This window comes from Streptomyces sp. NPDC046939, from assembly GCF_040644575.1.
In the GTDB taxonomy this organism is placed as follows: Bacteria; Actinomycetota; Actinomycetes; order Streptomycetales; family Streptomycetaceae; genus Streptomyces.
Genome location: NZ_JBEYWV010000020.1, coordinates 1 through 112885 on the forward strand (window position 1 = coordinate 1; position 112885 = coordinate 112885).

The window sequence follows — 112885 nt, forward strand, 5'->3', positions numbered from 1 at the left end:
GGGTCGGGGGGGTGGTGGGGGTGGCGGGCGGCGGTTTTGGTGGGGGGTGGTCGCGCAGTCCCCCGCGCCCCTGAGATGCGCACTTCGTGCGCCATCTCAGGGGCGCGTCTTGGGGGAAGGCGCGGCGAAGCCGCATGCCTTCAGGGGCGCGGGGAACTGCGCGACCAGCCACGACGAGACGTGCACCCGGCGACGCACCCCACGCGGCTCACACCGTGGCAGCACCCGCACAGTCCGAGCACGTGCCGAAGATCTCCACCGTGTGCGCCACATTCACATACCCGTGCTCGGAGGCAATCGTCTCCGCCCACGACTCAACGGCCGGCCCCTCGACCTCAACCGCCTTGCCGCACATCCGGCACACCAGATGGTGATGATGGTCACCGGTGGAGCACCGCCGGTACACCGCCTCGCCGTCGGACGTCCGCAACACATCGACCTCACCCGCGTCCGCGAGCGATTGCAGCGTGCGGTACACCGTGGTCAGCCCGACGGAGTCCCCCTTGTGCTTGAGGACGTCGTGCAGCTCCTGCGCGCTGCGGAACTCGTCCACCTCGTCGAGCGCTGCCGCCACGGCCGCGCGCTGGCGGGTCGACCTGCCTCGAACGGGGGCTGCCACGGGTATCTCCTCACATCCCTGCCACGTACGTATCGCCGCCATTGTGCCAGGCGGCGTCGGACCCGGGTCAGACCTTGGCGGGGGCCTGCCCGGGGATGGCGCACTCCGCCGGGTCGCCCGGCATCTGTGCCGCCGCGGCCCGGGCCCTGCGCCTGGCCAGCGGGGTGGCGAGGAGGGTCAGGGCGATGAAGACGCCGATGGTCAGGAGCACGATCGTCGCGCCGGGCGGCACGTCCTGGTAGTAGGACGTGACGGTGCCGCCGAGGGTGACGGCGACGCCGATGGCGACGGCGATGACGAAGGTCGCCTTGAAGCTGCGGGTCAACTGCTGCGCGGCGGCGACCGGGACGACCATCAGGGCCGACACCAGGAGCAGGCCCACCACACGCATCGCGACCGTCACGGTGACCGCCGCCGTAACGGCGGTCAGGAGGTTCAGGGCGCGCACGGGCAGCCCGGTGACGCGGGCGAACTCCTCGTCCTGGCTCACCGCGAACAACTGGCGGCGCAGGCCCACCGTGACCAGGACCACGAACGCCGCGAGCAGGCAGATCGCGGTGACGTCCTCGGGGGAGACCGTCGACAGCGAGCCGAAGAGGTAGGAGGTGAGGTTCGCCGTGGAGCCGCCCGGGGCGAGGCTGGTGAACATGACGCCGCCGGCCATGCCCCCGTAGAAGAGCATGGCGAGCGCGATGTCGCCGCGTGTCTTGCCGTACCAGCGGATCAGCTCCATGACGACGGCGCCGAGGACGGAGACCAGCGTCGCCATCCACACCGGGGAGGCGGAGAGCAGGAAGCCGAGGCCGACGCCGGTCATCGCCACGTGCCCGATGCCGTCGCCCATGAGGGCCTGGCGGCGCTGGACCAGGTAGATGCCGATGGCGGGCGCGGTGATGCCGACGAGGACGGCGGCGAGCAGCGCCCGCTGCATGAATTCGTAGCTCAGGATTTCCATCAGCTCAGCAGTCCCGTGCGGAGGGGTTCGGCGTCCACGGCGGCGTGCGGGTGGACGTGGTCGTGGCCGGGCAGCGCGTGCTGGCCGACGGCCTTCGGGGGCGGCCCGTCGTGCAGGACGCAGCCGTCGCGGAGCACGACCGCGCGGTCGATCAGCGGCTCCAGGGGGCCGAGTTCGTGCAGGACGAGGAGGACGGAGGCGCCCTGGGCGACCTGCTCGCGCAGGGTCGCGGCGAGGATCTCCTGGCTGGCGAGGTCGACGCCCGCCATCGGCTCGTCCATGATCAGCAGCTCGGGTTCGGCGGCGAGGGCGCGGGCGATGAGCACGCGCTGGTGCTGGCCGCCGGAGAGCGCGTTGACGGAGTCCTTGGCGCGGTCGGCGAGGCCGACGAGGTCGAGGGCGCGGCGCACCGCCTCCTTGTCGGCGGCGCGCAGCAGGCCGAAGCGGGAGCGGGAGAGCCGCCCTGAGGCGACGATCTCCGCGACCGTGGCGGGCACGCCGCCCGCCGCTGTGGTGCGCTGCGGCACGTAGCCGACGCGCGCCCACTGCTTGAAGCGGCGGCGCGGGGTCCCGAACAGCTCGATCTCGCCGCCCGTGACCGGTACCTGGCCGATGATCGAGCGCACGGCGGTCGACTTGCCGGAGCCGTTGGCGCCGAGCAGGGCGACGACCTCGCCGCGGCCCACGGTCAGGTCGATGCCGCGCAGCACGGGGCGTGAGCCCAGCTCGGCCGTCACCTCGCGCAGGGTGATGACGGGTTCGGTCATCTCGCTGCCGCCCTTCAACTCGCTCATGTCATACGTCACTTGGCGCCGAGCGCCTTTTGCAGGGCGGCGAGGTTCGACTCCATGACCTGGAGGTAGTCGTCGCCCTTGGACTTCTCGGTGATGCCCTCGATGGGGTCGAGTACATCAGTTTTCAACTTCGCGTCGCCCGCCAGGGTCTTCGCCGTCTTGTCGCTGACGAGGGTCTCGTAGAAGACGGTGGTGACCCCGTCTGCCTTCGCCATCTTCTGGAGGTCCTTGACGCGGGCGGCGCTCGGCTCGCTCTCCGGGTCGAGGCCGCTGATGGCCTCCTCGGTGAGGCCGTAGCGCTCGGCGAGGTAGCCGAAGGCGGCGTGGGTGGTGATGAAGACCTTGGTGTCCGTGTTCCTCAGGCCGTCCTCGAAGTTCGTGTTCAGGGCGTCCAGCTTCTCCACCAGGGCCGCGGTGTTCTTCTTGTAGTCGGCCGCATGGTCGGGGTCTGCCTTCTCCAGAGCCTTGCCGACGCCCTCGGCGACCTCGGTGTACTTCACCGGGTCGAGCCAGATGTGCGGGTCGGTGCCGCCCTCGTCGCCGTGGTCGTGGCCGTGGTCGTCGTGCTCCTCGGCGTGGCCGCCGACCTCGCTGCCGTGCTTCTCCAGGCTGGTCAGGGAGGCGGCGTCGACCTTGGTGGAGATCCCGGACTGGTCGATGGCCTCGTCGACGGAGGGCTGGAGCCCCTTGAGGTAGACGGCGACGTCGGAGTCCTCCAGCTGGGCGCGCTGCTTGGCGCTGACCTCCAGGTCGTGCGGCTCCTGGCCGGGCTCGGTGAGGTTGCGTACGGAGACGTGGCCGCCGCCGATCTGCTCGGCGAGGTACTGCATCGGGTAGAACGACGCGACTACATCCAGCTGCGCGCCGTTCCCGCCGTTCTTGCCGTCCGCCGCGTCCGAGGACGAGCAGGCGGAGAGGCCCACCAGGCCGAGCGCCGTGGTGGCGGTGACGGCGGCGGTGGATATGAGGCGGCGGCGGGGGCGACGGGCCATGCGTACGTTCATGACTGTCATTTTCAACAAAAGTGGAAACGATTGTCAACAACGATTTCGTCACGCAAGGTCCCGCTCTGTACCCCCAAACCGATTTGGTCGCAGGGGTGGCCCCGCCGGTAACCTGAAGCATTCGCTCCCGGAGCGCGTATCCAGCGCCCTCCAACGTCGTCGTAATGAAGAGAGCACCGTGGCCGCCGACAAGATCGACACCATCGTCAGCCTCAGCAAGCGCCGTGGCTTCGTCTACCCCTGCAGCGAGATCTACGGTGGTCAGCGCGCCGCCTGGGACTACGGTCCGCTGGGTGTGGAGCTGAAGGAGAACCTCAAGCGCCAGTGGTGGCGCTACATGGTCACCTCGCGCGAGGACGTCGTCGGCATCGACTCGTCGGTGATCCTGGCGACCGAGGTCTGGCAGGCGTCGGGTCACGTCGCCACCTTCACCGACCCGCTGACCGAGTGCACCTCCTGCCACAAGCGGTTCCGCGCGGACCACCTTGAGGAGGCGTACGAGGAGAAGAAGGGCCGCGCGCCCGAGAACGGCCTCGCCGACCTCACCTGTCCGAACTGCGGCAACAAGGGCACGTTCACCGAGCCCAAGCAGTTCTCCGGCCTGCTCTCCACGCACCTCGGCCCGACGCAGGACAGTGGCTCCGTCGCCTACCTGCGCCCCGAGACCGCGCAGGGCATCTTCACCAACTTCAGCCAGGTCCAGACGACGTCGCGGCGCAAGCCCCCGTTCGGCATCGCCCAGATGGGCAAGTCCTTCCGCAACGAGATCACGCCCGGCAACTTCATCTTCCGCACCCGCGAGTTCGAGCAGATGGAGATGGAGTTCTTCGTCAAGCCGGGCGAGGACGAGAAGTGGCAGGAGTACTGGATGGAGCAGCGCTGGAACTGGTACACCGGCCTGGGCCTGCGCGAGGAGAACATGCGCTGGTACGAGCACCCGAAGGAGAAGCTCTCCCACTACTCGAAGCGCACCGCCGACATCGAGTACCGCTTCCGCTTCGGCGGCAGCGAGTGGGGTGAGCTCGAGGGCGTCGCCAACCGCACGGACTACGACCTCTCCGCGCACTCCAAGGCCTCCGGCCAGGACCTCTCCTACTTCGACCAGGAGAAGGGCGAGCGCTACACGCCGTACGTCATCGAGCCCGCGGCCGGTGTCGGCCGCACCATGCTCGCCTTCATGCTCGACTCCTACTTCGAGGACGAGGCGCCCAACGCCAAGGGCAAGATGGAGAAGCGCACGGTCATGCGGTTCGACCCGCGCATCGCGCCGGTGAAGGTCGCCGTGCTTCCGCTGTCCCGCAACCCGGAGCTGTCCCCGAAGGCCAAGGGGCTCGCCCAGGCGCTGCGCCAGCACTGGAACATCGACTTCGACGACGCCGGTGCCATCGGGCGCCGCTACCGGCGCCAGGACGAGATCGGTACGCCGTTCTGTGTCACCGTCGACTTCGACACGCTTGAGGACAATGCGGTGACGGTGCGGGAGCGGGACTCCATGAAGCAGGAGCGGGTGTCTCTCGACCAGATCGAGGGGTACCTGGCCAGCCGCCTGATCGGTTGCTGACGTCGGTGTAGTCGGCTTACGTCGCTGAGGCCCTGGTTCGCCGGTACTCCGGTGGGCCGGGGCCTTTGTGCTGTCACGGGGCTCCGCCCCGGGCCCCGCTCCTCAATCGCCGGAGGGGCTTGATTTAGCGGGCCTCGATGCCGCGCAGGACCAGTGCCACCACCGCCTCGAACGCCTCCCGGCTGCCCGGCTTCGACCATTCCGGGGCGTGTACCGGGTCGTGGAAGTGGGCGGTGGCCTCCAGGACCGCGCGGGCCGTCACCGGGACGTCCGGGGCCTCGAAGTCGCCCCGCTCGACGCCCTCTTGAACGATGGCGCCGAGCTGGCTGAGCAGTTCGTCGAGGTGTTCGTCGACCACGTCACTGTTCTCGGTGGTCAGGACCGTGTACGTGGCGAACAGCTCGGGGTCGTCGCCCGCCTTGTGCTGCTTGGCCTCGAACAGCGCCGCCAGCCAGTGCCGCAGCTTGGCCGGGGGCGCCTCGTCGCCCGCGACGACCTCGGCGAGGACACCGGTCGTGCGCTCCAGCCAGCGCCTGGTGACCGCGCCGCGCAGCTCGGCCTTGGTCCGGAAGTGGCGGTAGACGGAGCCGTGGCTGACGCCGAGCGCGCGGGCCACGTCGACCACGGTCGCCTTCGCGGCGCCGTGGCGGCGCAGCACCTCCTCGGTCGCGGCGAGGATGCGCTCGGGGGTCAGGGTCTCGGTCGCTGCCATGTACGTGACCGTACCGGGCGGGTTCTCATCGCTCGCTGTCGAGGTGTGCCATCTGGGCCGACGGATAGCGCTCGCCGGCCGCGGCGCCGGCGGGCACCGCCTGCTCGATCGCGGCGAGGTCGGCGGCGCCGAGCGTGACGTCGACCGCGCCGAGCGCCTCGGTCAGTCGGGCCCGGGTACGGGCGCCGACCAGGGGGACGATCGCGGCGCCGTGCCGCTCGCCCTGGGCCAGGACCCAGGCGATGGCGATCTGGGCGACGCTGACGCCCTTCTGCTCGGCGATCTTGCGGAGCTGTTCGACGAGGCCGAGGTTGTGGCGCAGGTTGTCGCCCTGGAAGCGGGGGCTCATGCCGCGGAAGTCGTTCGCGGCGAGGGTGCGGTCCTGGGTGAAGTGGCCGGAGATCAGGCCGCGCGACAGGACGCCGTAGGCGGTGACGCCGATGCCGAGTTCGCCGACGGTCGGCAGGATCGACTCCTCGATCCCGCGCGAGATGAGCGAGTACTCGATCTGGAGGTCGGAGATCGGGGCGGTGGCGGCGGCCCGGCGGATCGTCTCCGCGCCGACCTCGGAGAGGCCGATGTGGCGGACGTGGCCCTTCTCGACCAGTTCGGCGATGGCGCCGACCGTCTCCTCGACGGGCACGTCCGGGTCGAGGCGGGCGATCCGGTAGACGTCGATGTGGTCGACGCCGAGGCGCTGGAGGCTGTACGCGGCGAAGTTCCTCACCGCCGCCGGGCGTCCGTCGTAGCCGCTCCAGCCGCCGTCTGGGTCGCGCAGGGCGCCGAACTTCACGCTGGTCAGCGCCGCTTCGCGGGCGGCGGCGGGCGCGGTGCGCAGGGCCTCGCCGATCAGCAGCTCGTTGTGGCCCATGCCGTAGAAGTCACCGGTGTCGAGGAGGGTGACGCCCGCGTCGAGCGCGGCATGGATGGTGGCGATCGACTCGGCGCGGTCGGCCTCGCCGTAGAGCGCCGACATGCCCATGCAGCCGAGGCCGAGGGCGGAGACGCGGGGTCCTGTGGTGCCGAGGGTTCGCTGGGTTTCCGCGGGGAGGTTCATGCCTCCACAATGGCATGACAGGTGACAGATTTCAATATCTGTCACCTGTCACCTGTCACCTGTGGCCTGTCACCTGTCACCCGTCATGCGTCGCCGGGCCGTCCGGTCAGACGACCGTGCGCGGCAGCCGCAGGCTCAGGCCGATCGTCAGCGCCACCGCCCCGAGCTGCACCAGCAACGTCGTGACCAGCGCGTCCCGCATCCCGAGCGCCGGGACCAGGGAGAGGAAGAGCGTGCCGAGCGTGGCCACGCCGAGGGCCAGGGACGCCTGCTGGATCGTCGTCATCACGCCGCCACCGACACCCGCCCGCGCCGCCGGTACCTCGGAGAGGATGATCCGGAAGAGGTTCGGCAGCTGGAGCGCCTGACCCGCGCCCGCGAGCGCCGCGCCCGGCAGGAGCGCGAGGATGCCGAAGTGCGGCCACGTCCGGTACGCGGCGAGCGCGATCAGCGCGACCCCGGCCGCCTGGACCAGGCCGCCGACCGTGACGACGCGCGTGCCCCAGCGGGCCACCAGACGCGGACCGGCGAGCGACGTCGCGAAGAACACCGCCGCCATCGGGGCCAGGGCGAGCCCCGCCGTGGTCGCGCTGAGCCGCTCGCCCTGCTGGAGCGCGACCGCGATCACGAACATGAACCCGCTGAAGCCGATCGAGAAGGGCACGATCAGGGCGAGCCCGCGCCGCAGGGAGAGGAGCGCGAAGAGGGACGGCGGGATCAGCGGGGCGCCGCCCGTCCGGTCGGCCCGGCGCTCGACCTCGTAGAAGAGGTACGCGAGGAGCGGGAACGCGGCGAGGGAAAGCCAGGTCCACAGCGGCCAGCCCGCGGCGCGGCCCTCGGTCAACGGGGCGAGGAGCGCGATCAGGGCGAGGGCGAGGAGCAGCGTGCCGGGGACGTCGACGCGTTCGGGGCGCGCCGAGCGGGTCTCCGGGACGGTGCGCAGGGCGAGGACGAGGGCCACGACGACGACCGGCACGTTCACCAGGAAGACCGAACGCCAGCCCGAGCCGAACAGGTCCGCCGAGACGAGGACGCCGCCGAGCACCTGGCCCGCCACCATCGACAGGCCCGCCGTCGCCCCGTACATGCTCATCGCCTTGGCGCGGCGCGGGCCCGCCGTCGTCGCCTGGATCGTGGCGAGCACCTGCGGGAGCATCGCCGCCGACGCCGCGCCCTGCGCGATGCGCGCGATCACCAGGGTCCAGGCCGAAGGGGCGAGGCCGCAGGCGAGCGAGGTGAGGCCGAAGGCCGCCATGCCGCCGATGAACATGCGGCGGCGGCCGAGCTGGTCGCCGAGCCTGCCGCCCAGGACGAGCAGGACGGCGTACGCGATGCCGTACCCGGCGACGACGAGTTCGAGGACCGGTTCGCTCGCCGACAGGTCGCGGGCCATGGTGGGCAGGGCGACGTTGACGATGAAGAAGTCGATGAGGGGCAGGGCGGCGCCGAGCAACACGGTGAACAGGCCCGGGCCGCCGAGCGAGTGGCCGGGCGCCACGGTGCGGGCGACCGGCGGGGACTGCGTCTGGGTGGTCATGGGCATCGAGCGTCCGCCCGTGCTCAGGCTGGTACCAGAGTGTTCTTATCCTGGTAGAACCTCTACCCGGAAACAGCTTGGCAGGGGGCGGGGGACAGGGGGAGGCTAAGGCCATGACCACGATGACGGGACTGGTGTCATGACGACCCTGACGCCGGAGGCGCGGCCCGCCGAGATCCGCCGCCACGAGCTGGCCGGGTTCCTGCGCAGCCGCCGCGAGCGCATCACGCCCGAGGAAGTGGGGCTGCCGCGCGGAAGACGCCGCCGCACGCCCGGTCTGCGCCGCGAGGAGGTGGCGCAGCTCTCGGCGGTCGGCGTCACCTGGTACACGTGGCTGGAGCAGGGGCGCGACATCCAGGTCTCCGCGCAGGTCCTCGACGCCCTCGCCCGCACCCTGCGGCTCGACGGCAGCGAACGCGCCCACCTGTTCGGCCTGGCCGGGGCGGTCGACCCGACCCCGGCGGCGGTCTGCCCCACGCTCACCCCCGAACTGCGGGAGATGCTCGACAAGCTGGAGCCGATGCCGGCCTGCGTGCAGAACAGCCGGTACGACATCCTCGCCTACAACCGCACCTACGGGCAGTTGATCTGCGACCTCGACGCGGTCCCGGCCGAGGACCGCAACATGATGTTCCTGGCGTTTACCTACGAGCCCTGGCGGTCCGCCGTCGTCCACCTCGACGAGGTGCTGCGGGTGATGGCGGCCAAGTTCCGCGCCAACATGGCCCCGCATCTCGCCGAGCCCGCCTGGAAGCTGGTGCTCAACCGGCTGCTCGACGAGTCCGCCGAGTTCCGGGAGGTCTGGGAGCGCCACGAGGTGCTGCGGTCGCAGACCAGCAAGGTCAAGGAGTTCCTCAACCCGCACGTCGGTCTCGTCCGCGTCGTCCACACCGACCTGTGGCTGGCCCGTGACACCGGCGCCCGCCTGATGACGTACACGGCGGCGGACGACGTCTCGCGCGAGCGCCTCGACCGGCTCCACGAGCTGGTGCTCAGCGCAGCCCTGTGAGCCCTAGGAGCCGGTGGCCACGCGTGCCGCCTCCGCGTCCTCCGGCCCCTCCAGGCGCTCGGCCGTCCGCCGCGCCGTCCCGCGCGCCCAGCGCCCGCTGGTCAGCGCCCCGAGAAGGAGCACCGCGAGACCGCACCCGGCGATGATCCACCAGCAGGCCCGCCCCGCGCTCACGAAGGAGCGGGCGTAGGAGGACCCGGCGACGCCCGAGGCGAGGACCGCGCCGATGACGGCGACGCCCAGGGTCTGCCCGATCTGGCGGCTCGTGGAGGCGACGGCCGCCGCGACACCGGCCTGTGCGCGCGGCATGCCGGAGACGGCGGTGTTGGTGATGGGCGCGTTGACGAAGCCGAAGCCCAGGCCGAACAGGGCGTAGCCGAGGAACAGCGTCACGTTCGAGGTCTCCGCGTCGAACGCCGCGAACAGCACGCCGCTCACCGTCATCGACACCCCCGCGATCAGCAGCGGCAGGCGCGGGCCCCGGCTGCCGACGAGCCGCCCGGACAGCGGCGCGCACAGGAACGTCATGGTCGCCATCGGCAGCATCCACAGGCCCGCGTGGAGCGCGTCCAGGCCGCGTACGTCCTGGAGGTAGAGCGTCGACAGGAACAGGAAGCCGCCGAGCGCCGCGAACGCGCTGACCGCGATGACCGTGGCCCCGCTGAACGGCGCCGAGCGGAAGAAGCGCAGGTCGATGAGGGGTTCGGCGCGGCGGGGCTCGTAGAGCAGGAGACCGGTGAGCGCGGCGACGGCGACGGCGGCCAGGGCGAGGGTGCGGGCCGACGTCCAGCCCGCCGAGGGCGCCTCGATGATCGCGTACGTGAGTGAGCCGAGCAGGGCGATGACGAGGAGCTGGCCGACGGGGTCCGGGCGGCGGGCCTTCGGGGCGCGGGACTCGGGGACGTAGCGGAAGGTGAGCAGGAGCGCGGCGAGGCCGACGGGCAGGTTGACCCAGAAGATCGAGCGCCAGCCGACCGAGTCCACGAGCAGGCCGCCGACCAGCGGGCCCGCCGCCATGGAGATGCCGACGACGCCGCCCCACACGCCGATGGCGCGGGCCCGTTCGCGGGGGTCGGTGAAGGTGTTCGTGATGATCGACATGGCGACCGGGTTGAGCATCGAGCCGCCGATCGCCTGAAGCATCCGGAACGCGACCAGGGACTCCAGGTTCGGCGCGAGCGAGCAGGCCACCGACGCGGCCGTGAACACGATGAGCCCGGTCATGAAGACCTTGCGCCGCCCGATCCGGTCGGCGGTCGAACCGGCCAGCATCAGCAGCGCGGCGAGCACCAGCGTGTAGGCGTCGATCGTCCACTGCATGCCCGAGAGCGTGGCACCGAAGTCCTTCGCCATGGCGGGCAGGGCGACGTTCAGGACGGTGTTGTCCAGGCTGACGATCAGCAGGCTCATGCAGCAGATCGCCAGGACGAGCAGGCGCCTGCGGGGCGTCAGATCGGAAGATGTATCGGGCATGTTATTGACGGTAACCGGAGCGGGACGGGGACGGGCTGTCGAGGTCATGCCCTCAGCGTCGTGCGCCGCTCAGCCGGGTACCAGAGTCTCCTTATCGTGTTACAGGCAGTACCTGGCACCAGGCTGCGGACGCGGGCATCCTGGAGGCATGACGACGACCGGAGCGGCGACCACGCGGGGGGCCGAGGCGCGCCGCGCCGAACTCGCCGCGTTCCTGCGCAGCCGCCGCGAGCGCGTCACCCCCGAACAGGTCGGCCTTCCGGGCACCTCGCGCCGCCGCACCCCGGGCCTGCGCCGCGAGGAGGTCGCCCACCTCGCCTCCGTCGGCATCACCTGGTACACGTGGCTGGAGCAGGGCCGCGCCATCAACGTCTCGGCCGGAGTCCTCGACGCCGTCGCCCGCGCCCTGCTCATGGACCCGACCGAACGCGCCCACGCCTTCGCCCTCGCCGGGACCGCCGACCCGCGCGCCGAGGCGCCGTCCCCGGTCGTCACACCCACGGTCCTGCGCATGCTGCGACGCCTGGAGCCGTACCCGGCCGAGGTGAAGAACGCGCGCTACGACGTCCTCGCCCACAACCGCGCCTACGTCGACGTCTTCGGCGACCCCGCCGAACTCGACCCCGCGCACCGCAACGCCCTGTGGATGATGTTCATGCACGACCACCGGCCCGTACGGTTCCTCGACCGCGACGTGATGCTCCCCGAACTGATCGCCAAGTACCGCAAGGCGATGGCCGAACACGTCGCCGACCCCGCCTGGAAGGCACCCGTCGACGAACTCCTCGCCGTCTCGCCCGAGTTCCGCGAACTGTGGGAGCGACGGGACGTCGCGTCGATGGTCTCCCACGTCAAGCGCTACGAGCACGTGAACCCCGCGATCGGCCTGCTCAACCTGGAACACCGGCACATGTGGCTCGCACCGGACACGGACGCGTACCGGGTCGTCGCCTACATCCCGGCGGACGACGCGACCGAGGAACGCCTGGAACGACTGGCCGCCGCTTCAGCGACGCGCTGAGACCACCGGACGGGACGGAGCAGCGGCGACGACGGCGGTCGTCGTCGGCAGATCGCGGTCGCGCCGCATCGGCGAGGCCAACAGGACCAGCCCGCACAACGGCAACAGCCCCACCGACAGCCACATCGCCGTGCGCAGGCCAAGGGTCTCGGCGAGGACGCCGCCGAGCAGCGCGCCGAGCGGGATCGTGCCGTAGTTGACGAACGAGGACGCGGTACGGGAGCGGCCGTAGAGCGCGGGCGGGGTGTAGTCCTGCTGGAACGTCGCGGTCAGCGTGTTCTCCGCGACGACGGAGAAGACGACCGCCGCGTGGCCGACGGCGAACAGCGCGACCCCGGGCGGCGCGGACGAGGCGAGCGGCATCAGCAGCGCCAGGCACGGGGTGCCCAGGGTGAGGACGTACACCGAACGCGCCGTGCCGAACCGCGCCCCGAGCCGCCGCGCGGCGAACGCGCCCGCGACCCCGCCCAGCCCGCACGCGCCAAGCAGCACCCCGACGGTGCCCCCGGCGAGATGGACCTCCCGGACCAGGAAGGCGACCAGGATCGACTGGTAGGCCATCAGCGCCAGATTGGCGGCGCCGCCGCACAGCACGAACGCCCGGACATAGCCGTCGCGGAAGGTGAAGGAGAGCCCCTCACGGATCTCCCGGAACAGATTCCCGCCGTCCGTCACCGGCCGCGCGGCGGGCCGCTCGCGATGGCGCAGCCCGAGCACCGCGAGGAACGAGACCGCGAACGCCGCCGCCTGCGCGCACATCGCGCCCGCGGGCCCGAGCAGCGAGACGAGCGCACCGCCGCCGCTGAACCCGGCGAGCTGACCGGCCTGCTCACTGGCGTGCAGCGTGGAGTTGGCCTCGGCGCGGTCGGCGCCGTCGACGAGGCGGGGGAGCAGTACCTCGTACGAGGTCTGGAAGAAGACGGTCGCCGTACCGGTGATCAGCGCCGTGACCAGCAGTTGCGCATACGTGAGGAGGCCCAGCCCGGCGGTCAGCGGGATCGCGGCGATCGCGGTGAGGGACAGCGCGTCGCACACCAGCATCAGCGGCCGGCGCGGCAGCCGGTCCACCCACGCGCCCGCGACCAGACCGATGAGCAGCCACGGCAGCCAGGCGGCGGCGGTCAGCAGCGACACCTGGAACGCGGAGGCGTCGAGCAGTGTGAGCGCGGTCAGCGGCAGGGCGACCGAGGCGACGGACGCGCCGGTGCGGCCGGTGATGGAGGCGATCCAGAGACGACGGAAGTCGGGGTGGCGGCGCAGCAAGGCGGGCATGGGGTGAGCGTAGCTTGCAGAGAAGTCTCTGCACAGGGTTATTTGCAGAGGCTTCTCTGCACGGGAGAAGGGAGCGGCCGATCGGGCCTCAAGGCCGTTCTCGGCGCGGGAACACCTGGATCTGGGCCGTCACCGGGAGCGCGCCGGGCTCGGGCGGCGCGTCGGCGTACCGGCTGACCACAGCCATCAACTCCTCGCGCAGAGAAGCGAGAGCGGTCGGCGTCAGATGCAGGTCGTTCCAGGAACCGAGCAGGGAAGCGCCCTCCCACTCCTCACCCCAGTCCCCGGCCACATACGCGCTCACCTGCTCCGTCATGTCCTGGACCATCTGCCCGAGGTAGACGTCCAGGGAGGCGCGGGCCTCCGGGTCCTTGCGCAGCTCGGACGTCGGCAGCACATGTGTCTTGTGGACCGCCCGCCACCAGCGCTCCCGCCGTGTACCGCGCTCCTCGTCCTCCTCGATGAACCCGTTCTCCGCGAGATGGCGCAGATGCCAGCTCAGCGTGCCCGTGCTCTCGCCGAAACGGGCGGCCAGCACCGCCGAGGTCGCCGGACCGTCACCGCGCAGCGAATCCATGATCCTGATGCGGAGCGGGTGGGCGAGCGCGCGCAGGCCGCGGGTGTCCAGGGTGCGGGTGCCCTCCCGGGCGCTCTCCTGGTCCGGGGCGGGCTGCGCGGCGGGTGTGTCGGCGGTCATGGCCGCAGCGTAATCCGTGCGGGGCCACGTTCGGCGTACGCGACAATAGGGGGCATGACCGCTACGACCACCCCCCTCGCCATCGGACCGCACACCGTCGTCCCGCCCGTGGTGCTCGCGCCCATGGCCGGGATCACGAACGCGCCCTTCCGCACCCTGTGCAGGGAGTTCTCCGGCGGCAAGGGTCTGTTCGTCAGCGAGATGATCACCACCCGCGCGCTGGTCGAGCGCAACGAGAAGACCATGCAGCTGATCCACTTCGACGCGAGCGAGAAGCCCCGCTCGATCCAGTTGTACGGGGTCGACCCGGCCACCGTCGGCAAGGCCGTCCGCATGATCGCGGAGGAAGACCTCGCCGACCACATCGACCTCAACTTCGGCTGCCCCGTCCCGAAGGTCACGCGCAAGGGCGGCGGCTCCGCCCTCCCCTACAAGCGGCCCCTGCTCCGCGCCATCCTGCGGGAAGCCGTCGCCGGGGCGGGCGACCTGCCCGTCACCATGAAGATGCGCAAGGGCATCGACGACGACCACATCACCTTCCTCGACGCCGGTCGCATCGCCGTCGACGAAGGCGTCACCGCCATCGCGCTGCACGGGCGCACCGCCGCCCAGCACTACGGCGGCACCGCCGACTGGGACGCCATCGCCCGGCTCAAGGAACACGTCCCCGAGATCCCCGTCCTCGGCAACGGGGACATCTGGTCGGCGGACGACGCCCTGCGCATGGTCCGCGAGACCGGGTGCGACGGGGTCGTCGTCGGGCGGGGCTGCCTCGGGCGGCCCTGGCTCTTCGCCGACCTCGTGGCGGCGTTCGAGGGGCGGGACGAGCGGGTGCGGCCCACGCTCCGCGTCGTCGCCGATGCGATGGTGCGGCACGCCGCGCTGCTCGGGGAGTGGATCGGGGACGAGGCGCGGGGCGTCATCGACTTCCGGAAGCACGTGGCCTGGTATCTGAAGGGGTTCTCGGTCGGGTCCGAGATGCGGAAGCGGCTGGCTGTGACGTCGTCCCTGGCGGAGCTTCGGGGCGGGCTCGATGAGCTGGATCTGGAGCAGGAGTGGCCGGCCGGGGCGGACGGGCCCCGGGGGCGTACGTCGGGGAACAACCGGGTTGTGCTGCCTGATGGGTGGCTGCGTGACCCGTACGACTGTGCGGGGCTCTCCGAGGATGCCGAGCTGGACACGTCCGGCGGCTGATCCTTCGCCGCCCGACCGGGGGAGCGGGCAGCGTCTGCCCCGCGCGGTCGCGTTGCCGGGTGTCGCGTGCGTTGTGGCTGGTCGCGCAGTTCCCCGCGCCCCTGCGGGGGCAGCGTTTGCCCCGGTCGGTCGTGTTGCCGGGTGCCGCGTGCGTTGTGGCTGGTCGCGCAGTTCCTCGCGCCCCTGCGGGGCAGCGTTTGCCCCGTTCCCTCGCGTTGCCGGGTGCGCCGTCGTTGTGGCTGGTCGCGCAGTTCCCCGCGCCCCTGGAGGCTGCGCCTCCCCCCCCGTGCGCGCCCCGAGATGGCGCACGAAGTGCGCATCTCAGGGGCGCGGGGAACTGCGCGACCAGCCACGACGCGACCCGCGCTCGACCGTCGACCGGGCCCGGCACACGCGGGGTCGAAGCAAAAGTGGCCCGAACCTTCCCACCCCGGTGGCCACAGGACCCGCTCAACCACCCCGCCCGCGTCCGGATAGTGACATCCGCCCGTTCACCCGCCCCCAAAAACGGCGTGATTCTCGCCACCCCTGATCACCCCACCGCTCAAACGAGCGCGGCCAGCGCGAGTGCACTTCCTCAAGACGTGGCACTCAGTGCCATCGCTCGATCATTTACGCCTTGAACGCAGATGAGAGTAAGTGCCGCTCATGTGAGCGAATTTTGCCAGCTCTAGACAATCCGGGTTCAGGAAGTGAACGCGCCACCTACTCTCCCCGTACCGCCCAGTCACTTTCGATCTCCTGGCGGACGAGCGGTTACGGCCCCATGACGGCAAAGTGGACGTACCCAGGTGCCTTGGATCTGGGTATGTTCCTCGCCGTCAGGGCAGCCACCGAGCCTCGAGGAGTCGAGACCCGTGTCGGAAAACAAAGATCCTCAGGTAACCGAGCAGGGCACCGAGCAAGGCGTGAAGTTCGTCTATGACTTCACCGAGGGCAACAAGGACCTCAAGGACCTCCTCGGCGGCAAGGGTGCCAACCTCGCCGAGATGACCAACCTGGGCCTTCCCGTCCCGCCGGGCTTCACCATCACCACCGAGGCCTGCAAGGTCTACCTCGAGAGCGGCGCCGAGCCGGTGGCACTGCGTGACGAGGTCGGCGCGCACCTCGACGCGCTCGAGAAGAACATGGGGAAGAAGCTCGGCCAGGCCGACAACCCCCTTCTCGTCTCCGTCCGTTCGGGCGCCAAGTTCTCCATGCCCGGCATGATGGACACCGTCCTGAACATCGGTCTCTCGGACAAGTCGGTGCAGGGCCTCGCCAAGCAGGCCGGCGACGAGCGCTTCGCCTGGGACTCCTACCGCCGTCTCATCCAGATGTTCGGCAAGACCGTCCTCGACGTCGACGGCGATCTTTTCGAGGAGGAGATCGAGAAGGCCAAGCGGGCGAAGAAGGTCACCGTCGACACCGATCTCGACGCCGCCGATCTGAAGAAGCTGGTCACCCGCTTCAAGAAGATCGTCAAGACCGAGGCCGGGCGCGACTTCCCGCAGGACCCGCGCGAGCAGATGGACCTGGCGATCCACGCGGTCTTCGACTCGTGGAACACCGACCGCGCCAAGCTCTACCGCCGCCAGGAGCGCATCCCGCACGACCTCGGCACGGCGGTCAACGTCTGCTCCATGGTCTTCGGCAACCTCGGCCCCGACTCGGGCACCGGTGTCGCCTTCACCCGTGACCCCGCCTCGGGCCACCAGGGCGTCTACGGCGACTACTTGCAGAACGCGCAGGGCGAGGACGTCGTCGCCGGTATCCGCAACACGGTGCCGCTCGCGGAGCTTGAGCAGATCGACAAGAAGTCGTACGACCAGCTCATGCAGATCATGGAGACCCTGGAGAACCACTACAAGGATCTCTGCGACATCGAGTTCACCATCGAGCGCGGCCAGTTGTGGATGCTCCAGACGCGGGTCGGCAAGCGCACCGCCGGTGCCGCCTTCCGGATCGCGACCCAGCTTGTCGACCAGGGGCTCATCGACGAGGCCGAGGCCCTTCAGCGCGTCACGGGCGCCCAGCTCGCCCAGTTGATGTTTCCCCGCTTCGACGAGGACGCGAAGGTCGAGCTCCTCGGGCGCGGCATCGCCGCCTCGCCGGGTGCCGCTGTCGGCAAGGCCGTCTTCGACTCGTACACCGCCATCAAGTGGTCGCGCTCCGGCGAGAAGGTCATCCTGATCCGCCGCGAGACCAACCCCGACGACCTCGACGGCATGATCGCCGCCGAGGGCATCCTGACCTCGCGCGGCGGCAAGACCTCGCACGCGGCCGTCGTCGCGCGCGGCATGGGCAAGACCTGTGTCTGCGGCGCCGAGGATCTCGAAGTCGACACCAAGCGGCGCCGGCTCACCGCCGGGAACGTGGTGGTCGAGGAGGGGGACGTCATCTCCATCGACGGTTCCACCGGCAAGGTGTACCTCGGTGAGGTGCCCGTCGTGCCGTCCCCGGTCGTGGAGTACTTCGAGGGGCGCATGCACGCGGGGGCCGACGACGCCGACGAGCTGGTCGGCGCCGTGCACCGCATCATGGCCTACGCCGACCGCGTACGCCGCCTGCGCGTCCGCGCCAACGCCGACAACGCCGAGGACGCGCTGCGCGCCCGCCGGTTCGGCGCCCAGGGCATCGGCCTGTGCCGTACCGAGCACATGTTCCTCGGTGAGCGCCGCGAGATGGTCGAGAGGCTGATCCTCGCCGACACGGACACCGAGCGCGAGGAGTCCCTGAAGCAGCTTCTGCCGCTCCAGAAGCAGGACTTCGTCGAGCTGTTCGAGGCCATGGACGGGCTGCCGGTCACGGTCCGCCTCCTCGACCCGCCGCTGCACGAGTTCCTGCCCGACATCACCGAGCTGTCGGTGCGCGTCGCCCTCGCCGAGTCCCGCCAGGACAACAACGAGAACGACCTGCGGCTGCTCCAGGCCGTGCACCGGCTGCACGAGCAGAACCCGATGCTGGGTCTGCGCGGTGTACGGCTCGGGCTCGTCATTCCCGGTCTCTTTGCCATGCAGGTACGGGCCATCGCCGAGGCCGCCGCCGCCCGCAAGGCCGCCAAGGGCGACCCGCGCGCCGAGATCATGATCCCGCTCGTCGGCACCGTTCAGGAGCTGGAGATCGTCCGCGAGGAGGCGGACCGGGTCATCGCGGAGGTCGAGGAGCAGAGCGGCGTGCAGCTGAAGCTCGCCATCGGCACCATGATCGAGCTGCCCCGCGCCGCCCTCACCGCCGGGCAGATCGCCGAGGCTGCGCAGTTCTTCTCCTTCGGCACGAACGACCTCACCCAGACCGTGTGGGGCTTCAGCCGCGACGACGTCGAGGCGTCGTTCTTCACCGCGTACCTGGAGAAGGGCATCTTCGGGGTGTCGCCGTTCGAGACGATCGACAAGGACGGCGTCGGCTCGCTCGTGCGCAACGCCGTCGAGGCGGGGCGTGCCACGCGGCCCGACCTGAAGCTCGGTGTCTGCGGTGAGCACGGCGGCGACCCGGAGTCGGTCCACTTCTTCCACGAGGTGGGGCTCGACTACGTGTCCTGCTCGCCGTTCCGCATCCCGGTGGCCCGTCTTGAGGCGGGGCGCGCCGCGTCCACGTCGGCGGGCAGCGACCACCGCTGACGCGACGGAGACCCCGGAGCCGCCGTCGGTCCCCGACCCTCACCGATCGGCGGCGGCTCCGGCGCGAGACGGAGGAGCGGCACCCCTGTGCGGGGGGTGCCGCTCCTCCGATGTGTGCGGGTGGGCGCGGGGCGCTCGGGACGCGTCAGGCCGTGCGTACGGGGTAGGTCCGCAGCGTCACCGTGTCGTCGTCCAGGCAGCGGCCCGTCTCCAGGTCGAAGCGCTGCTTCAGCAGCGGCGACGCCACGAACGGCCGGCCAAGGGCCGAGCCGAGCAGCCCGCGCGACAGCACGGCCGCCCCGGTGAACGGGTCCGTGTTGTCCACCGCGTACACCCGGCCCGTACGGTCGAGGAAGACCGCCGCCTGGCTGCCGTCCGGAAGCAGGGCGGCGACGCCGCGGCCGGCGGTGAGGCGCGGCAGGTCGCAGACCGTGAACCAGACCCCTCTCACGTCGAGTTGGACGAGGAGCGTCGTCTGCTCGGGGGCGAGCGTCGTCGGCGTCATCGGATGGCCAGTCCTTCCAGGGTCGGCATCGGGAGCAGGGGCGGTTCCGGTTTGATCTGGTCGCGCTCCGGCACGAAGCGGACCGTCGGGTCGGGGGTGCCGGGCGCGTTCACGAACGACACGAAGCGGGCCAGGCGCTCCGGGTCGTCCAGCGTCTCGGCCCACTCGTCGCGGTAGTGCGCCACGTGCGCGGCCATCAGCGCCTCCAGCTCGTCGCAGATGCCGAGCGAGTCGTGCACGACGACATCCCGTACGTGGTCCAGGCCGCCGTCGATCCGGTCCAGCCAGGCCGCCGTGCGCTCCAGGCGGTCGGCGGTGCGGATGTAGAACATCAGGAAGCGGTCGATCAGGCGGATCAGCTCCGCGTCGCTCAGGTCCTGGGCGAGGAGGTCGGCGTGGCGCGGGGTCATGCCGCCGTTGCCGCCCACGTACAGGTTCCAGCCGTTGGCCGTGGCGATGACGCCGAAGTCCTTCGACTGGGCCTCCGCGCACTCGCGGGCGCACCCCGACACCGCCGACTTCAGCTTGTGCGGCGCCCGCAGGCCCCGGTAGCGCAGCTCCAGGTCGATCGCCATGCGGACCGAGTCCTGCACCCCGTACCTGCACCACGTCTCGCCCACGCACGACTTCACCGTGCGCAGCGACTTGCCGTACGCGTGGCCCGACTCGAAGCCCGCGTCCACCAAGCGGGACCAGATGGCGGGGAGCTGGTCGACGCGCGCGCCGAACAGGTCGATGCGCTGGCCGCCCGTGATCTTCGTGTACAGGTTGAAGTCGCGGGCCACCTCTCCTATGACGATGAGTTTGTCCGGGGTGATCTCGCCGCCCGGGATGCGTGGCACCACCGAGTACGAGCCGTTCTTCTGCAAGTTGGCGAGGAAGTGGTCGTTCGTGTCCTGGAGCGCCGACTGCTCGCCCGCCAGGACATAGCCGTCCGCGCCGATCGACGGGGCCAGCGAGGCGATGATCGAGCCGACCGTCGGCTTGCAGACCTCGCAGCCCTCCCCGCCGCGCGCCTCCTCGCGGCCGTGCTCGTCCAGGAGACGGGCGAAGGACGCGATCCGCTTGACGCGCACGATCTCGTACAGCTCCTGGCGGGTGTGCGCGAAACAGCCGCACAGGCCCGTCTCACCGGACGCCGGGAGGAGCTGGGTGATCAGCTTGACGCAGCTCCCGCAGCCCGTGCCGGCCTTCGTGCACTTCTTCACCTCCGGCAGCGTCGGGTGCGCGCAGATCTCGCCCTTCGTCACGTTGTGGCAGGAGCAGATGACGGCGTCGGCGGGCAGCGCCTCCGGGCCGAGCTGCGCCGGGGCGCCCGCGCCCGCGGGCAGCACCAGCTGCTCCGGTGCGAGCGGCGGCACCGTGCCGGTCAGCGCGCGCAGCGTCCCGTACGCCTCCGCGTCGCCGACGAGGACGCCGCCGAGCAGTTCGCCGCCCGCGCCCATCACCAGCTTCTTGTACGTGCCCGAGCGCGAGTCCGAGTAGACGACGTCCAGGCAGCCCTCGGTCGCCCCGTGTGCGTCGCCGAACGACGCCACGTCCACGCCGAGCAGCTTCAGCTTCGTGGAGAGGTCCGCGCCCGTGAACGTCGTCGTGTCCGTGCCAGCCGTGTCAGCCTTGTCGGCCGTCCCCGCGCGGGCGATCGTCGCCGCCGCCGTCAGCGCCATCTCGTAGCCCGGCGCCACCAGGCCGTACACCCTGCCGTCCGCCGCCAGCGCGCACTCGCCGATCGCGAACACCGCCGGGTCGCTCGTCCGGCACTCCTCGTCCACCTTGACGCCGCCGCGCTCGCCGACCTCCAGGCCCATGGCGCGGGCCAGTTCGTCGCGGGGGCGGACGCCCGCGGAGAAGACGACCAGGTCGGTGGGGAGTTCCGTGTCGTTCGAGAGTTTCATCGCCCGAACGGTCTGGTTCTGGTTGTGGTTGTGGTTCTGGTTGTGGTTGTGGTTTTGGTTCTCGTCCTCGGTCACGAGGATCTCCTGCGTGGCCACTCCCGTGTGCACCGTCAGGCCCATGTCCGTGATCGTGCGCAGCAGCGCCGCGCCGCCGCCCTCGTCCACCTGCACCGGCATCAGGCGCGGCGCGAACTCCACGATGTGCGTCGTCAGGCCCAGGCCCTGGAGTGCGCCCGCCGCCTCCAGACCGAGCAGGCCGCCGCCCACCACCGCGCCGACCGTCGCGTGGTTCTTCGCGTACTCCTCGATCGCGTACAGGTCCTCGATCGTGCGGTAGACGAAGCAGCCCCGCGCATCCTTGCCCGGGACCGGGGGGACGAAGGGGTACGAGCCCGTCGCCAGGACCAGCGTGTCGTACTCCACCGTCAGGCCCGAGCGGGCGCGTACGGTCCTGCTCGCGCGGTCCACCGTCAGCGCCGGGTCGCCCACGTGCAGTTCTATGTGGTGCCTCTCGATGAACTCCGGGTCCGTCAGCGACAGTTCCTCCGGTGTCGTGCCCGAGAAGTACGAGGTCAGGTGGACCCTGTCGTACGCGGGGCGGGGCTCCTCGCACAGGACGACCACGCGGTGCGTCCGGGTCAGGCCGCGCTCGGCCGCCGCCTCCAGGAAGCGCTGGCCGACCATGCCGTGGCCGACGAGGACGAGGGTGGGCTTCGAGGTCGCCATGTCAGAGGCCTCCGTCGTGAGTGAGCAGGTGCAACAGCGGCGCGCCGTCGTCGGCGGGCAGCGCTTCGTTCGATTCCCAGGCGTGCGCCAGCGCGCCGACGCCGCCGAGCGCCCCCACCAGGACCCCGCCGACCAGGCGGTCGCCGCGGACGACGACCCTGCGGTACGTGCCCCGCGTCGCGTCCGCGAGCTGCACCACGTCGTCGCCGGGGAGCGGTTCCGTCTCGCCGAACGCGGCCAGGTCCAGGGGGTCCGCCGCGTGGGGGAGGGTCAGGCGGGTCAGGGTCCTCGTGCCCGAGTACGTTCTCGGGGCGCCCTCGCCCGTGAGTACGTTCGCCAGCGCGTCGGCCTGTTCCAGCGCCGGCGTCGCCAGGCCGTAGACCCTGCCCGCGTGCTCGGCGCAGTCGCCCACCGCGTGGATGTGCGGGTCACTCGTGCGCAGCTCGTCGTCCACGACGATGCCCCTGCGCACCTCCAGGCCCGCCGCCTTCGCCAGACCCGTCCTGGGGCGGGCTCCGCAGGCCAGGACCGTGACGTCCGTGTCCAGTACGTAGCCGTCGTGCAGTTCTACGTGGCTGACCTTGCCGTTCGTCGTCCCTACCGCCTTCACCCTGCACTCCGTGTGGATCTCCACGCCGAGTGCGGTGAGGTGCTTCGCGACCAGTGCGGAGGATTCCGGGTCCAGGTGGCGTTCCATCAGGCGTTCCGCCTGCTGCACCAGGACCACCTGTGCTCCGCGGCGGGCCAGTGCGCGCGCCGCCGACACGCCCAGCAGGCCGCCGCCGATCACCACCGCGCGCGGGCCCTCCCGCACCGCCTCCGACAGCGCCACGCAGTCGTCCATCGTGCGGAACGCGTGGACTCCGGCGGGCAGGGCCGTCGCGCCCGGTTCGAACAGGCCGCGGAGTGGGGGCAGTACCGGGTTCGCGCCCGTTGCCAGGATCAGGGTTTCGTACTCCAGTTCCGCGCCGTTCTCGCAGCGGATCGTGTGGTGGGACCGGTTCAGCTCCGTGACTTTGGTCTGGAGGTGCTTCGGCTTCGGCTCGGGGGTCGGCAGTCTGATGACCTCCGGGCCGTAGCTGCCCGCCAGGACCTCCGCCAGCAGCACCCTGTTGTACGGGGCGTGCGGCTCCTCCCCGATCAGCACCGCGTCACCGCCCAGACGGGCGGCGACCCGGGTGCCGGCCAGGCCGGTGCCTATGACCACGACGCGCTTCATGTCTCGTAGCCTGCGGGTGCGGTGTTTCTCCGTGGCGTCCCGTCCGTTTCCCCGGGGGAACGGGTGTCTCAGCGGGGGTGTGCGGCGGGTGTGAGGGGGTGTGTGCCGGGTGTGGGGTGGGCCGGGGGTCGCTGCTCTCTGCTCATAAAGTCAGGGCCATGCCTGACATATCCCTGGCCACCCTCGTCGTCCTCTGCCTCGCCGCCCTCGCCGCCGGCTGGGTCGACGCCGTCGTGGGTGGTGGCGGACTGCTCCTCCTGCCCGCTCTCCTGCTCGGCCTCCCCAGCTCCGCCGCCGGGCCCTACGCCCTCGGCACCAACAAAGCCGTCTCCATCGTCGGCACCACCGGCGCCGCGATCACCTACGCCCGCCGCGCCCCCGTCGACGTACGCCTCGCCGCCCGCATCGGCGTCGCCGCGCTCGCCGGGTCCACCGGGGGCGCGCTGCTCGCCGCCGGGCTCAGCACCGACGTCCTCAAACCCATCGTCATGGTCGTCCTCGTCTGCGTCGGCGCCTTCGTCCTCTTCCGGCCCGCCTTCGGCACCGCCCCCTCCGCCGAGCCGCTCCCGGCGCGGCGGGTCCTCGCCGCCATCGGGTTCGCCGGGCTCGGGATCGGGTTCTACGACGGGCTCATCGGGCCCGGTACCGGGACGTTCCTCGTTCTCGCCCTGACCGCTCTCCTCCATCTCGATCTCGTCGTCGCCTCCGCCACCGCGAAGATCGTCAACTGCTGCACCAACGCCGGGGCCCTCGCCATGTTCGGGCTCAAGGGCACCGTCTACTGGCAGCTCGCCGGGCTCATGGCCCTCTTCAACCTCGCCGGGGGAATGGTGGGCGCTCATACCGCCCTGAAGCGGGGTGCCTCCTTCGTGCGGGTCGTCCTGCTCAGTGTGGTGTGTGCGCTGGTCGTGAAGATGGCCTATGAACAGTGGGTCGCTTGATCAAATGGGCGAAGACCACGACGTTGCCCTCGTACCCCGTGCGGGGTGAGAACGGGCCTCCACACGTGATCACTCGCAGCTCCGCGCGGTCCGCCGGGCCGTACACCTTCTCGTCCGGGAAGTCCCTCGCCGGGTACATCCGCACCGCGTCCACCGCGAACACCGCCACCGAACCGTCCCGCCTCTCGATCTCCACCGTCCTGCCGCGCCTCAGCGCGCCCAAGGCGTAGAAGACCGCCGGGCCCTCCGCGTTGTCCACATGACCCGCCACCACCGCCGTGCCGCGCTCGCCGGGGCTCGTGCCCGCCGCGTACCAGCCCGCCAGGTTCTTCTCCTGCGGCGGCGGCACGTCCAGGCTTCCGTTCCGCGACAGGCCGACGCCCGTCAGCGGGGCGTCCACGTCGATCGACGGGATGCGGATACGGGTCGGGGGTGACGGGGGCAGCGGGGGCGCGTCCGCGCCGTCGCCGGTCCGGGGGGCGGGGCTCGCCTGTTCCGGTGACGGCTGGGGCGGGGGGTGGCCCGCCGCGCCGCCGGCCAGGAGCCAGGCGCCCGTCGTCAGGGAGAGCACCGTCACCATGCCCATGGCCGCGTTCACCGTGCTGACCGGCTTGCATCGCACGGGCCTCACTCGCCTCAGAGCCTGCCGTCCCTTGTCCTGCGGTGCAGCAGCCATGTGCCGCCCGCGGCGGCCGCGGCCAGCGCCGCGACGCCCGCGGTCGTCTGCACCGGGTCCGGGCCGAGGGCGCCGCCCACGCCCGTGGGGACGTGGCCGCGGGGCATCCGCGCTTCTGTCGCCGTTGTTTGCTGTGTTGTCGACACGATCAGGTCGCCGGTCACCTTCGTGCCGCCCGAGCAGCGGGCGGTGATCTCGTACGTGCCCGGCTGCGCCGCCGCCGGGACCTCGAAGCGTGCCGTCGCCCGGTGGGAGGCCCTGTCCGGGGCCAGCGTGATCGGGCCCGGGCCGACCGCCCCGGCGTCCGCGGCCGCCGTGCCGTGCGTGCCGCAGGCCGTCGTGGTGAGGGTGACCGTGGTGCCGGGGGCCGCCGTCGCCGGGTACACCTCCAGGCCGCCCTGCGACGCCGTGGCGGACGCTGTCGTGAACGCGGCGGCCATCACGGTGAACGCGGCGGCTGCCACGGGTCGGCCTGTGCGCATCGTCCTCGCTCCTTCGTGGGCGTCGGGTGCGCCCCTGCAAGGTCGAGGTAAGTGGCAGGGCGTCACGTTCGCATGCTGTGTACGCCTGAATGGAGGGTGGCCGTCTGATGTGCCGTCAGCGGCTGTCTGTTTCGATCCGACAGGTGTCGGGGTGGGTACGGTGCCGCCCGGGGCATGTCCGTGCTCGCCATCTTGATGGCATCGCCGGTCTCTTCGGATGCCGTCACCGCGTGAACTGTGCTGCGCGCGCACATACCCCGACCGGCCCCTCCCGTCTCGTACGCGACTGATCGCCGGTGGGGCTCGCTTCAGACGCCCCGTTCCAGCCTCACCGCGCACACCTTGAACTCCGGCATCCGTGACGTCGGGTCGAGTGCCGGGTTCGTCAGCGTGTTCGCCCTGCCCTTGCCCGGCCAGTGGAACGGCATGAAGACCGTGTCCGGGCGGATGGCCGGGGAGAGGCGGGCCGGTGCCTGTGCTGTGCCCCGGCGGGAGACCACCTTGACCTGGGCGCCTTCCGCGATGCCGAGGCGTGCCGCCAGGCGGGGGTGCAGTTCCACGTACGGGGATGGGGCCGCCCTGTTCAGCTCCGGTACCCGGCGCGTCTGTGCTCCGGACTGGTACTGCGCCACCACCCTGCCCGTCGTGAGGTGGAGGGGGTAGTCCGCGTCCGGTTCCTCCGCTGCCGGGCGGTGGGTCACCGGGGTGAAGCGGGCCCTGCCGTCCTCCGTCGCGAAGCGGTCCAGGAAGAGGCGGGGCGTCCCCGGGTGGTTTTCTTCCGGGCACGGCCAGTGCAGGGATTCGTCCTGTTTCAGGCGGTCGTAGCTGATTCCCGCGTAGTCCGCCGGGCCGCCCGCCGAGGCGCGGCGCAGTTCGTCGAAAACCTCTTCGGCTTCGGTCGGGAAGCCGTCGGTCAGGTCTGGGTTCAGGCGTGCCGTCAGGTCACGGAGTACGGCCAGGTCGGATCTCGTGTTCTCGGGTGGGGTCAGTGCCTGGCGGCGCAGGAGGACTCGGCCCTCCAGGTTTGTCGTGGTTCCTGACTCCTCCGCCCACTGGGTCACCGGGAGCACGACGTCTGCCAGTTCCGCTGTCTCGGAGAGGACCACGTCCGCCACCGCCAGGAAGTCGAGGGAGCGGAGTCGCTGTTCTATGTGTGCGGCGCGGGGAGCCGAGACCACCGGGTTGGAGCCCATGACGAGGAGGGATTGGATGTCCGTGCCCAGGGCATCGAGGAGTTCGTACGCCGAGCGGCCCGGGGCGGGGAGGGACTCCGGGGGTACGTTCCAGACCGCCGCCACATGGGCCCGTGCCGCCGGGTCCGCGAGTTTGCGGTAGCCGGGGAGCTGGTCCGCCTTCTGGCCGTGTTCGCGGCCGCCCTGGCCGTTGCCCTGGCCAGTCAGGCAGCCGTAGCCGGACAACGGGCGTCCCGGGCGGCCCGTCGCCAGGGCCAGGTTGATCCAGGCGCCCACCGTGTCCGTGCCCTTGGACTGCTGTTCCGGGCCGCGTGCCGTGAGGATCATGGCGGCGGCGGGTGTGGTGTACAGGCGTACCGCTTCGCGCAGGTGCGGGAGGGGGACTCCTGTCACTCGTTCCACGTACTCCGGCCAGTGCGCCATCGCCGCTGACCGCGTCTCCTCCCAGCCGCTCGTACGGTCCCGTATGTACTCCTCGTCCACCCTGCCCTCGGCCACGACCAGGTGCAGCATGCCGAGCGCCAGGGCCAGATCGGTGCCTGGGCGCGGGGCCAGGTGCAGGTCGGCCTGTTCCGCTGTGCGGGTGCGGCGGGGGTCGATCACTATCAGCTTGCCGCCGTTGGCCTTCAGCTCGCTGAGGTAGCGCATCGCCGGTGGCATCGTCTCGGCCAGGTTCGAGCCCACCAGGATCACGCAGCCTGTGTGCGCGATGTCCTCCAGCGGGAAGGGCAGGCCGCGGTCGAGGCCGAAGGCTTTTTGGTTCGCTGCCGCCGCCGATGACATGCAGAAGCGGCCGTTGTAGTCGATCTGCGACGTGCGCAGGACCGTGCGGGCGAACTTGCCCAGCGCGTACGCCTTCTCGTTCGTCAGGCCGCCGCCCCCGAACACCGCGCAGGCGTCATTGCCGTGCTCCGTGCGGACGCGGGTCAGGTTGGCGGCTATCGCGTCCAGCGCCTCGGTCCAGGTGGCCGGTTCGAGGGTGCCGGACTGTCTGCGGATCAGCGGGGTCGTCAGGCGGGCGTTTGGAGCCAGTACCGCCGCCGCGCTCTGGCCCTTTCCGCACAGCGCGCCCTTGTTCACCGGGAAGTCCTCCCGGCCCGCGACCTTCACGCTCGCCCCGTCCGGCGTGAGCGTCATCCCGCACTGCAGCGCGCAGTACGGGCAATGGGTCGGGGTCGCGGCGGCCGGGGGCGCGGTGTGCGTGTGCATACCGTCAGGGTGGGCGGGTCGTGTTACGCGGTGCGGGTGGAACGGGTTACGTGAGGGGTACGCGCATCTCGCGCCCGCCCACCGATGAGTGTGAGGTCAGGTCAGAACTCCCCGGCCTTGACGCTCGCCACGAACGCGGCGAACGAGCCGGCCGGGAAGTCCACGACCGGACCGGCCGGATTCTTGGAGTCGCGGACAGGAACCAGGCCGTGGGAAGCAGCGAGGTTGGTGGCGATCTCGATGCACTGGCCGCCGTTTTCGCTGTACGAGGACGTGAACCACTGGGGGCTTTCGGTCGTCACGGGGTGCCCTTTCGAAGCTGTTCGATCATGGCGACGGAAGCCGCTTGTGAGAGCGCTTCAGCCTGTAGCTGATGGTAGGTCGTAAGGGTCCGCAGTACGAACGTGCTTTCCCGTTCGAGATGCCCTTGCTGCGATGACTCGGCGTAGGACACGAGGGACCGGTCGGCCAGTGTGAGAACAGTTACGGGGAGGCTGAACGGACGGCGAGCACCCATGTCGAACGGGGCGATCTGGACGACGGTGTTGGGCAGATCGGCGAATTCGACCAGCCGCTTGAACTGTGCGTCCATGATGGCTGCATCGCCGATCGGACGCCGGATGCAGCTTTCGTCCAGGACGATCAGGACGAGCGGCGCCGGGGCGCGATCGAGGGTCGCCTGTCGTTCGGCGACGAGCGCGATGCGTTCCTCCGCCTGGTCGGCGGTGATCGCGCCGCGCTTTACATCGCTCTCGGCGAGCACGCGGGCGTACTCCGGGATTTGCAGCAGACCGGGGACGACACCCACCTCGTACAGCCGGATCTCCGCCGCCTTGCCCTCGTGGGCCAGGTACTCGGGGAAGCCCTCCAGGAGCGCGGTGTGCCGGACGGACCTGCTGTGGCGCTGGAACAGTTCGCCTGTCCCGCACGCCTTGTCGGCGCTTGCGGCGAAGTGAAGAGTTGGAGGGCGGCGACCAGTTTCGACGGCGGAGATGTGTGTTCCGGAGAAGCCCATCCGTTCGCCCAGTTCGTCCTGGGTCCACCCTCGTTCATCCCGCATCCTGCGCAGACGCTCCCCGAACGCCGCTGCGGGGGAGGACTCCGGGTCCAGATCTTTTCGGTTCACCGCATACTGCCCAACTCTTCGTTCGGAACACGCAAGTTGAAGACGCCTCACAGACTGCGCCACGCTGAGCCCGCTTGGTAGTCGAGCGACTACAGAGAGGAGTGGTGGCGATGTCGGAAGACGTTCCCACAGATCGGCCCGGGCCCGCAGGGCTTCCGGAAACGGGTGCGCTCATGGTGGACACCAGCCGAAGAAGCCGGGTCGGGGAGTTCCGCGGAGCCGTCGGCTCGTACTGGTACCTGCGCCCGGTCACCGGCGGGGTGGAGTGGGAAGTCGCTCCCCAGGACGCCCGCCCGGCGGACCCCGGCGAACGCCTGAGCGCGGAGACCGCCCGGGCGAACGCGCGAAGCCGCGGCGATGTGCTGTAGCGCGCCACAAGACCAGCTCGTTCAGGAGGAGAACAGCATGAGTACAACCGCGTCTGCCACGCCCGTCCCGTTCGGCGTCCGGCACCTGGTGTCACCGGCCCCGGCGAACGACGAAGCGCCCGTCATCACGTACAGCGACACGCTTCAGCTGAACGTCTCCGCCGAGGGGAACCCGTGGCACGCGATCACGGCGGAGATGCCCGAGACGCAGACGGAGACCAGTAACGGCGACAGCAACGCGCCGGGCTCCGACAGCGGAACCGACCTGTACTGACATGCGGCCCATCCTCGTACTGACCGGCCGGGACGATCTCACGGCCGATGCGGTGGTCGAGGAGCTGGTGAAGCGCGGTGAACGAGTGGTCAGGTATGACACCGCTGACTTCCCGACCGCCTCCCGTCTGGCCGTCTCCCTCACCGGGGGCGGTTGGACGGGGGCCCTCACCGGCTCCCGCACGGTCCGGCTGGAATCCGTGAAATCGGTGTGGTGGCGACGCCCCAACGAGTTCCGGACCCCGGACGACTGGCCCGGCCACGCCCGCGCGCTCGCGGTCTCGGAAGCCCGGTCCGGACTGCTCGGCGTCCTCGGCTCGCTGCCCGTCCGGTGGGTCAACCATCCGAGCAAGGATGCCGCCGCCAACTACAAGCCCGTGCAACTCGCCGTGGCCGCGCGGAGCGGACTTGAGGTACCGCGCTCCGTGATCACCTCGGACCCCGAACATGCCCGTGTGTTCATGGGGGACGGCACGGTCGTCTACAAGGGGCTCGGCGGTGGTGTGCTCGGTCCTGGGGGACGGCGGCAGTTCCTCCCGGTGGCGCTCGTCCGCGCGGACCAGATGGACGACGCGGTGAGTGGCACCGCCCACTTGTTCCAGGAGCGTGTGGACAAGGCGTACGAAGTGCGTCTGACCGTGATCGGGGACCGCATGTTCCCCGTCGCCATCCACACCGACAGCGAAGCCGCGCGACTCGACTGGCGAACGGATTACCGGTCCCACCGGTACGACGTGGTGGACATGCCGGCGGAGGTCGCGAAGGCGGTCCGACAGCTCATGAACGAACTCGGCCTGTATTTCGGCGCATTGGATTTCGCCGTCACCCCGGACGGACGGTGGGTGTTCTTCGAGGTGAACCCCAACGGTCAATGGCACTGGCTCGCTGTCAGAGCCGGTGTCCCGCTCGTCGAAGCCATGGCCGATGCCCTGCAAGGAGACCCAGCATGACCGTAGCGCCCCCATGGGCCGAAGCCGCCGAAGCGCTTGCCGACAAGGTGACCGCCGACGCTCCCGCATGGCACGACGCCGTGCGCAACACCCCTCGACACCGACTCGTGCCACGTTGGTGGCAGCGCGTCCCGGAGAGCCCCTCGCAGGAGTGGGCCTTGGTGGACCTCCCCGAGGACTCCACCGAGCGGCTGCACGCCGCGTACACGAACGAGACACTCGTCACCCGCGTCGGCCCCACGCACGCGGACCACGCCGCCTCCGGTGAACGCGGCAGGGGTCAGCCCACCTCGTCCAGCACCCTGCCGGGGCTCATCGTGTCCATGGCGCACCAGCTCGATGTGCGCCTCGGTCACCAGGTACTGGACGTGGGGACGGGCTCCGGATACTCCGCCGGGCTGTTCGCCCACCGCTTCGGCGACGAGAACGTGACCAGCGTGGATGTCGACCCGTACCTGGTCGAGGCCGCCCGGACCCGCCTCGCCGCGTTCGGACGCACTCCACGGGTGGAGGCGGTCGACGCCACCGGGGAACTGCCCGATCCGGAGTACGACCGCATCATGGCGACCGTTTCCGTACGGCCCGTCCCGGCCTCGTGGCTCCGCGCACTGCGTCCGGGCGGGCGGCTGGTCACGACCATTGCCCATACCGCCCTCCTGATCACGGCGGACATGGGCAGGGACGGCATCGCGCGCGGCATGGTCAAGGCCGACACCGCCACGTTCATGGAGACCCGGCGGACAGCGGACTACCCGGCCGGACTGGACCACGTCTTCGTCGGCGCGCGGGTGCGGGAGGGCGAGGACGTGCGGCCCCCGGACGGGCCGATCCCCGACCTGTGGCAGGAATGGCCGCTGCGGTGGCTGTACGAACTGGACACGCCCGGGGTCGAGACCCGTGCCGCCATCTGCCCGGACCACGGACGACGCGTCGTCTGGCTGCTCGCCCCGGACGGGTCCTGGGCGCGAGCCGAGGACGGGGACAGGCCCATGGTCCACCAGGGCGGAGCCCGACGGCTCTGGGACGACCTGGAACGGGTCCGCGGAAGGTGGGAGGAGAACAACCGGTTCTCTCTGCACTCGATGCGGGCCGTACTCACCGCCGAGGGCAGCACTCTGTCCTCCCCGGACGGGTCCTGGGCCTTTCCTGTCTGACGGGTCTCAGCGGGCCCCCGCCAGCGCCCGCTGAACGCCCGGCTCGCGCGGGCCCAGGAAGTGCGGGTCCGGGTGGAGCAGCGCGTCCAGGGCCGCCTTGGCCGCCGCCGGCACCTCGCGCGCTCCTCCCGCGTACCAGGTCATGTCCCGGTTCTCGGCCACGCCGACGCCGTACGCGTTCACCCCTGCCGCCTCGCACAGGGCCACCGCCCGGCGGATGTGGAAGTCCTGGCTCAGCAGGATCGCTTCGCGTACCCCGAAGATCTTCTTCGCGCGTACGCACGAGTCCCAGGTGTCGAAGCCCGCGTAGTCGCTGACCACCGCCCTGTCCGGCACCCCGTGGCGGGTCAGGTAGGCGCGCATCGCGTCCGGCTCGTCGTAGTCCGTGCGGCTGTTGTCGCCCGTGACCAGGACGACCCGGACCTTGCCGGTCCGGTACAGCTCGGCCGCCGCGTCCAGGCGGTGCGCCAGGTAGGGGGAGGGTTCGCCCTGCCACAAACCCGCCCCGAACACCATCGCCACCTCGGTGGGCGGCGCGTCCGCAGGCGTGCGGAGGCGGTCGCCGGTCGTCGTGAACAGCCATGCCGAGGGCAGCAGCGCCAGCGCGCAGAGCGCCATGAGTGCTTGCAGGGCGTGCCGTCGGGCCCGGCGGGTGCGGAACGGGGACAGGCGCATGGGGTTCCCGGGGGCGGAGGGTGTCGGTGGTCGTCCGCCGTGCAAGACGTTGAGCGGGGACAAACGGTTCGCGCTCACCGCTGGATGCCTCGTGCCGTGATGTCGGCGCAACGGGCCGTCATCGGGGGTGCAACGGAGGCGCAACGCGGTGTCTGCACCATCGGGTCATGACCGAATCCCGCGCCGCTCTGGTTCTTGTCGCGCACGGCAGCCGTGATCCGCGTGCTCTGGACACCGTGCGTGAGCTCGTCGCGCGTGTGCGCGGGCAGCGGCCGGGGCTCGATGTGCGGCTCGCCCACATCGAGCTGAACGAGCCGCTGGTCGCGGACGTCCTCGACGGGCTGGCGGGGCGCGCCGTTCTCGTGCCGCTGCTCCTGTCGCGCGGGTACCACGTCAAGCGGGACCTGCCCCGGGCCGCCGAGGCCGCCGGGCATCTGGTGACCCGGGTCGCCGGACCGCTCGGGCCGCATCCGCTCCTCGTCGACGTGCTCCACGCGCGGCTGGCGGAGAGCGGCTGGGACGGGCGGGGCGGGGTCGTGCTCGCCGCCTCCGGGTCGCGGGACCCGGACGCCGACGCCGATACGCGGCACACCGCCGGGCTGCTCGCCGCGCGGCTCGGGGTCCCCGTGGTGCCCGCCTACGCCTCGGGGAGCGGGCCCGGGTTCGCCGACGCCCGGCGCGTCCTCGGTCACCGGGCCGCCCTCGCCTCGTACTTCACCGCGCCCGGACGGTTCGCCATGGAGGCGGCGGAGGCGTTCGGTGAGGGGTGCGTCGCGGCGCCGCTCGGCGCCCATCCGGATGTCGCCCGGCTCGTCCTGCACCGTTACGACCGGGCCGTGCTCGGGCTCGGGCGGGCGCTCGTACCCGTCTGACCACACCCTTTGACGGTGCCTGGCCTTAATGTCGGTGCATGAACACCACGGACGAAGGTGCCGGTACGTACGACGAGGCGGACGTCGAGCGCTGGGCCGCCGAGCCCGACAAGCGTCCGGGGCGCACCGCGTTCCAGCGCGACCGGGCCCGCGTTCTGCACTCCTCGGCGCTGCGCAGGCTCGCGGGCAAGACGCAGGTCGTCACGCCGGGCACGCGCAGCCGCCACTGGGACGCGAGCCCCCGGACCCGGCTCACGCACTCTCTTGAGTGCGCGCAGGTGGGGCGTGAGCTGGGTGCTGCTCTGGGGTGCGATCCCGATCTGGTCGAGACGGCCTGTCTCTCCCATGACATGGGGCATCCGCCCTTCGGGCACAACGGTGAGCAGGCTCTCAACGAAGTCGCCGCGGACTGCGGGGGATTCGAGGGGAACGCGCAGTCCCTGCGGCTGCTCACCCGGATCGAGCCGAAGCGGTTCGTGCGGTCCGCCGAGACGGGGGAGCTGGTCAGTGTCGGGCTCAACCTGACGCGGGCCGCCCTCGACGCCGCCACCAAGTACCCGTGGCCGCGCGGCGAGCACCCGAGCGATCCCTCCTCGGGCAAGTTCGGGGTCTACGAGGACGACCGGCCCGTCTTCGACTGGGTCAGGAAAGGCGCGCCCGGGCGCCGCACCTGCTTCGAGGCGCAGGTCATGGACTGGGCCGACGACGTCGCCTACTCCGTGCACGACCTGGAGGACGGGCTGCACGCCGGGCACCTCGACCCGAACATGCTGCACGCCGAGCCCGAGCGCAGGGACGTCTTCGCCGTCGCCCTCGGACGGTACGTGCCCGCCGACACCGACCCCGCCGAACTCGCCGCCGCCCTCGACCGGCTCCTGGACCAGGAGTGGTGGCCGCACGGGTACGACGGCACCGCCGTCTCCCAGGCCCGGCTGAAGGACGCCACCAGCCAGCTCATCGGGCGGTTCTGCCTGGCCGCCGAGACCGCCACCCGCGCGCGGTACGGCACCGGGCGCCTCACGCGGTACGCCGCCGAGCTGGTCGTGCCGCGCGCCGCCCGGCACGAGTGCGCCGTCCTCAAGGCGGTCGCCGACCGGTACGTCATGCAGCGGCCGCAGCAGGAGCGGCTCCGCGCCGACCAGCGGATCGTCGTCGCCGAGCTGGCGGAGGCGCTGGCGGCGCGGGCGCCGGACGGGCTCGACCCGCAGTTCCGCGCCCTGTTCGACGACGCGCCCGACGACCGTACGAGGAAGCGGGTCATCGTCGACCAGATCGCGTCCCTGACGGACGCGTCGGCGCGTTCCCTGCACGCCCGACTGTCGCTCGGACACGGGGTGTGACGGAGACGATCGGGGGCACCGGGGGCAGGTGCCCTGATCGGGTCACGCCCCCTTCCCGCATCACGCTGCGTGCGGGACGCTCGCATATGACGGCAGCGCAACGAGGAGGCATCAAGTGGTCGACGCGGACCAGACGTTCGTCATCGTCGGAGGAGGGCTCGCCGGGGCGAAGGCCGCCGAGACGCTCCGCGCGGAAGGGTTCACCGGGCGGGTGATCCTCATCGGTGACGAGCTGGACCACCCGTACGAGCGCCCGCCCCTGTCCAAGGGGTATCTGCAGGGCAAGGAGGAACGGGAGAGCGTCTTCGTCCACGAGCCCGCCTGGTACGCGAGCAACGACGTCGAGCTGCGGCTCGGCCAGACGGTCACCGCCGTCGACCGGGACGCCAAGGCGGTCCGGCTCGGTGACTCCACCGTCATCCGCTACGACAAGCTCCTCCTCGCCACCGGCGCCGAACCGCGCCGCCTCGACATCCCCGGCACGGACCTCGTCGGCGTCCACCACCTGCGCCGCCTCGCCCACGCAGAACGGCTGAAGAACGTGCTCGGCTCGCTCGGCCGGGACAACGGCCACCTCGTCATCGCGGGCGCGGGATGGATCGGCCTGGAGGTCGCCGCCGCCGCGCGCGAGTTCGGCGCCGAGGTGACCGTCGTCGAGCCGGAGCCGACGCCGCTGCACGGCGTGCTCGGGCCCGAGGTCGGGCAGATCTTCACCGAGCTCCACAGCGATCACGGCGTCCGCTTCCACTTCGGCGCCCGGCTCACCGAGATCACCGGCCAGGACGGTCTCGTGCTCGCCGCTCACACCGACGACGGCGAGGAGCACCCCGCGCACGACGTCCTCGCCGCGATCGGCGCCGCCCCGCGCACCGCCCTCGCCGAGAACGCCGGGCTCGCCCTCGTCGGCAGGGAGCACGGCGGCGGCATCGCCGTCGACGCCTCCCTGCGCACCTCCGACCCCGACATCTACGCGACCGGGGACGTCGCCGCCCTGGAGCACCCCCTGTACACGGAGCGGCTGCGCGTCGAGCACTGGGCCAACGCGCTGAACGGCGGACCGGCCGCCGCCCGCGCCATGCTCGGCCAGGACGTCACCTACGACCGCGTGCCCTACTTCTTCTCCGACCAGTACGACGTCGGCCTGGAGTACTCGGGGTGGGCGCCCCCGGGCTCGTACGACCAGGTCGTGCTGCGCGGCAACGCGGGCAAGCGCGAGTTCATCGCCTTCTGGCTGAAGGACGGGCAGGTCCTCGCCGGGATGAACGTGAATGTGTGGGACGTCACCGACCCCATCCAGCAGCTCATCCGCTCGGGTGTGCGGCCCGGTACGGAGCGGCTGTCCGACCCGACCGTCCCCCTCGGCGACCTCCTGTGACCCGGGCCGCGTCCACGCCGGAGTGACGAGGGTGTCAGTGGCGGGCCGTAGAATTCTCCCGTGGCTGGCAGGATCAACGACGAGGACGTGAAGGCTGTTCGGGACGCGGTCCCGATCGACGCCGTGGTCTCGGAGTACCTGCAGTTGCGCAACGCGGGCGGCGGGAACCTGAAGGGCCTGTGCCCCTTCCACGACGAGAAGTCACCCTCCTTCCAGGTCAGCCCGAGCAAGGGGTTCTTCCACTGCTTCGGCTGCCAGGAGGGCGGCGACACCATCACGTTCGTGATGAAGATCGACCACCTCACCTTCTCCGAGGCGGTCGAGCGCCTGGCCGGTCAGGCCGGCATCACCCTGCGCTACGAGGAAGGCGGCTACAACCCCTCCCACCAGCGCGGCGAGCGCATCCGCCTGGTCGAGGCGCACAAGGTCGCCGCCCAGTTCTACGCCGAACAGCTGGAGTCCCCGGAAGCGGAGATCGGCCGCGCCTTCCTCGCCGAGCGCGGCTTCGACCAGGCCGCCGCCGCGCACTTCGGCGTCGGCTACAGCCCGGCCGGATGGGACCACCTCACCCGCTTCCTGCGCGGCAAGGGCTTCACCGACAAGGAGCTGACCCTCTCCGGGCTCTCCCAGGAAGGCCGCCGCGGGCCCATCGACCGCTTCCGCGGGCGCCTCATGTGGCCGATCCGCGACATCGGCGGCGAGGTCGTCGGCTTCGGCGCCCGCCGCCTGCGCGACGACGACAACGGGCCGAAGTACCTCAACACGCCCGAGACCCCGATCTACAAGAAGTCGCAGGTCCTCTACGGCATCGACCTCGCCAAGAAGGAGATCGCCAAGACCTCCCGGGCCGTCGTCGTCGAGGGGTACACCGACGTCATGGCCTGCCACCTCGCCGGGGTCACCACCGCCATCGCCACCTGCGGCACCGCCTTCGGCGGCGACCACATCAAGATCCTCCGCCGCCTCCTGATGGACAACGGCTCGGCGCGGGTCATCTTCACCTTCGACGGGGACGCCGCCGGGCAGAAGGCCGCCCTGCGCGCCTTCGAGGACGACCAGAAGTTCGCCGCCGAGACGTACATCGCCATCGCGCCGGACAACATGGACCCCTGCGACCTGCGCCTGCTCAAGGGCGACGAGGCGGTCGCCGAGCTGGTCGAGCCGCGCACGCCGCTGTTCGAGTTCGCGCTGCGCCAGATCGTCTCGCGGTACGACCTGGAGACCCCGGCCGGGCGCGCCGCCGCGCTCGACGAGGCCGCGCCCGTCGTCGCCCGCATCAAGAACAGCGCGTCCCAGCACGAGGTCGCCGTCCAGCTCGCCGGCATGCTCGGCATCCTCGACACCCAGTTCGTCGTCAAGCGCGTCGCCCAGATCGCCCGCTGGGCCCGCGACCGCGGCGGCAAGGGCCCGGCCCCCGCCGCCGGGCGCGGCCGCCTCCTGCCCGAGATGGCCGCCCCGGCCGCCCCCGCCTTCGGCGGCCCCGCGCTCACCCTGCGCAACCCCGTCTACGCCACCGAGCGCGAACTGCTCAAGCTCGCGCTGCAACACCCCCACCTGGTCTCCCCGGCGTTCGACGCGTACGGCGTCGACGAGTTCACCGCCCCGCCCTACGCCGCCGTACGCCTCGCCATCCTGGAGGCGGGCGGCGCCGAGCAGGGCACCCACGACCCGCACGAGTACCTGGTCCGCGTCCGCGACGCGGCGCCGGACGACGCGGTGCGCGCCATGGTCACCGAGCTGGCCGTCGAGGCGATCCACCGCAAGACGGTCGACGAGGCGTACGCGGGCGAGCAGCTCGTCACCGTCCGCAGGCGCGCCGTCGAGCGCCGCATCCACGACATGCAGTCCACGTTCACCCGCCTCGCCTCCGGCGGCGACCCGGCCCAACTCGCGGCCGTGCAGAACGAGTTGTGGGTGCTCCAGCAGTACGACCAGGCGCTGCGCGAGCGGGGCGCGGACGCCCTGTAGGCGCCGGACCACGCTGCCGCGCGCCGTTTCGGTCCGTTCGGGGACGGGCAGGGCGGGCACCCGTACAGCTCGGTAACCGATTGGTCACGCACCGGACTCAAAAAGTCACCGCACGCCCCTCGTAGCGGCACTGTGTCGTACTCCACACTGGGTTCCGGTGCCTGAGTCCTCGGAGCGCGGCCGGAGCCCGGACACCGGGTCCGACACCCCCGCGGTTCCGCTCATCGCGTACGGGACGGACAGCGGCGCGGCCGCCGCTCCCGCCCCCCAGCCGCACGCCTCAGCAGCGATCACTATGGAGGTCGCCCCCGTGCAGACCCAGACCCTCACCCAGAGCGACAGCACAGCGCAGGCTCTCGCCGATCCCGACGCCGCCGCGGACGGGGAGGCTCTCGCCACGGTGCCGCCGCAGGGCCGAGCGCCGCACCAGCCCGAGACGCCGGACGAACCCGAACCCCCCGAGCACGTCGAGACGGTCGAGCCGCCCGAACCCGTGCGCGGCACCCGTACGGAGACCGGGAACCCCTCCTCCGACCTGTTCCGCCAGTACCTGCGCGAGATCGGTCGCATCCCGCTGCTCACCGCCGCCGAGGAGGTCGAGCTGGCGCGACGCGTCGAAGCGGGCCTGTTCGCCGAGGAGAAACTCACCCACGCGCCCGACCTGGACTCCCAACTCGCCCTCGACCTCGACAAGTTGGTCGTCATGGGCCGGATGGCCAAGCGCCGCCTCATCGAGGCGAACCTGCGCCTCGTCGTCTCCGTCGCCAAACGGTACGTCGGACGCGGCCTCACCATGCTCGACCTCGTACAGGAGGGCAACCTCGGCCTCATCCGCGCCGTCGAGAAGTTCGACTACGCCCGCGGCTACAAGTTCTCCACCTACGCGACCTGGTGGATCCGGCAGGCCATGAGCCGCGCCCTCGCCGACCAGGCCCGCACCATCCGCGTCCCCGTCCACGTCGTCGAACTCATCAACCGGGTCGTCCGCGTCCAGCGCCGGATGCTCCAGGAGCGCGGCTACGAGCCGACCCCGGAAGAGGTGGCGGCCCACCTCGACCTCCCGCACGAGCGCGTCAGCGAAGTGCTGCGCCTCGCCCAGGAGCCGGTCTCGCTGCACGCCCCGGTGGGGGAGGAGGACGACGTCGCCCTCGGCGACCTCATCGAGGACGGCGACGCCACGAGCCCCGTCGAATCGGCGGCGTTCCTCCTGCTCAGGGAACACCTGGAGGCCGTGCTCTCGACCCTGGGAGAACGCGAACGCAAGGTGGTCCAACTCCGCTACGGCCTGGCGGACGGCCGCCCCCGCACCCTTGAGGAGATAGGCCGCATCTTCGGGGTGACGAGGGAACGAATCCGCCAGATCGAATCAAAAACACTGAACAAACTCAGGGACCACGCCTTCGCAGACCAACTAAGGGGCTACCTGGACTAGAGCCGCCCAGGGGCGCGGGGAACTGCGCGACCAGCCACACGAGACCGGTCTCGACACGCAACCCCACGCCCCCACGGCGCTTAGTCGACCTCGGCGACAGCCTGCGCGAACTGAGCCTCGTACAGCCGCTGATAAGCCCCACCGGCGCCGACCAGCTCCTCATGCGAGCCCTGCTCGACAATCGCCCCGTTCTCCATGACAAGAATCGTGTCCGCATCGCGAATCGTCGAAAGACGATGCGCGATGACGAACGAGGTCCGCCCGGAGGCAAGCCGCGCCATCGCCTTCTGGATCAGCACCTCGGTCCGGGTATCGACGGAGGAGGTCGCCTCGTCGAGCACCAGGATCACCGGGTCCGACAGGAACGCCCGCGCGATGGTGATGAGCTGCTTCTCACCGGCGCTGACCCCCGTGCCCTCGTCGTCGATGACGGTGTCGTACCCGTCGGGCAGCGTCCGGATGAACCGGTCGGCGTGCGCGGCCTTCGCCGCGGCCTCGACGTCGGCCCGGGTCACGTCCTTCGCGGCGCCGTACGCGATGTTGTCCGCGATGGTCCCGCCGAACAGCCAGGTGTCCTGGAGGACCATGCCGATCCCGGCGCGCAGCTCGTCGCGGTCCATCTTCGCGATGTCGACCCCGTCGAGCGTGATGCGCCCGCCGGTGACCTCGTAGAACCGCAGGAGCAGGTTGACCAGGGTGGTCTTGCCCGCGCCGGTCGGGCCGACGATGGCGACGGTGTGGCCGGGCTCCGCCGTCAGGGACAGGTCCTCGATGAGGGGCTTGTCCTCCTCGTAGCGGAAGGCGACGTGCTCGAACTCGACGCGGCCGCGCAGGTCGGCCGGCTTCTCGCCCGGTACGGGGTCGGCGGACTGCTCCTCGGCGTCGAGCAGTTCGAAGATCCGCTCGGCGGAGGCGACGCCCGACTGCACGAGGTTGGCCATCGACGCGACCTGGGTGAGCGGCATCGAGAACTGCCGCGAGTACTGGATGAACGCCTGCACGTCACCGATGGAGAGCGAGCCGGAGGCGACCCGGAGGCCACCGACCACGGCCACGAGCACGTAGTTCAGGTTCGAGATGAAGAACATCAGCGGCTGCATGATGCCGCTGTTGAACTGCGCCTTGAACGACGCCTCGTACAGCGCCTCGTTCTGCTCGGCGAACTGCTCCGCCGACTCCTTCTGCCGGCCGAACACCTTGACGAGGTTGTGGCCGGTGTACATCTCCTCGATGTGCGCGTTGAGCGCGCCGGTCGTCCGCCACTGCTGCACGAACTGCGGCTGGGAGCGCTTGCCGACCTTCGCCGCGACGAAGATGGAGAGCGGCACCGTCACGAGCGCGACCAGGGCGAGCAGCCAGGAGATCCAGAACATCATGGCGAGGACGCCGATGATGGTCAGCAGCGAGTTGAGCATCTGGCCCATCGTCTGCTGGAGCGTCTGGCCGATGTTGTCGATGTCGTTGGTCGCGCGGCTCAGGACCTCGCCGCGCTTCTGCTTGTCGTAGTACGACAGGGGCAGCCGGGCCAGCTTCGCCTGCATCTCCTTGCGGAGCTGGGACACCGCCAGGTTGATGACGCGGTTGGCCAGGCGGGTGCCGATCATCATGGCGAGGCCCGCCACCGCGAACACGGCGAGGGCGAGGAGCAGCACCTGGCCGATGGCGTCGAAGTCGACGCCCTGGCCGGGGGTGAAGTCGACGCCGCCGAGCATGTCGGCCATGCCGTTGTCGCCCTTGGCCCGCAGGCCCTCAAGGACCTGCTCCTTGGTCTGCCCGGCGGGCAGCCGGCCGCCGATGATCCCGCCGAAGAGCAGGTCGGTCGCGTGGCCGAGGATCTTCGGCCCGACCACCGACAGACCCACGCTGACCACGACCGCGCCCAGCACGGCGAACACGGCCGAGCGGTGCACGGCGAGCCGCTTGAGCAGCCGTTTTCCGGAGTTCTTGAAGTCCATCGAACGCGAACCGGGGCCACCGGCCGCCATTCGCGCCGCCATCGGCCCGGCCATCAGGCGGCCTCCGCTTCCGTCAGCTGGGAGAGGACGATCTCCCGGTACGTCTCGTTGTCGGCCATCAGTTCGTGATGGCGGCCCTCGCCGACGACGCGGCCCTCGTCGAGGACGATGATCCGGTCGGCGTCCCGGATGGTGGCGACGCGCTGGGCGACGATCACCACGGTCGCGTCCGCCGTCTCGGCGCCGAGCGCCCGGCGCAGCGCGGCGTCGGTGGCGTAGTCGAGCGCGGAGAAGGAGTCGTCGAAGAGGTAGATCTCCGGCTGCTGCACGAGCGTGCGCGCGATGGCGAGGCGCTGGCGCTGGCCACCGGAGACGTTCGTGCCGCCCTGGGTGATGGGCGCGTCGAGCCCGGCCTCCAGCTTGCTGACGAAGTCCTTGGCCTGCGCCACTTCGAGCGCGTGCCACAGCTCCTCGTCGGTCGCGTCGGGTCGCCCGTAGCGGAGGTTGGTGGCGACGGTCCCGGAGAAGAGGTACGGCTTCTGCGGGACGAGGCCGACGGTTCTCGCCATCAGCTCGGGGTCGATCGTGCGGACGTCCTCGCCGTCGACGTACACGGCGCCCGCCGTGGTGTCGTACAGACGCGGCACCAGCCCGAGCAGCGTCGACTTGCCGCTGCCGGTCGAGCCGATGATCGCGGTGGTCTCGCCGGGCAGCGCGGTCAGGTCGATGGAGCGCAGGACCGGCTCCTCGGCGCCCGGGTAGCCGAAGTCGGCGCCCCGGATCTCCAGGTGGCCGCGGCGGCGCAGCTCCCGTACGGACGCCTTCGCGCTCGGCGGTACGACGCTGGACTCGGTGCCGAGGACTTCCTGGATGCGCTCGGCGCAGACCTCGGCGCGCGGCACCTGCATGAACATGAAGGTGGCCATCATCACACTCATCACGATCTGCATGAGATACGCGAGGAACGCGGTCAGGTCGCCGATCTGCATGTGGCCGCCGTCGATGCGGTGCGCGCCGAACCAGACGACGGCGATCGAGGCGACGTTCACGATCGTCATGACGAACGGGAACATCAGTGCCATGATCCGGCCGGTCGCGAGGGAGGTCTCGGTCAGGTCGTCGTTGGCCTCGCCGAAGCGGCCCTTCTCGAAGTCGTCGCGGACGAAGGCGCGGATCACGCGGTTGCCGGTGATCTGCTCGCGCAGCACCCGGTTCACCGTGTCCAGCTTCGTCTGCATCGACCGGAACAGCGGCCGCATCCTGCGGATGATCAGCGAGAGCACGATCGCCATGACGGGCAGCACCGCGAGCAGCACGCCCGAGAGCGGCACGTCGAGGCCGAGCGCCATGACCACACCGCCGACGCACATGATCGGCGCCGACACCATCAGCGTGAACGAGAGCAGGGCCAGCATCTGGACCTGCTGGACGTCGTTGGTGGTCCGGGTGATCAGCGAGGGCGCGCCGAACTGGCCCACCTCGCGCGCGGAGAAGGACTGCACCCGGTCGAAGACCGCGCCGCGCACGTCGCGGCCGAGGGCGGCGGCGGTCCGGGCGCCGTAGAACACGGCGCCGGTGTTGCACACCACCTGGACGACGGTGACGCCCAGCATCAGGGCGCCGAACTTCAGGATGTAGCCGGTGTCGCCGTTCACGACGCCGTTGTCGATGATGTCCGCGTTCAGGGTCGGCAGGTACAGCGCGGCGCAGGTCTGGAGGAACTGCAGCAGCACAAGGAGGCCGATGGATTTCTTGTACGGACCGAGGTGGGTCCGCAGGAGTCGTATGAGCACGCTCGGTCTCTCGGGGTCGGCGGTCGTTGAGGACGCATGGACCCTCATCGTCCGACACTCCACCCGCGTTACCTCAACCGATTAATCGCCGATCGGCCCAAGAACTGACAAAGACCGGCCGCACGCGTGTACGGCTACGAGAACGCGCCCGGGTGGATCTGCTCCCGCACCGCCCGGTACTGCTGGCGCACCGCCTGCCCCACCGGCGCCTCCTCGCCCGGCTCGAAGACCTGCGCCGCCGCGCCCTGCCAGTGCGGCAACTGCCCGCTCAGCGCCCACGCCGCCTGCCGGGCCGCGCCGATCGCCGCGTAGTCCGCGGGCTGCGGCACGACGACCTGCGCCCCGAACAGCATCGGCGCCACGGCCTGCACCGCGTGCAGTTCGGCGGCGGCCCCGAGCAGGAAGACCCGCCGGATCTCCACGCCCCGGCCCCGCAGGACGTCCATGGCGTCCGCGAGCCCGCAGACCATGCCCTCGAACGCGGCCCGCGCCAGATGCTCGGGCCGCATGGATTCGCGCCGAAGGCCGCTGAGCGTGCCCGCGGTGTGCGGCAGGTTCGGCGTCTTCTCGCCCTCCAGATACGGCAGGAGTACGAGGCCGTGGGCGCCCGGCGTCGACTTCATCGCCAGCTCGGACAGCTCTTCGAGTCCCCCGTCCAGGCCCAGCATCTCGGCGGTGCCGCGCAGCGCCCGTACCGCGTTCGACGTGTGCACGACGGGCAGATGCATGCCGGTCGCGTCGGCGAGGGAGGTGATGGCGCCGCTGGAGTCGGTGAGCGCCTCGTGGTGGACGGCCATCACGGAGCCGGACGCGCCGAGGGAGACCACGGCGTCCCCGGTCATCACACCGAGCCCGAAGGCGGCGGCCATGGTCTCGCCGGTCCCGGCCGAGATGATCAGCCCCTCGGGGGTGGTGCCCGCCGCGTCACCGGGGCCGAGCACCTCCGGGAGCATCGCCTGCCGGCCGAGCGCCAGCTCCACGAGGTCGGGGCGCCAGGAGCCGGTGGCGGCGGACCAGTAGCCGGTGCCGGAGGCGCCGCCGCGGTCCGTGGTGCGGCGCGCGGGCCGGCCGAGGAGCTGCCACACCAGCCAGTCGTGGGCCTGGAGCAGGAGCGCCACCCGCTGGGCGTTCTCCGGTTCGGTCCGGGCCAGCCAGCGCAGCTTCGTGACCGGCTGGCCCGCCTGCGGTACGCAGCCGACGGCCTCGGCCCACGCCCCGCGCGAGCCGAGCCGGTCGACGAGGTCCGCGGCGGCCGACTGCGCCCGCTTGTCGCCGCCCACCAGCGCCGGGCGCACCGTGTTGCCCTGACTGTCCAGCGGCACCAGCGCGTTCTGCTGGGCGGAGACGCCGATGGCCTGCACGCCTTCGAGCAGCCCGCCGCCCGCGGCCTCGCCGAGCGAGAGCAGCCACGCCTGGGGATCGACGTCGGAAGGGCGCCCTCCGCCCTCCACCGGGTCCAGCGGGTGCGGGGCGTAGCCCTGCCGCAACACGGCCCCGGTGTCGGCGTCACAAACCACAATGCGCGTGAAATCGGGCGAACTGTCCAGCCCTGCGACTATCCCCATGACAGAAATTCTGCCGCACCCCGGGACACTCCCGTGCCGGACCTCCGCCGCGCCCTACGTGTTGCTGGTGCCCCAGTCGTCCTCGCCGGTCGCGCCCGTGCGCTCACGCAGCGAGCGCACCCGCTCGGCCACCGAGTCGGGGACGCGGCCCTCGACCTTCTCGCTCACCGTGCTGAACGCCTTGCCCGCGTAGGACCGCGTCTGCTGGGCCGCCGACTCCGCGGTGTTGCGCACGGCGGGGTTCTGGGCGACCTCGCGCGCGGTCTTCTTCAGCTTCTCGTACCGCTCGCGCCCGGCGCGCGTACCCAGCACGTAACCGAGGGCCAGACCGGCGATGAAAGTGAGCCGGTAGCGCATGACGCCCACCCTTCCGTAGCTCGTCGTGATCGTTCGAGGGATACCGATTGGCGGAGCACCCCCCTGCTTGCGCTAATGTATGTGTCGCAGCGAGCGCCCGCCGCCTGGCAAGTACCCAGGTAGGTGCGTTCGAAGCAGATGAAGCATTCCCCTGTAGCTCAATTGGCAGAGCAGCCGGCTGTTAACCGGCAGGTTACTGGTTCGAGTCCAGTCGGGGGAGCTCGATCTCCTGTAGCTCAATTGGCAGAGCAGCCGGCTGTTAACCGGCAGGTTACTGGTTCGAGTCCAGTCGGGAGAGCTGCGGAACAAGCCCTTCGGAGACACTCCGGAGGGCTTTTTCGCACCCTGGGGAACCGTGTGCGCGCACGCGGAGTCCTCAAGGTCGTGCAGAGCCGGACCATCCGAGGCAGGAGATCGTATGAGCGGCTATGCTGCGGCAGACGGCGCGCACATATGTGCGCGGCGCGCCGTTACGGGGCGGTAGCTCAGCCGGTTAGAGCAGCGGACTCATAATCCGTCGGCCGTGGGTTCGAGTCCCACCCGCCCCACCACAGTCAGGGCGCAGAAACGATGCGACCAGGACGTACGTAGCCTGATGGGCCGTCACTAAAACAGGGGCGGCCCTTCTCTCACCCGATCAGCGCGACCGCCGCCCCCAGCGGCCGATCACCGTGGCGCGTGCCACACCAGCGCGGCCGGTTCCGTCCCCTCGCGGGCGCCGTCGTCCGTCACCGCCAGCCGCACCGCGGCACGGCCGTCCGGCAGCGGCGTACGGGTGTCGATCGTCACGTCCACGCGCGAGACCCCCGGGCGGCGCGACGCCGTGGCCAGGGCGCGGCGCAGCCGGGACAGGAGCCGGGCCTGCACCGGGGCGGCGAGCGCCGCCTCGACCGGGCCCGTGAAGTGCACCGACGGGGTGAAGCCCAGGATCGCCGCGGCGCCCGCCGTCTCCCGCAGCACCTTGCCGCGGAACGTCGTCGGGGCGTCCGCCGGCGGCTGTTGCAGCGCGAAGATCGTGGTCCGGACCTCCTGGATCGTCGACTCCAGCTCGTCCATGGCGTGCGCCAGCGTGGCGCGGACGTCCTCCGCCTCGGTGCGGCGCCGCGTCGATTCGAGCATCATGCCCGTCGCGAACAGCCGCTGGACGACAAGGTCGTGCAGGTCACGGGCGATGCGGTCGCGGTCCTCGTAGACGGCGAGACGCTCACGGCCCTCCTGCGCCTCCGCCAGGACCAGGGCGAGCGCGGCCTGCGTGGCGAACTGGGTGGCCAGGAGGTGGTCGACCGAGGTGTACGGGCGGTCGCCGGGGGAGCGGGGCAGGGCCAGTGTGCCGATCAGCTTTCCCTCGGCCTTGAGCGGCAGCATCATGCTCGGGCCGAACCGGGACCGCACCTCCGTCGTCATGCGCGGGTCCGTCGCCGAGTCGTCGATGAAGACGGGCTCGCCGGTGAAGAGCTGCTCCAGGACCGCGCTGCCGGGCAGGATCGTCGCACCCAGCAACGCCTCCGGGTCGTCGTCGGTCGTGGCCGCCGCGACGATCTCCATGCCGCCCGCCTCCGTCGGTTGCAGCACCACCCCGGCGACCGCCCCAGCGAGGAGCCGCGCCCGCTCCGCGACCGTCGTCAGGGCGTCGCCCGCGCGGCCCGTCAGCAGCGCCGTGGTGACGGCGGCGGCGCCCTCGATCCAGCGTTCGCGTTGTCTCGCGGTCTCGTACAGGCGGGCGTTGGAGATGGCGATGCCGGCCTGGGTGGCGAGGATGCGGGCCAGGGCGAGGTCCTCGCCGGTGAACCCGCCCGGGGGCGCGCCCGGTGATCTTCCGGTCAGGCGCAGGCGGCCGGAGACGGTCTGCTGTACGTGGAGGGGGACGGCCAGGGTGTCGGGGGTGTGGACGATGGCGTCCGGGGGCTCTTCCGGGGGCAGGACGGGGCGGGCGTCCCCGGTGCCGACCGCTTCTACGAGCCGTCCGTCGACGGGGTCGACCACGGTGAGCACTCCGTGTGCTGCCCCGGTCAGGGTGACGGCGCTGTCCACGAGGTGTCGGAGGGTCGGGCGCAGCTCGAGCGCGGAGCCGGGAGTGGGGGGTTCGGGGGCTGAGGTCATGGGGGCCGGTGCTTTGAAGTGGGGGCGGGTGGGTCTGCCTCAGGGGCGCGGGGAACTGCGCGCTCAGCCCCCGCCGGGTCGCGGGCGCGTCTGCCTCGCACGGTCGTATGGCGTGTGCGGCTTGTACGTGGCTGGTCGCGCAGTTCCCCGCGCCCCTGAGCGGGGCGGCAGGCCAGGTGGGTCCGGTGCGACCGCTCCGCATGCGCGTCTGCCTCGTTCGGTCATATGGCGTGTGCGCGTCGTGCGTGGCTGGTCGCGCAGTTCCCCGCGCCCCTGGGCGGGGCGGTCGCTCAGGGCACTGGGTCGGTACCGTCGCCGCGCTCTTTGCGGGCGCCAACAAATCAACCCGGGTCAGCTTCCCGTCGGGTCCAGGACCATCGGCTGGATCTTGCCCTCCATCATCGCGCCGAGGCCCTGCACCGCGCAGACGTCGGGGCGTTCCGCGGTGTGGACCGGCATGCCTGTCGCCTCGCTGAGCATGGTGTCGAGGCCGGGGAGGCGGGCCGAGCCGCCGACCATCATGATGCCGCGTTCCGCGAGGTCGGCGACGAGGTCGGGCGGGCAGTCGCGGAGCACCTTGCTGATGCCGTCGAGCAGGCCGGTCAGCGGGGTGTGGATGGCGTTGCGGACCGCCGCCGTCTCCACCTCGACGGAGCGGGCCAGGCCCGTCGTCACGTCGCGGCCGTGGATCTCCGTGCGCTCGGGGCCGTGGGGGGTGAGGCCGTTGCCGCGCAGGGCGAGTTGCAGGGGCCGTACGGTCTGGGAGGGGAGCAGGAGCGCGTGCTGCTGGCGCAGGTGCTGGACGACGGCGTTGTCGACCGCCTCGCCGCCGACGGGGACCCGGACGGACGTCACGATCGCGCCGAGCGAGAGCACCGCGATCTGGGTCGACGCCGTGCCGCACACGATGACCATCGTGGCCTCGGGCTGCTCGACGGGGAGCCCGCACCCGACGGCCGCCGCGATCAGCGTGTCCACCATCTCCACGCGCCGCGCGCCGAGCCCGACCAGGGTCTCGACGGCCGCGCGGCGGGCCAGCGGGTCCGCGTCGTGCGGGGTGCAGATCGCCGCGCGGAGCCGGGGCTTGCGGCGCAGGGTGCGGCGGAGTTTGTCGCCGAGGAGGTGCCGGAGCATGCGCTGGGCCATCTCGATGTCGACGACGCTGCCGCCGCAGATGGGGCGGACGACGCGGATGTGCTCGGGGGTGCGGCCGGTCATCTTCTCCGCGAGTTCGCCGACCGCGATGAGCGCGCCGGTCCGTGTGTTGACCGCGGCCGCGCTGGGCTCGTCGACGGCGAGGCCGAGGCCCTTGACGTAGACGCGGGTGCGCGCGGCACCGAGGTCGACGGCGAAATGGCAGCGGTACAACTGCTCCAGACTGACGGTCATGGCAGATCCTCCCGAGAGCGCAGACCGTGGACGGGCTCGCGTGCGCGGGCCCTTTTGGCAGCGTGCGGCCGGATTCCGATTCCCGCGCGCTGGACTGGGCCGGTAGGGGCGGGCCCGAACGGGTGAAAAGTTCGATGACCGGACCGGTCCCGCCGTTCGGGGGCGCCGATCGGACCCGCCCCCCGAGCGGCGCGCCTGGCGGGAAACCGTCAGGGCAGGTTTCCGCCAGGTCCTCGCAACTCTCCTGTAACGCACGGGGCTTGAGACTCTTCTGAGCGCTCGGGGCGCTCTCGGTCCGAGGCTTATGGAGAGGGGCGACGATGATCAGAGGACCTGGTGCGAGACGCGGCGCGGCTCTGCTGTCGCTCGGTGTCGCGTTCGCGTTGCTGCCCGGGGGCGGTGCGCAGGCCGACTCCAGGCCCGTACCGAAAGCGACGCACACCGTGACCCTGGTGACCGGCGACAAGGTGAGCGTCACGGAGTTGGGCGGGGGCAAGCGGGCCGTCGCCGTGGAGCGGGCGCGGGGTGCGGCCGGGGCGGTTCGTACGCGGGTGGTGCGCGGTGACATCAGCGTCGTACCGGACGAGGCCCGCCCCTATCTCGCCGCGGGAACGCTCGACTCCCGGCTGTTCGACGTCAGCGAGCTGATACGGCAGGGCCTCGCGGACGGCAAGGCCGACGCGACGCCCCTCATCGTGACCTACGGGAGCGGCGCGGACCTCGGCGCCCGCGCCGTTCCCGAGGGCGCCGAGCGGACGCGGACGCTCGCCAGTGTGCGCGGCGCGGCCCTCGACGCCGACAAGGGGCGGACCTTCTGGGACGTGGCCACCACCGGGCGGGGGTTCCGGGGCGGCATCCGCAAGGTGTGGCTCGACGGGCGCGTCCACGCCGACATGGCCGGGAGCAACGCCCAGATCGGTACCCCGCAGGCGTGGGAGGCGGGGTTCACCGGCAAGGGGGTGAAGGTCGCCGTCCTCGACACCGGGTACGACGCCTCCCACCCCGACCTCGCGGCCCGCGTCACCGAGTCCAGGTCGTTCGTCGAGGGGGAGGACGTCGCCGACCGGAACGGGCACGGCACGCACGTCACCTCGACCGTCGGCGGGTCCGGCGCCGCGTCCGGAGGCGGCAAGGAGAAGGGCGTCGCCCCGGACGCCACGCTCGCCGTCGGCAAGGTCCTCAGCGACGCGGGCTCCGGCACCGAGTCGCAGATCATCGCCGGTATGGAATGGGCCGCCAAGGACGTCGGGGCGAAGGTCGTCTCGATGAGCCTCGGCTCGGACGTGGCCAGTGACGGCACCGATCCGATGTCCGCCGCCGTCGACACCCTCTCCGCCGAGACCGGCGCCCTGTTCGTGGTCGCCGCCGGGAACACGGGAACGCCCGGCTCCATCGGCGCGCCCGGCGCCGCCGACTCCGCGCTGACCGTGGGCGCCGTGGACTCCGCCGACCAGGCCGCCTACTTCACCAGCCAGGGCCCGCGCCTCGGCGACAACGCCCTGAAGCCCGACCTCTCGGCGCCGGGCGTGAACATCCTGGCCGCGCGCTCCTCCCTGTCCGAGGGCGAGGGCGCGTACACGGAGATGAGCGGTACGTCGATGGCGACGCCGCACGTCGCGGGGGTCGCCGCGCTGCTCGCCCAGGAGCATCCGGACTGGACGGGCGCGCGGCTCAAGGACGCGCTGATGTCCAGCAGCAAGCAACTCGACGCCTCCGCCTACGCGTTGGGTGCGGGGCGGCTCAGCGCGGCGGACGCCGTCGGCGCGCGGATCACCGCCACCGGCAGCGCCGATCTCGGCTACTACAAGTGGCCGTACGAGGAGAACGAGCCGGTGACGCGGACCGTCACCTACAGCAACTCCGGGGACGCCGACGTTCAGTTGGAGCTCGCCGTACGCGGTGGGGGCGACGGGGTCGCCACCCTCGCCGACCGCACCCTGACCGTCCCCGCGCACGGCACCGCCTCCACCACCGTCACCGGCGACGGCGCGAAGGCGCCGGTCGGCGAGGTCAGCGGGCAGATCGTGGCGAGCGCGGGCGGGAAGGCCGTCGCGCACACGGTGTTCGGGCTGGTGAAGGAGGAGGAGCGGTACACGCTGACGGTCCATGTGAAGGACCGGTCCGGGGCGCCGACCGCCGCCGACCTCACCGTCCAGCGGCTCGCCGCGGACACGGACCCGTTCCCGGCGGCTGTCGGCGACTCCGGCACGCTGAAGCTGCGGCTGAAGCCGGGCTCGTACCACCTGGAGTCCTACCTCGACGTGCGCGGCAGCCACGGCGAGGACTCGCTCGGGCTCGGCTACCTCGCCGACCCGGAGGTGCGGCTCGACCGGGACCGTGAGGTCACCCTCGACGGGCGGCGGCTCAAGGAGATCACCGTCGACGCGGGGCGCACCACGGAGACCCGGCAGCTCGTCATGGAGGCCGCCCGCAAGGCGGGCGGCGCCGAATACATGAGCGCCGTGCAGGTGCCGGTCGCGTACGACAGCGTCTTCGCCGCGCCCACCAGCAAGGTGACGGACGGCGGCTTCGAGTACCGCACGGTGTGGCGTCTCGGGAAGCCTCTGCTCCGGGTCGACGGGGTGCGCGAGGCCACCGTGCAGGCCGGCGGCACGCTGATCGAGGGCCGCGCCCGCCTGCGTGTCGTCAACGCGGGGGACGGCACGCCCGCCGACTACAGGGGCAGGGACGTGCGCGGCAAGGCCGTCCTCGTGCGCCGCACCGACGCCGTCGCCCCCGACCGGCTCGCCCAGGCCGCGCAGGACGCGGGCGCGAGGGCGCTGTTCGTGACGGACGACGCGCCGGGGCGGCTCAGCGACTGGTTCGGGCCGGAGGACGGCGGCGACCGGCCGTTGCAGATCGCGTCCGTGGACGCGGCGGGCGGCGCCGCGCTGGCCCGGCTCGCCAGGACGGGCCGCACGCTCTCGATGACGGGCACGCGGTACACGCCCTGGGTCTACGACCTCACCGACGAGCACAAGGGCGCCGTGCCGCGCGGGGACCTGACGTACCGGCCGGGGAAGCGGGAACTGGCCGTCCTCGACACCAGGTTCCATGCGGTGAAGCCGCAGGACGGGGGCGAGTTCCGGTACTCGCTCACCGACACCTTCCCGGTCGGCCTCGGCTTCCTGGAGAAGGTCGCCTACCCGGCCGAGCGCACCGACCACGTCTCCACGGGCGCCGGGCAGACCTGGCACGAGTCCGTGCAGACCGGCCCGACCGACCTGGAGCAGCGCAGCGGCCTGGTCACGTACGAGGGCGGTACGCGGACGGGCCTCGACTGGTTCAAGCCGGTCTGGCACCCGTGGCTGGGCACCGGGCTCGGCTGGGGGCAGCAGCGCTCCGGCAACTCGCTCCAGTTCAACACGCCGGGCTGGGGCGACTCCGGGCCCGACCACACCGGCTTCGGCGACGCGTGGAGCAGCGAGACCAACGGCATGGACCAGTACACGTCGGTGGCCGTGGACGGCGTGGAGGTCGACCGGAAGAAGAGTTCGGGCGTGTACGTGTGGGGCGCCGATCCGGACGAGCACACGTACACGGTCACCACGGACACCACGCTCGACCCGGCGCGCTGGGAACTGTCGACCAGGGGCCACGCCGAGTGGACGTTCAGGTCGGCGGCGACGCCGGACGACCAATGGACGTACCTGCCGCTGATCAACCTCGGCTTCGACATCGACACCGATCTTGCGGGCGCGGTGCGGGGCGGGACACGCGTACCGGTCGGGATCTTCGGCGAGTACGTGAAGGACGCGGCCGGTACGGGGACCATCGGCGGGGGCCGTCTGGAGGTCTCGTACGACGACGGCCGGACGTGGCAGGCGGTGGCGCTGAAGGGGCGCGGCGCCTCGTGGACGGGCGCCCTGAGCGTGCCCCGGCACGCGGAGTACGTGTCCCTGCGGGCGTCGGTCAGGGACGACAAGGGCGGGTCCGTGACGCAGGAGATCATCCGGGCGGTCGGGGTGAAGTAGGGGCTCGTCGGTCCGGGGCCCGGTGCGGTGCGCTGCCGCGCCGGGCCCCGGCATGTCAAGGGGTGATACGGCGTCGTCCGGGATGCGGACCCTGGGTTGTGGTGGGGGCGGGGCCCGGAAAGGATGCGGGCATGGCCCCCGTACTCGTCTCCCGCCGACACGTGGATCTGCTGCGTGTCGCGACGATGCTGTGTCGGGCCTCCGTGCGTCGCCGTACGGCCGGTCGCTGAACACCCTGTCGTAGGGGGCGACCTCGTCGGTCGCCGTGGATGCTCGCCCGGCGCCGGGACGCTGCCCCGGCCGCTTCCCCGGCTCGCCCACAGCGGTGACGCGTCCGCACCCCGCCTGTCCCGGGGTGCCGCCCTGACCTTGCCACCCCGTCGTTAGGCCCGAGGTGCCCATGTCGTCCGTGTCCCAGAACGTGCCGTTGCTGCACTGGTCCCTGCCCGCCGGAGGTGACCGGGCCGACACCGCCCGGCCCGCGCGGATCGCGCACGCCGCCGAACGGGCGGGGTTCGCGTCGTTGTTCGTGCCGGTCGGGCGCGGGCGCGTGGACCCGTGGCACCTGGCGTCCGTGCTCGCCGGGCGGACCGAGCGGATCGGGTTCCTGGTCGGGGTGCGCGCTGGGTCGGTGACTCCGACGCTGCTCGCCCAGCAGGCCGACGCGTTCCGCCGGTTCACGGGCGGGCGGCTGCGGCTGAACATCGTCACGGCCGACGACCGGGCCGAACGGCGCTCCCGGGGCGAGCAGTTGGCGCACGACCAGCGATACGGGCGGACGGACGAGGTGATGGCCGTCCTGCGCGCCCTGCTCGACGGCAGGAGCATCGACTTCCAGGGACAGCACGTGCAGGTCGAGGGCGCGCGGCTGACCGATCCGGCCGTCGAGCACAAGGTGCCGCTGTACCTGGGCGGCGTGTCGGAGGCGGCGGAGAACCTCGCCGCGCGGCGCGCCGACGTCCACCTGCTGTGGAGCGAGGCGGAGCAGTCCCCGGCCGAGGTCGCGGCGCGGGTCGCCCGGCTGCGGGACCGGAACCCGGCGCTGCGGTTCGCCCTGCGGCTCTCCGCCGAGGCGGGCCGGGACCACGAGGGCGCCGCCCGGCGTCTGCACGCGTACTGTCGCGCGGGCGTCGACGAGTTCGTGCTCTCGGGGAGCGCGGACCCGGACGACGCCCTGCGGGTGGGGGAGGACGTCGCGCCCAGGCTGCGGGCGTTGCTCGCCGAGGAAGGGACGGGCACGGAACGTGCGGCGGCGCCGCCTCCCCGTGGGACCGGGGGAGACGGCGCCGCGCTGGTGTCCGACTGAGTTACACCAGCCAGCCGACGAAGTGGACGAGGCCGGCGAGGATGTCGGTGAGCAGGTTCATGGTGAAACGTTCTCCTTGCGATGGTGCATGTGTGTGGGACAACACCCCGGCCCTGTTGGGACATGGACCGGGTGCGCGACAACTACGGTCTGCAGCCCGTTGCTTGCGCCCCGTAAGCATCGTTGGTCACCCGTGCCTCATGCAATTTCTTGCGGAACGATCACCTGTTCGCGGGAACAACTGCGCGCCTGTTCGTTTCTAGATCTTGCTGGGCGGCGGCCCGGCGATGCCCCGTACGACGCCCAGGTCCACCAAGTCCTGCGGCCGGATGCGCAGTTGACCGGCGGTGTCCGGGGCCTGGTCGGCGGGGCGCTTGAGGATCGCGGCAGCCAGCTCCGGGGCGATCACCGAGAAGTACGCGTCCGGGGCCACCCAGGTGTTGCCCGGCGCCGCCAGCGCGAGCGCGCCGCCCGAGCCGCCCTCGCCGACGACGAGGGTGGTGACCGGCACCGGTGACTCGGCGAGCGCGAGGAACAGTTCGGCGATGGCCGCGCCCGCGCCCGCCCGCTCGGCCGCGTCGTCGCTCGCCGCGCCGGGCGTGTCCACGAGGGTGAGTACGGGGATGCCGAGGCGGCCCGCGAGCCGGACAAGCCGGGTGGCGGTGCGGTACCCGGCCGGGGTGGTGGCGGTGCCGCACTGGGCCGCGTACGCGATGGTCCGGCTCCGCCCCTGCGCCTCATGTGCGCCGAAACCGCAGAGCATGCCGTCGTCTGCGCCGCCCGCGCGGTCGCCGCGCAGTTCGATGCGGTCCGTGAAGTAGGCGTCCAAGTAGGCGGCGGCGCGCGGACGTTGGGGCGCGCGGGCGCGCTGGACCGCGTCCCAGCCGGTGGCGGGGAGGTCGGTGCGTCCCAGGGCGTACGGGACGGGGGCCGGGGACTCCGGGGCCTCCGGGGAGCCGGACGGCCGGGTCAGCAGGCGCAGGCGGCGGCCGAGCGCGGTGCGCAACTCGTCCGGGGCGACGACCGCGTCGACGGAGCCCGCCTCCCACTGCGCCCGCGCGGTGTACGCCGCCGGGTCCGCGTCCGGGGGCCGCACCCGGGACCCGGCGAACCCGATCTGCGCCCCCGGCAGCGCGAGCGTCAGATCGGCGCCCGCGCCCAGGGTCGCCCAGCCGCCGCCCGTCGTCGGATCGCGCACGACGGCGATCTGAGGAAGACCGGCGGCGCGCGTGAGTGCCGACTGCCGCGCCACGCGCTGGAGTTGAGTGAGGGCGATCATGCCTTCCTGCATCCGGCTGCCGCCCGTGGCGATCAGCGGGACGACGGGGAGCCGGTGCGCGCGGGCGTGGGCGTGCGCGGCCTCGATGCGGTCACCGGTCTCCTGCCCGAGCGAGCCGCCCAGGTACCCGAACTCGAAGGCCAGGACGACCACGGGGACCCCGTCGATCTCGGCGGTGCCGATGACGACGGACTCCGCTTCCCCCGTGCGCTCGGCGGCGCGCGCCCTCGCGTCGCCGTAGCCGGGCCAGCGGAGCGGATCGGGGCGCACGGGCGGGGCCGGGGGCGGGAGTTCGCGGAAGGTGCCGGGGTCGCAGACCAGGTCCAGGGCGCCGCGCGCGCCGCCGCCGTCAGCCATGGGGGTGGGTCCGCTGATCGTCGAGCGACTGCTGATCGGCAGGGTTCTGCTGATCGGTGAGCGCCCGCTTGAGGATCTTGCCCATGTCGTTGCGGGGGAGCGCGTCGAGGTAGTGGACGGTGCGGGGGCGCTTGTGCGGGGCGAGGCGGCCGGCCACATGGTCGGCCAGGGCCTCGGCGCCCGGCGGATGCGCGGCGTCGGCGGGGACGATCCAGGCGACGACGCGCTCGCCCAGGTCGGGGTCGGGGGCGCCGGTGACGGCGGCCTCCTTGACGCCGGGGTGTTCGAGCAGCGCGTTCTCGATCTCGCCCGCGCCGATCTTGTAGCCGCCGCTCTTGATCAGGTCGGTGGCCTTGCGGCCGATGATGCGGACATAGCCGTCGGGGTCGCGCACGGCCATGTCACCGGTGCGGAACCAGCCGCCCGGCGCGAACGCCGCCGCCGTCGCGTCGGGCCGGTTCAGGTACTCCAGGAACAGGTTGGGCCCGCGCACCTGGATCTCCCCGACGGCCTCCGGGTCACCGGCGGGGACCTCGGTGGTCCCGTCGTCCTCGGTGAGCCGCAGCTCCACGCCGGGCAGCGGGACGCCGACGGTGCCGGGGCGCGGCTCGCCGTCGGCGCGGACGCTCGTGTTCATCAGCGTCTCCGTCATCCCGTACCGCTCAAGGACACGCTGGCCGGTGGCGGCGGTGATCCGCTCGTGGTCGTGGACGGGCAGCGCCGCCGAACCGGAGACGAGGAGCCGGGCCGAGGTGAGCGCCTTCGCGAGCGCCGGGTCCGTGGGCAGCGCCTCCGCGATGCGGTGGTACATCGTCGGTACGCCGAACAGCATCGTCGCCCCGGACGCCAGCTCCCGCGTCACGCCGTCCGTGTCGAACCGGCCGAGGTGACGCACCGCGCCGCCCCTGCGCAGTGGCCCGATGACGCCCAGGATCAGCCCGTGGACGTGAAACAGCGGCAACCCGTGGACGAGGGTGTCCCGCTCCGTCCACTGCCAGGCGTCCCGCAGCGCGTCGAGGGTGGAGGAGACGGCGCGGCGGGGGAGGACGGCGCCCTTGGGCGGGCCCGTGGTGCCGGAGGTGTAGACGACGAAGGCGGGGGTCTCGGGGTCGGCGGGTTCGGCGGGCAGCGCGGGGGGCTGTTGTTCCGCGTCCGGCTCTACGGTGATGTCGATCCGGGTCAACTCGGCCAGTGCGGGCGGGAGTTCCGTGCCCGGCGCCGCGAGGACCGCGTCGGGCGGGCTGTCCGCCACGATGTGCCCCAGCTCGCTCCCGCCCGACTTCGGATTGACCGGGACGGCGGCGACCCCGGCGAGCAGCGCGGCGACGACACCGACGGCGGTCTCCAGCGTCGGCGTCGCCCACACGGCGACCCGCGCCGAACCGCTCAGCCGGGCCGCCAGGGGCGCGGCGACCGCCGCCAGTTCGCCGTAGGTCAGGGACCGCTCGCCGAAGCGCAGGGCCGGATGGTCGGGGGTGTCGGCCAGGGCCGGGAGGAGTCGGGGCACGTGAACGCTCCTGATCTGCGACAGATTGGTTCAGTGGCTGAGCCAATCCGAGCGTGACGTCTGGCAGGCGCCCACGTCAAGGACGTACGCTGCCGGGCACACGACCAGGGCTTGAAAGGGGTAGGCCGAGGTGACCGACGCACTGCGGCCGATGGCGGCGCGCCCGCGCCTGTACGAGCAGGTGATCGACCGCCTGCGCGCGTACGTCGCCGAGGGCGGCCTGCGCGCGGGCGACCGGCTGCCGACCGAGCGCGACCTCGCGGCGCGGCTCGGGGTCAGCCGGGCCTCGGTCAAGCAGGCCATCGTCGTCCTGGAGGTGCAGGGACTGGTCGAGGCGCGGCACGGCGGCGGCACGTACCTGATGCGCGACAGCCTCGACACGGCCGTCGTCGAACCGGTGGAGAGCCTCGTCGCCCGCAAGAAGCGGCTCCCGGACGTCCTGGAGGCGCGGGAGGCGCTGGAGACGAAGCTGGCGGAGCTGGCGGCGGAGCGCCGCACGGACGCCGACCTCGCCGCGCTGCGCTCCGCCCTCGACACCATGGCGCGCGACATCGAGGCGGGCGGGCTCGGCATCGAGGGGGACCGGCTGTTCCACGCGGCGGTGACGGCGGCGGCACACAGCGCGCTGCTCGCCGCGTTCATGCGGGAGATCGACGAGCCGATCGCGGAGTCCCGCACCGAGTCGCTGCGCCAGCCGCGCAGACCGGGGCGGTCGCTCGCCCAGCACCGGGCGATCCTCGACGCGATCGAGGCGGGGCGGGGGCGCGGGGCCGCGGCGGCGATGCGGAGGCACGTCCGTGCGGTGGCGAAGGTGCGGCTGCTGGAGTGGGAGCCGGATGCGGACTCGGACTCGGAGGAAGGGTGAGCGGCGCCGGAACAGCACCCTCCACTTAATCTCGGAATTCGGGTCGAGTGTGCGCCGAATTCCGGGGCATCCGGAGGATCGTAACGACGTTTCGCAAATCGATCTGAGGGGTGTGGACCATGTCGGCCTACGGTAGCCGTCCTGCTGCTTCTTCCGGTACCCGGACGAATGGCCTCGCGATAGCCGGACTCGTATGCGGCATCGTCGGACTGTTCTTCCTTCCCTTCATCCTGGGCCCGCTCGCGATCATCTTCGGCGCGCTCGCCCTCAGGCAGAAGACCGCCAGCGGTGGTGCGGGCATGGCCAAGGCGGGCCTCATCCTCGGCGTCATCGACGTCGTCCTCTTCATCGTCCTGCTGATCGTCGCGGCCAACGGCGGTTTCAGCTGGTACGTCGGCGGATAACGGGCCGCCGCGACGGGAACGGATCGAAACCGGAATCATCGCATCGGCGAGAAATGAGCGTGAGGTGTGCGCTCATTTCTCGCCGATGCTTTTCTGCGTGGTGCGCGCACGCTAGATTGGACGGCGAAATACCTACTGGTACTTATACCTCTGCCCGGTGACGGAGTCGGTGGCAGGCGCGCGTCCCCGCCTGCCGCCGCCACTGGACGGCTTCAGGCGCGCTCACGGGTCGGCACATCCGGACGCCGACGACCCCGGGTGAGCGCGTCCCGCCGGGCGGCGAAAGGGACGCGCCGTGCGGACGGCGAATCAACGGACTTACAGGGATCTTTTCGGTGTTCCGGGCGCGGCGGCGTTCTTCCTCGCCGGTGTCGTCGGGCGCGTCGGACTCGCGATGACCGGGGTCGGCATCGTATGGCTGGTGCACGCGCGGACGGGGTCGTTCGGGGACGCCGGCATGGTGACGGGCTGTTTCGCCGTCGCGGACGCGGTGGGCGGGCCGCAGGTCGGGCGCCTTGTCGACCGGTTCGGGCAGAGCCGGGTGCTGCCGTGCGCGTTGACCGTGCACGCGGGGGCGGTCGGGATGCTGTTCGCGGGCGGTAACCTCCTGACAGTCGTCGGGGCGACCCTCGCCGGGGCCAGCCTCCCGCAGCTCAGCGCGCTCTCGGCGGCCCGCTGGTCGACGCTGCTGCGAGGCACTCCGTACGAGTCCGCGCTGCCCCGCGCCTTCACACTCGAAGCGCTTGCCAACGGCCTGTCCTTCCTCTCCGGTCCGGCGCTGGTCAGCGCGGTCGGTGCCGCCGGGCATCCGCGTCTCGGCAGCTTGCTCGCCGCGGTGCTCGTGGTCGGCGGGGGTCTCGCGCTTGCTGCGCAGCGCCGTACCGCGCCGCCGGTCGCGGGGCACGCCGAACGCCGGGGCGCCGGTCGTAGCTTGTTGCGGCCCGCGTTCGTACGGCTCGTCGCGCTCAACGCGGGGCTCGGGGTGTTCTTCGGGGCGATGCAGGTGTCGGTGACGGCGTACGCGGTGGGGCGCGGGACGCCGGATGTGGCGCCGGTGTTGTACGCGGTATCCAACTGCACCAATGTGATTGGCGGTTGGGTGTACGGGGCGCGGTCCTGGGGTGGTGCGTCGCCGGAGCGGCAGCAGATGTGGGCGGCGGTCGGGATGGCGCTCGCGTGTGCGCCGTTGACGGTGGTGGACGGGGTGTCGGCGGTGGCCGTCTGTCTCGCGCTGACGGGGCTGGCGGTGCCGGTGCTGCTGGTCGTCTTCTCCGTCCTTGCCGAGAACACCGTGCAGCGCGCCGTACTGACCCAGGCATTCACCTGGCTCGGCTCCGCCAGCGCGGCGGGATCGGCGGGGGCCGCCGCGCTTGCCGGGCGGGCGGTGGATGGGGCGGGGCCGCATGCGGGGTTCGCGGTCGGGGCCGTGGCGACACTCGGGATGGTGGTGATCGCGGGGCGGGGGCCCGGCGTGAAGTGAGGGTGCTGGGGGTGGCGGCGATGCCACGCATGGCCGCCATTGCTGCTTCTTACGCGGCTGCCAGTTCGCACCACACGTACTTGCCCCGGTTCGCGCCGCTGTCCAGCGCGTGCCAGCCCCAGTCGCTGGCGCACGCCTTGACCAGCATCAGGCCCCGGCCCTCCTCGGTGTCCCATGCGTTTACGCAAGGCGGGTCGGGTGGTTCCGGGGCGGTGTCCCATGCCCCGATGCGCAGTACCCCGACCGACCATCGCACCCTGAGTGCGGCGGGGCCCTTCGTGTGCCGTACGGCGTTGCCCACCAGTTCGGCGGCGAGCAGCTCCGCGATGTCGACCAGGCGGATCAGGCCGTGCATGGTCAGGATCAGGCGCAGGGTGCGGCGGCTTACCGTGACTGCGCGCAGGTCGTTGGGGATGTAGAGGGAGTACTCCCAGGGTTCGGATTCGGGCATGCGATTGCTCCGCTCGGTTCGATGGAGGGTGGCGTCGGTCCGGGCCCCGGGAACCCGTAGAGTGTGCGGCGCGTCACTGACGGTAGACCTAACTTTTTAGGGTCTGCGAGCGGGACGCGTAACATCACCCCGAACGAGGGGTGGCAGTCAGCAGGTTGAAGGGACCGCTTTGGCGCTCAGGAGCGAACCGACGGCCCGCCAGATGCGTCTGGCCACCGAGTTGCGCAGGCTGCGCCGAGCGGCCGGCCTGACGTCGCGCGAGGCGGCGGCGCTGCTCGGGGTGAGTTCCGCGCAGATCAGCCAGATCGAGTCCGCCCTCACGGGCGTGAGCGAGAAGCGGCTGCGGCTCATGGCGTCGCATTACGCCTGTACCGACGAGGAGTTGATCAGCGCGCTGGCCGCGATGGCCGGTGATCGGACCCGGGGGTGGTGGGAGGAGTACCGCGGGTCGCTCCCTACGTCGTTCATGGACGTCGCCGAGCTGGAGCATCACGCCACGCGTCGGCGTGACGTCGAGCTTCTGCTCATTCCGGGGCTGCTTCAGACGGACGACTACGCCCGAGCAACCTTTTCCTCGCGCATCCCCGCGATACCCGAGGAGCAACTGGAGTTGCGCGTGCAGCACCGTATGCGGCGCAAAGCGATTCTGAACCGGCCTGTTCCCGTTCCATACGACGCCGTGATTCACGAAGCGGCACTTCGCATCCGGGTGCGTGATCGAGCAGTCGCCCGCGCCCAGCTGACGCAACTGCTCGAAGCGTCGGAGCTGGACCACATCAGCGTGCGCATCATCCCCTTTGACCTGGACGGGTTCGGCGGAACATGGAGCACGATGATGTTGGCGGAGGGAACCTGCCCCCAACTGGACACCGCAGTCAGGGACGCTCCCCACGGCGTTACGTTCATCGATTGCGAGGCACAACTCGAGGTTTTCCGGGCGCTCTTCCGTAGAGTGGAGGCAGTGGCACTCGAACCTGAGCGCTCCCGGGACTTCATTCACGCACTGGCGAAGGAAGTGTGAGGGACACCATGGCCCGCACCTACATCTGGCGGAAGTCGTCCTACTCCGGTGGCGGAGACGGCAACAACTGCGTAGAAGTCGCCGCTCTGTCGGCGCACGTAGCTGTCCGCGACTCGAAGGCCCCGGACCGTGGAGTCCTGGCCGTTTCGGGTGCCGTCTTCGGGGCCTTCGTCGAGGGGCTCAAGGCGCGGAGCATGCCGACTCGCTGAGGGAGGCATCTTGTGAGCTGCCCCTGCAACTGGCGAAAGTCGTCATACTCCGGCGGGGCCGAAGCCACCAACTGCGTCGAGGTCGCCGCCCTCACCACCTGCATAGGTATCCGCGACTCGAAGGACCCAGGGCGTGGAACCCTGACCGTCCCCCATAGCGCCTTCACCGCTCTCCTCGGCGCCCTGAAGGTCACACCTCTTGCCAGCGCTGAAGCAAGCCCCATGTGAATTCCGCCCGGACTCGGCGCGGTGGGACCGTGAGTTCCAGGCCCCAGCGGGTGGGGGCCGAGCCCTCCAGGGGGCGGGCCGGGGCGAAGGCGCGGGCCGCCTCGTCCACCGTGCAGGACCACGGGGTCAGGTCGGCCAGGGTGCGGAGGCGCGGCCCAGGGACGCCCGGGGCTCGGATCAGCCATTCGTTCCAGGTCGCCCCGGTCGGGGACAGCAGGACCTCGAAGCGGAGGTCGGGCCAGAGCGGGACCGGCCAGAGCAGGGCCTCGCAGGTCAGGTCGCCGATCTTGCGGGTGAGGCGGTGCTCGGGGGTGCCCAGGACGGAGCGGTACTGGGAGACCCCCGAACGGCCGCCCCGCGCATGCCGCATCGCCTGCCAGCGGCGATTCGCCTCGCGCATGTCGGCCACGGAGACGCCGAGGTCGGCGCGGGCCGTCTCCACCAGCTCGGGGTTGTGGTCGGCCATGCGGCGCAGCAGCACGAGTTGGAAGTGGAGGGGCGTGAACGGCTCAGGCGGCATGTTCTCCATGGTCGCGCACCAGGCCGGGCCGGCGGCCCTCCGGCAGGAACAGGACCGAGTTCACATAGCGCGGGCGGCGTGCCGTGGGGGTCAGCGCGCGGCGCAGCAGGCCCTGTGAGGCGATGTGGGAGGTGCCGTGCTGGTGGGCCTGGAGGTCGAAGTCGGTGAGGGGGAGCCAGTCGGACCCGGGCAGGACCCACCCCTGGTAGCCCCGTGCGCGCAGGTGGGCCACGACCGGGGCGATCGGCTGGATGCGGGTCTCCAGCTCCACGAAGAGGGCCGGGCGGTCGCGGTGGAGGAGCGTGCTCGCACCGCGCAGGACCGGCAGCTCCGCTCCGTCCACGTCTATTTTGATGAAGTCGACCTCGTGCAGGCACAACGCGTCCAGCGTCACGCACGGCACCGTCTGCGGCGTGCACGCGTGCAGGCCCTCCCTGCGGACGAGGGACGAGACGCCGCGCTCGCCCCGTTCGTCGTCCGGGGGCTGCCACAGCGGCGCGGCGCCGTGGCGGTCGCTGGCGGCGGCGCGGACGACCCGGACGTTCGGTGGCGCGGACGCGGCAAGGGTGCGGGCCAGGTGCGGGACCGGTTCCAGCGCCACTACGCGCCGCGCGTGGGCCGCCAGGCGGTGGGTCCACGGGCCGTACCAGCCGCCGACGTCGATCGCCGTGCCGCACACGCCGCGCGGGGCGGGCAGCATGTCGGCGAGGCGGGCCAGTTCCGGTTCGAAGCGGGGGTACAGCGCCCGCGCTGTCGCCGCGGTCAGGCGGGGCGGGAGGTAGGGGCCGAGGCGGGCCGCGAGGGTGGTCATGTCTCCAGGGCCTTCAGGAGTCGTTCGTGCTCGTCCTCCGGGACCTGTTCGCCCGAGGACGGCAGCAGTTGCGGGATGCCGTCGATGACCGGGTAGCGGCGGCGCAGGCGCGGGTTGTAGAGCGCCGTCCCGCCCGGGAGCAGCAGCAGCGGCTCCTTGTCGAGGGGGCAGACGAGGATGCGCAGAAGCGGGTCGTCAGGGCTCATGGGCTTGTTCGGGTTCGTTGGGTTGGCTGGGCTCGTGGGGTTGGCCGGGTGCGTGGGGGTGGCTGGGTTCGTGGGGTTCTTTGGGCTCGTGGGGGACATGAGACAGCAACTCTCTTGGGGACGGAGTGGGTGCGGGGACGGGCTGCGCGTCGTGTTTCGGCATCAGCAGGAGTACGGCCACCGCGAGCGCCGTCCCCGCCACCCGCAGGCCAAGCCGCAGCGGGTCCGACGGCAGCGACTCGCCGAACGCCACCGTTCCGAGCACCGCCGTGAATACGCAGGTCACCGTCGTGCACACCGGCACGATCAGCGAGGCCCGGCAGCGTTGCAGCGCCGCCTGCGACATGACGAGGCCGAACGCGCCCGTGCACAGCAGGAGGTAGGGGTAGGGGGAGCGGAACAGTGCGGGGACGTCCGGGAGCACGCCGGACACGCCCTTGATCGCCAGGGAGCTGACCCCGTAGAGCAGCCCCACCGCCACCCCGTACTCGACGCCCGACGACGGCTGGCGGTGCCGGTGCGCCGCTCGGCGTTCGGCCGCCGCGTACAGGTACAGGCCCGCGGCGAGCGAGGGGAGGCAGACCGTCAGGATCAGCGGAGCCGGGGCGGCGCCGCCGACCGTGTCCCGGCCGGGGCCGGTGTCGCGCAGGGACAGCACCACCATCAGCAGCGCGAGCAGAATCCCGGCGATGGCGTACCGCTCCCGGACGGACGTGCGTTCGCCGAGCATTCGGGAGGAGAGCAGGAGCAGCAGCACCAGGCCGGAGACGAAGATGCCCTGCGCCGCCGCGATCGGCAGGGTGCGGTACACCACCAGCTGGGCGCCGAAGCCCGAGGCCAGGGCGATCGAACCGGCCAGCCACAGCGGGCTCGTCACGACCTGGCGGAGCAGATGCGCCGGGCGACGCACGCTGACCTCGGGGAGCCGGGTCAGGGCCCGCTTCTCCAGGACGAAGCCGACGCTGTACAGCGTGTTGGCGAGCAGTGCCGCGCCGACCCCCCATGCCACGGCGGGCATCGCGGATCACGTCCTTCGGGCGTGCAGGAGGAGGATGGAGGCGAGCGACGGGGCCGCGCAGGCCAGCCGGTCCAGGGGGCGCAGCGCGCGGGGCACTCCGTGGAAGGGCGCGCCCGTCACCCGTACGACCTCGAAGCCCGCCGCCGTGGCGAACCCGCACAGGGCGCGCCGCGTGTACAGCCGCAGATGGCCCACCACTTCCGTGCCCGGGCGGCCGTGGACCGCGCGCAGGCTCACCTCCGAGAAGACAGGTTGTACTCCGGCCAGGAGCAGCGCCCGGTTGTACCAGGCGGCGAGGTTCGGGGTGGACAGCATCAGGTGGCCGCCCGGGCGCAGGATTCTGCGGAGTTCGTCGAGGGCGGCGTCGGGGTCCACGAGGTGTTCGAGGACTTCGGAGAAAAGCACCGCGTCGGCCACTCCGGACGCGAACGGCAGTCCGCCTCCCGTCAGTTCACCTCGTACGACCCGTACGGTGCCCGGCACGCGCCGTGTCGCGCGGCGCAGCGCGTCCTGGGACCAGTCGACGCCGATCAGACGGTGGCCGGGCAGCAGACGGGCCGCGAGCGCGGCCGCACTGCCGTCGCCGCAGCCCACGTCGAGGACGGTGGCGTCATGGGTGCCCGCGAGCGCGGCGGCGAGGGCGCGGGTCTGGCGCAGGGTGCGGGGCGCGCCGGAGGCCACCGGGACGGCCGGGTCCTCGTAGAAGTCCCGCAGGCCGCGGGGCGGCACCGTGGGCGTCATGGTCATCGTGCCTCCTCCTGCGTCGCGTGGAGGTGGTGCTCGAACAGCTCGCGCAGACGCTCCCCGTCACCGGGGCCGAGGAGCGTGCGCGACCAGCGCAGGGCCAGGTGCAGGCGGCCCGCCGTGGACGCCGTCGTGACGGTCAGGCCGCGCGGCATGCGGGCCGGTGCCGAGAACCAGACGGCGTCGGCCCGGCCGCCGTCGCCGAAGTCCAGCGGGTACGGGATCCGGCCGATGTTGCTGAGCAGCGTCGTCGAGGTCCAGGGGGCGGCGGCCGTGCGCAGGGCGCGGGTGGCGGCGGCGCGCCAGGCGACGGGGGCGTACGGAGACGTCAAGAGAGCTGCCCCGTGGCCGAGTTGGGGGCGGACGAGGGATCGGAGGGCCGCGGTGCGTTCGGCGGTCAGGCGCAGGAGGGACGGGGTCGGGCGCCGCAACTCCGCGAGTGAGAGCGGGACTTCGACCAGGCGCGTGCCGTTCCCTATCGGCATCGTCGCGTCCCTCGGGCGGTCGTCCACCGGCATCGTGATGCGCAGGGGGCGGCGGGGACGCAGCGCCCCGCGTTCCTCGTTCCAGTCCGCGACCGTGCGGGCCGTCGCCACCATGAGCTGATCGTTCACCGTGTACGGGGCGCCCTTCGGGCGGCGCGGCACCGGCAGTTCGCGGACCAGCATGGCGTTGCCGGGGCGGGGCTCCGGGGTGCCCGGGGCCACCCGTGCCGGGCGCGCCCAGGAGGACGGCAGATCGGACGGGGGCGGCCTGCGCGGGGCCGGCGGGGGCGCGGGCGGCGGGGTGTTGTCCCGGCCGCCGTAGAGATCCGCCGCCGTCGCCAGGACGCGGAGGCAGGCCGGGCCGTCGAGCGCGGTGTGGTTGATGGTGAGGAAGAGGACGGTGTTGCCGGTGCCGGGGTGCGGAACGCACTCCACGCGGACCGGGGGTGACGTCGTCAGCGGCGGCTCCTCCGTCAGCGCCCGGGCGCGGCACTCCTCCAGCACGTTCGGGTGTGGCTCGGGGAACGACACGGGTGGCACGTCCGGGCCGTCCGTCAGCTCCCATGTGTAGCGGCTCGTGTACCAGCGGCGGGGCGCCTCGCGCATCAGGATGCGGGGGTGTGTGCGCAGGGCGCGGTCGAAGGCGGTGGTCAGGCGGGGTGGGTCCAGTGTGCCGGTGAGGTGGACTTCTATGTGGACCGTCTCGGGTTCGTCGTGTTGTTGGCAGTGGCGGGCGATTTCGTCGACGGTGGGGAAGGGGTGGGTCCTGGTTGTGTGTGCGCCCGGGGTTGTCGTGGCTGTCATGGTTGCGGCCCCTCCTTTTCGGCGCCCTGAGCTGTCGTGGACGACTCGGGGCTCTGCCCCGGACCCCGCTCCTCAAGCGCCGGAGGGGCTTGATTTGGGTCGGTGCGCTCTGCTGCGCCTGCCCGTTTTGTGGTCACCAGTGCCGTGAACAGGGCCAGTACCGCCAGCACCTGCGCCGGCCCGCTGAACGCCCCCTCCCCGTTCCGTACCGGAACCCCCGACCCCGTCGCCGCCACCGCGCCCGCAGCCGTCATCGCCAGGAACGCCAGCGGTACGAGGACGGTGTGGCGTTTCCAGGCGAGGAGGGCCAGGGCCGGGACCAGGGCCGCCCATGGACCGGCGATCACGATGCCGACGGCCGTGAGGACGACCGTGCCGAGGATCAGGCCCGGGGGCGGCGGTGGCACGGGGGGCTCGACGGGCTCGTCGGGCCTGCGTCGCCACAGTGCCAGGCCGATGAGGAGGGCCAGCGCCGCCGCGCTCACGATCAGCCCCACGTGGTAGCTGGTCGCGGGCTGGTAGGACAGCTTCACCGTGCCCGCCGCCCCGTCCGGGATCAGCCACGCCTGCTGCCAGCCGTCGAGGCGCAGGCTCGTGAGTTTCTTGCCGTTCAGGGTCGCCCGCCAGCCGTCGTTGGCGTTCTCGTACGTGGTCAAGTAGGTGGCCTCGCCCGCGCTCACCCGTACCTCGCGGTGGTCGCCGAGCCAGTCCTTGATGGTGAGGTCGCGGGTGGTGGGCGGGACGGCGTCCGTGTCGGCGCCCGCGCGGGTCAGCGTGACGCTGGTCGGCGCCAGCGGGCCTTCCGTGTCGGTGGCGAGGGTGTGGGGGCCCGCTCGGAGGGTGAGGCGGTCGCAGAGGGCGAGGGCGACCGGGCGGCGCTCCGTGAGGTCGGCGAGGGTGCCGCGGGCCGATGTGCGGTGGCGGACGCCGTCGATCGTGACGGTCGGGCCCTTGCCGCAGGGGAGGCTGAACCTGCGCTCGGGCGTGGGCTGCCGCACCCGGTACATGTCGAGCGTCGGGATGTACGCCTCGGTGAGGCCCACCGGCAACTGGAGGTCCTCGTCCGCGACCGGGTTGTGGAGCGTCAGCGGGGCGGTGTCGGTGATGGTGACGTCCAGGCGGTCGGTGGTGATGGGGTCGAAGCGGGCCACCCCGTTCTCGTCCACACCGGCGACCGCGGCGCCGTCCGGCGAGCTGATCTCGATCCTCTCGGGGCGGGAGGAGAGGCCGCCGGCCGCGGGCAGCACGAGTTCGGAGACGGGCTGCTTGTCGGGCCAGCGCAGATGGATCGTCGGCTCGTCGCCCGCGATCCAGGCGGTGGTCAGGTCCCCGTCGGTGAGGTTGCGCGCGGAGGTGTTGGGACCGATCCGGGCCGTCGAGTCGGCGGTGGCGGTGATCGCGCGGCGCTGGTCGGGGGCGACCGAGTAGAGGAGTTCGTCGAGCGCCTCCGTCGGGGCCGGGACCGCCGTCGCCTGGAAGGTGAAGGGCGCCGCGGTGGAGGTGGTGAAGGCGCGGTGGATCGACGGGGCCAGGTCGGTGAGGGTGAGGGAGCCGTCGCCGGTCGCGCGGCGGAAGGTGTACTGGTCCGCGTCGTCGGAGTCGGTGGGGAGGTGCAGGGCGCGGGCCACCCGTACGCCGGGGACGCTGATCTCGGCGAAGCCCGCGCCGGTCAGCGAGGGGCGCCGGGCCTGCGTGTCCAGGATCTCGACCCGGAGCCAATTCGCCCTCCCCGCAGGCGCTTTGACGCGTTGGCGCTTGCCGTTCGGGAGGATGTCGGACGTCCTGCTGCCCTTGTCGGTCTCGACGCGGACGCGGGTGGGGGCCGCCCGTACCTCTTCCTGCGGCAGCGGAGTCACCCGCAGCGTCGCCGGGACGCGGGTGGGGCGGGTGAAGTCGACGCGGACCCATGCGTCGTCCGCCGAGTCCGGGGCGCCCGCCGTCCACGCGGTGTCCGGGTCGCCGTCGAAGGCGTTCACGGGATCGAACTGGGGGAGGTAGAGCAGCCAGTTGCCCCAGGAGGACGCGGTGACCGAGCGGGCCCCCTCGATCCGGGCGGTGGTCTGGTGGACGAGACCCCGGGTGGGGAGGATCTGCTTCGGTTTCTCGCCCGCGTTCTGGTCGGCGTCGGGGCTGTTGCGCTCCGTCGGCGTGTACGGGTACGAGGTGTTGGTGTTGACCAGCCCGAAGCGGGTGTCGGCGCGCCGGAGCCCGTCGACCGCCATGCGCACGGCCGGGGTGCCGATGCCCGGGTGGTTGTCGCCGGTCAGGACCGCCGGGCGGTTGCGGAGCGCCGGGTCGGCGGAGAGCGGCAGCAGCGCTTCCGGGCCGCCGCTGACCTGCGCTGTCGCGCTGACCGGGAGGAGGCCCGCCTGGCCGGGGCGGCGGGTGTCGGCGGCGGGCGCGTAGATCTCGACCGAGCGGGAGCGCGGATAGATGCCCTCGACCTGGACGGGGGTGTCCTCGGCGATCCGGCCGCCGGTGACGACGGGGCCGAAGCCGGTGACGCGGTGGTAGCCGGACTCGGTCAGGGTCCGCTTGACCGTGGCGGTGGGGACGTTCCCGAACTGGTCCGGGTCCAGGTCGTTGCGGACGACCACGTAGTGCAGGCCGCTGCGGGAGAGGAAGTCCTGGAGGCCCGGCACCTCGCCGCCCGACATCAGCGCCTGCTCGATCGCGTCCAGGGCGCGGCGGTTGCCCGGCGTGCCGAAGGGCACGTAGTCGCGCTGCGCCCAGCGGGAGTCCGCGAGCACGTCGAGCGGCTCGTCGATGGGGGAGCCCCAGAGGTAGATGCCGTGGGCGGTGGCCGGGACGACGAGGGCGCGCGAGTCGGGGGAGTACTTGTGGAGCCAGTCCGCCGTCGTCTCCCAGTACGTCGGCAGCTTCCGGAACGAGCCCGGCTGGAGGATCGAGCCGTTGAGGTACGGCCAGGCGAGGCCCGGCAGGATCAGGACGGCGACCAGCAGCGGCGCGAAGCGGCGGCCGCGCAGGGGTCTGGTGCCGCGCGTCTCCGTGGCGATGCCCACGACGTGTGCGAGGCCGACGACCAGGGCCAGGGCGAGGCCCGTCTGGAACTTGTAGATGTTGCGGAACGGGGCCAGGCCGCCGTCGAGCCACGACTGGACCGTCCCGTGGAAGGGGGCGCCCGCCGCGCCCCCGTACCCGGCGAGCGTCACGAGCGCCGCCGCCATGACCGTGAGCAGCAGCCAGCGGCGCTCCGGCAGGTCGCGGCGGGCCAGGCCCGCGAGGCCGAACGCCGCGGCGAGCGCCGAGCAGACGATGGCGACGGCGGCGGTCGCCACGGTCCAGCCCGCCGGCAGCCACGCCTCGCCGAGATGCAGATAGGCCACCCAATTGCCCGCGCCGCGCAGGGACTCCGTCGCCGCCATCGTGTCGGTCGTGGTCCGCGCGTCCTCGATGAAGGGCAGGAAGTTCTCCCCGTACACGCCGAGGAGGAGGAGCGGGACCGTCCACCAGAGCGTCGCCGCCACCACCGACGGGAACCACCAGGCGATCTGCTGCCGCTTGCGCGGGCCGGGCGCGCGGGAGAGGAGGTAGAGGCCCGCCGGGAGGAGGGAGGCCAGGGTCGCCGCCGCGTTCACGCCGCCCATGAAGGGGACGAGGAGTGCGGAGTGGACCGCCGAGACGCGGGGGGATCTGCGGGCGTCGGCCAGCGGCAGCAGGACCCAGGGGAGGAACGCGCCGGGCAGCGCCGCCGCCGACGTGGAACCGATGACGATCGTGTACGTGGGCCACAGCGCGTACGCCACCGCCGCGAGGAGCCGGCTGCGCGGGGTGCCGGCGCCCAGCCGCTCCATGAGCCGGAGCGCGCCCCAGAACGCGGCCGTCACGACGAGCGACATCCACAGGCGTTCGGCCAGCCAGACCGGCAGGCGCACCAGGTCGGCGAGGCCGTAGTACGGCAGCATCGGGAACGCGTAGCCGATGTACTGGTCCGCGATGCCGCCGAACCCGGCGCGGTCGTGCCACAACTGGCCGAGGTCACCGATGAACCGCCACGGGTCGAGGGCGACGCCGAGCTTCGTCTCGAACGTCATGCGGCCCGGGTGCACGGCGCTGAACAGGACGAACAGCACGGCCCAGAAGGACAGCAGCCAGCGGCGCGAACACGGACCCGGTTCGGGGTCCGGGTGCGTGGGCGCGGCGGGTGGGGCCTGGACCAGGGTCGTCATGAGGGGCACCGCCGGAGGATGAGAAGAAGGTTCCAGGTGACGAACTCGCGCACGCCCGGCACCCGCGCGACGGCCTCGGTGAGGAACGGCCAGTAGCGGGAGCGCGCCGTCACGACCGCCACGTCGTCGCGGGCGCGGACGTGGCGCAGCGTCGGGCCGATGTGGTGGACGAAGAGGTTCACGCCGAGGGTGTGCTTGGGGGCGCGGCCGGTGCGGCGCCGGTAGCGGGCCTGCGCGCGGTGTGCGCCCAGGTAGTGCCAGGGCGCCCACTCGTGGCCGCCCCACGGGGAGAGCCAGTTGGTGAACGAGACGTAGATGAGGCCGCCGGGGCGCGTGACGCGGACGAGTTCGCCGAGGAAGGTGTCGCGGTCGGCGACGTGCTCCAGGACGTTCGAGGAGAACGTGACGTCGGCCGCCGCGTCGGCCAGCGGCAGGAGGTAGCCGTCGGCGACCACCGTGGACGGTGGCGGGTCGGGGCCGAACTCGCGCGGGTCCGGCTCGAAGAGGATGCCCTGCGCGCCCCGCTCCCGGAACTCCCGCGTGAAGTGCCCGCTGCCGCCGCCGACGTCCACGACGATCTTCCCGGCCACCTTCCCGTACGCCTCGACCTGATCGGCGGCGTCCCGCGCGAGCAGCGCATAGCACGCCGCCGGGTCCTGCTGCTCGCGGAGGAAGGCCCGCAGGAGGGCGAGGGACCGGGCCGGCGACGGGTCCCGGAATCCGGTCGCGCTCATGGCCCCGGGCCTCCGCGCCGACCGACGCCGCCGCCCCGCCGCCTCCGCCCGCGCGCCACGAGGGACTGCCCCGCCTCGCGCGGCCCGCGCCCGCTCACCCCGTACCTGCGCTCACCCACGCCCCCTCACCGCCTCCGCCGCCACCGCGCGGAACTGGCGGACCGTCCGGGTCCAGCGGTAGCCCGCGGCGCGTTCCTCCGCCGCCTTGCCCATCAGTTCCCGGCGGTGGGGGGAGAGGGCGAGGGTGCACCAGGCCGCCGCGAAGGAGGAGGGGGCTCGGGCGAGCAGGCCCGTCGCGCCGTGTTCGATCGAGTCGCGGACGCCGGGGACGTCGAAGCCGATCGCGGGGGTGCCGCGCGCCGCCGCCTCGGTGATGACGAGCCCCCACCCCTCGACGGCCGAGGGGTGGAGCAGCAGCCACGCCTCGCAGAGCAGCCGGTGCTTCTCCGCCTCGGAGACGTGGCCGGTGAACTCGACGTCCGGGCCCGCGAGGGAGCGCAGCCGGGGGCTCTCGGGACCGTCGCCGACGATGAGGAGCCGGCCGCCCGTCACCGGCCGCACCCGCTCCCACAGGCGCAGGAGCAGGTCGATCCGCTTGTACTCGACGAGCCGGCCCATCGCCAGGAACAGCGGGTCGGGGGAGCGGTCGGCGCGCGGCCCCGGCTCCTCGACGCCGTTGGGGACGAGCCGGATGCGGTCCTGGTCGACGCCGATGGTGTGCAGCGCGCTCGCCGTGGACGGGGAGACGGCGACGAGCAGATTGCGGCGCTGGGCGCCGGACAGCGCCCAGTGCTCAAGTCTTCGGCCGACGTGCGCGGCGGGCGCGAGGGGCCCGCGCAGCCGCATCCGCCACAGGTCCGTGTGGACGTGGTTGACCAGGCACAGTGTGGGGCCGCGGTGCCAGAGCGGCGCCAGGTACGGCATGCCGTTGCAGACCTCGACAAGCAGGTCGCAGTCGCCGACCTGGCGGGCGAAGGCCGAGCGGGCCCGCAGGTAGTGGGCGGCCTGTCCGCCCGCCGAGACCACGCGGTAGTCGCGGAAGGCGCCGTGTCCGGCCGGTCCGCCGCACAGCAGCGTCACCTGGTGGCCCAGCTCCGTGAGCCCGTCGGCGAGGCGGTCGACGAGCAGCTCGGAGCCGCCCGCGGCCGGGTTGCCGAGGTCGCGGTGGGCGAGGAAGACGATGCGGCGCGGCACGTGCTGGGGCATGGGGGCTCCCACTCGTCTCAGCGGAGTGCGTCTCGGCGGAGTGCGTCTCTGCGCGCGTGCGGGGATGCTCGGCAGGGTGCGGTCGGCCGAGCGGTGTCGTACGTGGCACTGTCGTAGGTGGTGCTGCCGTACTTGTCGGTTGCACAAGGTGGGGTTCGACAGTTTTCGCCGCGCTGTGCGCCGCGGCTACTCACCCGCGTGACAAGTTTGACCCCGAAATGAGCTGACGGGCCGTCACATCATGGTTCTCTCCAGGGCTGTCGCGGACGAGCCGGGTCCAGGACGCCCCGTCGGCCCGTCCGGGGTCCGCCGGCCCCTTCCGCCCCGTACGACGAACACCGTCCCCACCACCACGAGCACCGCGCCCAGCGCCGACGCCACGACGGGCAGCACCGTGCCGAGCAGCCGCAGGCGGTCGTCGTCGTCCCGGGCCAGCGCGACCTGCTCGCGCTGGGTCCGCGGGGTGAACGCGATCCTCCGGCTGTCCAGGAGCACCGCCGCGTCCCGCACCGTGCCGGGCGCGCGCAGCGTCAGCCGGGGCCCGACGGCCGCGTACAGGACCCGGCCGGTGCGCGGGTCCGCGACGAGGTCGACGCGGTGGTTGGCGTACCACTCCTCGGCGAGGACCTGCCCCTTCTCGGGCTGCCCGACGATCCGCCCCGGCACCTGCCGCGAGCCGGTCCGCGTCGGCGCGACCCGGCCGGTGAACCGGTACCCCTTGTGGCCCTGCACCTTCGCCTCGCCGCTGTAGTGGAGCGGCACCGTCGCGCCGAGCGTGTTGTCCCACCAGGTGTAGGTGCGCTTCTCGACGTCGAAGGGGAACTTCAGGTACGCCTCGCCCGAGAAGGCCGGGTCCTCGCCGCAGCAGTGCACCGGCGCGTTGGTCGCCCGGTCGGTGACCCAGCGCTCCTTGGTCCACTGGAGCGCGCCGTGCGGATCGGCGGCCGGCAGCGTCCTGTCCGTGTCGACGGACGTCACCACGTCCCACACGGCCCGGCCGCTGCGCTCGCTCTCGGCGACGTCACCGCGGACCTGCCGGGTGATCGTCAGCCGCCGGTCGTCGACGGTTCTGATCCGGTCGGTGTCGAAGTAACTGCCGGTCCCGGTGAACACGGTCGTCACGTCGACGTCGATGCTGGTGCGCTCGGCGCGCGGCTCCACGTACCAGGCGAGCATCCCCGCGAGGACGAGCAGGAACGTGCCGAGACCCACGCAGACGAAAGGGGACTTCGCGGGCGGGCGCTGCGGGCTCTTCATGGGCCGGGAACCGTAGACGCGTTCTTGACGGAGTGTCAATCACCTGTCAAAACTGGGTACTTGACGGTACACACAGGGTGGGGACCAAGCCACTGACGAGAGGCTGACCCTGCGATGAACCGACTGCTCGCCGCCGCGCTCACCGCGGCCGCCGGAGCGGCGCTCGCCGTCGCCGCCTCCTTCGGCGTGCTCGCGCTGATCAACGCGACACCGGACCAGCTCAACACCCCGCTCGTGACCTACGAGACCCCGAGAACTCCGGAAAACCCCGGTCAAGGGCGCTGAGCCGTGCCCGCCGCCACCCGCTCCGCCTGGTGCGACGTGCCGCGCCTTCAGGTCAAGCAGTTCGCCGCGCTCGCCATGGAGGAGGCGCCCCGGCTCGCCCAGGACATCTTCGACGAGATCCGCCGCGAGTTCCCGCACCTGCCGCTCGTCCACGACGCGTCCGGCGAACCCCTCGCCCTCGTCGGCATCCGCCGCGCCATCGAGGGCTTCGTACGCCGCCTCACCGACGTCTCCGCCACCGGCAAGGCACCGGCGCCGGACGGTCAGCCACCGCGCGTCTTCCAGGAGTTCGGCCGTGGCCAGAGCGTGCACGGGCGCAGCCTCGACTCCCTCCAGGCCATGTACCGGCTCGGCGTGAAACTCGCCTGGCGCCGCCTCGCCGACCTCGGCCAGCGCCTGCGCATCCCGCCCCCGGCCATGTACGAACTCGCCGAGGCGGGCTACGAGTACCTCGACGGCCTCGTCGACCAGTCCGTCCGCGGCTACGCCGAGGCCGCCGCCCGGCAGGCCGGGGAACGCCTCCGCCTGGAACGCAAGCTCATGGATCTCATGCTCGAAGGCCGGACGGCCGCCCCGCCCGACCCCGTCAAGGCGCTCACCGAACGCGCCGCCCGCATCGGCTGGCCCGTGCCCGAGCGCGTCGCCGTCGGCGTCCTCGTGCGGCCCGCGCGGGACGCGGTCGCCCCGGCCGTCGGCCCCGACGTGCTGCTCGACATGGAGACCGAACGGCCCCGGCTCGTCGTCCCCGACCCCGACGCCGCCGGCCGCCCCGACCTGCTGCGCCGCGCCCTCACCGGCTGGAGCGGCGCGATCGGGCCGCCCGTCGCCCCGCCCGCCGCCGCGAAGTCGCTGCGCTGGGCCGAGTCCGCGGTGGCCCTGATGGAGCGCGGGCTGCTCCCCGCCGACGAGGTCCTGCACTGCACCGAGCACACCCAGGCCCTCGTCCTGCTCCAGCCCGAGGAGCTCGTCGACGACCTGACCCGGCGCGCCCTCGCCCCACTCACCCAGTGCGGGCCCACGCACGCGCGGCGCCTCGCCGAGACGCTGCTCGCCTGGCTGGAGACGCGCGGCGGCGCCCCCGAGGTCGCCGCCCGGCTCGGCGTCCACCCCCAGACGGTCCGCTACCGCCTGCGCCAGATCCGCGAGCTGTGGGGCCCCGAGGTCGACGACCCCGACCGCCGCTTCGAACTGGAACTGGTCCTCCGCGCCCGCCGCCTGCGCGGGGAGTTGGGAGCCTAGGGGCCCGAACCCCTATTGCCCGGTCATCAGGGCTGTGCGTAGCCTATGTTCGCGATACCGACCGACTGTTGAAATGTCGAACATGGGAGGGGGCCGGTCGTGGGACGTCTCGTACCCGCCGTGACGCGGGCTCTGGACATACTGGAGCTCTTCCTGGACGGGGACGGCACGCTGTCCGCCCCCGACATCGTCCGCAAGCTGGGCCTGCCGCGCACCACGGTCCACGAACTCGTGACCACGCTCGCCGCCCGCTCCTACATCGTGCAGGTCCCCGGCCAGCCCGGCCGCTACCGCCTCGGGGTCCGCCCCTACCAGCTCGGCAGCCGCTACGCGGAACAGCTCGACCTCGCGGCCGAGGGTCAGCAGGTCGCCCGCAGCGTCGCCGAGACCTGCGACGAGACGGTGCACGTGGCGATCCTGGAGGGCGCCGACGTCATCTACATCGCCAAGGTCGACTCCACGCACGCCGTGCGCATGGTCTCCGCCGCGGGCCGCAGGCTGCCCGCGCACTGCACCTCGGTCGGCAAGATGCTCCTCGCGTCCCTGCCCGAGCACGAGCTGGCGGCCCGCATCCCGGCCGACGCCGACCTGATCGCCATGACCGAGAACAGCATCACCGACCCGGCCGCCCTCCACGCCCACCTCGCCGACATCCGCAGGCGCGGCATCGCCGTGGAGTCCCGCGAGTCGAACACGGACGTGTCGTGCGTCGCCGCCCCCGTCCGCGACCGCACCAACCGGGTCGTCGCCGCGCTCTCCATCTCCGTACCGATGATCCGCTGGAGCGACGACCGGCTCGAAGAACTCACCCAGCTCGCCGCCAAGGGCGCCGCCGACCTGTCGGAGCGGCTCGGGCACCGGGCGGCGATATGAGCGCCGTCGAGGTCGCCGTCAGGGAGTCGGCGCAGTTGGGGGAGGGTCCGACATGGGACGCGGAGGGGAACCGCCTGATCTGGGTGGACATCCTCGGCTCCCGCGTCCACACCTACGAGCCGGACAGCGGCCGCCGTACGGTCATGGTCACGGAGCAGCACGTGGGCGCGGCGAAACCACGCGCGGGCGGCGGTCTCGTCGTCAACCTCCGTGACGGCGTGGGCAGTTACGCGCCGGACGGCACCTTCTCGTGGCTGCACCGCGAGCCCGTCCCCGGACGGCGCGGCAATGACGCGGCCGTCGCCCCCGACGGGGCGCTCTGGGCGGGCTCGATGGCGTACGACGAGACGCCGGGCGGCGGCAACCTCGTCCGCCTGGCCCCGGACGGCACGACGGTGACGACGGTCCTCGACGACGTCACCGTCTCCAACGGCACGGGCTGGAGCCCGGACGGCACGCTCATGTACTACGTGGACACGCCGACGCGCCGCATCGACGTCTTCGACGTGGACGGCGAACGCGTGCGCGGGCGGCGGGAGTTGGCGACCGTCGAGGAGGGCGCCGGGTTCCCCGACGGCCTGACCGTCGACGCCGAGGGCTGCGTCTGGGTCGCCCTCTGGGACGGCGCGGCCCTGCGCCGCTACACGCCGTCCGGCGCGCTCGACCGTGTCGTCCCGCTCCCGGCCCAGCGCCCGACGGCCTGCGCGTTCGGGGGCCGGGACCTGACGGACCTGTATGTGACGACGGCGAGGGTGGGCCTGAAGTCACCGTCACCGCTGGCGGGTTCACTGCTGGTGCTGAGAAACGCGGGCCAGGGAAGCCCTCAACCCCGCTTCGGACAGCCCCGCTAGGGGCGCGGGGAACTGCGCGACCAGCCACGAACAAGCCGCACTCGCGACCGACCGGAACACGGCACACGGCTCAGAAGGGGACACATTGCGCACCGCACGCTTCACACTCGACCCGGCGTTCACGGTCGGCGAGGTCAGCCCGCGCCTGTTCGGCTCCTTCGTCGAACACCTCGGGCGCTGCGTCTACACCGGCATCCACGAGCCGGACCACCCGGCGGCCGACGAGGAGGGCCTGCGCACGGACGTCCTGGACCTGATCCGGGAGCTGGGCGTGACGACGATCCGCTACCCCGGCGGCAACTTCGTCTCCGGCTACAAGTGGGAGGACTCGGTCGGCCCCGTCGAGGACCGCCCCCGCCGCCTCGACCTGGCCTGGCGCACCACGGAGTCCAACCGCTTCGGCCTCTCCGAGTACATCGCGTTCCTGCGGAAACTCGGCCCGCAGGCCGAACCGATGATGGCGGTGAACCTGGGCACGCGCGGCGTGGCCGAGGCGATCGAACTCCAGGAGTACGCCAACCACCCCGGCGGCACGGCCCTCTCCGACCTCCGTATCGCCCACGGCGACAAGGACCCCTTCGGCATCAAACTCTGGTGCCTGGGCAACGAGATGGACGGCCCCTGGCAGACCGGCCACAAGACGGCCGAGGAGTACGGGCGGCTGGCCGCCGAGACGGCGCGGGCGATGCGCCAGATCGACAACAGCGTCGAACTGGTCGCGTGCGGCAGTTCGGCCCAGTACATGGAGACCTTCGCGGAGTGGGAGGCGAAAGTCCTGGCGGAAACGTACGACCTGGTCGACCACATCTCCCTCCACGCCTACTACGAGGAGCACGACGGCGACCGGGACTCCTTCCTCGCGTCGGCGGTGGACATGGAGTCGTTCATCCAGAACGTCGTGGCGACCTGCGACCACGTCGGCGCCCGCCTGAAGTCGCCGAAGAAGATCAGCCTCTCCTTCGACGAGTGGAACGTCTGGTACATGTCCCGCACCGAGGCCCAGGTCTCGGCGCTGGACTGGCCGGAGGCCCCGCGCCTCCTGGAGGACGTCTACTCCGTCACCGACGCGGTCGTCCTCGGCTCCCTCCTAATCGCCCTGCTCCGCCACGCGGACCGCGTCAAGATCGCCTGCCTCGCGCAGCTGGTGAACGTCATCGCCCCGATCATGACCGAGCCGGGCGGCCCGGCCTGGCGCCAGACGACGTTCTACCCGTTCGCCCAGGCGTCGAGGTACGGGCGCGGCGAGGTCCTGGACGTACGGGTGTCGGGCCCGACGTACGACACCGAGCGCCACGGCACGGCGGACCTGCTGCACGCGACGGCGGTCCGCGCGACGGACGGCACGGTCACGATCTTCGCGGTGAACCGCAGCCAGACGGAATCGCTGCCGCTGGAAGTGGCGCTGCACGGTCTGGAGTTGTCGGAGGTGGCCGAACACTCGGTCCTCGCCGACGCCGACCCGGACGCCCGCAACACACTGACCGACCCCGACCGGGTGACGCCGCACGAGGGGACGGGGACGACACTCGCCGACGGCACTTTGCGCGCGGCCCTGGAGCCCTTGTCCTGGAACGTGATCCGGCTGGCGTGAGGCGACAATGCCCTGAATCGCGGCAAATGCATGGCACACGTTCGAATTTTTTCTCGCGCTCACTGCACACCGTGCGCCCCTCGCGAAAGTCGGTCGTTAGCGGTGCGGAGGTGGTCATCGTGATCGCTGAGCACAAGGACGAGTCGGGCGACGGATCAGGGTGGGACGTCGAGCCGGACGACGAGGTCAAGCCGGTGGTTGCCGCCGTCGGGCGGCAACTGCGCGCCTGGCGGGAGGTGGCCGGGCTGAGCGCCGGGCAACTCGGGGCGCGGCTCGGGTACGGGGAAGGGCTCGTCTACAAGGTGGAGCAGGGGACGAGGATTCCGCGGCCCGAGTTCCTCGACAAGGCCGACGAGGTCCTGGAGGGGCGCGGCCGGATCGCGGCCATGAAGAAGGACCTGGAGGACGCCAGGTACCCGAAGAAGGTCCGCGATCTGGCCAAGCTGGAGCGGGATTCGGTCGAGGTGTTGGCGTACGGGGACCGGACGCTGCACGCGCTGTTGCAGACGAAGGAGTACGCGACGGCGCTGTTCGCGATGCGGCGACCGAGGTACTCGGCGGAGATCATCGAGCGTGAGGTCGCCGCTCGCATCGCCCGGCAGGAGATCCTGGACAACGAGGTCTTCCCTGTCTTCAGCTTCGTGCAGGAAGAGGTGACGCTGCGCAGGCCGCTCGGCGGACGGGAGGTCCATCGGCGTCAGCTTCAGCAGTTGTTGCGGCTGAGCCGGCTGCCCACCGTCGACATCCAGGTCATGCCGAGCGACTGTGCGGAGCATCCTGGTCTCGACGGCGCCTTTCGGGTGCTGAAACAGCGCGGTGGTACGACACTTGGGCATGTCGAGGTGCAGTCGTTCCGGCAGTTGATCACCGACCCGACGCAGGTCCAGTACCTGGAAATGCGTTATGGCATGATCCGAGCCCAGGCGCTCCCACCCCGCGAGTCGCTGACGTTCATCGAGAAGGTGCTGAACGAGACATGACGGACAACACCGCCGAGAGCACATGGTTCAAGAGCAGCTACAGCGGTAGCGAGGCCGGTTCCGACTGCGTCGAGGTCGCCATCGCTCCCACTGCGGTGCACGTACGGGACTCCAAGCGGAGCACCGGCCCCTCGTTCGCCGTGGGCGGCCCCGCGTGGGCCCGGTTCGTGGGGGACCTCACCCGCGACCGCTGACGGACACGCCTCCGCCCGTGTCCGTCCACGGACACGGGCGGGGCGGTGTTCAACCCTTGCGGCTCACGTGCCGAACGAGTGCACCGTCGTCGACCGGTACGTCTGCCCGGGCCGCAGCACTGTCGACGGGAACGCCGGCTGGTTCGGGGAGTCCGGGAAGTGCTGGGTCTCCAGGCAGAGGCCGTCGCTCTGGCGGTAGGTGCGGCCCGACGGGCCGACGAGCGTGCCGTCGAGGAAGTTGCCGGAGTAGAACTGCACGCCGGGCTGGTCCGTGGCGATCTTCAGGGTGCGGCCGGAGCGCGGGTCGCGCAGGGTCGCGAAGTGCACCGGGCGCGAGGTGATGCCCTTGTCGAGGACCCAGTTGTGGTCGAAGCCCTTCGCGGTGACGAGCTGCGGGTGTGCGGCGCGGATGTCGTCGCCGATCGCTTTGGGGCGGCGGAAGTCGAACGGGGTGCCCGCGACCTTCGCCAGCTCGCCGGTCGGGATGAGGCCCGCGTCGGTGGGCGTGTAGCGGGAGGCGGCGAGGGTCAGCTCGTGGTCGTAGATGCCGCCGCTGCCCTCGCCCGCGAGGTTGTAGTAGGTGTGGTTGGTGAGGTTGACGACGGTCGGCTTGTCCGTCGTCGCCTTGTAGTCGATGCGCCAGTCGCCGCGCGCGGTGAGCGTGTACGTGACGGTCACCTTGAGCGTGCCGGGGTAGCCCATCTCGCCGTCGATCGACGTGTAGTGCAGATGGAGGCCGACGTCGGAGCCGGACGTGAACGGCTCCACGTCCCACACCCGCGTGTTGAAGCCCTTCGCGCCGCCGTGCAGCGAGTTCTCGCCGTCGTTCACCGACAGTTGGTACGTCGTGCCGTCCAGCGTGAAGCGGCCCTTGGCGATGCGGTTGCCGTACCGGCCGATGGTCGCGCCGAAGAAGGTCGTGCCGGTGACGTAGCCCTCGATGTTGTCGTAGCCGAGGGAGACGTTCACGTACCGGCCCTTGCGGTCCGGGAGCTCCAGGGACTGCACGATGCCGCCGTAGGAGAGGACCTTCAGGCGGGTGCCGCCGTTGGCCAGGGACCAGCGGTAGATCTTCGTGCCGTCGGCCAGCTTGCCGAACAGCTCCTTCGTCGGTCTCCTTCCGGGCGCGGCGTGTGCCGTGCCGCCGAGCGTGGTGGTGGCGGCGATGCCCGCGGCACCGGCCGCCGCGAGCACCGTTCGTCTGGTCGTGTCCATCTGACGCTCCTAAAGCGGGGAGTGGTCCTGATGAGATGCGACGTGCGACGTGCGAGGTACGGGTGTGGGGCGGGTGCCGTCAGGAACCGGCGCGGCGCTTGTTCCACACGTCGAAGCCGACCGCGGCGAGCAGGGCGAGGCCCTTGATCACCGACTGCCAGTCGGAGCCGACGCCGAGCAGGTTCATGCCGTTGTTCAGCACACCGAGGACGAGGCCGCCGATGATCGCGCCGAGGACGGTGCCGACGCCGCCGCTCATGGACGCGCCGCCGATGAAGGACGCGGCGATGGCCTCCAGCTCGAAGTTGAGCCCGGCCTTCGGTGAGGCCGCGTTCAGGCGGGCGGCGACGACCAGGCCGGCCAGGGCCGCGAGGACGCCCATGTTGAGGAAGACGTAGAAGGAGACCTTCTTGTCCTTGACGCCGGAGAGCTTGGCGGCGGGCAGGTTGCCGCCGATGGCGTAGATGTGGCGGCCGAAGATCGAGTTGCGCATCAGGTAGCCGTAGCCGACGACCAGGACACCGAGGATGAGCAGGACGATCGGGGCGCCCTTGTAGCTGGCGAGCAGCATGGTCACCACGGCGATGGCGGCGACGATCGCGACGAGCTTCAGCAGGAACAGGTTGAGCGGCGGCAGTTCGAGGGCGAACTCCTGCTGGCGGCGCCGGTCCCGCAGCTCCTGGATGACGACGGCGGCGGCGAGCACGACACCGAGCAGCAGGGTGAGGTTGTGGTAGTTGGTGTCGGGGCCGACCTCGGGCAGGAAGCCGTTGCCGAGCTTGCCGAGGCCCTCGGGGAACGGGCCGAGGGTCTGCCCCTTGAGCAGGATCTCCGTGAGGCCGCGCCACACCAGCATGCCCGCGAGGGTCACGATGAAGGACGGTATGCCGCCGTAGGCGATCAGCCAGCCTTGGATGCAGCCCGCGGCGCCGCCCATCGCGAGGCAGATCACCGCCGCGAGCGGCCAGGGCATGTCGTGGCTGACCATGAGGACGGCGGCCGTCGACCCGACGAACGCGGTCAGCGACCCCACCGAGAGGTCGATGTGACCGGCGATGATCACCAGCATCATGCCGATCGCGAGGATCAGGATGTAGCTGTTCTGCAGCACCAGGTTGGAGACGTTGCGCGGCAGGATCAGGTCGCCGTTGGTCCAGACGGCGAAGACGACCACGAGCAGGCCGAGCGCGATCAGCATGCCGTACTGGCGCATGTTGCGGCGCATCCCGTCGAGCACGAGACGCAGCAGCCCGCCCTCGCCGGTGGCTCCGTCCTTGCCCGGCGGCGCGGGGGCCGGGGACTTGTCCATCACGTCCGTGCTCATCGCGTTACCTCTTCTGTCCCGTTCTTGTCCTTGGTCATCAGGCGCATCAGGGACTCCTGCGTCGCCTCCGCGCGGGTGACCTCACCGGTCAGCCGGCCCGCGCTCATCGTGTAGATGCGGTCGCACATGCCGAGCAGTTCGGGCAGTTCGGAGGAGATGAAGACCACCGCCTTGCCCTCGGCCGCCAGCTTGTCGATGACCGTGTAGATCTCGTACTTGGCGCCGACGTCGATCCCGCGGGTCGGCTCGTCGAGGATGAGCACCTCGGGGCCCGCGAAGATCCACTTGCTGAGGACGACCTTCTGCTGGTTGCCGCCCGACAGCTTCCCCACCGGTTCGAAGACCGTCGGGGCCTTGATATTCATCGACCTGCGGTACTCCTCGGCGACCTGCCGCTCCCCGTGCTCGTCGACCACGCCGCGCCGCGCGACCTTGCCGAGCGCCGCGAGGGAGATGTTGCGGTTGATGGTGTCGAGGAGGTTGAGGCCGTAGTGCTTGCGGTCCTCGGTCGCGTAGGCGATGCCGTGCTGGACGGCCTCCGCGACCGTCTTCGTACGGATCTCGGTGCCGTCCCTGAGGACGGTGCCGCCCGCGTAGCGGCCGTAGGTCCGCCCGAAGACGCTCATCGCGAGTTCGGTGCGGCCCGCGCCCATCAGGCCCGCGATCCCGACGATCTCCCCGCGCCGTACGTGCAGGGAGACGTCGTCGACGACCTTGCGCTCGCGGTCGAGGGGGTGGCGCACCGTCCAGTTGCGGATCTCCAGGGCGGGCGCCGCGCCCTTCTCGGCCTGGTGCGGGGTGCGCTCGGGGAAGCGGTGCTCCAGGTCGCGGCCGACCATCCCGGAGATGATGCGGTCCTCGGTGGTCTCCGGGGCGTGCACGTCGAGGGTCTCGATGGTGCGGCCGTCGCGCAGGATCGTGACCGAGTCGGCGACGCGACGGATCTCGTTCAGCTTGTGGGAGATGATGATCGACGTGATGCCCTGTTCCTTCAGGCCCAGGATCAGGTCGAGGAGCTTGCCGGAGTCCTCGTCGTTGAGCGACGCGGTCGGCTCGTCGAGGATCAGCAGCTTCACGTCCTTGGCGAGCGCCTTGGCGATCTCCACGAGCTGCTGCTTGCCGACGCCGATGTCGGAGATCCGGGTGTTGGGGTTCTCCGACAGGCCCACGCGGCGCAACTGCCGGGTGGCGTGCATCAGGGTCTCGCGCCAGTCGATGAGCCCGCGCGTGGCGTGCTCGTTGCCGAGGAACATGTTCTCGGCGATCGACAGGTAGGGGACGAGCGCCAGCTCCTGGTGGATGATGACGATGCCCCGCTTCTCGGACGCGTTGATGTCCTTGAACTGGCAGGGCTGCCCCTCGAAGAGGATCTCTCCTTCGTAGCTCCCGTGCGGATGGAGGCCGGAGAGGACCTTCATCAGGGTGGACTTGCCGGCGCCGTTCTCCCCGCAGATGGCGTGGACCTCGCCCTGACGTACCGTCAGGTTGACGTCCGAGAGCGCTTTCACACCGGGAAAGGTCTTGACGATCGAGCGCATTTCCAGGACGGGTCCCGCCATGGTCGTGCCCTTCAGCTAGTGGTTCGGACAGGGGTACTTACTGGCCCAGGTCGGCCTTGGAGTAGTAGCCGCTGTCGACGAGTTCCTTCTCGTAGTTGTCCTTGGTGACCAGGACCGGCTTGAGCAGGTAGGCGGGGACGACCTTCGCGCCGTTGTCGTAGGTCTTGGTGTCGTTGACGGCGGGCTTCTTGTCGTGCAGCACGTCGTCGACCATGGTCACCGCGACCTTGGCGAGCTGGCGGGTGTCCTTGTAGACGGTCGAGTACTGCTGGTCGTCGATGATCGACTTCACCGAGGCGACCTCGGCGTCCTGTCCGGAGACGGCGGGCAGCGGCTTGGACTTGGAGCCGTAGCCGTCCGACTTCAGCGCGGACAGGATGCCGATGGAGATGCCGTCGTAGGGGGAGAGCACCGCGTCCACGCGGTTGCTGCCCTTGTAGGTCGAGGTCAGGATGTCGTCCATGCGCTTCTGGGCGGTGGCGCCGTCCCAGCGCAACGTGGTGACCTGGTTGAGCTTCGTCTGGCCGGACTTGACGACGAGCTGCTTCTTGTCGATGTAGGGCTGGAGGACGCTCATCGCGCCGTTGAAGAAGTACTTGGTGTTGTTGTCGTCGTTGGAGCCCGCGAACAGCTCGATGTTGAACGGGCCCTTCTTGCCGCTCTTCAGGCCGAGCTTGTCGACAAGGGATCCGGCCTGGAGTTCGCCGACCTTCTCGTTGTCGAACGTCGCGTAGTAGCTGACGTCCTTGGTGTCGAGGATCAGCCGGTCGTAGGCGATGACCGGGATGTCGGCGTCGGCGGCCTGCTTGAGCACCGAGCTGAGCGACTTGTTGTCGATCGCGGCGACGATCAGCGCGGAGACGCCCTGCGTGATCATGTTCTCGATCTGCGAGACCTGCTGGTCCGGGTCGTCCTCACCGAAGACCAGCTGGGTCTTGTAGCCCTTCTCCTTCAGGGACTTCACGACGTTGTTGCCGTCGGCGATCCAGCGCTCCGAGGACTTCGTCGGCATCGCGATGCCGACCGTGGAGCCCTCGGCGCTCTTCTTGCCCTCGTCCGAGCCGCCCTCGCTGTCCTGGCCGCAGGCGGTCAGGGTGAGCGCGAGGGAGACGGTCGCGGCTATCGCGGCTGCAGCGGTGCGGCGGTTTCGCATGGTCATCATCCTTGATGTGTGAAGTGCGGGGCCCGGTCGCGAGGCGCGAAGTCCCGCGCTGTGCGCGGGGGTTGACCGAGAACCGAAGTGCGTTGGATTGTGCGCGGCTCTGTCGTCTTCTGTGAAGTTGCCGGGCCAGAACGTTATTCGGCCGTGCTGAAGCGCCGGAGGGTCCCCGGCAGCCGGGAGCCGAGCGGCGACATGCCCGCCCCCGCCCCGTGCCGGGCGAGCAGGTCGAGCGCGAGCCGGCCCCGGCGCACCCGCTCACGGGCGGTGTCCAGGGTGACGTCCCGCAGATGCGTGCCGTACGGGTAGATGCCGGGCGCCTTGGCCAGCCCGAACTTCAGGTACAACGGGGCGCCCCGGCGCACCAGTTCGGCGATCTCGTACATCCGGATGTAGCCGCCGAGGTCGTCCGGCGCCTCCACGTACATGTCCATCGGCGCCGCCGAGAGCCGGCGGATCTCGGTGAGGTGTGCCAGCGTCAGGTCCGAGGGCACGTTCAGCGAGTCGGCGCCCAGCCGCTCGTAGATGGCGTACGAGGCCGGGTTCACGGGCCCGATCAGCGCGGACACCTTGAGCGTGGTGTCGGCCGGTATGACGCCCTTGGAACGCGCCCTGTGCAGCGTCCACAGCACGCCCTCGTCGGCGACGAGCAGGCACTTCACGCCCAGCTCCGTCGCCCGTACGGCGTCCTCGACGCAACCGGCGACGGCGTCGTGGCCCCGGGCGCGCAGGCCCGCGCCGCGCGAGTCGGTGCGCACGGAGGCGCCGGTGTCCCAGGTGCCGCGCGGCCCCGTGAACAGGCACAGCTCGATGTCGCGCTCGCCGGTCGCCTCGACCATCTCCACGATCTCGGTGTCCCGCAGCATCCAGACGCCGCTGCCCTGGCTGATCCGGTGGATGGGGACGTCGAGCCGCGAGGCTTCCTTCAGTACGACGCCGACGGCCTCGGGGCCCTCGACGGAGGGGATCTCCACGCGCCACGTCCCGCCGTCGGGGAACGTGTGCGGGGAGGCGTCCGCCGGATCGGGCGCGGGAGCGCTCAACCCGAGGGCGGAGAGGGCGGGTTCGCCGGAGCGGCGGGGTGAGTCGGTCACGCTCGTCCTTCGTCTTGTCCGAAATCTTGGGAGAGTGGGCGGGGCGGGGCCGGTCCGTCAGGGCCGCAGCAGCACCTTGCCGACCTTGGGGTCCCCGGACCCGACCCACTCGATGGCCTCGGCGAACCGATCGAGCGCGACCTCGTGCGTCACGAGCGGCAGGGGGTCGAGCAGCCCCGCCCCGAACGCCCGCACCGCGTGCGCCCACGCGTCGGGGGCGGCGCCGAACACGGTCCGCACCTCCAGTTGGCGCACGACGAGATCGGTCGGGTCGAGCCCGTCGGCGCCCGGCGCCGGGATGCCGGTCAGCACCAGGCGCCCGCCGCGCCGAAGGAGCGAGGCGGCGGTCCGGGCGGCCGACGCGGAGCCCGCGGTCTCGATCACGACATCGATGTCGGAGGGGAGCGGTCCGCTCCGCAGCCGGAAGTCCGTCGCCCCGAACCGCCGCGACAGGGCCTCCCGGTCGTCCCTCGTGCCGACGACGAGCAGCTCGGCCGGGGAGTGCGCGGCGAGGAACTGCACGGCGAACATCCCGAGCGTCCCCGTCCCGACCACCGCGACCCGCTCGCCCGGCCGCGCCTCGGCCTTGAGCGCGGCGGCGGCGACGCACGCGGCCGGTTCCAGGAGGGCGGCGGCGCTCAGGTCCGCGTCGTCGGGCAGCACGTGCAGCAGCCGGGCGGGCAGGACCAGCGTGGCGGCCATGGCCCCCGGCTGCGTGAACCCCGTCTCCTCGTACCCGGCGGTGCACAGTGTCGTCTCACCGGCGTGGCACCGGTCGCACACCTGGCAGTTCCGGAAGCCCTCGCCGACGACCTTGCGGCCGATCAGCCCGGCCGGCACCCCGTCGCCCACGGCGTCCACGGTCCCGGACCACTCGTGGCCCGGGGTGAGCGGATACCGGACGTACCCCTCGGGCCGGTTGCCCTGGTAGACCTCGCGGTCGCTGCCGCAGATCCCCACCGCGTGCACCCGCACCCGCGCCTCGCCCGGACCGGGCTCGGCGGGCTCGTGCGCCACGACCCGGTGCTCACCGGGCCCGTCGACGACGACCGCGCCGCTCACTGGGTCCCCTTCGGCGCGCGCTTCTCCCAGCCCTCGGCCCACAGGTCGAACCGGGCCTGCTGCTGCGGGAACTCGGCGGCCGCGTCCACGTCAAGCTCGACCCCGAGACCCGGCGCGTGCGACAGCTCGAAGTAGCCGTCCACGACCTGCGGCGCGCCCTTCACCACCTTCTTGATCTCGGCGTCCGCGAAGTCGTTGAAGTGCTCCAGGATCTTGAAGTTCGGGGTGGTGAAGCCGACCTGGAGCGAGGCCGCCGTCAGGACCGAGCCGCCCACGTTGTGCGGGGCGACCAGCATGTAGTGGGTCTCGGCGGTCGCGGCGAGCTTGCGCGTCTCCCAGATGCCGCCGATGTGGCCGACGTCGGGCTGGATGATGTCGACGGCCTGGTTCTCGAACAGCTCGCGGAACTCGATCCGGTCGTGGATGCGCTCACCGGTCGCGACCGGCATGTCCACCTTCGCGGCGACCTTCTCCAGCGCCTTGAGGTTCTCCGGCGGCACCGGCTCCTCCAGCCACGCGGGCTTGAACGGCGCGAGGTCGCGGGCGAGCCGGACCGCCGTCGCGGGGGAGAAGCGGCCGTGCATCTCCAGCATCAGCTCGGCGTCGGGCCCGATCGCGTCCCGCACGGCCTCGATCAACGAGACGGCGTACAGCGACTGTTCGTGGTCCAGCTCGAAGTGCCCGGTGCCGAATGGGTCGATCTTCAGCGCCTTGTACCCGCGCTCCATCACCGCCTGCGCGGCCTTGTGGTACGCCTCCGGGGTGCGCTCGGTGGTGTACCAGCCGTTGGCGTACGCCTTCACCTTGTCGGTGACCTTGCCGCCGAGGAGCTGCCACACCGGGACGCCGAGCGCCTTGCCCTTGATGTCCCAGCAGGCCATCTCCACCACCGCGATGCCGGACATGACGATCTCGCCGGCCCGCCCGTAGTCGCCGTACTTCATGCGCCGGACGAGATCCTCGACGGCGAACGGGTCCGACCCCACGATGTGGTTGGCCAGCGCCTCGTTCAAGTAGCCGATGAGCGCGTCGGTGTGGCCCAGCATGCGGGTCTCGCCGACGCCGGTGATCCCCTCGTCGGTGTGCACCTGGACGTAGGTCAGGTTCCGCCAGGGCGTCCCGACCACATGCGTGCTGATTCCCGTGATGCGCAAGGCGATTGCCCCCTGTGCCGATCGTTGCCGTTCGATATTTCGTCACACGTTCGAAATGCTGGCGTGACAGTAAAGACGGCCGTGCGCGGGTGTCAATGGTTCGCGCAGAGGTTCGCTGGGCAGCGTGGAGGTTCGCCCACGCCATGGTTCGCACAGAAGTTTCACAGCACCGGCTTCCTCCGTCACCGGCCGGGCGCCTAGCCTCCTTGCGTCATGGACTACTGCCACCCGTGCCGCAGGCACCTCAACGGCGCTCTCGCCTGCCCGGGCTGCGGCACCCCCGCCGACGCCGTGCGCGCCTACGCGGAGGCGCTCGCCGCGCAGGAAGGCGCGGAGGAAGCGGCGCCGGTGGAGGACGCGGCGTCCGCCGGGCCGCGCGGCCGGAGGCGTGCGCGACCGCGCGCGGCGCACCGAAGACGCCGGGGGCGCATCCTGCTTGCCACGGCCGGCCTCGCGCTCGCGGCGGGCGGGCTCAGCCTCGCGGAGCTCGGCATGGAGTCGTCGCGCGGCGGCGACGCGCAGGCGGCGCCGGACACGGCCGACGCGGGGGACACGTCGGAGGCGGGCGAAGCGTCGTCCGCGCCGGGCGGGGCCCCGGTCTCCGGAGCGCCGAGACCGGACGCGGCCTCGCCTTCGCCCGGGGCGACCGGCTCCGCCTCGACGTCCGCCTCGGCGTCGGCGTCCGCCAGTGCGAGCGCGGAGGAGAGCAGCGGCGCGCCGTCGACGGGCGGCAGCGAGAAGGGGGACGAGGACGCGCACACGGGCGACGGCGGCGGCTCGCCGGACAACTCGCCCTCCTCCGGCCCGGGTTCACCCGGCGACTCGCCGTCCGACCCACCCCCGACCAGCACGGCCCCGGACCCGACCCCCACCTCCCCGACGCCCGAACCGACCCCGACGAAGACGTGCGACCGGTTCCTGTGGTGGTGCACCTAGACACGGCCGGGCAGGGCGGCTACTCCGCCCCGATCATCGTCCTCAGCATGTCCCGCAGCGCGAGCCGCTGGTCCCGGTCGAGCCGGGCCAGCGGCTCGCGCGCGAAGTCGAGGGACTCCCGCAGGCTCAGCGCCACGCGCGCGCCCTCCTCCGTGGGCGCGGCCACCTTCACGCGCCGGTCGCCGGGCGAGGGGCGCCGCTCCACCAGCTCCCGCGCCTCCAGGCGGTCCACGATCCCCGTGACGTTCGACGGCTCGCACTTCAGCCGGTGCGCGATCTGCCGCATCGGAAGAGGTTCGAGCGCCAGCAGACTGAGCACCCGTGCCTGTGCTCCGGTCAGTCCGTGCCGCGCGGCCGCGTCCTCGTACTCCTGGTGGTAGCGCGCGACGACGGCGCCGATCAGCTCCACCACCTCAAGGGTGAGCGGATCGACGGAACGGTGCGGACGGGTGGCGGTCATGGGTCCAGGGTACCCAGTTGCTTGACATCATGAAATATTCAGAAGCATGGTTGTTTCATGTACTGAAGTACCTGTTCCGATGTACGCGAACCGCTAGCCACGTAAGGATTGCCGCATGTCCGCCGACACCCCCCAGATCCCCGCAACCGGCCGCGAATGGGTCCTGCTCAGCCGCCCCGTCGGCTGGCCCGAGCCGAGCGACTTCGAGCTGCGTGAGGCCCCGGTCTCCGAGCCCGGCCCCGGCCAGGTCCTGGTCAAGAACCTCTACGTCTCCGTCGACCCGTACATGCGCGGCCGCATGAGCGCCGCGAAGTCGTACGTGGCCCCCTACGAGCTGGGCAAGCCGATGCAGGCCGGCGCCGTCGGCGAGGTCATCGCCTCCAACGACGAGGGCATCGCGGTCGGCGACCACGTCCTGCACTTCTTCGGCTGGCGCGAGTACGCGACCTTCGACGCCAAGCAGGCCGTGAAGGTCGACCCGGACGCCGCGCCCCTGTCGACGTACCTCGGCGTGCTCGGCATGACCGGTCTGACGGCGTACGCGGGCCTGCTGCGCACCCTCTCCTTCAAGGAGGGCGACAGCATCTTCGTCTCCGGCGCGGCGGGCGCGGTCGGCAGCCAGGTCGGCCAGATCGCCAAGCTCAAGGGCGCTTCGCGCGTCATCGGCTCGGCCGGGTCGGATGAGAAGGTCAAGCTGCTCCTCGACGAGTACGGCTTCGACGCCGCGTTCAACTACAAGTCGGGCAACGTCCACGAGCTGCTGAAGGAGGCGGCCCCGGACGGCATCGACACGTACTTCGACAACGTCGGCGGCGACCACCTGGAGGCCGCCATCGCCCGTCTCAACCGCGACGGCCGCATCGCCATCTGTGGCGCGATCTCCGTCTACAACAACACCGAGCCGGCCCCCGGCCCGCGCAACCTCTCCCGCCTCATCCAGACCCGCGGCCGCATCGAGGGCTTCCTCGTCGGCGACCACTACGACCTCCAGCCGCAGTTCGTGCAGGAGGTCGGCGCGTGGGTCCGCTCGGGCGAGCTGAAGTACCGCGAGACGGTCGTCGAGGGCATCGAGAACAACCTGGAGGCGTTCCTCGGTGTGCTGCGCGGCGACAACACCGGAAAGATGGTCGTGAAGCTCTGACGCGCGCCGCGGGCGCCCGGGGATTTTCGGCATCCGATAACCTGTTTCCGTCCTGCGGATCTTAGATCTCGCTTGCCGGAAACGAATGAGGGAGTACGAGCCATGGCCATCACGCAGTCCGACGTCGTCTACACCGCCGTAGCCACCGCCGAGAACGGCCGCGACGGCCGCGTCTCGACGGACGACGGCAAGCTCGACGTCGTCGTCAACCCGCCCAAGGAGCAGGGCGGTTCCGGCGCCGGCACCAACCCGGAGCAGCTCTTCGCGGCCGGGTACAGCGCCTGCTTCCAGGGCGCCCTCGCCGTCGTCGCCCGCCAGGAGGGCATCGACATCACCGGCTCGACCGTCACCGCGAAGGTCGGCATCGGCAAGAACGACGAGGGCTTCGGCCTGATCGTCGACATCTCGGCGGCCATCCCCAACACGGACACCGCCACCGCCAAGGCCCTGGTCGAGAAGGCCCACCAGGTCTGCCCGTACTCCAAGGCGACCCGCGGCAACATCACGGTCACGCTCTCGGTCTGACCTTCTTCGTGGTGGGGGCCCGTCCCGTAAGGTTTGCGCCATGCGTGATCTCGGGGCGGGCTTCGGCTATCTGATGAAGGGGCAGCGCTGGGTTGCCCAGCACGGCAAGAAGTACGGCTGGAGCCTGCTGCCCGGCCTCATCACCCTCGTCCTGTACGCGGCGGCCCTGGTCTGCCTCGCCGTCTGGGGCGCCGACCTCGTCGACTGGTCGACACCGTTCGCCGACGACTGGTCCTCGCCCTGGGGCGGCCTCTTCCGCGGTTTCCTCACGGCCGTCCTGTTCGCCCTGGCGCTGCTCCTCGCCGTCCTGACCTTCACCGCGGTCACGCTCCTGATCGGCCAGCCGTTCTACGAGTCCCTCTCCGAGCAGGTCGACATCGCCGAGGGCGGCCACGCCCCGGAGTCCGGCCTGCCGCTCTGGCGCGAACTGTGGATCTCCGCCCGCGACAGCCTGCGCATCCTCGTCCGCGCCGCCCTGTGGGGCATCCTGCTCTTCGCGCTCGGCTTCCTGCCCTTCGTCGGCCAGACGGTCATCCCTGTCCTCGGTTTCTTCGTCACCGGCTTCTTCCTCACGGAGGAGCTGACGGCGGTCGCGCTGCAACGCCGGGGCGTCGAACTCCGCGAGCGCCTCGCCCTGCTGCGCTCCAGGAAGGGCCTCGCGTGGGGGTTCGGGGCGCCGCTCGCGGTGGCGTTCCTCGTGCCGGTGGTGGCGGTGTTCCTGATGCCGGGGGCCGTCGCCGGGGCCACCTTGATGGTGCGTGACCTGGAACCGGCCGCCCCGGACGCGGAGCGCGAGGGCGACCAGGCGGACGAGACCCCGCAAGGAACGAGCGCATGAGGACCGCGAACGCCGGCGTCCTCTTCGCCATCGAGCTGGTCGCCCTGGGCGCGGTCGGCGCCTACGGCTTCACCCGCGACGTGGCCGCGCCGCTCGCCTGGCTCTACGGGCTGCTCGGCCTCGCCGTGATGATCACGGCGTGGGCCCTGTTCGGCTCGCCCAAGGCCCGCTACAGCACCCGCGGGGCGGTACGCGTCGCCTTCGAGACGGTCTGGTTCGGCGCGGGGGTCGCGGCCCTGGCGCTGTCCGGCGCATACGTCTGGGCGGCCGTCCTCGCGGGGGTGTGCGGGGTGAGCAAGGCGCTGGCGGTGCGGTGGCAGCAGTATCCCGGGGCGCAGGCTCAGTTCTGAGGGCCAGGGGCGGGTTCGGGTTCGGGTTCGCCCAGCAGGGTCAGGAAGTCGCGGAACGCCCCCGCCATGTCCACCGCCCCCGGGTCGAGCAGCCACTGGTACTGCAGCCCGTCCATCACGGCGACGAGCAGCGGCGCCGCCCGCTCCGGCGTCAGCCCGCTCGGCAGCCGCTCCCCGTACTCGGCGCGCAGCACCTCCGCCATCGACGCGCGGACGTCGCCGTAGCGCCGGGTGAAGAACCTGCGCGCCGGATGGCCCTCGGTGACGGACTCGCCGAGCAGCGCCGAGAAGGTCTGCACGATGCCGGGCCGCATCGCGTTGTACTCGACCAGTGAACCGAGCAGGTCCAGGCGCCACCGGCTGTTCGGCACGGCGTCCCACCGGTCCCGGTCCGCGAGGACCGCGACGAGCAGCGCCTCCTTCGTCGGGAAGTGGTGCAGCAGCCCCTGCTGGGTGAGCCCGACGCGCTCCGCGACGGCCGCGAGGCTCGCGCCCCGGTACCCGCGCTCGGCGATCACTTCGAGCGCGGCCCGCAGGATCTCGGCCCGCCGCTCCTCGCTGCGGGGGGTTCTGGTGCTGCCCATGCGGTCACCGTACGACATGGCCATGGCGCACCTGGGCAGGGTTGATAACGGCAAGATAACGAAACCTACCGCTCCACAGGTGTGCGGGTGCAGGATGGAACGCGCTCAGGCACAGCCACGTACACGAGGACCGCGAACTCGATGAGGAGGGCCGGCATGGCCACCCAGGCAGACGGTTTCACCGGTGACGACAAGGGGGCCGAGGCCCGCGAGGCGGTGGTCGAGGCCGCGCTCGGCAAGCTCGACCTCGACGCCAAGGCGCGGCTGCTCGCCGGGAAGGACATGTGGTCGCTGCCCGCGCTCCCCGAGATCGGCCTCGCCCCGCTGGTGATGTCCGACGGCCCGATCGGCGTGCGCGGCGTGCGCTGGACCGCCGACGACCCCTCGATCGCCCTGCCCTCCCCGACCGCCCTCGCCGCCACCTGGGACCCCGCGCTCGCCCGCCGGGCAGGCGCGCTGCTCGCCCAGGAGGCCCGCCGCAAAGGCGTGCACGTGCTGCTCGCGCCGACCGTGAACCTGCACCGCTCCCCGCTCGGCGGGCGTCACTTCGAGGCGTACAGCGAGGACCCGCTGCTCACGGGCGCCATCGGCACCGGCTACGTCCAAGGCGTCCAGTCCGGCGGCGTCGGCACCACCGTCAAGCACTTCGTCGCCAACGACGCCGAGACCGACCGCTTCACCGTGGACAACCGGGTCTCCGCGCGCGCCCTGCGCGAGCTGTACCTGGCGCCCTTCGAGGAGATCGTCGCCAACGCCCACCCGTGGGGCATCATGACCGCCTACAACACGGTCAACGGCACGACGATGACCGAACACCGCCACCTCGTGAACGAGGTCCTGCGCGGCGAATGGGGCTTCGACGGGTTCAACGTCTCCGACTGGATGGCCGCCCGCTCCACCACCGGCGCCCTCAAGGGCGGCCTCGACGTCGCCATGCCCGGCCCGCAGACCGTGTACGGGCCCGCGCTCGCCGCCGCCGTACGCGCCGGGGAGGTTCAGGAGGCGGAGGTCGACGACGCCGTGCGGCGCGTCCTGCGGCTCGCCGCGCGCGTGGGCGCCCTCGACGGCGCCGAACCGGCCGTCACCGAGGTGCCGGGGGAGATCGACGGCGTCGCCCTGGCCCGCGAGGTCGCCCGCCGCGCCTTCGTCCTCGTACGGAACACGGACGACGTCCTGCCGCTGCGCCGGGACGCCAGGATCGCGCTCATCGGCGCCGCCGCGCGCGACGCCCGCGTCCTCGGCGGCGGCTCCGCCACCGTCTTCCCCGACCGCATCGTCTCCCCGCTCGACGGCCTGCGCGCCGTGACGGACTCGCTCACGTACGCGGTCGGGGCCGACCCCAGCGACGAACTCGACGCCGCGGGCAAGGGGTTCGAGCTGCGTGCCGTCTGCCGTGACGCCGATGGCACGGTCATCGGCGAGGGCTCGCTGCCCAGCGGCCACCTCCAGTGGATGGGCGACGACCTGCCCGCCGGAGTCACCCACGAGGCGCTGCACAGCGTCGAGATCAAGGGCACGTTCACCCCGCGCGTCAGCGGCGACCACGCCTTCGGCACGCGCGGCCTCGGCGCGTTCACCCTCACCGTCGACGGCACCGTGCTCTACGACGGCGTGCAGGCCATGGGCGACGAGTCCGACCCCTTCGAGGCGTTCTTCGGCGCCCCTCTGGAGCGGGGCAAGGTCACGCTCACCGAGGGGCAGCCGGTCGAGGTCTCCCTGCTCCACCCGCTGGACAAGTCCCTCGCCATGCCGCTGCCCGCCGTGATCTTCAGCCTCACCCACCTCGAACCGCGCCGCGACGCGGACACCCTCATCGCGGAGGCGGTCGAGGCCGCGCGCGACGCCGAGGTCGCCGTCGTCGTGGTCGCCACCACCGAACGCGTCGAGTCCGAGGGCTTCGACCGCGCCGACCTGCGCCTGCCCGGCCGCCAGGACGACCTCGTGCGCGCCGTCGCCGCCGCCAACCCGAACACCGTCGTGGTCGTCAACTCCGGCTCCCCGGTGGAGCTGCCGTGGCGCGAGGACGTGGCGGCGGTCCTGCTGTCCTGGTTCCCCGGCCAGGAGGGCGGCGACGCCCTCGCCGACGTCCTCCTCGGCGCGGAGGAGCCGGGCGGCCGACTGCCGACGACATGGGGCGCGTTCGCCGACGCCCCGGTCACCGAGGTGAAGCCGACCGACGGCCGGCTCGACTACTCCGAGGGCGTGTTCATCGGCTACCGCGCCTGGGACAAGGCCGGGGCCGCGCCCTCGTACCCGTTCGGCCACGGACTCGGCTACACCGACTGGACGTACGAGTCGCTCGACGTCACCGGTACCACGGCGACGGTCCGGGTCCGCAACAGCGGCCCCCGGCCCGGCCGCGAGGTCGTCCAGCTCTACCTCGCCCCGAGCGAGCCCGACCCGGACCGCCCCGCGCGCTGGCTGGCCGGGTTCGCGAGCGTCACGGCGGCCCCCGGCGAGACCGTCGAGGCCGTGATCGAACTCCCGCGCCGCACCTTCGAGACCTGGGACGAGGCGGCGGACGCGTGGGTGTACCAGGCGGGCCGGTACGAGCTGACCGCAGGCCGCTCGCTCACGGACGGCCGGGTCAGCGAGACGATGGTGGCGTAAGGCCGTCCCTCCGGGGTGCGGGTCAGGCCCGTACCCCGAACCCGTACACCGTCTGCGACCGGTACACCTCGCCCGGCCGCAGCACGGTGGACGGGAAGTCGGGCCGGTTCGGCGAGTCCGGGAAGTGCTGCGTCTCCAGGGCGATGCCGTCACCGGGCGCGAACGGCAGCGTCTCGTCGAATCCGTCCGAGGTGTAGAGCTGGATGCCCGGCTCGGTCGTCGCGATCGTGAGCACACGGCCGGACGCGGGGTCGTGCAGCTCCGCGATCTCCTCGGCCGCCGTGGTGACGCCCTTGTCGAGTACGTAGTTGTGGTCGTACCCGGCGCCGACCTTCCGGCTCTCCCGGAAGTCGAACCGCGTGCCGTCGACGTCCTGCGGCGCCCCGGCGGGGATCAGATGGGCGTCCACGGCGGTCACCTTCCCGGCGGCGATCCGCAGCTCATGGCCGCCGACCGCGCTCCCGGACGACGCCCCGCCCAGGTTCCAGTAGGTGTGGTTGGTGAGGTTCACGACGGTCGGCGCGTCGGTCACCGCCTCGTACGACAGGCGCAGCACCCCGCCCTCCTCCAGCGCGTACGTCGCCGTGACCGCGAGGCGGCCGGGGAAGCCCTCCTCACCGTCCGGCGAGACGAGCGTGAGGCGCAACGCGTGCTCGCCGGCCGGCTCCGCGTCCCACACCCGCTTGTCGAAGCCGCGCTCACCGCCGTGCAGCGAGTTCGGGCCGTCGTTCCGCGCGAGCTGGTGGGGCCGCCCGTCCAGCTCGAAGCGGCCGCCCGCGATCCGGTTCGCGTACCGGCCGACGAGGGCGCCCAAGTACGGCTCCGGATGGGCCAGATAACCGGCCAGATCGTCGAAGCCGAGGGCGACGGACGTCACGGCCCCCTCACGGTCGGGCGCCTCGACCGACTGCAGGATCCCGCCGTACGTCAGGACGCGTACCCGCACCCCGTCCCGTTCCAGGATCCAGCGGTGGACGTCGGTGCCGTCGGGCAGGGCGTCGAAGAGTTCGCTGCGCATGATCGAGACCCTACGCCCTGCCGGCCCGCCTCATTCGGCGGTGGTCACCCCGCGATACGCGAGCGCCGCGAGCCGCGCCTGCCCGTCCTTGCTGGGGTGGAACCAGTCCCACTGGCTCAACTGGTCCCCGTCGAACCGGTACCCGAAGACCGCCCCGTCGTCGGAGCGGCACCGCCGGTCCTTCGCGCACACGTCCTTCAGGACCTTGTTGTACGCCTCCACGCGCCGCTGCACCTCGTCGCGGCGCGCGGTCGCCGTGGCGTCCATGGCGTCCGGATCGGCCAGCATCGACCCGCAGATGCCCAGCTTCCACACCTGCTTGCCCAGCGGATTGGTCCGCCCCTGCGACCACAGCCGCTTCAGATCCGGCACGCTCATCACGTACACCTGCGCCTTGGGGGCCGTGCGCCGCAACTGCCGCAACGATTCCTCGAAGTCGGCCCGGAACCCGGCCACCGGCGTCATGGCGCCGACGGTCGGGCGGCACGCGTCGTTGGCCCCGACCATGACCGTGACGAGGTCGGGCCGCTCCGCGCCGGCCTGCTCCATCTGCGCGGGCAGGTCGGCCATCCGCGCCCCGGTCTTCGCGTAGTTCCAACTGTGCGTGCTGGCGCGGCTCTTGCCGAGCAGCCGTACCGCCAGGCTCCTCACCTTCGCGTCGCTGCCCGTCGCCCACGACACCTCCGGGCAGTCGGACAGCACCGAGCACGCGTCGAACCCACGCGTGATCGAGTCCCCCACCGCGACGAGGGACCGCGGGCTCGTGTCCCACACGGGCGTCGGCGACGGCTTCGGCTTCGCGGCCGAGGACCCGCCCGGAGCGGGGGAGTTGCCACCGGAGGCGTCACACCCGGTGAGCACACCGACACCGAGTACGGCGACGGATACGGCGGCGAGGGCCCGGGTGGCGACGGTTCGGACGGCGGTGGTGCGTGGGGCGGTGGTGCGTGGGGCGATGGTGCGTGGGGCGATGGTGGTCCGTGGGGCGGGGACAGGCCGGGTGGCGGTGTTCGATCGGTGGTTTCGCTTGCGCATCCCTTGATCCCCTCCGTCGTCCACTACGTCACCGGCCCGCCCGCGCGGCACGCGCCGCGTCGCCCTCAGCCGGGCCCTCGCCGACCGTACGCGGGGCCGGGGTTGCGCCCCGCCGGGTGAAAGGTCGGCGTTTGTACGCCCCCGGACCGACAGTACGACACACTCCTTGCGGCACCGCGCGATAGCCTCGCCCCGGGGCCCCCGGTCGACCCAGTGAGACCCCGCTGTACCGGTTCCGCTAAATTACAACACGTCAGATGTGTCCCTTTTTGTCTGGGCTCGTTGGTCCGGGCGCAAAGGGAAGAAGGCTCGGCACGGGCGCGAGGCCGCTGGAGAAGGCGACCCTCGACCCACACTGGAGGTCCGGTGACGACACGTGGAGTTCTGTACGTGCACTCCGCGCCGCGCGCGCTGTGCCCGCACGTCGAATGGGCGGTCGCGGGCGTACTAGGCGTGCGCGTCAGCCTCGACTGGATCAGGCAGCCCGCGGCGCCTGGCACCTGGAGATCCGAGTTCTCCTGGCGCGGCGAGGCGGGCACGGCCGCGAAGCTGGCCTCCGCGCTGCGCGGCTGGCAGCTCCTGCGCTTCGAGGTGACGGCGGAACCCTGTGCGAACGCCGAGGGCGAGCGCTACAGCGCCACGCCCGAACTGGGCATCTTCCACGCCGTCACCGGCATCCACGGCGACATCCTGATCCCCGAGGACCGGCTGCGCGCCGCGCTGACCCGCTCGCTCGGCGGCGAGACGAACCTGGAGACCGAGGTCGCCAAGCTTCTCGGCAAGCCCTGGGACGACGAACTGGAGCCGTTCCGCTATGCCGGCGAGGGCGCCCCGGTCCGCTGGCTCCACCAGGTGGTCTGAGCCTTTCCGGGCCGTACGCGCGAGGGCCCGCCCGGGACTACCCGGGCGGGCCCACTGCGCGAACGTACTCAGACCGTGCGGAACGCCAGCACCACGTTGTGCCCACCGAAGCCGAACGAGTCGTTCAGCGCGGCGATGCGGCCCTCGACGGGCAGCTTGCGCGCCTCGCCGCGGACGATGTCCGCGGTGGCCTCGGCCTCGGGGTCCAGGTTCTCCACGTTGATCGTCGGCGGAGCGATCCGGTGGTACAGGGCGAGGACGGACGCCACGGTCTCGACGCCGCCGGCGCCACCGAGCAGGTGCCCGGTCATCGACTTCGTCGCGGAGACGGCGATGTGGTCGGCGTCGTCACCGAAGACCTTGCGCAGCGCCTTCAGCTCGGCCACGTCACCGGCGGGCGTCGAGGTCGCGTGCGCGTTCACGTGCACGATCTCGGCCGGGTCGAGGTCGGTGTTGGCCAGCAGGTTCCGCAGGGCCTGCGCGATGCCGCGGCCCTCCGGCTCCGGCTGGACGATGTCGTGGCCGTCGGCGGAGATGCCCTGGCCGACGGCCTCCGCGTAGACGCGGGCACCGCGCGCGGCGGCGTGCTCGGCCGACTCCAGGACGATCACGCCCGCGCCCTCACCGAGGACGAAGCCGTCCCGCGCGGTGTCGTAGGGGCGCGAGGCACCCTGCGGGTCGTCGTTGTTCTTGGACATCGCCATCATGTTGCCGAACGCGGCGATGGGCAGCGGGTGGATGGCCGCCTCGGTGCCACCGCAGACGACGACGTCGGCGCGGCCGGTGCGGATCATCTCGATGCCGTAGCCGATGGCCTCGGCGCCGGACGCGCAGGCGGAGACCGGGGTGTGCACGCCCGCCTGGGCGTTCACCGCCAGGCCCACGTTGGCGGACGGGCCGTTGGGCATCAGCATCGGCACGGTGTGCGGGGAGACGCGGCGGACGCCCTTCTCCTTCAGCACGTCGTACTGGTCGAGCAGCGTGGTGACGCCGCCGATGCCGGAGGCGATGACAGCGCCGAGCCGCTCGGGCTCGATGGAGTCGTCCTCGCCGGCCTTGCCGGTGAAACCGGCGTCGGCCCAGGCTTCCTTGGCGGCGATCAGGGCGAACTGCGCGGACCGGTCCAGCTTGCGGGCCTGCGGGCGAGGAATGACCTCGCTCGGGTCCACGGCTGCCGTCGCCGCGATACGGACCGCCTGCTCGGCGGCCCACTCCTGCTCCAGGGGCTTGACACCGGAACGTCCGGCGACCAGGCCCTCCCAGGTGCTTGTCGCGTCGCCACCCAGCGGTGAGGTTGCGCCGATACCGGTGACGACCACGGTGCGATTGGTCGAGCTCACAGGAATTCTTTCTCCAACGGATACGAGGGATTCAGCGGCGCCACCGCCGGGTGGCGGAGCGACTGACCTTCAGGCTGCGCCGGTGGCTCAGCTCTGGTGGTCGAGGATGTACTTCGTGGCGTCGCCGACGGTCTTGAGGTTCTTGACGTCGTCGTCCGGGATCTTGACGTCGAAGCGCTCTTCGGCGGCGACGACGACCTCGACCATCGACAGCGAGTCGACGTCCAGGTCATCGGTGAAGGACTTGTCCTCCTGGACGTCCTCAACGGGGATCCCGGCGATCTCGTTCACGATCTCGGCGAGACCGGCGACGATCTCTTCCTGAGTGGCGGCCATTGTGGCGCTCCTTCGGTGTGTATCCAGAGGGTGTGGCGCCCACCGCGTCAGCGGCAGGTTGACGACCGTCCGGACCAGGTGGCCCGGACGGGGATGCCTAGGGGAGGGTAACGACCGTCGCGGCGTACACGAGACCCGCCCCGAAGCCGATGACGAGCGCGGTGTCGCCGCTCTTCGCCTCGCCGGTCGCCAGGAGCCGCTCCATCGCGAGCGGGATCGAGGCGGCCGACGTGTTGCCGGTGGTGCGTACGTCGCGGGCGACCGTGACGTGCTCCGGCAGTTTCAGAGTCTTCACCATCGAGTCGATGATCCGCTCGTTGGCCTGGTGCGGAATGAAGACATCCAGGTCGTTCGAGCTGATTCCGGCCGCGTCCAGCGCCTGCTGGGCGACCTTCGCCATCTCGAACACGGCCCAGCGGAACACCGCCTGGCCCTCCTGCGTGATCGCGGGGAACTTGACGTTGCCCGCGGAGTCCAGCGGCAACTGAGACACGTCACCGATCCTGAACTGGTCCCACTGCACGGTCTGCTTGATCGTCCCGGCCTTGTCGCCCTCGGAACCCCACACGGTGGGGCCGATCGCGGGCTCCTTGGAGGGACCGACGATCACCGCTCCGGCGCCGTCACCGAACAGGAAGGCCGTCGCCCGGTCCTCGAGGTCGGTCAGGTCCGAGAGCCGCTCCACGCCGATGACCAGCACATACTCCGCGCTGCCCTCGATGATCATGCCCTTGGCCAGCGTCAGTCCGTACCCGAACCCGGCGCAGCCGGCGGAGATGTCGAACGCCGCGGCCTTCTGCGTGCCCAGCTTGTCCGCGATCTCCGTCGCGATGGCCGGCGTCTGCGCGAAGTGCGAGACGGTCGACACGACGACGGCGCCGATCTGCTCGGGCTGGATGCCCGCGTCGGCGATGGCCTTGCCCGACGCCTCGATGGACATCATCGCGACGGTCTCTTCGTCGTTCGCCCAGTGGCGCGTGGAGATGCCGGAGCGCGAACGGATCCACTCGTCGGACGAGTCGATCTTCTCGAGGATCACCTCGTTCGGCACGACCCGCGTCGGACGGTAGCCACCGACACCGAGGATGCGCGCGTACGGGGCACCCTTACTGGGCTTGATCTTCGACATGCTGCTCGGATCTCCTTGTCAGGCCGTGGCTTCAGCGGCTTCGGCGATCAGGGCGCGGGCTGCGTCGAGGTCGTCGGGGGTCTTCAGGGCGAGGGTCTTGACGCCGGGCAGGGCCCGCTTGGCGAGGCCGGTGAGGGTGCCACCGGGGCAGACCTCGATCAGCGCGCTCACGCCGAGCTCCTGGAACGTCTCCATGCACAGGTCCCAGCGGACCGGGTTCGCGACCTGGCCGACCAGGCGCGAGAGCACCTCGTCCCCGGTCGCGACCGTCTTGCCGTCCTTGTTCGAGACGTACGCGACCGTGGGGTCGGCCGGGGTCAGCTCCCGGGCGGCCTCCTCCAGCTTCGCCACCGCGGGGGCCATGTGCCGGGTGTGGAACGCGCCCGCCACCTTCAGCGGCACCACGCGGCGCACGCCCTCGGGCTTGTCGTCCGCCAGCGCGGCCAGCTCCTCGAGCGTGCCGGCGGCCACGATCTGGCCCGCGCCGTTCACGTTCGCCGGGGTCAGGCCCAGCTTCTCCAGGTGCGCCACGGTGGTCTCGGGGTCGCCGCCGAGCAGCGCCGACATGCCGGTCTCCGTGATCGCCGCGGCCTCGGCCATGGCCAGGCCACGACGGCGCACGAGTCGCAGCGCGGCCACGTCGTCGAGCACGCCCGCGAACGCGGCCGCGGTGATCTCACCGACACTGTGTCCCGCCACCGCGCCGGGCGTGACGTCGCCGAGCGCGGACGCGGACAGCAGCCCCGCCGCGACAAGGAGCGGCTGGGCGACGGCCGTGTCACGGATCGCGTCCGCGTCGGCCTGCGTGCCGTAGTGGGCAAGGTCGAGTCCGATGGCGTCGGACCACGCGGCGACGCGGTCCGACGCGCCGGGGAGGTCGAGCCAGGGAGTCAGGAAGCCGGGCGTCTGAGCGCCTTGGCCGGGAGCGACGAGTACGAGCACTCTCACACTCTCTCTTGAAGGCGGTGCAAGCCGCCCGTGGGGACAGGGACGAAGAACCCGAAGGGGAATTGTAGACCCCCGACAAAAGGCTAGGACTGGGGATCCGCGTCGGCCAGGCGCCCCAGGATGAGCGCGATGCGCAGCGTGAACGCCGATCGGACGTCCGACGGCGACCACCCGGTGACGTCCGTCACACGTCGGAGCCGGTAGCGGACGGTGTTCGGGTGCACGAAGAGCATTCTGGCCGCACCCTCCAGACTGCTCGCCTGCTCCAGATAGACGCTCAGCGTCTCCAGGAGAGCCGAGCCGGCTTCCTCCAGCGGTCTGTAGATCTCCTCCACCAACTGCTCCCGCGCGGAGGGGTCGCCCGCGATCGCGCGCTCCGGAAGCAGATCGTCCGCCAGAACCGGACGCGGGGCGTCCTGCCAGGCGCCGCACGCCTTGAGCCCGGCCGCCGCCGCCTGGGCGGAACGCGTCGCCGCGAGCAGGTCCGGCACCACGGGGCCCGCGACCACGGCCCCCGCCGCGAACGGCCCGATCAGCGACTTCGCCACCGCCAGCGGATTGTCGCTGCCGCCCGCGATCACCACGAGCCGGTCCCCGAGGACCCCGGTGAGCACCTGCAGCTTGGCGTGGCGCGAGGCCCGCCGAATGGCCTCGACCGTCAGCTCACTGTCCCCGTCGGGCGCCGTCCCGAGCACCACGCACACATGCTCCGGCGAGTTCCAGCCCAGCGCCGCCGCCCGGCTGATCGCGCCCTCGTCGGCCTCCCCGGAGAGCACCGCGTTCACCACGAGGGACTCCAAGCGGGCGTCCCACGCGCCCCGCGCCTCCGCCGCCTGCGCGTACACCTGGGCGGTCGCGAACGCGATCTCCCGCGCGTACACGAGCAGCGCCTCCCGCAGCACGCTCTCGTCGCCCGGCGCGGCCACCTCGTCGATGGCCGACTCCATGACCTCGATCGTCGTCCGCACCATCTCCACGGTCTGGCGCAGGGTGATCGCCCGGGTCAGCTCCCGGGGCGCCGTGCCGAAGACGTCCGTCGAGATGGCCTGCGGGGTGTCCGGGTGCCGGAACCACTCGGTGAACGCCGCGATACCCGCCTGCGCCACGAGCCCGATCCAGGACCGGTTCTCCGGTGGCATGGCCCGGTACCAGGACAGCGTCTCGTCCATGCGCGTGATCGCCTGCGCCGCGAGCGCCCCGGATGACTTCTCCAGGCGCTTCAGGGTCGCCGAGTGCGGGTGCGGGTCCACACGGGGGTTCGGGCGGCGGTCCGCCGGTTCGTTCGCTGAAGTCTGCGCTGATTCCGATTGGGGCACGGGGACAAGACTGCCTTACCGGGACGGCCCGGCGGAGTGGAGGGTCCGCGCCCGGCCCCGGGGACGACCGGAAACGGCGGCTGGCGGCGGCTACCGACAGCTACCGTGGAGCCTGTGATTGACGTCCGCCGCTCCGCCGACCGCTATCCGGGCGGTGAACCCGACGCCGGGATCGAGTCCTTCCACGCGTTCTCCTTCGGCCCGCACTACGACCCGGACAACCTGCGCTTCGGCTCCATCCTCGCCTGCAACGAGGAGCACCTCGCCCCCGGCGCCGGCTTCGCCGAACACCCCCACAGCCACACCGAGATCGTCACCTGGGTCATCTCCGGCGAACTCACCCACCGGGACTCCACCGGGCACGAGTCCGTCGTCTGCCCCGGCGACGTCCAGCACCTGAGCTCCGGCGGCGGCGTCCGCCACGTCGAGCGCAACGACGGCATGAAGCCCCTCGTCTTCCTCCAGATGTGGCTCGCGCCCCGCTTCCCGGGCGGCGACCCCTCCTACGAGGTCGTCCGCGGCATCGCCGACTCCACCCCCTACGACGTCCCCGCGGCGGGCGCCACCCTCCACGTCCGCCGCCTGGCCGACGGCGAACGCACCGAACTCCCCTCCGCCCCGCACGTCTACGTCCACGTACTCCGCGGGGAGGTACGCCTCCGCGACGCCGACCTGCGACAAGGGGACGCCGTCCGGATCACGGAGGAACCGGGGGTGGAGGCACTGGCGCTCAAGGGGGCGCACTTGTTGATCTGGGAGATGAGGTAGGGGGCGGGCCCGTCAGGCGGGGCGGGTCACAGCTCGGAGAGCACCGCGTCGGTGAAGGGGGGCCACACCTCGGCGGCCCAGGGGCCGAACGCCCGGTCCGTCAGGGCGACGCAGGCCGCCCCCGCGTCCGGGTCGACCCACAGGAACGTGCCGGACTGGCCGAAGTGGCCGAACGTGCGCGGGGACGACGCGCTCCCCGTCCAGTGCGGCGCCTTGTGGTCACGGATCTCAAACCCGAGGCCCCAGTCGTTCGGGTTCTGGTGCCCGTACCCCGGAAGCACCCCCTTCGTGCCCGGGTACTGCACCGTCATCGCCTCGGCCACGGTGCGCGGATCGAGCAGCCGGGGCGCCTGGAGCTCCATGGCGAACCGCACCAGGTCGTCCACCGTGGACACCCCGTCCTTGGCGGGCGAGCCGTCCAGCGTCGTCGCGGTCATCCCGAGCGGCTCGAGCACGGCCTGCCGCAGATACTCGGCGAACGGGATGTCCGTCGCCTTCTCGATGTGGTCCCCGAGCACCTCGAAGCCCGCGTTCGAGTACAGCCGCCGCGTTCCGGGCTCCGACGTCGTCCGGTGCTCGTCGAAGGCGAGGCCGCTGGTGTGCGCCAGGAGGTGCCGCACCGTCGACCCCTCCGGCCCGGCCGGCTCGTCCAGTTCGACCGCGCCCTCCTCGTACGCGACGAGCACCGCGTAGGCGGCGAGCGGCTTGGTGACCGAGGCCAGCGGGAAGCGGTGGGCCGTGGGACCGTGCGCCCCGAGCACCGTGCCGTCCGCGCGGACGACGGCTGCGGCGGCGGTCGGGACCGGCCAGTTCTCGATCATGGCGAGGCTCTGCATGGGGACGAGCCTAGAACGTCAGCCGCATCGCGGGTGAGGGGGTGCGGGTGAACCCGAGCGAGGCGTACAGCGGCTCGCCCTGCGCGGTCGCGTGCAGGTCGACCCGGCGCACGCCGCGCTCCCGGTACCAGGCGAGCAGCGCTTCGACACAGGCCCGCGAGTAGCCCCTGCGCCGGTGCTCCGGGTCGGTGCACACGTTGAAAACGTGCCCGGAGCTGCCGGAGGGGTTGGCAGGGGAACCCAGGCCACGGTGGACGGCCCCGGTGGCACAGGCCGCGAGCCCGGACCCCGGCGCCGGGGCGTCGACGACGAACGCGGTCAACTCGCCCGCCGGGTCGGCGAGGTGGGAGCGAAGGGCCGCGATCGTGGCCGGCTGCCAGCTCACATCGGTGCTGGGGTGCATCGAGTCGAGCATGATCTTGCGCAGCCGGACCAGCTCTTCGGCGTCCTCGGGGACGGCGCGACGGACGAGAGGCATGATCCGGACCGTAGTGCGGACACCACCGGGCTGTCGCCGGAAATTCCCGACGGTGCTTGCTTGGAGCGCACTCCAAGGTCCTAGCGTGGTGACCATGACGGTGATGGAGACCACGCCCGCACCCAACCGGACCGCACCCGGCCGGACCGCGACCGACCGCACCGCGACCGACCGGACCAAGGTCGACGCCTGCGCCTCCGCGCCGAGCGCGCACCCGCGCCCCGACGGCCAGGACCGGTACACGATCAGCGAGGTCGTCGCCTTCACCGGACTGACCGCGCACACCTTGCGCTGGTACGAGCGGATCGGCCTCATGCCCGATGTCGACCGCTCGCACACCGGCCAGCGCCGCTACAGCAACCGCGACCTGGACTGGCTGGCCTTCGTCGGCAAGCTGCGGCTGACCGGCATGCCGGTCGCCCACATGGTCCGCTACGCCGAACTCGTCCGCCTGGGCGAGGAGACGTTCGAGGAGCGCCGGGAACTCCTCGAATCGACCCGGCGCGACGTCCTGAACCGGATGGCGGAGCTGCAGGACACCCTCGCGGTACTCGACCACAAGATCAACTTCTATGCGGGCGCCCAGTAGGCGTCGGAAAGGGAGCCGAACCACATGGCCCACACCGAACAGACTCCGCGGACGGACGACCTGCGCCTTGCCACTGTCGAGCTGGGAAAGAACGGACCCGTGGTGGGCGTTCAGGGCCTCGGCTGCATGGGGATGAGCTGGGCCTACGGTCCGACCGACGCCGACGAGGCACGAGCCACCCTGGAGCGGTCCCTGGAACTCGGTGTCACCCTGTACGACACCGCTGACGCCTACGGCGCCGGTGAGAACGAGAGGTTCCTCGCTCCCTTCGTCAAGGCGCACCGTGACGAGATCGTCCTCGCCACCAAGTTCGCCCTCGGCACCGACCCCGACGACCCTTCCAAGCGCACCATCCGGAACGACCCCGCCTACATCAGGAGCTGCATCGACGCCAGCCTCCGACGCCTGGACGTCGACTCGGTCGACCTGTACTACATGCACCGCCGGGACCCCGCGGTCCCCATCGAGGAGACGGTCGGGGTGATGGCCGAACTCGTCGCCGCCGGCAAGGTCAAGCACCTCGGCCTCAGCGAGGTCACCGCCGACGAGCTGCGCGCCGCCCAGTCCGTCCACCCGATCGCGGCCGTCCAGTCCGAGTGGTCACTGTTCAGCCGTGACATCGAGCGGTCGGTGGTTCCCGCCGCCGCCGAGCTGGGGGTCGCGCTCGTCGCCTACTCGCCGCTCGGCCGCGGCTTCCTCACCGGTTCCTTCGTCAGCGCCGACAAGGAGTTGTCCGAGGGCGACTTCCGCCGCCAGCAGCCCCGGTTCACCGGCGACAACGCCGCCGCCAACGCGGCCCTCCTCGAACCCGTCCGCCAAGTCGCCGAGCACCACGGCGCCTCCCTCGGCCAGATCGCTCTCGCCTGGGTGCAGCGGCAGTCGGAGACCTTCGGGCTCCCCGTCGTCCCGATCCCCGGCACCCGCAAGCGCGGCCGTGTCGAGGAGAACGCCGCGGCGACCCGGATCGCCCTGACCGACGAGGACCTGGCGCTTCTCGAACCGATCGCCTCCCGGGTCTCGGGCGACCGCTACGCCGACATGAGCTTCACGTCGGCGGGCCGCGAGTAGTCGTCGGAGTTCTCACCCAGGGACGACGGCACGGTCGTCACAGCTCCGCGAGGAGCTCCGCCTTCTTCGTCGTGAACTCCGCGTCCGTGACCAGGCCCGCCTGATGCAGTTCGCCGAGGTGACGGATGCGGTCCGCGATGTCCGCCGGATCACGGCGGCCTGCCGTCGCGGAGTCGGCACGCAGATGGTTCGGGGGCGACGAGGGGGCGGGGCTCGTGGACCGTACGGCGGCGAGGACCGAGGCGGCGAAGGGCAGGGACTCGTGCACGGGGCCGTAGCCCAGACCGAAGACGACGGCGGCGGGGTCCTGATCGGCCTGCCCGGGCTGTTCCTCGGCGCTCGCCCGGTGCACGAGACGCAGATAGCCCTCGAAGAGTTCGGGGGAGCGCCACTCCACGCCGCTCAGGTCGGCGACAGGGAACGTCTTGTCCCCGGCCTTCCACTTCGCGGACGAGGCTCCCGTCCAGAACCAGCGGAAGGACACCGAGGTTCCGTCGAAAGACGCCTTGCCGTCGTACGCCTTGAACTGGAGCGGGGCCTTGGGCGGTGCCACCAGGTAACCGTCCGCCCGCACGTCCTTGTCGGCGACGAGCATGCCGCGCAGTTCGTCCACGTAGTACTCGGCGAGGGTCTCCCGCTCGGCGGGCAGGACCAGACGGTAAGGGTCGCACGTCTCCTTGAGCTGTCCCGCCGCGGCGTCCATGAGCGGATCCACGCCGGGTCTCGGCTCCGCCTGCAGCACCACGGTCCCGCGCTTGCCACGAGTCAAGGTCACCCCCGCGATCGCTTCCAGGGGGATGCGGCGTTCACCGAGCGCCTGCAGAAGCTTCGGTGTGCGGATCCCCCGTTCGAAGCGGATGAGCACGGAGTCGGACTCGAACTCCCAGGCGGCATGAAATCCGGCCAGTACGTCACCCATGCGGCTCATCGTATGCGGCATGCGCGCCTCCGTCGCCTGTTGCGTCGGACCACTGTTTCACCGATTTCTACGCGCGTCAGGCAGAGGTACTACCGGAAAATCCTTTCCGGCACTGAGGGTCCGTACCCGCACAGCGCACCGATCGGTACGCGCCAGTCCCGATCAGGGCGAAGTTGTCGAGGCTGTCGGTGCCCGGTGCGAAGTAACCGGTGTGGCCCTTGGCGTCCGCCGAGGAGATGACCCGCGCGCCGAAACCAGCGGAGACCGGGTCGGCACCGTGCCCGAGGCCGCCCACCTCCATGTACGGCACGTCCTGGATCCAGTCGTCCTTGTCGCGCGTGGCCCACACGCGCGCGTGGGTGCCCAGACCGGAGACGCTCCCGCTGCGCATCCCCGGGCTGCCCGCCACCGCGATGTCGCTGACCCGCGCGGGCAGGTGACGCGCGGCGACGCCGCACACCACGGAGCCGTAGCTGTGGCAGTACAGGGCGACGGGGGAGCGGCCGGGCAGGCCACGCAGCATGGCGTTGAGCCGGACCGCGCCGTCGTCGGCCCGCATCGACGTGGCGGCGTCCACGCCGAGGCCCGCGGGCGCCGTGTAGTCGGCCCACGCGATCACCGCGGTACGGGTCCGCGGGCTCGCGGCGCGCTCGGCGGCGTACAGCGAGCGCCCCATGCCCACGGGGGCCGAGTACTTGCGGAACGTGCGCTGGAAGTTCAGTACGTTCGTGTCGACGCCCGGCACCACGACGGAGACGCGCTGCGCCTTGTCGAGGTCGCCGAAGACCTCGGCGACCCGGCCCGAGCCCATGGGGTCGAAGGCGAGGATCTTGCGGTCGGGATGGGTCAGCAGCGCGAAGCGCTTCATGCGCTGCTCGGCGCCGGCATGGCCGACGGCGGAGAGCCGGACGTCGTGCACGCGTCTCGCCTCGACCTCGCGGGCCTGGTCGAGCGCGCGGCGGTTGGCGCGGTAGCGCAGCTCGACGGGGGCGCCGTTCATGTTGCCGACCGCGAGGGGGTAGCGCCTGACGAGCCGGCCGCGCTGGTGCTCGGTGAGCGAGGCGAAGAACCGCCTGAGACGGTCGGGGGAGGCGTCGGGCGCGGGCAGGGCGTGTCCGTCGAGGCTGCCGTGCTCCCAGGCGGTGAGCGCGGCCTGGAGCGGCGACGCGGCGCCCCGGTGATGCCGCACCGCGGTCCACCCGGTCGTCGCCAGCATGATGAACACGACGGCCAGCGCGAGCGATGCGCGCCACACGTTGAGTTGGGGGGAGGAGTCGAAGGAAGTCACTGCGGGACACCCTAGGAGAAGCGCACAGCGCTTCGTGCCACGGGTGAGGCACATCACGTTTCACTCGGCCTTTTTGGGCAAGAGCGAACGCGGTGACGGGCTTGCCTTTACGTTTCGTGAGCGTTCGGCGTGCGCACGCGCGCGTGGATGCGATGACGTGACGGAGGGACGCTCATGATCCTTCGTGGCTCCACCGCTCGCCCAGGGACGGCTTCAGGTGGTCGAGGTAGGACTCGGTGAGCTGGCGGATCGCGTCGATGCTCGCGTCGTCACCCGCACCCCACAGCCGCCCCGTCATCCGCATCACCCCACTGAACGCGGCCACCGCCACGCGCGGCCGGGGGTCGGCGTCCACGTCGAGCCCCTCCCGCTCGGCGATCACGCGTGCGGCCTCCTCCTCCAGTTCGACGGAGCGGCGCAGGTGCGTGGCCAGCAGGGCGGGTGTCGACTCGATCATCTGATAGGTCCGCATGTGCAGTTCGACCGGGATGACCTCCTCCACCGAGCGGCTCAGCGCCTCCCAGGTGCTGGAGACCGTGTGGCGCAGCGCCTCGAACGGGCTCTCGTCCGCGGGCCGTTCGCGCAAGGCCGCGACGAAGCGGGACTCGACCATCTCCTGGACGGCGAAGGCGACCTCTTCCTTGCTCGTGAAGTAGCGGAAGAAAGTGCGCTGCGAGACCTCGCACGCCTCGGCGATCTCGTCGACCGTGGTGGACTCGAAGCCCTGGGACGTGAACAGCTCCAGAGCGGCGCGCAGCAGGGCGTTCCGCGTGCGCTGCTTCTTGAGTTCACGCAGGTTCAACCGAGTCGTCATGGTCCTCTTTCAGGCTGTTTGTGCAGCCCAGCGTAGTGTGAGCGACGTGACAGTTACCGACTTGTGAAATGCTTTGTCAACTGTCAGTTGCTGTCACTAGCCTCGAACGTATGACTAGTCAGACCACTGTCGACAAGGCGGACCGGGTTCCGGGACCCGACCCCGTCCCGGCACCGGCCAAGGGGCTGCGCGGCCACCCCTGGCTGACCCTGTTCTCCGTCGCGATCGGCGTCATGATGGTCGCCCTCGACGGCACCATCGTCGCCATCGCCAACCCGGCCATTCAGAAGGACCTCGGCGCGAGCTTCGCCGACGTCCAGTGGATCACCAACGGCTACTTCCTCGCCCTCGCGGTCACGCTCATCACCGCGGGCAAGCTCGGCGACCGGTTCGGACACCGGCAGACCTTCCTCATCGGCGTGGTCGGCTTCGCCGCCGCCTCGGGGGCCATCGGCCTGTCCGACAGCATCGCGTTCGTCGTCACGTTCCGCGTCTTCCAGGGCCTGTTCGGCGCGCTGCTCATGCCCGCCGCGCTCGGCCTGCTGCGCGCCACCTTCCCCGCCGAGAAGCTGAACATGGCCATCGGCATCTGGGGCATGGTCATCGGCGCGTCGACCGCGGGCGGCCCGATACTCGGCGGCGTGCTCGTCGAGCACGTCAGCTGGCAGTCCGTCTTCTTCATCAACGTCCCCGTGGGCGTCCTCGCGCTCATCCTCGGGCTCGTCATCCTGCTCGACCACCGCGCCGAGAACGCGCCCCGGTCCTTCGACATCCCCGGCATCGTGCTCCTGTCCGGCGCGATGTTCTGTCTCGTCTGGGCCCTCATCAAGGCGCCCGAGTGGGGCTGGGGCGACGGCCTTACGTGGACGTTCCTCGCCGCGGCGGTGCTCTGCTTCGCGGTGTTCGCGTTCTGGGAGACCCGGGTCGCCGAGCCGCTCATCCCGCTCGGCCTGTTCCGCTCGATGCCGCTGTCGGCCGGTGTGGTGCTGATGGTGCTCATGGCGATCGCGTTCATGGGCGGCCTGTTCTTCGTCACCTTCTACCTGCAGAACGTGCACGGCATGAGCCCCATCGACAGCGGTCTGCACCTGCTTCCGCTGACCGGCATGATGATCGTCGCCTCGCCGCTGGCCGGCGCGATGATCACGAAGGTCGGTCCGCGCATCCCGCTCGCGGGCGGTATGGCCTGCACGGCCATCGCCATGTACGGCATGTCCACCCTGGAGGCGGGGACCGGCAGCGGCATCATGTCCGTCTGGTTCGGGCTGCTCGGCCTCGGCCTCGCGCCCGTCATGGTCGGTGCCACCGAGGTCATCGTGGGCAACGCGCCGATGGAGCTGTCCGGCGTCGCCGGCGGACTCCAGCAGGCCGCGATGCAGATCGGCGGCAGCCTCGGCACCGCCGTCCTCGGTGCCGTCATGGCATCGAAGGTGGACAACGACCTCGCGGGCAACTGGACGGACGCCAAGCTCCCGCCGTTGACCCCGACGCAGTTGGACCAGGCGTCCGAGGCCGTCCAGGTCGGGGCCGCGCCGGTGCCGCCCGGGACGCCGGCCGCGATCGCGGAGAAGATCACGGGCGTCGCGCACGACACCTTCATCTCCGGCATGAGCCTGGCCTGCCTGGTCGCCTCCGGCGTCGCGGTCGTGGCGATCCTCGTCGCGACGTTGACCAAACGGGGTGACAACGCGGACGCGGCGGCGGGCGCCGCGCACATCTGACCGACGGCGGTCCCGGTGCCCGAACCCCCAGCTCATGGGGGTGGGCAGTACCGTCCTCAGTCGTCGACAGGGCGCTGAAACCGCTCGTGTGAGGGAAGCCCCCGGGGAACTCTCCGGGGGCTTTCGCTTATCCGGGTGACGTCGCCGGGAAGACCTTCCCGGAACCCGATCCTCCGGGCCAAGGTGTGTGTCGAGCGATCAGTCGCGAAGGCAACTGGTCGACACGACACGGGGGTTCAAGCACATGCGCACGTCCAAACACAGTCCGACATCCATGCCGGTCGCCGTCACCGTCAGCATCGCCGCGGCGGTGCTCGGGGCGATGGCGCTGCCACCCGGCCCCGCAGCGGCGTCACCCATCAAGCTCGGGGACTGCGGGGCGGGGCAGCTCTGCCTCTGGGGGAAGGCCGCCTTCAAGGGGCCCCGGCACACCTACGAGCTGTCCGAGATCGACATCGAGAGCTGCGTCGCGCTGCCGGAGGGGAGCAGCGCGGCGTCCCTCGCCAACCGCACGGGCCGCCCCGTCACCACGTACCAGTCGGCGGAGTGCGGAGAGACCGGAGAGTTCCAGACGTACCCCGGCAGCGGTACGTGGGAGCCCGAATCGCCGTACCGGGCGCGGGCGTTCAAGGTGTGGGAGAGATGACGGCACGGGGGTGCCGGTGATAGTCGGTGGAAGACGGGGTACCCGATTCATCGCCCGAGTCCTGACGAACTCGAGGAGTGATGATGGCGGCCTTCGGTCACACCACGCGCAAGCACCCCCGTTCACGCGGCCGCGCAGGATCGCGGAGCGGGCCGGACCGCGCGTCGCTCGCGATCATCGGCCTCGTCAGCGCGATCGCCGGGTTCTTCGTGATGGGCATCCTGCTCGGTCCTGTCGCCCTGGTCTGCGGATGGCTGGCCATGGGGCGACGCTGGACCGGCACGCAGTCCGTGCCGGCGCTGGTCGCCGTCGTCCTCGGCGCCATCGACACGCTGCTCGCGGTCGCATGGCTGGCCTCGGCGACCGGCTCCGCCACGGGCGGACTGCTGTAACCCCTGACGGGGAAAACGGGGCTTGGAGGGCATCCGGGCGGTGCGTGAACCCGGCCCAAAATGACCGGCCCGGCCTCAAGGGAACACACAGCTCGGCACCAGCCAGGCGGCCCCACAGCCCGCGTCCACCTTCCCTGCGGGCGGCACCCACCCGAAGCCGAGCCCCGCCCCACCCCAGGCGACGGCCGCGCGACCCCGCACAGCGGAACCACGCGGCCGCCCCCACCCCGCTAACCCAGCGGAGCGCTACGCATCGCCCCC

At 71.5% G+C, this 112885-nt stretch carries 103 protein-coding genes and 3 tRNA genes (1 of these 106 cut by a window edge); 46 read left to right on the forward strand and 60 right to left on the reverse strand.

Translation table 11 applies throughout. The features are described 5' to 3' along the window. Nucleotides 1-208: 208 nt before the first annotated feature. From ABZ877_RS21975 to ABZ877_RS21990, 4 genes are read right to left on the reverse strand one after another with little or no spacing between them, the layout of a single operon-like run. Nucleotides 209-661 carry a transcriptional repressor gene (locus ABZ877_RS21975; RefSeq protein WP_361073777.1) on the reverse strand — a complete coding sequence of 151 codons (453 nt, stop codon included), beginning with the start codon at nt 659-661 and terminating at the stop codon, nt 209-211. 25 nt (nt 662-686) lie between these two features. Beyond that, the gene (locus ABZ877_RS21980) at nt 687-1574 is read right to left on the reverse strand and encodes a metal ABC transporter permease (protein WP_361073779.1); all 888 of its coding nucleotides are present in this window, start codon (nt 1572-1574) and stop codon (nt 687-689) included. Further along, complete coding sequence (locus tag ABZ877_RS21985; protein ID WP_361074078.1) at nt 1574-2341, reverse strand: metal ABC transporter ATP-binding protein; 768 nt, start codon at nt 2339-2341, stop codon at nt 1574-1576. The genes ABZ877_RS21980 and ABZ877_RS21985 overlap by 1 nt, the downstream gene beginning before the upstream one ends. 35 nt (nt 2342-2376) lie before the next feature. After that, nucleotides 2377-3372, reverse strand: coding sequence for a metal ABC transporter substrate-binding protein (locus ABZ877_RS21990; protein WP_361073781.1), 996 nt, complete (start codon nt 3370-3372; stop codon nt 2377-2379). A gap of 178 nt (nt 3373-3550) precedes the next feature. On the opposite strand from ABZ877_RS21990, the gene ABZ877_RS21995 reads away from it, so the two are divergent. Then, on the forward strand, nt 3551-4933 hold the full coding sequence (locus tag ABZ877_RS21995; protein WP_361073783.1) for a glycine--tRNA ligase: 1383 nt from the start codon (nt 3551-3553) through the stop codon (nt 4931-4933). A 124-nt stretch (nt 4934-5057) separates the two neighbouring features. On the opposite strand, the gene ABZ877_RS22000 is transcribed toward ABZ877_RS21995, so the two are convergent. From ABZ877_RS22000 to ABZ877_RS22010, 3 genes are all read right to left on the reverse strand, one after another. Further along, nucleotides 5058-5645, reverse strand: coding sequence for a TetR family transcriptional regulator (locus ABZ877_RS22000; protein ID WP_361073786.1), 588 nt, complete (start codon nt 5643-5645; stop codon nt 5058-5060). 25 nt (nt 5646-5670) lie between these two features. Next, nucleotides 5671-6702, reverse strand: coding sequence for an aldo/keto reductase (locus ABZ877_RS22005; protein WP_361073788.1), 1032 nt, complete (start codon nt 6700-6702; stop codon nt 5671-5673). 106 nt (nt 6703-6808) lie between these two features. Beyond that, nucleotides 6809-8239, reverse strand: a complete 1431-nt coding sequence (locus ABZ877_RS22010) for an MFS transporter (RefSeq protein ID WP_361073790.1) — start codon at nt 8237-8239, stop codon at nt 6809-6811. A gap of 139 nt (nt 8240-8378) precedes the next feature. Between ABZ877_RS22010 and ABZ877_RS22015 the strand changes: the two genes are divergently transcribed. Next, nucleotides 8379-9248, forward strand: a complete 870-nt coding sequence (locus ABZ877_RS22015) for a helix-turn-helix transcriptional regulator (RefSeq protein ID WP_361073792.1) — start codon at nt 8379-8381, stop codon at nt 9246-9248. 3 nt (nt 9249-9251) lie between these two features. Here the strand turns inward: ABZ877_RS22015 and ABZ877_RS22020 are convergent, their stop codons facing one another. Continuing rightward, nucleotides 9252-10721: an MFS transporter gene (locus tag ABZ877_RS22020; RefSeq protein ID WP_361073794.1), complete on the reverse strand. Its 1470-nt coding sequence runs from the start codon at nt 10719-10721 to the stop codon at nt 9252-9254. Between the two features lie 148 nt (nt 10722-10869). Here ABZ877_RS22020 and ABZ877_RS22025 point away from each other — a divergent pair, with 148 nt between their 5' ends. Next, nucleotides 10870-11742, forward strand: a complete 873-nt coding sequence (locus ABZ877_RS22025; RefSeq protein ID WP_361073796.1) for a helix-turn-helix transcriptional regulator — start codon at nt 10870-10872, stop codon at nt 11740-11742. On the opposite strand, the gene ABZ877_RS22030 is transcribed toward ABZ877_RS22025, so the two are convergent. Together ABZ877_RS22030 and ABZ877_RS22035 are read right to left on the reverse strand one after the other, a co-directional pair. Beyond that, nucleotides 11728-13014: an MFS transporter gene (locus tag ABZ877_RS22030; protein ID WP_361073798.1), complete on the reverse strand. Its 1287-nt coding sequence runs from the start codon at nt 13012-13014 to the stop codon at nt 11728-11730. The genes ABZ877_RS22025 and ABZ877_RS22030 overlap by 15 nt on opposite strands. A gap of 88 nt (nt 13015-13102) precedes the next feature. Next, complete coding sequence (locus tag ABZ877_RS22035; protein WP_361073800.1) at nt 13103-13711, reverse strand: helix-turn-helix domain-containing protein; 609 nt, start codon at nt 13709-13711, stop codon at nt 13103-13105. Between the two features lie 54 nt (nt 13712-13765). Here ABZ877_RS22035 and dusB point away from each other — a divergent pair, with 54 nt between their 5' ends. Together dusB and ppdK are read left to right on the forward strand one after the other, a co-directional pair. Beyond that, entirely contained in the window at nt 13766-14905 is a 1140-nt protein-coding gene (gene dusB, locus ABZ877_RS22040) for a tRNA dihydrouridine synthase DusB (RefSeq protein ID WP_361073802.1), read from the forward strand. A gap of 908 nt (nt 14906-15813) precedes the next feature. Then, nucleotides 15814-18504 (forward strand): pyruvate, phosphate dikinase, encoded by a 2691-nt coding sequence (gene ppdK, locus ABZ877_RS22045; protein WP_361074079.1) that lies wholly within the window; start codon nt 15814-15816, stop codon nt 18502-18504. Nucleotides 18505-18649: 145 nt separating this feature from the next. On the opposite strand, the gene nirD is transcribed toward ppdK, so the two are convergent. The 3 genes from nirD to ABZ877_RS22060 are packed head-to-tail and all read right to left on the reverse strand — an operon-like array spanning nt 18650 to nt 22849. Further along, a complete protein-coding gene (gene nirD / locus ABZ877_RS22050) occupies nt 18650-19009 on the reverse strand; it encodes a nitrite reductase small subunit NirD (RefSeq protein ID WP_361073804.1) in 360 nt (119 codons plus the stop codon). Further along, entirely contained in the window at nt 19006-21630 is a 2625-nt protein-coding gene (gene nirB, locus ABZ877_RS22055; protein WP_361073806.1) for a nitrite reductase large subunit NirB, read from the reverse strand. The genes nirD and nirB overlap by 4 nt, the downstream gene beginning before the upstream one ends. A gap of 1 nt (nt 21631) precedes the next feature. Continuing rightward, a complete protein-coding gene (locus ABZ877_RS22060; protein ID WP_361073808.1) occupies nt 21632-22849 on the reverse strand; it encodes an FAD-dependent oxidoreductase in 1218 nt (405 codons plus the stop codon). Nucleotides 22850-23007: 158 nt separating this feature from the next. Between ABZ877_RS22060 and ABZ877_RS22065 the strand changes: the two genes are divergently transcribed. Further along, nucleotides 23008-23790, forward strand: coding sequence for a TSUP family transporter (locus ABZ877_RS22065; protein ID WP_361073810.1), 783 nt, complete (start codon nt 23008-23010; stop codon nt 23788-23790). Here ABZ877_RS22065 and ABZ877_RS22070 read toward each other — a convergent pair. The 5 genes from ABZ877_RS22070 to ABZ877_RS22090 all read right to left on the reverse strand — a co-directional run bounded on the left by ABZ877_RS22070 (nt 23735) and on the right by ABZ877_RS22090 (nt 28476). Next, nucleotides 23735-24376 carry a class F sortase gene (locus tag ABZ877_RS22070; protein WP_361074081.1) on the reverse strand — a complete coding sequence of 214 codons (642 nt, stop codon included), beginning with the start codon at nt 24374-24376 and terminating at the stop codon, nt 23735-23737. The two genes, ABZ877_RS22065 and ABZ877_RS22070, sit on opposite strands and share 56 nt — an antisense overlap. A gap of 50 nt (nt 24377-24426) precedes the next feature. Beyond that, a complete protein-coding gene (locus ABZ877_RS22075; RefSeq protein ID WP_361073812.1) occupies nt 24427-24948 on the reverse strand; it encodes a hypothetical protein in 522 nt (173 codons plus the stop codon). A 308-nt stretch (nt 24949-25256) separates the two neighbouring features. Next, complete coding sequence (locus ABZ877_RS22080; RefSeq protein WP_361073814.1) at nt 25257-27350, reverse strand: molybdopterin oxidoreductase family protein; 2094 nt, start codon at nt 27348-27350, stop codon at nt 25257-25259. 101 nt (nt 27351-27451) lie between these two features. After that, complete coding sequence (locus ABZ877_RS22085; RefSeq protein WP_361073816.1) at nt 27452-27652, reverse strand: DUF397 domain-containing protein; 201 nt, start codon at nt 27650-27652, stop codon at nt 27452-27454. Continuing rightward, nucleotides 27649-28476, reverse strand: coding sequence for a helix-turn-helix transcriptional regulator (locus ABZ877_RS22090; RefSeq protein ID WP_361074083.1), 828 nt, complete (start codon nt 28474-28476; stop codon nt 27649-27651). Before ABZ877_RS22090 ends, ABZ877_RS22085 begins: the two co-directional genes overlap by 4 nt. 110 nt (nt 28477-28586) lie before the next feature. Here ABZ877_RS22090 and ABZ877_RS22095 point away from each other — a divergent pair, with 110 nt between their 5' ends. The 4 genes from ABZ877_RS22095 to ABZ877_RS22110 are packed head-to-tail and all read left to right on the forward strand — an operon-like array spanning nt 28587 to nt 31221. Then, the gene (locus ABZ877_RS22095) at nt 28587-28844 is read left to right on the forward strand and encodes a hypothetical protein (RefSeq protein ID WP_361073818.1); all 258 of its coding nucleotides are present in this window, start codon (nt 28587-28589) and stop codon (nt 28842-28844) included. Nucleotides 28845-28881: 37 nt separating this feature from the next. Further along, nucleotides 28882-29118 carry a putative ATP-grasp-modified RiPP gene (gene tgmA, locus ABZ877_RS22100; RefSeq protein ID WP_361073820.1) on the forward strand — a complete coding sequence of 79 codons (237 nt, stop codon included), beginning with the start codon at nt 28882-28884 and terminating at the stop codon, nt 29116-29118. A gap of 1 nt (nt 29119) precedes the next feature. Continuing rightward, complete coding sequence (gene tgmB / locus ABZ877_RS22105; RefSeq protein WP_361073822.1) at nt 29120-30067, forward strand: ATP-grasp ribosomal peptide maturase; 948 nt, start codon at nt 29120-29122, stop codon at nt 30065-30067. Then, nucleotides 30064-31221 carry a methyltransferase domain-containing protein gene (locus ABZ877_RS22110; protein WP_361073825.1) on the forward strand — a complete coding sequence of 386 codons (1158 nt, stop codon included), beginning with the start codon at nt 30064-30066 and terminating at the stop codon, nt 31219-31221. Before tgmB ends, ABZ877_RS22110 begins: the two co-directional genes overlap by 4 nt. 6 nt (nt 31222-31227) lie before the next feature. Here ABZ877_RS22110 and ABZ877_RS22115 read toward each other — a convergent pair whose 3' ends face one another. Further along, on the reverse strand, nt 31228-31896 hold the full coding sequence (locus ABZ877_RS22115; protein ID WP_361073827.1) for an ElyC/SanA/YdcF family protein: 669 nt from the start codon (nt 31894-31896) through the stop codon (nt 31228-31230). A 167-nt stretch (nt 31897-32063) separates the two neighbouring features. Between ABZ877_RS22115 and ABZ877_RS22120 the strand changes: the two genes are divergently transcribed. From ABZ877_RS22120 to ABZ877_RS22140, 5 genes are all read left to right on the forward strand, one after another. Beyond that, nucleotides 32064-32768, forward strand: coding sequence for a sirohydrochlorin chelatase (locus tag ABZ877_RS22120; protein WP_361073829.1), 705 nt, complete (start codon nt 32064-32066; stop codon nt 32766-32768). Nucleotides 32769-32806: 38 nt separating this feature from the next. Then, nucleotides 32807-34108, forward strand: coding sequence for a deoxyguanosinetriphosphate triphosphohydrolase (locus ABZ877_RS22125; protein WP_361073831.1), 1302 nt, complete (start codon nt 32807-32809; stop codon nt 34106-34108). Nucleotides 34109-34223: 115 nt separating this feature from the next. Then, nucleotides 34224-35483: an FAD-dependent oxidoreductase gene (locus ABZ877_RS22130; protein WP_361073832.1), complete on the forward strand. Its 1260-nt coding sequence runs from the start codon at nt 34224-34226 to the stop codon at nt 35481-35483. Nucleotides 35484-35543: 60 nt separating this feature from the next. After that, on the forward strand, nt 35544-37451 hold the full coding sequence (gene dnaG / locus ABZ877_RS22135) for a DNA primase (RefSeq protein ID WP_361073835.1): 1908 nt from the start codon (nt 35544-35546) through the stop codon (nt 37449-37451). Between the two features lie 157 nt (nt 37452-37608). Next, entirely contained in the window at nt 37609-38883 is a 1275-nt protein-coding gene (locus ABZ877_RS22140) for an RNA polymerase sigma factor (protein WP_361073837.1), read from the forward strand. A gap of 80 nt (nt 38884-38963) precedes the next feature. On the opposite strand, the gene ABZ877_RS22145 is transcribed toward ABZ877_RS22140, so the two are convergent. From ABZ877_RS22145 to ABZ877_RS22160, 4 genes are all read right to left on the reverse strand, one after another. Then, nucleotides 38964-40892 (reverse strand): ABC transporter ATP-binding protein, encoded by a 1929-nt coding sequence (locus tag ABZ877_RS22145; protein ID WP_361073839.1) that lies wholly within the window; start codon nt 40890-40892, stop codon nt 38964-38966. Next, entirely contained in the window at nt 40892-42631 is a 1740-nt protein-coding gene (locus ABZ877_RS22150; protein ID WP_361073841.1) for an ABC transporter ATP-binding protein, read from the reverse strand. The genes ABZ877_RS22145 and ABZ877_RS22150 overlap by 1 nt, the downstream gene beginning before the upstream one ends. A gap of 134 nt (nt 42632-42765) precedes the next feature. Further along, nucleotides 42766-44196: an FGGY family carbohydrate kinase gene (locus ABZ877_RS22155; RefSeq protein ID WP_361073843.1), complete on the reverse strand. Its 1431-nt coding sequence runs from the start codon at nt 44194-44196 to the stop codon at nt 42766-42768. Nucleotides 44197-44250: 54 nt separating this feature from the next. Next, on the reverse strand, nt 44251-44553 hold the full coding sequence (locus tag ABZ877_RS22160) for a YtxH domain-containing protein (RefSeq protein WP_361073845.1): 303 nt from the start codon (nt 44551-44553) through the stop codon (nt 44251-44253). 147 nt (nt 44554-44700) lie between these two features. On the opposite strand from ABZ877_RS22160, the gene ABZ877_RS22165 reads away from it, so the two are divergent. The 3 genes from ABZ877_RS22165 (at nt 44701) to ABZ877_RS22175 (ending at nt 45104) form a co-directional block, all read left to right on the forward strand. Continuing rightward, nucleotides 44701-44773 (forward strand) — tRNA-Asn (locus tag ABZ877_RS22165). A gap of 5 nt (nt 44774-44778) precedes the next feature. After that, a tRNA-Asn gene (locus ABZ877_RS22170) sits at nt 44779-44851 on the forward strand. Between the two features lie 176 nt (nt 44852-45027). Beyond that, nucleotides 45028-45104 (forward strand) — tRNA-Ile (locus ABZ877_RS22175). 115 nt (nt 45105-45219) lie between these two features. Here the strand turns inward: ABZ877_RS22175 and ABZ877_RS22180 are convergent. Both ABZ877_RS22180 and ABZ877_RS22185 read right to left on the reverse strand, forming a co-directional pair. Continuing rightward, a complete protein-coding gene (locus ABZ877_RS22180) occupies nt 45220-46653 on the reverse strand; it encodes a GAF domain-containing protein (protein ID WP_361073847.1) in 1434 nt (477 codons plus the stop codon). A gap of 351 nt (nt 46654-47004) precedes the next feature. After that, a complete protein-coding gene (locus tag ABZ877_RS22185; RefSeq protein ID WP_361073849.1) occupies nt 47005-48042 on the reverse strand; it encodes a rod shape-determining protein in 1038 nt (345 codons plus the stop codon). Between the two features lie 320 nt (nt 48043-48362). Between ABZ877_RS22185 and ABZ877_RS22190 the strand changes: the two genes are divergently transcribed. Beyond that, nucleotides 48363-52016: a S8 family serine peptidase gene (locus ABZ877_RS22190; RefSeq protein ID WP_361073851.1), complete on the forward strand. Its 3654-nt coding sequence runs from the start codon at nt 48363-48365 to the stop codon at nt 52014-52016. Nucleotides 52017-52416: 400 nt separating this feature from the next. Further along, the gene (locus ABZ877_RS22195) at nt 52417-53322 is read left to right on the forward strand and encodes an LLM class flavin-dependent oxidoreductase (protein WP_361073853.1); all 906 of its coding nucleotides are present in this window, start codon (nt 52417-52419) and stop codon (nt 53320-53322) included. 259 nt (nt 53323-53581) lie between these two features. On the opposite strand, the gene ABZ877_RS22200 is transcribed toward ABZ877_RS22195, so the two are convergent. Together ABZ877_RS22200 and ABZ877_RS22205 are read right to left on the reverse strand one after the other, a co-directional pair. Further along, nucleotides 53582-54958, reverse strand: coding sequence for a carboxyl transferase domain-containing protein (locus tag ABZ877_RS22200; protein ID WP_361073855.1), 1377 nt, complete (start codon nt 54956-54958; stop codon nt 53582-53584). Then, nucleotides 54951-56465 carry an acyl-CoA synthetase gene (locus tag ABZ877_RS22205; RefSeq protein WP_361073857.1) on the reverse strand — a complete coding sequence of 505 codons (1515 nt, stop codon included), beginning with the start codon at nt 56463-56465 and terminating at the stop codon, nt 54951-54953. The genes ABZ877_RS22200 and ABZ877_RS22205 overlap by 8 nt, the downstream gene beginning before the upstream one ends. A gap of 130 nt (nt 56466-56595) precedes the next feature. Here ABZ877_RS22205 and ABZ877_RS22210 point away from each other — a divergent pair, with 130 nt between their 5' ends. The 3 genes from ABZ877_RS22210 to ABZ877_RS22220 all read left to right on the forward strand — a co-directional run bounded on the left by ABZ877_RS22210 (nt 56596) and on the right by ABZ877_RS22220 (nt 59214). Further along, nucleotides 56596-57330, forward strand: a complete 735-nt coding sequence (locus ABZ877_RS22210) for an FCD domain-containing protein (protein WP_361073859.1) — start codon at nt 56596-56598, stop codon at nt 57328-57330. A gap of 119 nt (nt 57331-57449) precedes the next feature. Beyond that, entirely contained in the window at nt 57450-57734 is a 285-nt protein-coding gene (locus ABZ877_RS22215; protein ID WP_361073861.1) for a DUF4190 domain-containing protein, read from the forward strand. Between the two features lie 295 nt (nt 57735-58029). Then, entirely contained in the window at nt 58030-59214 is a 1185-nt protein-coding gene (locus ABZ877_RS22220; protein WP_361073863.1) for an MFS transporter, read from the forward strand. Nucleotides 59215-59263: 49 nt separating this feature from the next. Here the strand turns inward: ABZ877_RS22220 and ABZ877_RS22225 are convergent, their stop codons facing one another. Further along, nucleotides 59264-59665, reverse strand: a complete 402-nt coding sequence (locus ABZ877_RS22225; protein WP_361073865.1) for an ATP-binding protein — start codon at nt 59663-59665, stop codon at nt 59264-59266. 169 nt (nt 59666-59834) lie between these two features. On the opposite strand from ABZ877_RS22225, the gene ABZ877_RS22230 reads away from it, so the two are divergent. From ABZ877_RS22230 to ABZ877_RS22240, 3 genes are read left to right on the forward strand one after another with little or no spacing between them, the layout of a single operon-like run. Then, nucleotides 59835-60686, forward strand: a complete 852-nt coding sequence (locus tag ABZ877_RS22230) for a helix-turn-helix transcriptional regulator (protein WP_361073867.1) — start codon at nt 59835-59837, stop codon at nt 60684-60686. Between the two features lie 8 nt (nt 60687-60694). Beyond that, complete coding sequence (locus ABZ877_RS22235) at nt 60695-60895, forward strand: DUF397 domain-containing protein (RefSeq protein WP_361073869.1); 201 nt, start codon at nt 60695-60697, stop codon at nt 60893-60895. Between the two features lie 12 nt (nt 60896-60907). After that, complete coding sequence (locus ABZ877_RS22240; RefSeq protein ID WP_361073871.1) at nt 60908-61123, forward strand: DUF397 domain-containing protein; 216 nt, start codon at nt 60908-60910, stop codon at nt 61121-61123. Here the strand turns inward: ABZ877_RS22240 and ABZ877_RS22245 are convergent. From ABZ877_RS22245 to ABZ877_RS22290, 10 genes are all read right to left on the reverse strand, one after another. Beyond that, on the reverse strand, nt 61086-61643 hold the full coding sequence (locus tag ABZ877_RS22245; RefSeq protein WP_361073873.1) for a hypothetical protein: 558 nt from the start codon (nt 61641-61643) through the stop codon (nt 61086-61088). The two genes, ABZ877_RS22240 and ABZ877_RS22245, sit on opposite strands and share 38 nt — an antisense overlap. Further along, on the reverse strand, nt 61633-62454 hold the full coding sequence (locus ABZ877_RS22250; RefSeq protein ID WP_361073875.1) for an FkbM family methyltransferase: 822 nt from the start codon (nt 62452-62454) through the stop codon (nt 61633-61635). The genes ABZ877_RS22245 and ABZ877_RS22250 overlap by 11 nt, the downstream gene beginning before the upstream one ends. Then, on the reverse strand, nt 62451-62660 hold the full coding sequence (locus tag ABZ877_RS22255) for a Trm112 family protein (RefSeq protein ID WP_361073877.1): 210 nt from the start codon (nt 62658-62660) through the stop codon (nt 62451-62453). Before ABZ877_RS22255 ends, ABZ877_RS22250 begins: the two co-directional genes overlap by 4 nt. Beyond that, on the reverse strand, nt 62650-63678 hold the full coding sequence (locus ABZ877_RS22260) for a hypothetical protein (protein WP_361073879.1): 1029 nt from the start codon (nt 63676-63678) through the stop codon (nt 62650-62652). The genes ABZ877_RS22255 and ABZ877_RS22260 overlap by 11 nt, the downstream gene beginning before the upstream one ends. Before the next feature lie 6 nt (nt 63679-63684). Continuing rightward, nucleotides 63685-64419, reverse strand: coding sequence for a methyltransferase domain-containing protein (locus tag ABZ877_RS22265; RefSeq protein WP_361074085.1), 735 nt, complete (start codon nt 64417-64419; stop codon nt 63685-63687). A gap of 2 nt (nt 64420-64421) precedes the next feature. Beyond that, nucleotides 64422-65711 (reverse strand): condensation protein, encoded by a 1290-nt coding sequence (locus ABZ877_RS22270; RefSeq protein WP_361073881.1) that lies wholly within the window; start codon nt 65709-65711, stop codon nt 64422-64424. Further along, nucleotides 65708-69901: an alpha-(1->3)-arabinofuranosyltransferase family protein gene (locus tag ABZ877_RS22275; RefSeq protein ID WP_361073883.1), complete on the reverse strand. Its 4194-nt coding sequence runs from the start codon at nt 69899-69901 to the stop codon at nt 65708-65710. Before ABZ877_RS22275 ends, ABZ877_RS22270 begins: the two co-directional genes overlap by 4 nt. Then, the gene (locus ABZ877_RS22280) at nt 69898-70635 is read right to left on the reverse strand and encodes a class I SAM-dependent methyltransferase (protein WP_361073885.1); all 738 of its coding nucleotides are present in this window, start codon (nt 70633-70635) and stop codon (nt 69898-69900) included. The genes ABZ877_RS22275 and ABZ877_RS22280 overlap by 4 nt, the downstream gene beginning before the upstream one ends. Before the next feature lie 111 nt (nt 70636-70746). Beyond that, nucleotides 70747-71841 (reverse strand): glycosyltransferase family 4 protein, encoded by a 1095-nt coding sequence (locus ABZ877_RS22285; protein ID WP_361073887.1) that lies wholly within the window; start codon nt 71839-71841, stop codon nt 70747-70749. Between the two features lie 234 nt (nt 71842-72075). Further along, on the reverse strand, nt 72076-73098 hold the full coding sequence (locus tag ABZ877_RS22290) for a DUF3068 domain-containing protein (RefSeq protein ID WP_361073889.1): 1023 nt from the start codon (nt 73096-73098) through the stop codon (nt 72076-72078). A 114-nt stretch (nt 73099-73212) separates the two neighbouring features. Between ABZ877_RS22290 and ABZ877_RS22295 the strand changes: the two genes are divergently transcribed. The 7 genes from ABZ877_RS22295 (at nt 73213) to ABZ877_RS22325 (ending at nt 79111) form a co-directional block, all read left to right on the forward strand. Then, nucleotides 73213-73383, forward strand: coding sequence for a hypothetical protein (locus ABZ877_RS22295; RefSeq protein ID WP_361073891.1), 171 nt, complete (start codon nt 73213-73215; stop codon nt 73381-73383). A gap of 3 nt (nt 73384-73386) precedes the next feature. Next, nucleotides 73387-74622, forward strand: a complete 1236-nt coding sequence (locus tag ABZ877_RS22300) for a helix-turn-helix domain-containing protein (protein WP_361073893.1) — start codon at nt 73387-73389, stop codon at nt 74620-74622. 99 nt (nt 74623-74721) lie between these two features. Next, nucleotides 74722-75495, forward strand: coding sequence for an IclR family transcriptional regulator (locus ABZ877_RS22305; RefSeq protein WP_361073895.1), 774 nt, complete (start codon nt 74722-74724; stop codon nt 75493-75495). Beyond that, nucleotides 75492-76346, forward strand: coding sequence for an SMP-30/gluconolactonase/LRE family protein (locus ABZ877_RS22310; protein ID WP_361073897.1), 855 nt, complete (start codon nt 75492-75494; stop codon nt 76344-76346). The genes ABZ877_RS22305 and ABZ877_RS22310 overlap by 4 nt, the downstream gene beginning before the upstream one ends. Before the next feature lie 85 nt (nt 76347-76431). Next, the gene (locus ABZ877_RS22315; protein WP_361073899.1) at nt 76432-77937 is read left to right on the forward strand and encodes an alpha-N-arabinofuranosidase; all 1506 of its coding nucleotides are present in this window, start codon (nt 76432-76434) and stop codon (nt 77935-77937) included. A 119-nt stretch (nt 77938-78056) separates the two neighbouring features. After that, on the forward strand, nt 78057-78917 hold the full coding sequence (locus tag ABZ877_RS22320; protein ID WP_361073901.1) for a helix-turn-helix transcriptional regulator: 861 nt from the start codon (nt 78057-78059) through the stop codon (nt 78915-78917). Continuing rightward, nucleotides 78914-79111 (forward strand): DUF397 domain-containing protein, encoded by a 198-nt coding sequence (locus ABZ877_RS22325; RefSeq protein ID WP_361073903.1) that lies wholly within the window; start codon nt 78914-78916, stop codon nt 79109-79111. Before ABZ877_RS22320 ends, ABZ877_RS22325 begins: the two co-directional genes overlap by 4 nt. Before the next feature lie 63 nt (nt 79112-79174). Here the strand turns inward: ABZ877_RS22325 and ABZ877_RS22330 are convergent, their stop codons facing one another. The 7 genes from ABZ877_RS22330 to ABZ877_RS22360 form a co-directional block, all read right to left on the reverse strand. Beyond that, on the reverse strand, nt 79175-80326 hold the full coding sequence (locus ABZ877_RS22330; protein WP_361073905.1) for an aldose epimerase family protein: 1152 nt from the start codon (nt 80324-80326) through the stop codon (nt 79175-79177). A gap of 79 nt (nt 80327-80405) precedes the next feature. Then, on the reverse strand, nt 80406-81650 hold the full coding sequence (gene mmsB / locus ABZ877_RS22335) for a multiple monosaccharide ABC transporter permease (protein ID WP_361073907.1): 1245 nt from the start codon (nt 81648-81650) through the stop codon (nt 80406-80408). Next, a complete protein-coding gene (gene mmsA, locus ABZ877_RS22340) occupies nt 81647-83209 on the reverse strand; it encodes a multiple monosaccharide ABC transporter ATP-binding protein (protein ID WP_361073909.1) in 1563 nt (520 codons plus the stop codon). Before mmsA ends, mmsB begins: the two co-directional genes overlap by 4 nt. Before the next feature lie 37 nt (nt 83210-83246). After that, nucleotides 83247-84362: a multiple monosaccharide ABC transporter substrate-binding protein gene (gene chvE, locus ABZ877_RS22345; RefSeq protein ID WP_361073911.1), complete on the reverse strand. Its 1116-nt coding sequence runs from the start codon at nt 84360-84362 to the stop codon at nt 83247-83249. Between the two features lie 143 nt (nt 84363-84505). Then, nucleotides 84506-85462, reverse strand: coding sequence for a hypothetical protein (locus ABZ877_RS22350; RefSeq protein WP_361073913.1), 957 nt, complete (start codon nt 85460-85462; stop codon nt 84506-84508). Nucleotides 85463-85519: 57 nt separating this feature from the next. Further along, the gene (locus tag ABZ877_RS22355) at nt 85520-86524 is read right to left on the reverse strand and encodes an alcohol dehydrogenase catalytic domain-containing protein (RefSeq protein ID WP_361073915.1); all 1005 of its coding nucleotides are present in this window, start codon (nt 86522-86524) and stop codon (nt 85520-85522) included. Beyond that, the gene (locus tag ABZ877_RS22360; RefSeq protein WP_361073917.1) at nt 86521-87678 is read right to left on the reverse strand and encodes a mandelate racemase/muconate lactonizing enzyme family protein; all 1158 of its coding nucleotides are present in this window, start codon (nt 87676-87678) and stop codon (nt 86521-86523) included. The genes ABZ877_RS22355 and ABZ877_RS22360 overlap by 4 nt, the downstream gene beginning before the upstream one ends. A gap of 213 nt (nt 87679-87891) precedes the next feature. Here ABZ877_RS22360 and ABZ877_RS22365 point away from each other — a divergent pair, with 213 nt between their 5' ends. Beyond that, nucleotides 87892-88614 carry a hypothetical protein gene (locus tag ABZ877_RS22365; RefSeq protein WP_361073919.1) on the forward strand — a complete coding sequence of 241 codons (723 nt, stop codon included), beginning with the start codon at nt 87892-87894 and terminating at the stop codon, nt 88612-88614. A gap of 19 nt (nt 88615-88633) precedes the next feature. On the opposite strand, the gene ABZ877_RS22370 is transcribed toward ABZ877_RS22365, so the two are convergent. Then, a complete protein-coding gene (locus ABZ877_RS22370; RefSeq protein ID WP_361073921.1) occupies nt 88634-89074 on the reverse strand; it encodes a MarR family transcriptional regulator in 441 nt (146 codons plus the stop codon). A 115-nt stretch (nt 89075-89189) separates the two neighbouring features. On the opposite strand from ABZ877_RS22370, the gene ABZ877_RS22375 reads away from it, so the two are divergent. The 4 genes from ABZ877_RS22375 (at nt 89190) to ABZ877_RS22390 (ending at nt 91928) form a co-directional block, all read left to right on the forward strand. After that, a complete protein-coding gene (locus ABZ877_RS22375) occupies nt 89190-90215 on the forward strand; it encodes an NADP-dependent oxidoreductase (RefSeq protein ID WP_361073923.1) in 1026 nt (341 codons plus the stop codon). Nucleotides 90216-90317: 102 nt separating this feature from the next. Next, nucleotides 90318-90740 carry an organic hydroperoxide resistance protein gene (locus tag ABZ877_RS22380; protein ID WP_361073925.1) on the forward strand — a complete coding sequence of 141 codons (423 nt, stop codon included), beginning with the start codon at nt 90318-90320 and terminating at the stop codon, nt 90738-90740. 40 nt (nt 90741-90780) lie between these two features. Then, on the forward strand, nt 90781-91578 hold the full coding sequence (locus ABZ877_RS22385; RefSeq protein WP_361073927.1) for an EI24 domain-containing protein: 798 nt from the start codon (nt 90781-90783) through the stop codon (nt 91576-91578). Continuing rightward, nucleotides 91575-91928, forward strand: a complete 354-nt coding sequence (locus ABZ877_RS22390; protein ID WP_361073929.1) for a YrdB family protein — start codon at nt 91575-91577, stop codon at nt 91926-91928. The genes ABZ877_RS22385 and ABZ877_RS22390 overlap by 4 nt, the downstream gene beginning before the upstream one ends. Here the strand turns inward: ABZ877_RS22390 and ABZ877_RS22395 are convergent. After that, entirely contained in the window at nt 91919-92530 is a 612-nt protein-coding gene (locus tag ABZ877_RS22395) for a TetR/AcrR family transcriptional regulator (RefSeq protein WP_361073930.1), read from the reverse strand. The two genes, ABZ877_RS22390 and ABZ877_RS22395, sit on opposite strands and share 10 nt — an antisense overlap. Before the next feature lie 138 nt (nt 92531-92668). Here ABZ877_RS22395 and ABZ877_RS22400 point away from each other — a divergent pair, with 138 nt between their 5' ends. Beyond that, on the forward strand, nt 92669-95122 hold the full coding sequence (locus ABZ877_RS22400) for a glycoside hydrolase family 3 C-terminal domain-containing protein (RefSeq protein WP_361073932.1): 2454 nt from the start codon (nt 92669-92671) through the stop codon (nt 95120-95122). Nucleotides 95123-95144: 22 nt separating this feature from the next. Here ABZ877_RS22400 and ABZ877_RS22405 read toward each other — a convergent pair whose 3' ends face one another. Beyond that, nucleotides 95145-96140: an aldose epimerase family protein gene (locus ABZ877_RS22405; protein ID WP_361073934.1), complete on the reverse strand. Its 996-nt coding sequence runs from the start codon at nt 96138-96140 to the stop codon at nt 95145-95147. Nucleotides 96141-96170: 30 nt separating this feature from the next. Next, a complete protein-coding gene (locus tag ABZ877_RS22410) occupies nt 96171-97175 on the reverse strand; it encodes an SGNH/GDSL hydrolase family protein (RefSeq protein WP_361073936.1) in 1005 nt (334 codons plus the stop codon). Nucleotides 97176-97541: 366 nt separating this feature from the next. Here ABZ877_RS22410 and ABZ877_RS22415 point away from each other — a divergent pair, with 366 nt between their 5' ends. Further along, the gene (locus ABZ877_RS22415) at nt 97542-98036 is read left to right on the forward strand and encodes a DUF3145 domain-containing protein (RefSeq protein ID WP_361073939.1); all 495 of its coding nucleotides are present in this window, start codon (nt 97542-97544) and stop codon (nt 98034-98036) included. Between the two features lie 68 nt (nt 98037-98104). Here the strand turns inward: ABZ877_RS22415 and ABZ877_RS22420 are convergent, their stop codons facing one another. From ABZ877_RS22420 to fasR, 5 genes are all read right to left on the reverse strand, one after another. Continuing rightward, entirely contained in the window at nt 98105-99376 is a 1272-nt protein-coding gene (locus ABZ877_RS22420; RefSeq protein ID WP_361073940.1) for a beta-ketoacyl-[acyl-carrier-protein] synthase family protein, read from the reverse strand. Between the two features lie 87 nt (nt 99377-99463). Then, nucleotides 99464-99712, reverse strand: coding sequence for an acyl carrier protein (locus tag ABZ877_RS22425; RefSeq protein ID WP_361073942.1), 249 nt, complete (start codon nt 99710-99712; stop codon nt 99464-99466). A gap of 97 nt (nt 99713-99809) precedes the next feature. Further along, the gene (locus ABZ877_RS22430) at nt 99810-100841 is read right to left on the reverse strand and encodes a ketoacyl-ACP synthase III (protein WP_361073944.1); all 1032 of its coding nucleotides are present in this window, start codon (nt 100839-100841) and stop codon (nt 99810-99812) included. Between the two features lie 18 nt (nt 100842-100859). After that, nucleotides 100860-101783, reverse strand: coding sequence for an ACP S-malonyltransferase (locus ABZ877_RS22435; RefSeq protein WP_361073945.1), 924 nt, complete (start codon nt 101781-101783; stop codon nt 100860-100862). An 89-nt stretch (nt 101784-101872) separates the two neighbouring features. Continuing rightward, entirely contained in the window at nt 101873-103039 is a 1167-nt protein-coding gene (gene fasR / locus ABZ877_RS22440) for a fatty acid biosynthesis transcriptional regulator FasR (protein WP_361073947.1), read from the reverse strand. Nucleotides 103040-103219: 180 nt separating this feature from the next. Here fasR and ABZ877_RS22445 point away from each other — a divergent pair, with 180 nt between their 5' ends. Next, the gene (locus ABZ877_RS22445) at nt 103220-103873 is read left to right on the forward strand and encodes a pirin family protein (protein ID WP_361073949.1); all 654 of its coding nucleotides are present in this window, start codon (nt 103220-103222) and stop codon (nt 103871-103873) included. 26 nt (nt 103874-103899) lie between these two features. Here the strand turns inward: ABZ877_RS22445 and ABZ877_RS22450 are convergent, their stop codons facing one another. After that, nucleotides 103900-104709, reverse strand: a complete 810-nt coding sequence (locus ABZ877_RS22450; protein WP_361073951.1) for a serine hydrolase domain-containing protein — start codon at nt 104707-104709, stop codon at nt 103900-103902. Between the two features lie 10 nt (nt 104710-104719). Next, the gene (locus ABZ877_RS22455; protein WP_361073953.1) at nt 104720-105187 is read right to left on the reverse strand and encodes a GNAT family N-acetyltransferase; all 468 of its coding nucleotides are present in this window, start codon (nt 105185-105187) and stop codon (nt 104720-104722) included. 94 nt (nt 105188-105281) lie between these two features. On the opposite strand from ABZ877_RS22455, the gene ABZ877_RS22460 reads away from it, so the two are divergent. Then, a complete protein-coding gene (locus tag ABZ877_RS22460; RefSeq protein WP_361073955.1) occupies nt 105282-105776 on the forward strand; it encodes a MerR family transcriptional regulator in 495 nt (164 codons plus the stop codon). Nucleotides 105777-105800: 24 nt separating this feature from the next. Continuing rightward, entirely contained in the window at nt 105801-106844 is a 1044-nt protein-coding gene (locus tag ABZ877_RS22465; protein ID WP_361073958.1) for an aldo/keto reductase, read from the forward strand. Between the two features lie 37 nt (nt 106845-106881). Here ABZ877_RS22465 and ABZ877_RS22470 read toward each other — a convergent pair whose 3' ends face one another. From ABZ877_RS22470 to ABZ877_RS22480, 3 genes are all read right to left on the reverse strand, one after another. After that, nucleotides 106882-107763, reverse strand: coding sequence for a DUF4429 domain-containing protein (locus ABZ877_RS22470; protein ID WP_361073960.1), 882 nt, complete (start codon nt 107761-107763; stop codon nt 106882-106884). Between the two features lie 76 nt (nt 107764-107839). After that, entirely contained in the window at nt 107840-109051 is a 1212-nt protein-coding gene (locus ABZ877_RS22475; RefSeq protein ID WP_361073962.1) for an alpha/beta hydrolase, read from the reverse strand. A gap of 172 nt (nt 109052-109223) precedes the next feature. After that, on the reverse strand, nt 109224-109865 hold the full coding sequence (locus tag ABZ877_RS22480) for a TetR family transcriptional regulator (RefSeq protein WP_361073964.1): 642 nt from the start codon (nt 109863-109865) through the stop codon (nt 109224-109226). A 110-nt stretch (nt 109866-109975) separates the two neighbouring features. On the opposite strand from ABZ877_RS22480, the gene ABZ877_RS22485 reads away from it, so the two are divergent. The 3 genes from ABZ877_RS22485 to ABZ877_RS22495 all read left to right on the forward strand — a co-directional run bounded on the left by ABZ877_RS22485 (nt 109976) and on the right by ABZ877_RS22495 (nt 112624). After that, on the forward strand, nt 109976-111586 hold the full coding sequence (locus tag ABZ877_RS22485) for an MFS transporter (RefSeq protein ID WP_361073966.1): 1611 nt from the start codon (nt 109976-109978) through the stop codon (nt 111584-111586). A 274-nt stretch (nt 111587-111860) separates the two neighbouring features. After that, nucleotides 111861-112232, forward strand: coding sequence for a peptidase inhibitor family I36 protein (locus tag ABZ877_RS22490; RefSeq protein ID WP_361073968.1), 372 nt, complete (start codon nt 111861-111863; stop codon nt 112230-112232). An 80-nt stretch (nt 112233-112312) separates the two neighbouring features. Continuing rightward, nucleotides 112313-112624 (forward strand): small hydrophobic protein, encoded by a 312-nt coding sequence (locus ABZ877_RS22495; protein WP_361073970.1) that lies wholly within the window; start codon nt 112313-112315, stop codon nt 112622-112624. A gap of 246 nt (nt 112625-112870) precedes the next feature. On the opposite strand, the gene aceE is transcribed toward ABZ877_RS22495, so the two are convergent. Continuing rightward, nucleotides 112871-112885 carry the final stretch of a pyruvate dehydrogenase (acetyl-transferring), homodimeric type gene (gene aceE / locus ABZ877_RS22500; protein ID WP_361073972.1) on the reverse strand. 2733 nt of this gene lie beyond the right edge of the window, so only the last 15 of its 2748 coding nucleotides appear in the window; its start codon lies beyond the right edge, outside the window — the gene reads right to left on this strand; it ends in the stop codon at nt 112871-112873.

Coding starts and splice junctions, on each gene's coding strand:
- ABZ877_RS21975 (WP_361073777.1), bottom strand. CDS start 661: ATGGCGGCGATACGTACGTGGCAGGGATGTGAGGAGATACCCGTGGCA.
- ABZ877_RS21980 (WP_361073779.1), bottom strand. CDS start 1,574: ATGGAAATCCTGAGCTACGAATTCATGCAGCGGGCGCTGCTCGCCGCC.
- ABZ877_RS21985 (WP_361074078.1), bottom strand. CDS start 2,341: ATGACCGAACCCGTCATCACCCTGCGCGAGGTGACGGCCGAGCTGGGC.
- ABZ877_RS21990 (WP_361073781.1), bottom strand. CDS start 3,372: ATGAACGTACGCATGGCCCGTCGCCCCCGCCGCCGCCTCATATCCACC.
- ABZ877_RS22000 (WP_361073786.1), bottom strand. CDS start 5,645: ATGGCAGCGACCGAGACCCTGACCCCCGAGCGCATCCTCGCCGCGACC.
- ABZ877_RS22005 (WP_361073788.1), bottom strand. CDS start 6,702: ATGAACCTCCCCGCGGAAACCCAGCGAACCCTCGGCACCACAGGACCC.
- ABZ877_RS22010 (WP_361073790.1), bottom strand. CDS start 8,239: ATGACCACCCAGACGCAGTCCCCGCCGGTCGCCCGCACCGTGGCGCCC.
- ABZ877_RS22015 (WP_361073792.1), top strand. CDS start 8,379: ATGACGACCCTGACGCCGGAGGCGCGGCCCGCCGAGATCCGCCGCCAC.
- ABZ877_RS22020 (WP_361073794.1), bottom strand. CDS start 10,721: ATGCCCGATACATCTTCCGATCTGACGCCCCGCAGGCGCCTGCTCGTC.
- ABZ877_RS22025 (WP_361073796.1), top strand. CDS start 10,870: ATGACGACGACCGGAGCGGCGACCACGCGGGGGGCCGAGGCGCGCCGC.
- ABZ877_RS22030 (WP_361073798.1), bottom strand. CDS start 13,014: ATGCCCGCCTTGCTGCGCCGCCACCCCGACTTCCGTCGTCTCTGGATC.
- ABZ877_RS22035 (WP_361073800.1), bottom strand. CDS start 13,711: ATGACCGCCGACACACCCGCCGCGCAGCCCGCCCCGGACCAGGAGAGC.
- dusB (WP_361073802.1), top strand. CDS start 13,766: ATGACCGCTACGACCACCCCCCTCGCCATCGGACCGCACACCGTCGTC.
- nirD (WP_361073804.1), bottom strand. CDS start 19,009: ATGACGCCGACGACGCTCGCCCCCGAGCAGACGACGCTCCTCGTCCAA.
- nirB (WP_361073806.1), bottom strand. CDS start 21,630: ATGGCGACCTCGAAGCCCACCCTCGTCCTCGTCGGCCACGGCATGGTC.
- ABZ877_RS22060 (WP_361073808.1), bottom strand. CDS start 22,849: ATGAAGCGCGTCGTGGTCATAGGCACCGGCCTGGCCGGCACCCGGGTC.
- ABZ877_RS22065 (WP_361073810.1), top strand. CDS start 23,008: ATGCCTGACATATCCCTGGCCACCCTCGTCGTCCTCTGCCTCGCCGCC.
- ABZ877_RS22070 (WP_361074081.1), bottom strand. CDS start 24,376: ATGGGCATGGTGACGGTGCTCTCCCTGACGACGGGCGCCTGGCTCCTG.
- ABZ877_RS22075 (WP_361073812.1), bottom strand. CDS start 24,948: ATGCGCACAGGCCGACCCGTGGCAGCCGCCGCGTTCACCGTGATGGCC.
- ABZ877_RS22080 (WP_361073814.1), bottom strand. CDS start 27,350: ATGCACACGCACACCGCGCCCCCGGCCGCCGCGACCCCGACCCATTGC.
- ABZ877_RS22095 (WP_361073818.1), top strand. CDS start 28,587: ATGTCGGAAGACGTTCCCACAGATCGGCCCGGGCCCGCAGGGCTTCCG.
- tgmA (WP_361073820.1), top strand. CDS start 28,882: ATGAGTACAACCGCGTCTGCCACGCCCGTCCCGTTCGGCGTCCGGCAC.
- tgmB (WP_361073822.1), top strand. CDS start 29,120: ATGCGGCCCATCCTCGTACTGACCGGCCGGGACGATCTCACGGCCGAT.
- ABZ877_RS22110 (WP_361073825.1), top strand. CDS start 30,064: ATGACCGTAGCGCCCCCATGGGCCGAAGCCGCCGAAGCGCTTGCCGAC.
- ABZ877_RS22115 (WP_361073827.1), bottom strand. CDS start 31,896: ATGCGCCTGTCCCCGTTCCGCACCCGCCGGGCCCGACGGCACGCCCTG.
- ABZ877_RS22120 (WP_361073829.1), top strand. CDS start 32,064: ATGACCGAATCCCGCGCCGCTCTGGTTCTTGTCGCGCACGGCAGCCGT.
- ABZ877_RS22125 (WP_361073831.1), top strand. CDS start 32,807: ATGAACACCACGGACGAAGGTGCCGGTACGTACGACGAGGCGGACGTC.
- ABZ877_RS22145 (WP_361073839.1), bottom strand. CDS start 40,892: ATGGCCGGGCCGATGGCGGCGCGAATGGCGGCCGGTGGCCCCGGTTCG.
- ABZ877_RS22155 (WP_361073843.1), bottom strand. CDS start 44,196: ATGGGGATAGTCGCAGGGCTGGACAGTTCGCCCGATTTCACGCGCATT.
- ABZ877_RS22160 (WP_361073845.1), bottom strand. CDS start 44,553: ATGCGCTACCGGCTCACTTTCATCGCCGGTCTGGCCCTCGGTTACGTG.
- ABZ877_RS22180 (WP_361073847.1), bottom strand. CDS start 46,653: ATGACCTCAGCCCCCGAACCCCCCACTCCCGGCTCCGCGCTCGAGCTG.
- ABZ877_RS22185 (WP_361073849.1), bottom strand. CDS start 48,042: ATGACCGTCAGTCTGGAGCAGTTGTACCGCTGCCATTTCGCCGTCGAC.
- ABZ877_RS22190 (WP_361073851.1), top strand. CDS start 48,363: ATGATCAGAGGACCTGGTGCGAGACGCGGCGCGGCTCTGCTGTCGCTC.
- ABZ877_RS22195 (WP_361073853.1), top strand. CDS start 52,417: ATGTCGTCCGTGTCCCAGAACGTGCCGTTGCTGCACTGGTCCCTGCCC.
- ABZ877_RS22200 (WP_361073855.1), bottom strand. CDS start 54,958: ATGGCTGACGGCGGCGGCGCGCGCGGCGCCCTGGACCTGGTCTGCGAC.
- ABZ877_RS22215 (WP_361073861.1), top strand. CDS start 57,450: ATGTCGGCCTACGGTAGCCGTCCTGCTGCTTCTTCCGGTACCCGGACG.
- ABZ877_RS22225 (WP_361073865.1), bottom strand. CDS start 59,665: ATGCCCGAATCCGAACCCTGGGAGTACTCCCTCTACATCCCCAACGAC.
- ABZ877_RS22235 (WP_361073869.1), top strand. CDS start 60,695: ATGGCCCGCACCTACATCTGGCGGAAGTCGTCCTACTCCGGTGGCGGA.
- ABZ877_RS22245 (WP_361073873.1), bottom strand. CDS start 61,643: ATGCCGCCTGAGCCGTTCACGCCCCTCCACTTCCAACTCGTGCTGCTG.
- ABZ877_RS22250 (WP_361073875.1), bottom strand. CDS start 62,454: ATGACCACCCTCGCGGCCCGCCTCGGCCCCTACCTCCCGCCCCGCCTG.
- ABZ877_RS22255 (WP_361073877.1), bottom strand. CDS start 62,660: ATGAGCCCTGACGACCCGCTTCTGCGCATCCTCGTCTGCCCCCTCGAC.
- ABZ877_RS22260 (WP_361073879.1), bottom strand. CDS start 63,678: ATGCCCGCCGTGGCATGGGGGGTCGGCGCGGCACTGCTCGCCAACACG.
- ABZ877_RS22265 (WP_361074085.1), bottom strand. CDS start 64,419: ATGACGCCCACGGTGCCGCCCCGCGGCCTGCGGGACTTCTACGAGGAC.
- ABZ877_RS22270 (WP_361073881.1), bottom strand. CDS start 65,711: ATGACAGCCACGACAACCCCGGGCGCACACACAACCAGGACCCACCCC.
- ABZ877_RS22275 (WP_361073883.1), bottom strand. CDS start 69,901: ATGACGACCCTGGTCCAGGCCCCACCCGCCGCGCCCACGCACCCGGAC.
- ABZ877_RS22280 (WP_361073885.1), bottom strand. CDS start 70,635: ATGAGCGCGACCGGATTCCGGGACCCGTCGCCGGCCCGGTCCCTCGCC.
- ABZ877_RS22285 (WP_361073887.1), bottom strand. CDS start 71,841: ATGCCCCAGCACGTGCCGCGCCGCATCGTCTTCCTCGCCCACCGCGAC.
- ABZ877_RS22290 (WP_361073889.1), bottom strand. CDS start 73,098: ATGAAGAGCCCGCAGCGCCCGCCCGCGAAGTCCCCTTTCGTCTGCGTG.
- ABZ877_RS22295 (WP_361073891.1), top strand. CDS start 73,213: ATGAACCGACTGCTCGCCGCCGCGCTCACCGCGGCCGCCGGAGCGGCG.
- ABZ877_RS22310 (WP_361073897.1), top strand. CDS start 75,492: ATGAGCGCCGTCGAGGTCGCCGTCAGGGAGTCGGCGCAGTTGGGGGAG.
- ABZ877_RS22325 (WP_361073903.1), top strand. CDS start 78,914: ATGACGGACAACACCGCCGAGAGCACATGGTTCAAGAGCAGCTACAGC.
- ABZ877_RS22330 (WP_361073905.1), bottom strand. CDS start 80,326: ATGGACACGACCAGACGAACGGTGCTCGCGGCGGCCGGTGCCGCGGGC.
- mmsB (WP_361073907.1), bottom strand. CDS start 81,650: ATGAGCACGGACGTGATGGACAAGTCCCCGGCCCCCGCGCCGCCGGGC.
- mmsA (WP_361073909.1), bottom strand. CDS start 83,209: ATGGCGGGACCCGTCCTGGAAATGCGCTCGATCGTCAAGACCTTTCCC.
- chvE (WP_361073911.1), bottom strand. CDS start 84,362: ATGCGAAACCGCCGCACCGCTGCAGCCGCGATAGCCGCGACCGTCTCC.
- ABZ877_RS22365 (WP_361073919.1), top strand. CDS start 87,892: ATGGACTACTGCCACCCGTGCCGCAGGCACCTCAACGGCGCTCTCGCC.
- ABZ877_RS22370 (WP_361073921.1), bottom strand. CDS start 89,074: ATGACCGCCACCCGTCCGCACCGTTCCGTCGATCCGCTCACCCTTGAG.
- ABZ877_RS22375 (WP_361073923.1), top strand. CDS start 89,190: ATGTCCGCCGACACCCCCCAGATCCCCGCAACCGGCCGCGAATGGGTC.
- ABZ877_RS22380 (WP_361073925.1), top strand. CDS start 90,318: ATGGCCATCACGCAGTCCGACGTCGTCTACACCGCCGTAGCCACCGCC.
- ABZ877_RS22385 (WP_361073927.1), top strand. CDS start 90,781: ATGCGTGATCTCGGGGCGGGCTTCGGCTATCTGATGAAGGGGCAGCGC.
- ABZ877_RS22390 (WP_361073929.1), top strand. CDS start 91,575: ATGAGGACCGCGAACGCCGGCGTCCTCTTCGCCATCGAGCTGGTCGCC.
- ABZ877_RS22395 (WP_361073930.1), bottom strand. CDS start 92,530: ATGTCGTACGGTGACCGCATGGGCAGCACCAGAACCCCCCGCAGCGAG.
- ABZ877_RS22400 (WP_361073932.1), top strand. CDS start 92,669: ATGGCCACCCAGGCAGACGGTTTCACCGGTGACGACAAGGGGGCCGAG.
- ABZ877_RS22405 (WP_361073934.1), bottom strand. CDS start 96,140: ATGCGCAGCGAACTCTTCGACGCCCTGCCCGACGGCACCGACGTCCAC.
- ABZ877_RS22410 (WP_361073936.1), bottom strand. CDS start 97,175: ATGCGCAAGCGAAACCACCGATCGAACACCGCCACCCGGCCTGTCCCC.
- ABZ877_RS22425 (WP_361073942.1), bottom strand. CDS start 99,712: ATGGCCGCCACTCAGGAAGAGATCGTCGCCGGTCTCGCCGAGATCGTG.
- ABZ877_RS22430 (WP_361073944.1), bottom strand. CDS start 100,841: ATGTCGAAGATCAAGCCCAGTAAGGGTGCCCCGTACGCGCGCATCCTC.
- ABZ877_RS22450 (WP_361073951.1), bottom strand. CDS start 104,709: ATGCAGAGCCTCGCCATGATCGAGAACTGGCCGGTCCCGACCGCCGCC.
- ABZ877_RS22455 (WP_361073953.1), bottom strand. CDS start 105,187: ATGCCTCTCGTCCGTCGCGCCGTCCCCGAGGACGCCGAAGAGCTGGTC.
- ABZ877_RS22460 (WP_361073955.1), top strand. CDS start 105,282: ATGACGGTGATGGAGACCACGCCCGCACCCAACCGGACCGCACCCGGC.
- ABZ877_RS22465 (WP_361073958.1), top strand. CDS start 105,801: ATGGCCCACACCGAACAGACTCCGCGGACGGACGACCTGCGCCTTGCC.
- ABZ877_RS22470 (WP_361073960.1), bottom strand. CDS start 107,763: ATGGGTGACGTACTGGCCGGATTTCATGCCGCCTGGGAGTTCGAGTCC.
- ABZ877_RS22480 (WP_361073964.1), bottom strand. CDS start 109,865: ATGACGACTCGGTTGAACCTGCGTGAACTCAAGAAGCAGCGCACGCGG.
- ABZ877_RS22485 (WP_361073966.1), top strand. CDS start 109,976: ATGACTAGTCAGACCACTGTCGACAAGGCGGACCGGGTTCCGGGACCC.
- ABZ877_RS22490 (WP_361073968.1), top strand. CDS start 111,861: ATGCCGGTCGCCGTCACCGTCAGCATCGCCGCGGCGGTGCTCGGGGCG.
- ABZ877_RS22495 (WP_361073970.1), top strand. CDS start 112,313: ATGATGGCGGCCTTCGGTCACACCACGCGCAAGCACCCCCGTTCACGC.